The 113,405-nt window shown below is 70.5% G+C and carries 95 protein-coding genes, 4 tRNA genes and 4 pseudogenes (2 of these 103 running past the window's edge); 54 read left to right on the forward strand and 49 right to left on the reverse strand.

All coding sequences use genetic code 11. From position 1 onward, the window contains the following. Window positions 1–473, forward strand: the final stretch of a protein-coding gene (locus tag ACYUD3_RS07535; RefSeq protein WP_470965611.1) for a CCA tRNA nucleotidyltransferase. Its footprint begins 970 nt before the window's first position; the window shows 473 of its 1,443 coding nt (coding positions 971–1,443); its start codon lies beyond the left edge, outside the window; it ends in the stop codon at window positions 471–473. A gap of 183 nt (window positions 474–656) precedes the next feature. On the opposite strand, the gene ACYUD3_RS07540 is transcribed toward ACYUD3_RS07535, so the two are convergent. From ACYUD3_RS07540 to ACYUD3_RS07555, 4 genes are all read right to left on the reverse strand, one after another. Beyond that, window positions 657–1,148 carry an LppU/SCO3897 family protein gene (locus ACYUD3_RS07540; protein WP_470965615.1) on the reverse strand — a complete coding sequence of 164 codons (492 nt, stop codon included), beginning with the start codon at window positions 1,146–1,148 and terminating at the stop codon, window positions 657–659. Between the two features lie 143 nt (window positions 1,149–1,291). After that, on the reverse strand, window positions 1,292–2,554 hold the full coding sequence (locus tag ACYUD3_RS07545; RefSeq protein WP_470965618.1) for an MFS transporter: 1,263 nt from the start codon (window positions 2,552–2,554) through the stop codon (window positions 1,292–1,294). A gap of 205 nt (window positions 2,555–2,759) precedes the next feature. Beyond that, window positions 2,760–3,842, reverse strand: coding sequence for an inositol-3-phosphate synthase (locus tag ACYUD3_RS07550; protein WP_470965620.1), 1,083 nt, complete (start codon window positions 3,840–3,842; stop codon window positions 2,760–2,762). 43 nt (window positions 3,843–3,885) lie between these two features. Further along, the gene (locus ACYUD3_RS07555; protein ID WP_470965623.1) at window positions 3,886–4,572 is read right to left on the reverse strand and encodes a PadR family transcriptional regulator; all 687 of its coding nucleotides are present in this window, start codon (window positions 4,570–4,572) and stop codon (window positions 3,886–3,888) included. Window positions 4,573–4,934: 362 nt separating this feature from the next. Here ACYUD3_RS07555 and ACYUD3_RS07560 point away from each other — a divergent pair, with 362 nt between their 5' ends. Further along, entirely contained in the window at window positions 4,935–7,595 is a 2,661-nt protein-coding gene (locus ACYUD3_RS07560; protein WP_470965626.1) for a transglycosylase domain-containing protein, read from the forward strand. A 172-nt stretch (window positions 7,596–7,767) separates the two neighbouring features. After that, window positions 7,768–9,225, forward strand: a pseudogene (locus ACYUD3_RS07565) (glycosyltransferase family 87 protein); the annotation flags it as partial. Window positions 9,226–9,310: 85 nt separating this feature from the next. Here ACYUD3_RS07565 and ACYUD3_RS07570 read toward each other — a convergent pair. The 3 genes from ACYUD3_RS07570 to ACYUD3_RS07580 form a co-directional block, all read right to left on the reverse strand. Further along, on the reverse strand, window positions 9,311–10,342 hold the full coding sequence (locus tag ACYUD3_RS07570; protein ID WP_470965629.1) for an alanine racemase: 1,032 nt from the start codon (window positions 10,340–10,342) through the stop codon (window positions 9,311–9,313). A 44-nt stretch (window positions 10,343–10,386) separates the two neighbouring features. Then, window positions 10,387–11,505 (reverse strand): peptidoglycan bridge formation glycyltransferase FemX, encoded by a 1,119-nt coding sequence (gene femX / locus ACYUD3_RS07575; RefSeq protein ID WP_470965632.1) that lies wholly within the window; start codon window positions 11,503–11,505, stop codon window positions 10,387–10,389. A 227-nt stretch (window positions 11,506–11,732) separates the two neighbouring features. Then, on the reverse strand, window positions 11,733–12,050 hold the full coding sequence (locus ACYUD3_RS07580) for a hypothetical protein (protein ID WP_470965634.1): 318 nt from the start codon (window positions 12,048–12,050) through the stop codon (window positions 11,733–11,735). A 229-nt stretch (window positions 12,051–12,279) separates the two neighbouring features. On the opposite strand from ACYUD3_RS07580, the gene rpsF reads away from it, so the two are divergent. From rpsF to rplI, 4 genes are all read left to right on the forward strand, one after another. Next, complete coding sequence (gene rpsF / locus ACYUD3_RS07585) at window positions 12,280–12,570, forward strand: 30S ribosomal protein S6 (RefSeq protein ID WP_005482942.1); 291 nt, start codon at window positions 12,280–12,282, stop codon at window positions 12,568–12,570. Between the two features lie 75 nt (window positions 12,571–12,645). Beyond that, window positions 12,646–13,230, forward strand: coding sequence for a single-stranded DNA-binding protein (locus ACYUD3_RS07590; RefSeq protein ID WP_470965638.1), 585 nt, complete (start codon window positions 12,646–12,648; stop codon window positions 13,228–13,230). A gap of 41 nt (window positions 13,231–13,271) precedes the next feature. Next, a complete protein-coding gene (gene rpsR / locus ACYUD3_RS07595) occupies window positions 13,272–13,508 on the forward strand; it encodes a 30S ribosomal protein S18 (RefSeq protein WP_003949403.1) in 237 nt (78 codons plus the stop codon). Window positions 13,509–13,526: 18 nt separating this feature from the next. Further along, a complete protein-coding gene (gene rplI, locus ACYUD3_RS07600) occupies window positions 13,527–13,973 on the forward strand; it encodes a 50S ribosomal protein L9 (RefSeq protein WP_470965641.1) in 447 nt (148 codons plus the stop codon). A 152-nt stretch (window positions 13,974–14,125) separates the two neighbouring features. On the opposite strand, the gene ACYUD3_RS07605 is transcribed toward rplI, so the two are convergent. Continuing rightward, window positions 14,126–15,463 (reverse strand): MATE family efflux transporter, encoded by a 1,338-nt coding sequence (locus tag ACYUD3_RS07605; protein WP_470965644.1) that lies wholly within the window; start codon window positions 15,461–15,463, stop codon window positions 14,126–14,128. Window positions 15,464–15,921: 458 nt separating this feature from the next. Between ACYUD3_RS07605 and dnaB the strand changes: the two genes are divergently transcribed. The 7 genes from dnaB (at window position 15,922) to ACYUD3_RS07640 (ending at window position 24,121) form a co-directional block, all read left to right on the forward strand. Continuing rightward, window positions 15,922–17,406, forward strand: coding sequence for a replicative DNA helicase (gene dnaB / locus ACYUD3_RS07610; protein WP_470965647.1), 1,485 nt, complete (start codon window positions 15,922–15,924; stop codon window positions 17,404–17,406). A gap of 196 nt (window positions 17,407–17,602) precedes the next feature. After that, window positions 17,603–18,310, forward strand: a complete 708-nt coding sequence (locus ACYUD3_RS07615) for a TnsA-like heteromeric transposase endonuclease subunit (RefSeq protein ID WP_470965650.1) — start codon at window positions 17,603–17,605, stop codon at window positions 18,308–18,310. Between the two features lie 71 nt (window positions 18,311–18,381). Next, complete coding sequence (locus tag ACYUD3_RS07620) at window positions 18,382–19,044, forward strand: helix-turn-helix domain-containing protein (RefSeq protein ID WP_470965654.1); 663 nt, start codon at window positions 18,382–18,384, stop codon at window positions 19,042–19,044. Next, window positions 19,044–20,360, forward strand: a complete 1,317-nt coding sequence (locus ACYUD3_RS07625) for a hypothetical protein (protein ID WP_470965657.1) — start codon at window positions 19,044–19,046, stop codon at window positions 20,358–20,360. Before ACYUD3_RS07620 ends, ACYUD3_RS07625 begins: the two co-directional genes overlap by 1 nt. Continuing rightward, the gene (locus ACYUD3_RS07630; RefSeq protein WP_470965660.1) at window positions 20,357–21,475 is read left to right on the forward strand and encodes an AAA family ATPase; all 1,119 of its coding nucleotides are present in this window, start codon (window positions 20,357–20,359) and stop codon (window positions 21,473–21,475) included. The genes ACYUD3_RS07625 and ACYUD3_RS07630 overlap by 4 nt, the downstream gene beginning before the upstream one ends. Next, a complete protein-coding gene (locus tag ACYUD3_RS07635) occupies window positions 21,472–21,999 on the forward strand; it encodes a TniQ family protein (RefSeq protein WP_470965663.1) in 528 nt (175 codons plus the stop codon). Before ACYUD3_RS07630 ends, ACYUD3_RS07635 begins: the two co-directional genes overlap by 4 nt. 127 nt (window positions 22,000–22,126) lie before the next feature. Further along, a complete protein-coding gene (locus tag ACYUD3_RS07640) occupies window positions 22,127–24,121 on the forward strand; it encodes a TniQ family protein (protein WP_470965666.1) in 1,995 nt (664 codons plus the stop codon). A gap of 40 nt (window positions 24,122–24,161) precedes the next feature. Here ACYUD3_RS07640 and ACYUD3_RS07645 read toward each other — a convergent pair whose 3' ends face one another. Together ACYUD3_RS07645 and ACYUD3_RS07650 are read right to left on the reverse strand one after the other, a co-directional pair. Next, window positions 24,162–24,728: an ImmA/IrrE family metallo-endopeptidase gene (locus ACYUD3_RS07645; protein ID WP_470965669.1), complete on the reverse strand. Its 567-nt coding sequence runs from the start codon at window positions 24,726–24,728 to the stop codon at window positions 24,162–24,164. A gap of 22 nt (window positions 24,729–24,750) precedes the next feature. Next, a complete protein-coding gene (locus ACYUD3_RS07650) occupies window positions 24,751–25,113 on the reverse strand; it encodes a helix-turn-helix domain-containing protein (protein WP_470965672.1) in 363 nt (120 codons plus the stop codon). A gap of 152 nt (window positions 25,114–25,265) precedes the next feature. Here ACYUD3_RS07650 and ACYUD3_RS07655 point away from each other — a divergent pair, with 152 nt between their 5' ends. The 4 genes from ACYUD3_RS07655 (at window position 25,266) to ACYUD3_RS07670 (ending at window position 28,441) form a co-directional block, all read left to right on the forward strand. Then, window positions 25,266–25,526, forward strand: coding sequence for a multiubiquitin domain-containing protein (locus tag ACYUD3_RS07655; RefSeq protein WP_470965675.1), 261 nt, complete (start codon window positions 25,266–25,268; stop codon window positions 25,524–25,526). After that, window positions 25,501–26,670, forward strand: coding sequence for a ThiF family adenylyltransferase (locus ACYUD3_RS07660; RefSeq protein ID WP_470965678.1), 1,170 nt, complete (start codon window positions 25,501–25,503; stop codon window positions 26,668–26,670). The genes ACYUD3_RS07655 and ACYUD3_RS07660 overlap by 26 nt, the downstream gene beginning before the upstream one ends. Next, complete coding sequence (locus ACYUD3_RS07665) at window positions 26,667–27,068, forward strand: ubiquitination-like system serine protease family protein (protein ID WP_470965681.1); 402 nt, start codon at window positions 26,667–26,669, stop codon at window positions 27,066–27,068. Before ACYUD3_RS07660 ends, ACYUD3_RS07665 begins: the two co-directional genes overlap by 4 nt. 671 nt (window positions 27,069–27,739) lie before the next feature. After that, window positions 27,740–28,441: a hypothetical protein gene (locus ACYUD3_RS07670; protein ID WP_470965684.1), complete on the forward strand. Its 702-nt coding sequence runs from the start codon at window positions 27,740–27,742 to the stop codon at window positions 28,439–28,441. A 132-nt stretch (window positions 28,442–28,573) separates the two neighbouring features. Here the strand turns inward: ACYUD3_RS07670 and ACYUD3_RS07675 are convergent, their stop codons facing one another. After that, complete coding sequence (locus tag ACYUD3_RS07675; RefSeq protein ID WP_470965687.1) at window positions 28,574–29,140, reverse strand: dihydrofolate reductase family protein; 567 nt, start codon at window positions 29,138–29,140, stop codon at window positions 28,574–28,576. A 171-nt stretch (window positions 29,141–29,311) separates the two neighbouring features. Here ACYUD3_RS07675 and ACYUD3_RS07680 point away from each other — a divergent pair, with 171 nt between their 5' ends. Further along, window positions 29,312–30,697 carry a serine hydrolase domain-containing protein gene (locus ACYUD3_RS07680; RefSeq protein WP_470965690.1) on the forward strand — a complete coding sequence of 462 codons (1,386 nt, stop codon included), beginning with the start codon at window positions 29,312–29,314 and terminating at the stop codon, window positions 30,695–30,697. 120 nt (window positions 30,698–30,817) lie between these two features. On the opposite strand, the gene ACYUD3_RS07685 is transcribed toward ACYUD3_RS07680, so the two are convergent. Together ACYUD3_RS07685 and ACYUD3_RS07690 are read right to left on the reverse strand one after the other, a co-directional pair. Continuing rightward, window positions 30,818–31,285, reverse strand: coding sequence for a GNAT family N-acetyltransferase (locus ACYUD3_RS07685; RefSeq protein ID WP_470965693.1), 468 nt, complete (start codon window positions 31,283–31,285; stop codon window positions 30,818–30,820). A 10-nt stretch (window positions 31,286–31,295) separates the two neighbouring features. Next, window positions 31,296–31,760 (reverse strand): MarR family winged helix-turn-helix transcriptional regulator, encoded by a 465-nt coding sequence (locus ACYUD3_RS07690; RefSeq protein ID WP_470965696.1) that lies wholly within the window; start codon window positions 31,758–31,760, stop codon window positions 31,296–31,298. A gap of 165 nt (window positions 31,761–31,925) precedes the next feature. Here ACYUD3_RS07690 and ACYUD3_RS07695 point away from each other — a divergent pair, with 165 nt between their 5' ends. Next, window positions 31,926–33,191, forward strand: a complete 1,266-nt coding sequence (locus ACYUD3_RS07695) for an MFS transporter (RefSeq protein ID WP_470965699.1) — start codon at window positions 31,926–31,928, stop codon at window positions 33,189–33,191. 67 nt (window positions 33,192–33,258) lie between these two features. Here the strand turns inward: ACYUD3_RS07695 and ACYUD3_RS07700 are convergent, their stop codons facing one another. Beyond that, the gene (locus ACYUD3_RS07700; protein ID WP_470965703.1) at window positions 33,259–34,125 is read right to left on the reverse strand and encodes a GNAT family N-acetyltransferase; all 867 of its coding nucleotides are present in this window, start codon (window positions 34,123–34,125) and stop codon (window positions 33,259–33,261) included. Between the two features lie 419 nt (window positions 34,126–34,544). Between ACYUD3_RS07700 and ACYUD3_RS07705 the strand changes: the two genes are divergently transcribed. Then, the gene (locus tag ACYUD3_RS07705) at window positions 34,545–36,260 is read left to right on the forward strand and encodes a globin domain-containing protein (RefSeq protein ID WP_470965706.1); all 1,716 of its coding nucleotides are present in this window, start codon (window positions 34,545–34,547) and stop codon (window positions 36,258–36,260) included. Window positions 36,261–36,263: 3 nt separating this feature from the next. Here the strand turns inward: ACYUD3_RS07705 and ACYUD3_RS07710 are convergent, their stop codons facing one another. The 4 genes from ACYUD3_RS07710 to ACYUD3_RS07725 all read right to left on the reverse strand — a co-directional run bounded on the left by ACYUD3_RS07710 (window position 36,264) and on the right by ACYUD3_RS07725 (window position 39,545). Beyond that, window positions 36,264–36,746 (reverse strand): NUDIX domain-containing protein, encoded by a 483-nt coding sequence (locus tag ACYUD3_RS07710; protein WP_470965709.1) that lies wholly within the window; start codon window positions 36,744–36,746, stop codon window positions 36,264–36,266. A 140-nt stretch (window positions 36,747–36,886) separates the two neighbouring features. Then, entirely contained in the window at window positions 36,887–37,792 is a 906-nt protein-coding gene (locus ACYUD3_RS07715; protein WP_470965712.1) for a LysR family transcriptional regulator, read from the reverse strand. A 239-nt stretch (window positions 37,793–38,031) separates the two neighbouring features. Continuing rightward, window positions 38,032–39,162: a cystathionine gamma-lyase gene (locus ACYUD3_RS07720; RefSeq protein WP_470965714.1), complete on the reverse strand. Its 1,131-nt coding sequence runs from the start codon at window positions 39,160–39,162 to the stop codon at window positions 38,032–38,034. Between the two features lie 5 nt (window positions 39,163–39,167). Then, window positions 39,168–39,545, reverse strand: a complete 378-nt coding sequence (locus tag ACYUD3_RS07725; RefSeq protein WP_470965717.1) for a phage holin family protein — start codon at window positions 39,543–39,545, stop codon at window positions 39,168–39,170. 59 nt (window positions 39,546–39,604) lie between these two features. On the opposite strand from ACYUD3_RS07725, the gene ACYUD3_RS07730 reads away from it, so the two are divergent. The 4 genes from ACYUD3_RS07730 to ACYUD3_RS07745 all read left to right on the forward strand — a co-directional run bounded on the left by ACYUD3_RS07730 (window position 39,605) and on the right by ACYUD3_RS07745 (window position 41,918). After that, the gene (locus ACYUD3_RS07730) at window positions 39,605–39,922 is read left to right on the forward strand and encodes a cupin domain-containing protein (protein WP_470965720.1); all 318 of its coding nucleotides are present in this window, start codon (window positions 39,605–39,607) and stop codon (window positions 39,920–39,922) included. Between the two features lie 167 nt (window positions 39,923–40,089). Continuing rightward, window positions 40,090–40,302: a DUF5326 family protein gene (locus ACYUD3_RS07735; protein ID WP_470965722.1), complete on the forward strand. Its 213-nt coding sequence runs from the start codon at window positions 40,090–40,092 to the stop codon at window positions 40,300–40,302. 203 nt (window positions 40,303–40,505) lie between these two features. Next, window positions 40,506–41,366 carry an IclR family transcriptional regulator gene (locus tag ACYUD3_RS07740; RefSeq protein ID WP_470965725.1) on the forward strand — a complete coding sequence of 287 codons (861 nt, stop codon included), beginning with the start codon at window positions 40,506–40,508 and terminating at the stop codon, window positions 41,364–41,366. 105 nt (window positions 41,367–41,471) lie between these two features. Next, window positions 41,472–41,918 carry an SsgA family sporulation/cell division regulator gene (locus ACYUD3_RS07745; RefSeq protein WP_470965728.1) on the forward strand — a complete coding sequence of 149 codons (447 nt, stop codon included), beginning with the start codon at window positions 41,472–41,474 and terminating at the stop codon, window positions 41,916–41,918. Between the two features lie 131 nt (window positions 41,919–42,049). Here the strand turns inward: ACYUD3_RS07745 and ACYUD3_RS07750 are convergent, their stop codons facing one another. Next, window positions 42,050–43,840 (reverse strand): YibE/F family protein, encoded by a 1,791-nt coding sequence (locus ACYUD3_RS07750; protein ID WP_470965730.1) that lies wholly within the window; start codon window positions 43,838–43,840, stop codon window positions 42,050–42,052. A 253-nt stretch (window positions 43,841–44,093) separates the two neighbouring features. Between ACYUD3_RS07750 and thiC the strand changes: the two genes are divergently transcribed. Continuing rightward, window positions 44,094–45,896, forward strand: a complete 1,803-nt coding sequence (thiC, locus tag ACYUD3_RS07755) for a phosphomethylpyrimidine synthase ThiC (RefSeq protein WP_470965733.1) — start codon at window positions 44,094–44,096, stop codon at window positions 45,894–45,896. 128 nt (window positions 45,897–46,024) lie between these two features. Here thiC and ACYUD3_RS07760 read toward each other — a convergent pair whose 3' ends face one another. The 3 genes from ACYUD3_RS07760 to ACYUD3_RS07770 form a co-directional block, all read right to left on the reverse strand. Next, window positions 46,025–46,930, reverse strand: a complete 906-nt coding sequence (locus tag ACYUD3_RS07760; RefSeq protein ID WP_470965736.1) for a hypothetical protein — start codon at window positions 46,928–46,930, stop codon at window positions 46,025–46,027. Between the two features lie 193 nt (window positions 46,931–47,123). Continuing rightward, window positions 47,124–48,176: a metallophosphoesterase gene (locus tag ACYUD3_RS07765; protein WP_470965739.1), complete on the reverse strand. Its 1,053-nt coding sequence runs from the start codon at window positions 48,174–48,176 to the stop codon at window positions 47,124–47,126. A 282-nt stretch (window positions 48,177–48,458) separates the two neighbouring features. Continuing rightward, window positions 48,459–49,571: a LacI family DNA-binding transcriptional regulator gene (locus ACYUD3_RS07770; RefSeq protein ID WP_470965742.1), complete on the reverse strand. Its 1,113-nt coding sequence runs from the start codon at window positions 49,569–49,571 to the stop codon at window positions 48,459–48,461. Window positions 49,572–49,973: 402 nt separating this feature from the next. Here ACYUD3_RS07770 and hisC point away from each other — a divergent pair, with 402 nt between their 5' ends. From hisC to ACYUD3_RS07800, 6 genes are all read left to right on the forward strand, one after another. After that, on the forward strand, window positions 49,974–51,050 hold the full coding sequence (hisC, locus tag ACYUD3_RS07775; protein WP_470965745.1) for a histidinol-phosphate transaminase: 1,077 nt from the start codon (window positions 49,974–49,976) through the stop codon (window positions 51,048–51,050). 332 nt (window positions 51,051–51,382) lie between these two features. Continuing rightward, window positions 51,383–52,891 carry a cytochrome ubiquinol oxidase subunit I gene (locus tag ACYUD3_RS07780; RefSeq protein WP_470965748.1) on the forward strand — a complete coding sequence of 503 codons (1,509 nt, stop codon included), beginning with the start codon at window positions 51,383–51,385 and terminating at the stop codon, window positions 52,889–52,891. 20 nt (window positions 52,892–52,911) lie between these two features. Next, window positions 52,912–53,919 (forward strand): cytochrome d ubiquinol oxidase subunit II, encoded by a 1,008-nt coding sequence (gene cydB, locus ACYUD3_RS07785; RefSeq protein ID WP_470965751.1) that lies wholly within the window; start codon window positions 52,912–52,914, stop codon window positions 53,917–53,919. Window positions 53,920–54,047: 128 nt separating this feature from the next. After that, on the forward strand, window positions 54,048–57,557 hold the full coding sequence (gene cydD, locus ACYUD3_RS07790; RefSeq protein WP_470965754.1) for a thiol reductant ABC exporter subunit CydD: 3,510 nt from the start codon (window positions 54,048–54,050) through the stop codon (window positions 57,555–57,557). A gap of 62 nt (window positions 57,558–57,619) precedes the next feature. After that, window positions 57,620–59,059: a sensor histidine kinase gene (locus ACYUD3_RS07795; protein ID WP_470965757.1), complete on the forward strand. Its 1,440-nt coding sequence runs from the start codon at window positions 57,620–57,622 to the stop codon at window positions 59,057–59,059. Window positions 59,060–59,259: 200 nt separating this feature from the next. Then, window positions 59,260–60,327 carry a M23 family metallopeptidase gene (locus ACYUD3_RS07800; protein ID WP_470965759.1) on the forward strand — a complete coding sequence of 356 codons (1,068 nt, stop codon included), beginning with the start codon at window positions 59,260–59,262 and terminating at the stop codon, window positions 60,325–60,327. 1 nt (window position 60,328) lies between these two features. Here the strand turns inward: ACYUD3_RS07800 and ACYUD3_RS07805 are convergent, their stop codons facing one another. The 5 genes from ACYUD3_RS07805 to ACYUD3_RS07825 all read right to left on the reverse strand — a co-directional run bounded on the left by ACYUD3_RS07805 (window position 60,329) and on the right by ACYUD3_RS07825 (window position 65,742). Beyond that, on the reverse strand, window positions 60,329–61,237 hold the full coding sequence (locus ACYUD3_RS07805; protein WP_470965762.1) for a Cof-type HAD-IIB family hydrolase: 909 nt from the start codon (window positions 61,235–61,237) through the stop codon (window positions 60,329–60,331). A 269-nt stretch (window positions 61,238–61,506) separates the two neighbouring features. Next, a complete protein-coding gene (locus tag ACYUD3_RS07810; protein ID WP_470965765.1) occupies window positions 61,507–62,409 on the reverse strand; it encodes an LLM class flavin-dependent oxidoreductase in 903 nt (300 codons plus the stop codon). 185 nt (window positions 62,410–62,594) lie between these two features. Further along, window positions 62,595–63,155 (reverse strand): RNA 2'-phosphotransferase, encoded by a 561-nt coding sequence (locus ACYUD3_RS07815; protein ID WP_470965768.1) that lies wholly within the window; start codon window positions 63,153–63,155, stop codon window positions 62,595–62,597. 176 nt (window positions 63,156–63,331) lie between these two features. Continuing rightward, a complete protein-coding gene (locus ACYUD3_RS07820; RefSeq protein WP_470965771.1) occupies window positions 63,332–64,903 on the reverse strand; it encodes an SDR family oxidoreductase in 1,572 nt (523 codons plus the stop codon). After that, a complete protein-coding gene (locus ACYUD3_RS07825) occupies window positions 64,900–65,742 on the reverse strand; it encodes a M24 family metallopeptidase (RefSeq protein WP_470965774.1) in 843 nt (280 codons plus the stop codon). The genes ACYUD3_RS07820 and ACYUD3_RS07825 overlap by 4 nt, the downstream gene beginning before the upstream one ends. 238 nt (window positions 65,743–65,980) lie before the next feature. Here ACYUD3_RS07825 and ACYUD3_RS07830 point away from each other — a divergent pair, with 238 nt between their 5' ends. From ACYUD3_RS07830 to ACYUD3_RS07855, 6 genes are all read left to right on the forward strand, one after another. Beyond that, a complete protein-coding gene (locus tag ACYUD3_RS07830) occupies window positions 65,981–66,955 on the forward strand; it encodes an ABC transporter ATP-binding protein (RefSeq protein ID WP_470966068.1) in 975 nt (324 codons plus the stop codon). Beyond that, window positions 66,945–67,841: an ABC transporter permease gene (locus tag ACYUD3_RS07835; protein WP_470965777.1), complete on the forward strand. Its 897-nt coding sequence runs from the start codon at window positions 66,945–66,947 to the stop codon at window positions 67,839–67,841. Before ACYUD3_RS07830 ends, ACYUD3_RS07835 begins: the two co-directional genes overlap by 11 nt. Beyond that, on the forward strand, window positions 67,838–68,749 hold the full coding sequence (locus tag ACYUD3_RS07840) for an ABC transporter ATP-binding protein (protein WP_470965780.1): 912 nt from the start codon (window positions 67,838–67,840) through the stop codon (window positions 68,747–68,749). The genes ACYUD3_RS07835 and ACYUD3_RS07840 overlap by 4 nt, the downstream gene beginning before the upstream one ends. Before the next feature lie 9 nt (window positions 68,750–68,758). Beyond that, on the forward strand, window positions 68,759–69,478 hold the full coding sequence (locus ACYUD3_RS07845) for an ABC transporter permease subunit (protein ID WP_470965783.1): 720 nt from the start codon (window positions 68,759–68,761) through the stop codon (window positions 69,476–69,478). 111 nt (window positions 69,479–69,589) lie between these two features. Next, window positions 69,590–69,835, forward strand: a complete 246-nt coding sequence (locus tag ACYUD3_RS07850) for an SGM_3592 family protein (RefSeq protein ID WP_470965786.1) — start codon at window positions 69,590–69,592, stop codon at window positions 69,833–69,835. A gap of 334 nt (window positions 69,836–70,169) precedes the next feature. Further along, a tRNA-Asn gene (locus tag ACYUD3_RS07855) sits at window positions 70,170–70,256 on the forward strand. A gap of 236 nt (window positions 70,257–70,492) precedes the next feature. On the opposite strand, the gene ACYUD3_RS07860 is transcribed toward ACYUD3_RS07855, so the two are convergent. The 9 genes from ACYUD3_RS07860 to ACYUD3_RS07900 form a co-directional block, all read right to left on the reverse strand. Next, entirely contained in the window at window positions 70,493–71,422 is a 930-nt protein-coding gene (locus ACYUD3_RS07860) for an HAD family hydrolase (protein ID WP_470965789.1), read from the reverse strand. An 8-nt stretch (window positions 71,423–71,430) separates the two neighbouring features. Further along, window positions 71,431–72,708 carry a serine--tRNA ligase gene (gene serS / locus ACYUD3_RS07865; protein ID WP_470965792.1) on the reverse strand — a complete coding sequence of 426 codons (1,278 nt, stop codon included), beginning with the start codon at window positions 72,706–72,708 and terminating at the stop codon, window positions 71,431–71,433. A gap of 577 nt (window positions 72,709–73,285) precedes the next feature. Next, window positions 73,286–74,218, reverse strand: coding sequence for a prephenate dehydratase (gene pheA, locus ACYUD3_RS07870; protein WP_470965794.1), 933 nt, complete (start codon window positions 74,216–74,218; stop codon window positions 73,286–73,288). A 114-nt stretch (window positions 74,219–74,332) separates the two neighbouring features. Further along, complete coding sequence (gene efeB, locus ACYUD3_RS07875; protein ID WP_470965797.1) at window positions 74,333–75,607, reverse strand: iron uptake transporter deferrochelatase/peroxidase subunit; 1,275 nt, start codon at window positions 75,605–75,607, stop codon at window positions 74,333–74,335. 2 nt (window positions 75,608–75,609) lie between these two features. Continuing rightward, window positions 75,610–77,541, reverse strand: coding sequence for a copper resistance CopC/CopD family protein (locus tag ACYUD3_RS07880; protein ID WP_470965800.1), 1,932 nt, complete (start codon window positions 77,539–77,541; stop codon window positions 75,610–75,612). 14 nt (window positions 77,542–77,555) lie between these two features. Further along, on the reverse strand, window positions 77,556–77,993 hold the full coding sequence (locus ACYUD3_RS07885) for a copper chaperone PCu(A)C (RefSeq protein WP_470965803.1): 438 nt from the start codon (window positions 77,991–77,993) through the stop codon (window positions 77,556–77,558). Beyond that, window positions 77,990–78,682, reverse strand: coding sequence for an SCO family protein (locus ACYUD3_RS07890; RefSeq protein WP_470965806.1), 693 nt, complete (start codon window positions 78,680–78,682; stop codon window positions 77,990–77,992). Before ACYUD3_RS07890 ends, ACYUD3_RS07885 begins: the two co-directional genes overlap by 4 nt. 68 nt (window positions 78,683–78,750) lie before the next feature. Next, the gene (locus ACYUD3_RS07895) at window positions 78,751–79,494 is read right to left on the reverse strand and encodes a YcnI family copper-binding membrane protein (RefSeq protein ID WP_470965808.1); all 744 of its coding nucleotides are present in this window, start codon (window positions 79,492–79,494) and stop codon (window positions 78,751–78,753) included. Window positions 79,495–79,608: 114 nt separating this feature from the next. Next, the gene (locus tag ACYUD3_RS07900) at window positions 79,609–80,490 is read right to left on the reverse strand and encodes a hypothetical protein (RefSeq protein ID WP_470965811.1); all 882 of its coding nucleotides are present in this window, start codon (window positions 80,488–80,490) and stop codon (window positions 79,609–79,611) included. 240 nt (window positions 80,491–80,730) lie between these two features. Between ACYUD3_RS07900 and ACYUD3_RS07905 the strand changes: the two genes are divergently transcribed. From ACYUD3_RS07905 to ACYUD3_RS07915, 3 genes are all read left to right on the forward strand, one after another. Continuing rightward, the gene (locus ACYUD3_RS07905) at window positions 80,731–81,210 is read left to right on the forward strand and encodes an ATP-binding protein (protein WP_470965814.1); all 480 of its coding nucleotides are present in this window, start codon (window positions 80,731–80,733) and stop codon (window positions 81,208–81,210) included. Between the two features lie 115 nt (window positions 81,211–81,325). Next, entirely contained in the window at window positions 81,326–82,252 is a 927-nt protein-coding gene (locus tag ACYUD3_RS07910) for an intradiol ring-cleavage dioxygenase (protein WP_470965816.1), read from the forward strand. Window positions 82,253–82,260: 8 nt separating this feature from the next. Next, window positions 82,261–83,058, forward strand: coding sequence for a triphosphoribosyl-dephospho-CoA synthase (locus ACYUD3_RS07915; RefSeq protein WP_470965819.1), 798 nt, complete (start codon window positions 82,261–82,263; stop codon window positions 83,056–83,058). 219 nt (window positions 83,059–83,277) lie between these two features. Here the strand turns inward: ACYUD3_RS07915 and ACYUD3_RS07920 are convergent, their stop codons facing one another. Beyond that, window positions 83,278–84,777, reverse strand: a complete 1,500-nt coding sequence (locus tag ACYUD3_RS07920; RefSeq protein ID WP_470965822.1) for an aminopeptidase P family protein — start codon at window positions 84,775–84,777, stop codon at window positions 83,278–83,280. Between the two features lie 139 nt (window positions 84,778–84,916). After that, window positions 84,917–86,356, reverse strand: a complete 1,440-nt coding sequence (locus ACYUD3_RS07925; RefSeq protein WP_470965825.1) for a PP2C family protein-serine/threonine phosphatase — start codon at window positions 86,354–86,356, stop codon at window positions 84,917–84,919. 524 nt (window positions 86,357–86,880) lie between these two features. On the opposite strand from ACYUD3_RS07925, the gene ACYUD3_RS07930 reads away from it, so the two are divergent. Further along, entirely contained in the window at window positions 86,881–87,537 is a 657-nt protein-coding gene (locus tag ACYUD3_RS07930) for a bifunctional DNA primase/polymerase (RefSeq protein ID WP_470965828.1), read from the forward strand. A 55-nt stretch (window positions 87,538–87,592) separates the two neighbouring features. Continuing rightward, complete coding sequence (locus tag ACYUD3_RS07935; protein WP_470965830.1) at window positions 87,593–88,144, forward strand: hypothetical protein; 552 nt, start codon at window positions 87,593–87,595, stop codon at window positions 88,142–88,144. A 389-nt stretch (window positions 88,145–88,533) separates the two neighbouring features. On the opposite strand, the gene ACYUD3_RS07940 is transcribed toward ACYUD3_RS07935, so the two are convergent. The 3 genes and pseudogenes from ACYUD3_RS07940 to ACYUD3_RS07950 form a co-directional block, all read right to left on the reverse strand. Further along, window positions 88,534–89,499, reverse strand: coding sequence for a DUF5926 family protein (locus ACYUD3_RS07940; RefSeq protein ID WP_470965833.1), 966 nt, complete (start codon window positions 89,497–89,499; stop codon window positions 88,534–88,536). Between the two features lie 155 nt (window positions 89,500–89,654). Continuing rightward, a pseudogene (locus ACYUD3_RS07945) lies at window positions 89,655–90,295 on the reverse strand (ATP-binding protein). A 90-nt stretch (window positions 90,296–90,385) separates the two neighbouring features. Further along, window positions 90,386–91,237 carry a glycerophosphodiester phosphodiesterase gene (locus ACYUD3_RS07950; RefSeq protein ID WP_470965836.1) on the reverse strand — a complete coding sequence of 284 codons (852 nt, stop codon included), beginning with the start codon at window positions 91,235–91,237 and terminating at the stop codon, window positions 90,386–90,388. A gap of 249 nt (window positions 91,238–91,486) precedes the next feature. Here ACYUD3_RS07950 and ACYUD3_RS07955 point away from each other — a divergent pair, with 249 nt between their 5' ends. After that, a complete protein-coding gene (locus ACYUD3_RS07955; RefSeq protein WP_470965838.1) occupies window positions 91,487–93,052 on the forward strand; it encodes a S1C family serine protease in 1,566 nt (521 codons plus the stop codon). A 60-nt stretch (window positions 93,053–93,112) separates the two neighbouring features. Continuing rightward, window positions 93,113–93,199 (forward strand) — tRNA-Ser (locus ACYUD3_RS07960). Window positions 93,200–93,470: 271 nt separating this feature from the next. Here the strand turns inward: ACYUD3_RS07960 and ACYUD3_RS07965 are convergent. Continuing rightward, window positions 93,471–93,896 (reverse strand): hypothetical protein, encoded by a 426-nt coding sequence (locus tag ACYUD3_RS07965; RefSeq protein ID WP_470965841.1) that lies wholly within the window; start codon window positions 93,894–93,896, stop codon window positions 93,471–93,473. Window positions 93,897–94,094: 198 nt separating this feature from the next. Beyond that, entirely contained in the window at window positions 94,095–95,096 is a 1,002-nt protein-coding gene (locus ACYUD3_RS07970; RefSeq protein WP_470965843.1) for a bifunctional DNA primase/polymerase, read from the reverse strand. A gap of 371 nt (window positions 95,097–95,467) precedes the next feature. On the opposite strand from ACYUD3_RS07970, the gene ACYUD3_RS07975 reads away from it, so the two are divergent. The 6 genes from ACYUD3_RS07975 (at window position 95,468) to ACYUD3_RS08000 (ending at window position 101,114) form a co-directional block, all read left to right on the forward strand. Then, entirely contained in the window at window positions 95,468–95,785 is a 318-nt protein-coding gene (locus tag ACYUD3_RS07975) for a hypothetical protein (RefSeq protein WP_470965845.1), read from the forward strand. A 204-nt stretch (window positions 95,786–95,989) separates the two neighbouring features. Continuing rightward, a complete protein-coding gene (locus ACYUD3_RS07980; protein ID WP_470965848.1) occupies window positions 95,990–97,033 on the forward strand; it encodes a bifunctional MaoC family dehydratase N-terminal/OB-fold nucleic acid binding domain-containing protein in 1,044 nt (347 codons plus the stop codon). Window positions 97,034–97,043: 10 nt separating this feature from the next. Beyond that, complete coding sequence (locus ACYUD3_RS07985; protein ID WP_470965850.1) at window positions 97,044–97,508, forward strand: MaoC family dehydratase; 465 nt, start codon at window positions 97,044–97,046, stop codon at window positions 97,506–97,508. After that, window positions 97,505–98,647, forward strand: a complete 1,143-nt coding sequence (locus ACYUD3_RS07990) for a lipid-transfer protein (RefSeq protein WP_470965853.1) — start codon at window positions 97,505–97,507, stop codon at window positions 98,645–98,647. Before ACYUD3_RS07985 ends, ACYUD3_RS07990 begins: the two co-directional genes overlap by 4 nt. 147 nt (window positions 98,648–98,794) lie before the next feature. Beyond that, window positions 98,795–99,355 carry a SigE family RNA polymerase sigma factor gene (locus tag ACYUD3_RS07995; RefSeq protein WP_470965855.1) on the forward strand — a complete coding sequence of 187 codons (561 nt, stop codon included), beginning with the start codon at window positions 98,795–98,797 and terminating at the stop codon, window positions 99,353–99,355. A 118-nt stretch (window positions 99,356–99,473) separates the two neighbouring features. After that, on the forward strand, window positions 99,474–101,114 hold the full coding sequence (locus tag ACYUD3_RS08000; protein ID WP_470966071.1) for a long-chain fatty acid--CoA ligase: 1,641 nt from the start codon (window positions 99,474–99,476) through the stop codon (window positions 101,112–101,114). Between the two features lie 552 nt (window positions 101,115–101,666). Here ACYUD3_RS08000 and ACYUD3_RS08005 read toward each other — a convergent pair. Further along, a pseudogene (locus ACYUD3_RS08005) lies at window positions 101,667–102,251 on the reverse strand (MFS transporter); the annotation flags it as partial. Window positions 102,252–102,977: 726 nt separating this feature from the next. Beyond that, window positions 102,978–103,604: pseudogene (locus tag ACYUD3_RS08010) on the reverse strand (MFS transporter); the annotation flags it as partial. A 417-nt stretch (window positions 103,605–104,021) separates the two neighbouring features. On the opposite strand from ACYUD3_RS08010, the gene ACYUD3_RS08015 reads away from it, so the two are divergent. After that, on the forward strand, window positions 104,022–104,600 hold the full coding sequence (locus ACYUD3_RS08015) for a TetR/AcrR family transcriptional regulator (protein ID WP_470965858.1): 579 nt from the start codon (window positions 104,022–104,024) through the stop codon (window positions 104,598–104,600). Window positions 104,601–105,792: 1,192 nt separating this feature from the next. On the opposite strand, the gene ACYUD3_RS08020 is transcribed toward ACYUD3_RS08015, so the two are convergent. Further along, window positions 105,793–110,694, reverse strand: a complete 4,902-nt coding sequence (locus ACYUD3_RS08020; protein WP_470965861.1) for a hybrid sensor histidine kinase/response regulator — start codon at window positions 110,692–110,694, stop codon at window positions 105,793–105,795. 313 nt (window positions 110,695–111,007) lie between these two features. Here ACYUD3_RS08020 and ACYUD3_RS08025 point away from each other — a divergent pair. Next, a tRNA-Ser gene (locus ACYUD3_RS08025) sits at window positions 111,008–111,098 on the forward strand. 169 nt (window positions 111,099–111,267) lie between these two features. Continuing rightward, a tRNA-Arg gene (locus ACYUD3_RS08030) sits at window positions 111,268–111,340 on the forward strand. A gap of 91 nt (window positions 111,341–111,431) precedes the next feature. On the opposite strand, the gene ACYUD3_RS08035 is transcribed toward ACYUD3_RS08030, so the two are convergent. The 3 genes in view from ACYUD3_RS08035 to ACYUD3_RS08045 are tightly spaced (each overlapping or abutting the next) and all read right to left on the reverse strand, a layout consistent with a single transcriptional unit that may run on beyond the window. Then, on the reverse strand, window positions 111,432–112,715 hold the full coding sequence (locus ACYUD3_RS08035) for a site-specific integrase (protein ID WP_470965863.1): 1,284 nt from the start codon (window positions 112,713–112,715) through the stop codon (window positions 111,432–111,434). Continuing rightward, window positions 112,715–112,897: a helix-turn-helix domain-containing protein gene (locus tag ACYUD3_RS08040; protein ID WP_470965865.1), complete on the reverse strand. Its 183-nt coding sequence runs from the start codon at window positions 112,895–112,897 to the stop codon at window positions 112,715–112,717. The genes ACYUD3_RS08035 and ACYUD3_RS08040 overlap by 1 nt, the downstream gene beginning before the upstream one ends. Continuing rightward, a protein-coding gene (locus ACYUD3_RS08045; protein WP_470965868.1) for a replication initiator crosses the window boundary here: on the reverse strand, window positions 112,894–113,405 show its 3' end. The gene runs 952 nt beyond the window's last position; only the last 512 of its 1,464 coding nucleotides appear in the window; its start codon lies off the right edge, out of view; it ends in the stop codon at window positions 112,894–112,896. The genes ACYUD3_RS08040 and ACYUD3_RS08045 overlap by 4 nt, the downstream gene beginning before the upstream one ends.

The raw sequence follows: 113,405 nt of genomic DNA on the forward strand, positions 1-113,405 counted from the left end.
TCGGCGCGAAGATGACCAAGAAGCGCATGACCGCCCTCAAGTACTCCAACGAGCTGATCAAGGACGTCTCCGAGCTCGTCGAGCTCCATCTGCGCTTCCACGGCTACGGCACCGGCGAGTGGACCGACTCCGCCGTCCGCCGCTATGTCCGTGACGCCGGCCCCCTCCTCGACCGTCTGCACAAGCTGACCCGCTCCGACTGCACGACCCGCAACAAGCGCCGGGCGGCGGCGCTCTCCCGGGCCTACGACGGTCTGGAGGAGCGGATCTCCCAGCTTCAGGAGCAGGAGGAGCTGGACTCGATCCGCCCCGACCTCGACGGCAACCAGATCATGGAGATCCTCGGCGTCAGCCCGGGTCCCGTCATCGGCAAGGCGTACAAGCACATGCTGGAGCTGCGGCTGGAGCATGGGCCGATGGGGTACGACGCGGCGGTGGCGGCGTTGAAGGAGTGGTGGGGGGAGCAGGGCTGAGGGTCCTGCGAGTTTCGGGTGGTCCGTGTTTCACGTGGCTGTGTTTCACGTGAAACGTGGGCGATGAGGATGTGACAAGGGGCGATGTTTCACGTGAAACATCGCCCCTCGCTTATGCGGGAAGCCGCTTCAGGCTCCCCTCGACCGGCTCGGACTTGCAGCCGGCTCAGGCTTGCAGTTGGCTCAGACTTCCTTGAGACACAGCACGACGTTGTGCCCGTTGCCCACCTGGTAGTAGGAGATCGTGGCGTCCTGGACCGACTGGCACTTGGAGTCGTCGCTGGTGCCGTCGAACTTCTGGACCACCTTGTACTGGGCGTTGCTGGAGGAGCAGTCGACCTCGTTGAGGTCGGGCTTGGAGTCGTTGCCGTCGTTGTGCATGCACGCGCCGACCGAAGTGGTCTCGGCGTCGGTAGAGGTGGCCCACCAGCCGATGCCCGCCTTCACGAGACCGATCACGATGGCTATCGCGATGACGCCGAGGACGCGGCCGACCTTCTTGCTCACGCGCTTCGCCGGGGCGGGCGGCGGCGGGGTCGGCATGCCCTGACCCTGGAACGGTGCGCCCTGGAACGGCGCGCCCTGCGCCGGGAACGGCGGCTGACCCTGCTGCGGAGCCGTCGGCGCGGGCTGCTGGGCGTACGGGTTCTGGCCCTGAGGCGGCGGAGTAGTCATGTTGAAGGTCCCCCCTGGACATGGATGTGCGCGCAGACGCGTGGCATGGACACGCACACGGTGCGAGATAAGACCCACGTAAAGTACAGGCCGCCACTGACATCGCCGGGCCCCAAGAGATCTCTGTGGCCTTGATGTGACACTTACTGGCGAGCAAAACGTGCCATAGCTCCAGCAACTGCCGCGTAGATAACGGCAATTGTTATCACCAGCGCGATTGAATGGCCGTCAGGCGGGAGCATCAGGGCCGCGACTCCGGCCGCGCCGACGAAAGCGACGTTGAACAGGACGTCGTAGAGCGAGAAGATCCGGCCACGGTAGGCGTCGTCGACGGAGGACTGGACGACCGTGTCCGTGGCGATCTTGGCGCCCTGGGTGACGAGGCCCAGGACGAACGCCAGGACGAGGACGGGGACTTCGGCGAACGGCAGACCGAGGGCCGGTTCCAGGACGGCCGCAGCCGCCGCGCAGACGACGATCCAGCGCAGCGGTCCGAGCCGGCCCGCCGCCGAGGGGGTGACGAGGGCGGCGACGAAGAAGCCCGCCCCGGAGATGCCGACCGCGAGACCGAGCACGGCCAGCCCTCGATCGGGGTCGGGCGACCAGGCGTACCGGCACAGCATCAGCACGGTCACGGTCAGAGCGCCGTAGCAGAACCGCATCAGCGTCATCGAGCCCAGCGCCCAGGCCGCCGCCCGCCGCTTCGGTTCGCCGAGATGCCGTATCCCGGCCGCGAGTCCGCGCGCGGTGCCGCGCAGGGCGTCCGCCAGCCGGGGCTGCGCCGACCGAAGTTCGGGACCGAGGAGTCCGGCCGCCATCCGCAGGGACGCGAGCGCCGCGCACAGATACAGGAGCGCGCCGAGCAGGACCACCGCCGCGTCCGAGTCCGCGACGAGCAGCCGTACGCCGAAGGCGAGACCGCCGCCCAGGGTGGCCGCGAGGGTGCCGGCCGTCGGGGAGAGGGAGTTGGCGACGACCAGCCGGTCGCCGTCGACGACCCGGGGCAGCGCGGCGGACAGGCCTGCGAGGACGAAGCGGTTGACGGCGGTGACACAGAGCGCGGAGGCGTAGAAGAGCCAGTCCGGGACCTCGGCGAGGATCAGCAGGGCGGTGCCCGCGGCGAGGACGGCGCGCAGCAGATTGCCGTACAGGAAGACCTGACGGCGCCGCCAGCGGTCGAGGAGGACGCCTGCGAAGGGGCCGATCAGGGAGTACGGCAGCAGCAGGACCGCCATCGCGGAGGCGATCGCGCCGGGCGAGGTCTGTTTCTCCGGAGAGAAGACGACGTGTGTCGCGAGCGCGACCTGGTAGACGCCGTCGGCGCACTGGGAGAGCAGCCGGACGGTGAGCAGGCGGCGGAAGTTCGTGAGACGCAGCAGAGTGCGCAGGTCACGGGCGACGGACATGGGCACAGCCTCACACAGGCGCGCGTGGACAGGGGAAGGTCCCCGGATCATGAGACTCGGGGACCTTCGGTGTGCCCTGGCAGGAGCGAATTTTCAGTGGTGTTTCTCAGTGCTGCGGCGGTTCGTGTTTCACGTGAAACATGCCGCTGGAGGCAGCCGTTTCACGTGAAACATGGTCCAGCGAGGCGGCTTACCGCGCCCGGCTTCAGCGCTCGACGTCGCCGCGGATGAACTTCTCGACGTTCTCGCGGGCCTCGTCGTCGAAGTACTGCACCGGCGGCGACTTCATGAAGTAGCTGCTGGCGCTGAGGATCGGGCCGCCGATGCCGCGGTCCTTGGCGATCTTCGCGGCGCGCAGGGCGTCGATGATGACGCCGGCGGAGTTCGGGGAGTCCCAGACCTCCAGCTTGTACTCCAGGTTCAGCGGGACATCGCCGAACGCGCGGCCCTCCAGGCGGACGTAGGCCCACTTGCGGTCGTCGAGCCAGGCGACGTAGTCGGACGGGCCGATGTGGACGTTCTTCTCGCCGAGCTCCCGGTCGGGGATCTGGGAGGTGACGGCCTGGGTCTTGGAGATCTTCTTGGACTCCAGCCGGTCGCGCTCCAGCATGTTCTTGAAGTCCATGTTGCCGCCGACGTTCAGCTGCATCGTGCGGTCCAGGACCACGCCCCGGTCCTCGAACAGCTTCGCCATGACGCGGTGCGTGATCGTGGCACCGACCTGGGACTTGATGTCGTCACCGATGATCGGCACCCCGGCCGCGGTGAACTTGTCCGCCCACTCCTTGGTCCCGGCGATGAAGACGGGGAGGGCGTTGACGAAGGCGACCTTGGCGTCGATGGCGCACTGGGCGTAGAACTTCGCGGCGTCCTCGGAGCCGACGGGCAGATAGCAGACGAGGACGTCGACCTGCCGGTCCTTGAGGATCTGGACGACGTCGACCGGCTCCTCGGCGGACTCCTCGATGGTCTCGCGGTAGTACTTGCCGAGACCGTCGAGCGTGTGACCGCGCTGGACGGTGACCCCGCTGGCGGGCACGTCGCAGATCTTGATGGTGTTGTTCTCCGACGCCCCGATGGCGTCCGCGAGGTCGAGGCCGACCTTCTTGGCGTCCACGTCGAACGCGGCGACGAACTCCACGTCCCGCACGTGGTACTCGCCGAACTGGACGTGCATCAGGCCCGGGACCTTGGACGCCGGGTCGGCGTCCTTGTAGTACTCGACTCCCTGCACCAGCGATGCGGCGCAGTTGCCCACACCGACGACGGCTACGCGAACCGAACCCATTCCGGTTGCTCCCTGTGTGTATGAGTGAGCCCTGACTCGGGACTCACTTGGCGGTGTCGTCGGGCGTATCCGTCCCGGAGATGTCCCCGGTACGGGGCAGGCCGCCCGACGATCCAGTTGAGGTGGTGCCACGAGCGGGCTCCTCGGCCGCGGACCCCTTGAGGTCCCGTCCGGCCCGCTCGCTCTCGATGAGCTCGTTCAGCCAGCGCACTTCGCGCTCCACGGACTCCATCCCGTGGCGCTGGAGCTCAAGCGTGTAGTCGTCGAGGCGCTCCCTGGTGCGCGCGAGCGAGGCGCGCATCTTCTCCAGCCGTTCCTCCAAGCGGCTGCGCCGGCCTTCCAGGACGCGCATCCGCACGTCACGGGAGGTCTGCCCGAAGAACGCGAAGCGAGCCGCGAAGTGCTCGTCCTCGTACGCGTCGGGCCCGGTCTGCGAGAGGAGTTCCTCGAAGTGTTCCTTACCTTCCGCCGTCAGCCGATAGACGATCTTGGCGCGCCGCCCGGTGAGCGGGGCGGCGGCCGGGGTGTCCTCGGCGTCGTTCCCTGTCTCCTCGGTCAACCAGCCGCGTGCGACCAGCGTCTTGAGGCAGGGGTAGAGCGTGCCGTAGCTGAAGGCCCGGAACACGCCCAGTGAAGTGTTGAGCCGTTTACGCAGCTCATAGCCGTGCATCGGAGCTTCGCGGAGCAGGCCGAGGACGGCGAACTCCAGGATCCCGGAACGCCGGCTCATGGTCGCCTCCCTCTGTGCCTGTCGCACGTATCTCGGTCCGATGTATCGACTCGATACATCGAGACGATAGGGCGGTGACCGGGGTGCGGCAAGGGTGAGGACGGTGAACGGGATCACATCACCGAAACGTTGGAAGCAAGTTGCCTGATTTGGGGTGAACTTCGGGGCAAGGCGGGTTTTGACGGTGCGTAGTGTGTGCGCCATGCACACCACCGGGAGCCAAGTGACGCGGGAGGGCGCCCGTGCCTCCGGCGCCGTACGGGTGAATGCGACACCGGCCGCATCCGTACTTCGGGGGGACCGGAAAACAGCCGCCGTTTCCAGGCGCGCACGGATGCGCCTGCCCGAGGAGTAGTCGTTCGATGAGCGAGCACCGTCGCAAACAGCCGCCGCAGGAAGGCGGACGTGCCGCGGCCCGGCGTGGCCAGTCCGGTCCGCCTTCCGGCCGCCGTGCGGCACCGCGAGACGCCACCGGGTCTCCTTCCGACGGTCTGTACCAGTCGGGAGCCGAGGATCGGCCGCAGGGCGGCCGTGCCGAAGCCCGGCGCGCGGCACAGAGATCCAGTGGCGGCAACCGCCGCCGGGCGGCTCCGGAGGCGGCGGGCCCCGGACGCGGCAGAGGGCGCCAGGCGCCCGGCCGCAAGCGGCTGATCGACTATCCCCGCCAGGACAAGTACGGATGGCGCCGCTGGATGCCGTCCTGGAAGCTCGTCGCGGGTCTGTGCGTCGGCTTCTTCGGCAGCCTGGTGGCCGCCGCCGGCGTCGGGTACGCCTTCGTGGGCATCCCGGACGTCGCGAAGACCGCCGAGGCGCAGAACAACGTCTACTACTGGAAGGACGGCAGCCAGATGGTCGCCGCCGGTGGTGAGACGAACCGGCAGATCATCGATCTCTCGCAGATCCCCGAGGCCATGCGCTGGGCTGTGGTCTCGCAGGAGAACAAGACCTTCTACACGGACAGCGGCGTCGACCCCAAGGGCATCGCGCGCGCCGTGTTCAACATGGCCCGGGGCGGACAGACGCAGGGTGGTTCCACGATCACCCAGCAGTACGTCAAGAACGCCATGCTCGCCGACCAGTCGCAGACGATCTCCCGCAAGCTCAAGGAGATCTTCGTGGCGGTCAAGGTGGGCGCCGAGGTCGACAAGAACAAGATCATGGCCGGGTACCTGAACTCGGCCTACTACGGACGCAACGCCTACGGCCTTCAGGCGGCGGCGCACGCGTACTTCGACAAGGACGCCATCAAGCTCGACCCTGGTGAGTGCGCCTTGCTCGCGGCGACGCTGAAGGGCGCCACCTACTACGACCCCGCAGGTCTGCCGTCCGTCGACCCGATCGCCACAGCTGAGGGCAACCAGCGCCGGGCGCTGCGCCAGATGCAGGACACCCTCGACAAGATGGTCGAGTACAAGCACCTGGACCCCTCGGTACGGGCGAAGTACACCACGCTCCCCAAGTGGAAGAACCCCCGCTCGAACACCGACCTGAAGGGCCAGATCGGCTACCTCGTCGACCTCGCCAACGCCTACCTCGTCACGAACAAGGACACGACGGGTATCGATCAGGACCGGCTCCAGCGTGGCGGTCTCACGATCAAGACGACCTTCGACAAGAACAAGGTCAACGAGCTGGAGACCGCGGTCAAGAAGGTCCGCGAGGAGAACATCAAGCCCGAGAAGCGCCCGGAGACGGACACCCACGTCCAGTTCGGCGGCGCCTCGGTCAACCCGGACACGGGCGCCATCGAGGCGGTGTACGGCGGTGAGGACGCGACCAAGCACTTCACCAACAACGCCGACCAGACCGGTGCCCAGGTCGGCTCGACCTTCAAGCCCTTCGTGCTGGCCGCCGCGATGACCTGGGGCGTACGGGACAAGAACCTTGGTTCCTCCCAGGCCCAGGACGAGCGGACCATCGTCTCCCCCGAGAGCCTGTTCAGCGGAAAGAACAAGCTCAAGATCGAGGAGTACGACGGGTCGGTCTGGAAGAACGAGAAGGGCCAGGAGTGGCTCCAGACCAATGACGGCAACGAGTCCTACGGCACTCCGCCCAAGTTCAACGTCGACCTGCGCGAGGCCATGCGCGAGTCGGTCAACTCCGCCTTTGTGCAGCTCGGCATGGACGTGGGCCTGGACAAGGTGAAGGAGGCCGCGATCAGCGCGGGCCTGAAGGAGAACAGCCTGGCGGGCACCAGCTTCCCGTCGTTCTCCATCGGTATCTCCGACCCCAGCGCCATCCGGATGGCGGCCTCGTACGCGACCTTCGCGGCCAGTGGCAAGCAGCGTGACCCGTACTCGGTCGAGTCGGCCACCGGTCAGAACGTGAGCTTCAACCACAAGAACGAGTCGAAGGAAGCCTTCACCGACAAGGTCGCCGACAACGTCACGGACGTCCTGAAGACGGTCGTCGAGAAGGGCACCGGTACGGCGGCCAAGCTGCCAGGCCGTGATGTCGCGGGCAAGACCGGTACCACCGACGGCAACAAGTCGGCCTGGTTCGTGGGCTACACCCCGCAGCTGTCGACCGCGATCACGATGTTCCGCTACGACGACGACGAGTCGAACAAGAACCGTGAGTTCCTGGAGATGTTCGGCACCGGTGGCCAGGAGAAGATCCACGGCGCCTCGTTCCCGGCCGAGATCTGGCACGACTACATGGCCGAGGCCATGAAGGGCCTGCCCGTGAAGTCGTTCCCGGCGCCCCAGCCCATCGGTGAGATCGTCAACGCCGAGCCCACGCCGTCCCCGACGCCTTCGGCCAGCGAGTCGGCGGAGCCGAGCGATTCGCCGACCCCGTCCCCCAGCCAGAACAACCCCTCCCCCTCGTCCAGCCCGTCCGAGACCTGTGGTGCCTTCGGCTTCGGCTGCGACAACAACGGCGGTACGGACACGGGTACGACGGACGGCGGCGACACCAGCGGGACCGACACGAGCACCTCACCGTCACCGAGCGGCGATACCGGAGAGACCTCCAGAGGCTCAGGTCTCTTCGGTGGTGGCGGAGGGAACACCACTGGATAAAGGGGCACTTGCCCGACTCGGGTGTTTCACGTGAAACATCGCGATGTTTCACGTGAAACGTAGAGCGTCCCCCGAGGCCTCCCGGGATCCCCCGGACAACGAGGGCCGTCACACCGCACCAGGTGTGGCGGCCCTCGGCTTTTTCCTAGGGACGTACGGCAGGATGTGCGCCATGCCCAGTGCAGAATCGACGCAAACGAGCGCACGCGAGCCGGATTCGGTACGGCCGACCAAGGAGGACGAGGTTGCCCGGGCCGGCAGCGAGCTGATCGGCGGCCCCATCGGACGACGTGCCTTGATCGGGGCGTCCTGGTGGACCCCCGTCCGCGTGGTCGCGCTCGTGGTGATCGGGATGTTCGCCCTGGGGCTGGTCCAGAAGGCACCCTGCTACAACGGCGCCTGGTTCTTCGGCGCCAGCTCCCAGTACACCCACGCCTGCTACTCGGACATCCCGCACCTCTACCAGGGGCGCGGCTTCGCCGACGGGCTCGTCCCGTACTTCGACAAGCTCTCCGGCGATATGCAGTACCTCGAATACCCGGTGCTGACCGGTGTGTTCATGCAGGTGGCCAGCTGGCTGACCCCGCACAGCGGGACCATCCAGCACCAGGAGCAGTGGTACTGGATGGTCAACTCCGGGATGCTGATGGTCTGCGCGGTGATCATCGCCGTATGCGTCTCCCGGACCCACGCCCGGCGGCCCTGGGACGGTCTGCTGGTCGCTCTGGCGCCCGCCTTCACGCTGACCGCCACCGTCAACTGGGACCTCCTGGCGGGCGCTCTGACGGCCGTGGCGATGCTGATGTGGTCCCGCAGCCGCCCGCTCGCCTTCGGCGTTCTGCTGGGCCTCGCGACGGCCGCCAAGCTGTATCCGGTGTTCCTGCTCGGGCCGGTGCTGCTGCTGTGCTGGCGGGCCGGGAAATGGCGGGAGTTCGGCAAGGCGCTCGCCGGCGCCGGGGTCTCCTGGCTGGTGGTGAACCTGCCGGTGATGCTGTTCGCCTTCGACGGCTGGTCGAAGTTCTACACGTTCAGCCAGGAACGCGGCGTCGACTTCGGCTCGTTCTGGCTGATCCTGGCCCAGAACTCCAGCGACCCGCTCACCACCGAGAGCGTCAACACCCTGGCCATGCTGCTGGTGCTGCTCTGCTACCTCGGTATCGCGATCATGACGCTGAGCGCCCCGCGCCGCCCGCGCTTCGCCCAGCTCGCCTTCCTGGTCGTGGCGGCCTTCATCGTCACCAACAAGGTCTACTCACCGCAGTACGTGCTCTGGCTGGTGCCGCTCGCGGTGCTCGCCCGGCCCAAGTGGCGCGACTTCCTGATCTGGCAGGCCTGCGAGGTCGCGTACTTCCTCGGCATCTGGATGTACCTCGCGTACACGACCAGCGGCGACGCCCACAAGGGCCTGCCGACCGACGGCTACCACTGGGCCATCGCCGCCCACCTGGTCGGCACGCTCTACCTGTGCGGGATGGTCGTACGCGACATCCTGCTGCCGGAGCGGGACATCGTGCGCCGTAGCGGGGAGGACGATCCGTCGGGCGGGGTGCTCGACGGGGCCGAGGACTGGTTCGTCCTGGGGCTCGGCGGGCAGGCGCGGCGGGACGGGGGGGGGTTCGGGGGCCCTCGGGGAGGTGGGGGAAAGGGGAGTGGAGGGGACGTTCACGCGGGCAGGGGGTGTGTTCGCTTGCAGCGAACACACCCCCTGCCTGCGGTCAGCGGTCGACGGTGCGGTCGAACTGGGTGGTGGTGTGCCGCAGATGGGCCACGAGTTCGTCGCCGACCTTCGGCTCCGGGGCGTCGGAGGGGACGAACAGGATCGACACCTGCATGTGCGGCGGCTCCGCGAACCAGCGCTGCTTGCCGCCCCAGACGAACGGCGAGAGATTGCGGTTCACCGTGGCGAGACCGGCCCGGGCGACGCCCTTGGCGCGCGGCATGACGCCGTGCAGCGCCTTCGGGGCCTCCAGGCCCACCCCGTGCGACGTACCGCCCGCCACGACCACCAGGAAGCCGTCCGAGGCCGCCTTCTGCTGCCGGTAGCCGAACCGGTCGCCCTTCGCGACGCGCGTGACGTCCAGGACCGCGCCCCGGTACTCGGTCGCGTCATGGTCCCCCAGCCACAGCCGGGTTCCGATCCGGGCCCGGAACCGGGTCTGCGGGAACTGCTGCTGGAGTCGGCCGAGGTCCTCGGCCTTGAGGTGGCTGACGAACATCGTGTGCAGCGGCAGCCGCGCCGCGCGGAGCCGGTCCATCCAGCCGATGACCTCCTCGACGGCGTCCGAGCCGTCGGTGCGGTCCAGCGGCAGATGGATCGCGAAGCCCTCCAGGCGGACGTTCTCGATCGCGGCGTGCAGCTGCGGCAGATCCTGCTCGCTGATGCCGTGCCGCTTCATCGAGGACATCACCTCGATGACCACCCGGGCGCCCACCAGGCCGTACACGCCGTCCACGGACGACACCGAGCGGATCACCCGGTCGGGCAGCGGGACGGGCTCCTCGCCGCGCCGGTAGGGCGTGAGGACCAGCAGGTCCCCGCCGAAATAGTCCTTGATCCGCGCGGCCTCGTAGGTCGTGCCCACGGCCAGGACGTCCGAGCCGAGGCGGGTCGCCTCCTCCGCCAGCCGTTCATGGCTGAAGCCGTAGCCGTTGCCCTTGCAGACCGGGACGAGCCCCGGGAACTGGTCCTGGACGTGCTTGTGATGCGCCCGCCAGCGCGCGGTGTCGACGTAGAGGGTGAGCGCCATGCCGGACCTGGAACCTTTCTCGTGGCTGAGGTGGGGAAGGTGCGTCAGCGGCGCGACATGTAGATGTCGAGCGCCTTGTGGAGCAGTTTGTTCAGCGGGAAGTCCCACTCGCCGAGGTACTCGGCCGCCTGGCCGCCCGTGCCGACCTTGAACTGGATCAGGCCGAAGAGGTGGTCGGTCTCGTCCAGCGAGTCCGAGATGCCGCGCAGGTCGTAGACGGTCGCGCCGAGCGCGTACGCGTCGCGCAGCATGCGCCACTGCATCGCGTTGGACGGCCGGAACTCGCGGCCGATGTTGTCGGAGGCGCCGTAGGAGTACCAGACGTGGCCGCCGACGATCAGCATCGTCGCCGCCGACAGGTTCACGCCGTTGTGCCGGGCGAAGTACAGCCGCATCCGGTTGGGGTCCTCGGTGTTGAGGGCCGACCACATGCGCTGGAAGTACGACAGCGGGCGGGGCCGGAAATGGTCGCGCACCGCCGTGATCTCGTACAGCCGCTGCCACTCCTCCAGGTCGTGGTAGCCGCCCTGGACGACCTCGACGCCGGCCTTCTCGGCCTTCTTGATGTTGCGCCGCCACAGCTGGTTGAAGTTCTTGTGGACGTCCTCCAGGGACCGGTTCGCGAGCGGCACCTGGTAGACGTAGCGCGGCTGGACGTCGCCGAAGCCGGCCCCGCCGTCCTCGCCCTGCTGCCAGCCCATCCGGCGCAGCTTGTCGGCCACCTCGAAGGCGCGCGGTTCGATGAAGTCGGCCTCGATGTCGCGCAGCCGCTTCACGTCCGGGTTCTGGATGCCGGCCTTGATGGAGTTCGCGTCCCAGCGGCGGATGATCACCGGCGGGCCCATCTTCACCGAGAACGCGCCCTGGTGCTTCAGATGCGCGAGCATTGGCTCCAGCCACTCGGTCAGATTCGGCGCGTACCAGTTGATCACCGGGCCCTCGGGCAGGTACGCGAGGTAGCGCTTGATCTTCGGCAGCTGCCGGTAGAGGACCAGACCCGCGCCGACCAGCTCGCCCGCTTTGTCGAACCACCCGAGGCTCTCCGAACGCCACTCCGCCTTGACGTCGGCCCAGGCCGGAACCTGCATGTGGCTCGCCGCAGGCAGGCTCTGGATGTACGCCAGATGCTGCTCGCGGCTGATCGTCCTCAGGGTCAGGCTCATTCGGGGCGCTCCTCGGGCTGGTGTGTCCCCATGGGTACAGGGGCTCCGGCTCTCGCGCCGAAGCCTACTGCGCCTCGCGAGCGCCCCGACTGGGCGTACGGAACCTACGTTCGGGCCGACGCGTGACCGACCACGTCCGTCAGCGGGCGTAGCCGACCTACGTGCCCTGTTCGTACGGCGGTGCGGGGCAGGTTGGGCCGCCCCTCGCACCGGGGTCTCGGGCGGCCTCAGCCGCCGATGACACCGCCGAAGAGACCGCCGTGCGCCATGCCGAGGAAGAAGCCGACGGCGCTGGCGCCGAGGCCCAGGATCAGCCCGAAGCGCTCACGGGTGGTCTCGGAGACCCACTGCCCGTAGGCGCCGGTGAAGATCCCCACCAGGCCGGCCCAGGAGCTGATGAGATGCAGGTGATGGAACATCGCCGTGACGAAGGCCGTGATCCCGAGCACCAGGGTCACCGCGAGCAGCGTGTCCTGGAGGGGATGGGCCTTGCCGTCGGTGGCGAAGAGGGAGCCGGCGGTGTTGGGTCGCAATGCCTGTGCCATGGGGCACCTCCTGCGGAAGGCGGCGCATCGTAGCGCCGTACACACCCGATGGGTACAGATTGACGGTCCGGGCGGCCTGATTTCAACCGGAAGCGGGTGTGCGGGTAGTCTGTACCCTCTGCACCGGTGTCTGCCCAGGCTTCAGCCAGGGATCCCGCTGCATACGCATCACAACCCTCCTGCCACGGAACGACCGTGGCCGCTTGAGTCCGAAGGAGGTGGGTTCCACATGCGTCACTACGAGGTGATGGTCATCCTCGACCCCGATCTGGAGGAGCGCGCCGTCGCCCCCCTGATCGAGAACTTCCTCTCCGTCGTCCGTGAGGGCAACGGAAAGGTCGAGAAGGTCGACACCTGGGGCCGTCGTCGTCTCTCGTACGAGATCAAGAAGAAGCCCGAGGGCATCTACTCGGTCATCGACTTGCAGGCCGAGCCTGCGGTCGTCAAGGAGCTCGACCGCCAGATGAACCTGAACGAGTCGGTCCTCCGGACCAAGGTCCTCCGTCCCGAGACCCACTGAGCTTCTGCTCAGCAGGTTCCGGGATCCGAGTAGCAACAAGCAGCCAGAGCAGCAAACCCGCCGAGAGGTTCCCCCATGGCAGGCGAGACCGTCATCACGGTCGTCGGCAACCTTGTCGATGACCCCGAGCTGCGCTTCACCCCTTCCGGTGCGGCGGTCGCGAAGTTCCGTGTCGCGTCCACTCCCCGCACCTTCGACCGCCAGACCAACGAGTGGAAGGACGGCGAGAGCCTCTTCCTGACCTGCTCGGTCTGGCGTCAGGCGGCGGAGAACGTCGCGGAGTCGCTCCAGCGAGGCATGCGCGTCATGGTGCAGGGCCGGTTGAAGCAGCGGTCCTACGAGGACCGTGAGGGCGTCAAGCGCACGGTCTACGAGCTGGACGTCGAGGAAGTCGGCCCCAGCCTGCGCAACGCCACGGCCAAGGTCACCAAGACCAGCGGCGGTGGCGGCGGGCGCGGTGGCCAGGGCGGCTACAGCGGCGGCGGCGGCGGCTGGGGCGGCGGCCCGCAGGGCGGCGGCGCTCCGGCCGACGACCCGTGGGCTTCCGGTGCTCCGGCCGGCGGCGGCAACAGCGGCGGCGGTGGCGGCGGCTGGGGTGGAAACTCCGGCGGCGGCAACAGCGGCGGTGGCGGCGGCTACTCGGACGAGCCCCCCTTCTAGGGCGGGCCTACCCCACTTCTTGATCACACAGGAGAAACACCATGGCGAAGCCGCCTGTGCGCAAGCCTAAGAAGAAGGTCTGCGCTTTCTGCAAGGACAAGGTCACGTACGTGGACTACAAGGACACGAACATGCTGCGGAAGTTCATTTCCGACCGCGGCAAGATCCGTGCCCGCCGCGTGACCGGCAACTGCACGCAGCACCAGCGTGACGTCGCCACGGCCGTCAAGAACAGCCGTGAGATGGCGCTGCTGCCCTACACGTCCACCGCGCGCTAAGGGAAGGGTGACCGAAAAATGAAGATCATCCTCACCCACGAGGTCTCCGGCCTCGGTGGCGCCGGCGATGTTGTCGACGTCAAGGACGGGTACGCCCGTAACTACCTGATCCCGCGGAACTTCGCGATCCGCTGGACCAAGGGTGGCGAGAAGGACGTCGAGCAGATTCGTCGTGCTCGCAAGATCCACGAGATCCAGACCATCGAGCAGGCCAACACCGTCAAGGCCCAGCTCGAGGGCGTGAAGGTCCGTCTGGCCGTTCGCTCCGGCGACGCCGGTCGGCTCTTCGGCTCCGTCACCCAGGCCGACGTCGCCACGGCGATCGAGGCTGCCGGTGGCCCGAAGGTCGACAAGCGCCGCGTCGAGCTGGGTACGCCCATCAAGACCCTGGGCGCCTACGAGACGACCGTGCGTCTGCACCCCGAGGTGGCCGCGAAGGTCAGCATCGAGGTCATCGCGGCGTAACGCTGCGTTGAGAGGGGCCGTACCCGTTGGGGTGCGGCCCCTTTTGCTGTGTTTCACGTGAAACAGAGGTGAGTGGCGTTTCACGTGAAACGTGCTGCTTCATAGAGCGAGCGCGTTCTAGAGGGCGCACGGCGTTTCACGTGAAACATCGCTCACCGCGTCGCCCCCGTCACCACCCACCTCCCCGACCGCGTCCGCAGCCACAGCGTCAGCATGCGGATCGTCATCATCAGGGTCATGGCGCCCCACAGGGCCGTGAGGCCGCCGCCCAGGACGGGGACGAGGAGGGCGGCCGGGGTGAAGACGGCGAGGGTGGTGAGCATCGCGCCCGCGAGATAGGGGCCGTCGCCCGCGCCCATCAGGACGCCGTCGAGGACGAAGACGACGCCGCTGATCGGCTGGGAGAGGGCGACGACGATCAGGGCGGGCAGCGCGGCGTCCTTCACGAGGGAGTCGCTGGTGAACAGGGGCAGGAAGAGGGGGCGGGCGAGGATGACGAGGACCCCTAGGGCCACGCCGACCGCGACGCCCCACTCGACCATCCTCCGGCAGGCGTCTCGGGCGCCCTGGGCGTCACCGGCGCCGAGATAGCGGCCGATGATGGCCTGCCCGGCGATGGCGATGGCGTCGAGCGCGAAGGCGAGCAGGCTCCACAGGGACAGCACGATTTGGTGGGCGGCGATGTCGGCGTCCCCGAGCCGGGCGGCGACGGCGGTCGCGATCAGCAGGATCGCCCGCAGCGAGAGCGTACGGATCAGCAGCGGCACCCCCGCCTGCGCGGAGGCTCTTATCCCGGCGGCGTCGGGGCGCAGCGAGGCGCCGTTCCGCCGGGCGCCGCGGACGACGACCGTGAGATAGACGGCGGCCATGCCCCACTGGGCGATGACGGTGCCCCAGGCGGAACCGGCGATGCCGAGACCGGCGCCGTAGACGAGACCGGCGTTGAGGGCCGCGTTGGCGACGAAGCCGGCGACGGCGACGTAGAGCGGGGTGCGGGTGTCCTGGAGGCCGCGCAGGACACCGGTCGAGGCGAGGACGACGAGCATGGCCGGGATGCCGAGCGCGGAGATCCGCAGATAGGTGATCGCGTAGGGGGCCGCGGTGGGGGAGGCGCCGAAGAGGTCGACGAGGGCGGGGGCGGTGGGCAGGACGACGGTGATGACGGCGGCGCCGAGGAGCAGGGCCAGCCAGATGCCGTCGACGCCCTGCCGTATCGCGGCGGGGAGGTCTCCGGCGCCGGCCCGGCGGGCGACGGCCGCGGTGGTGGCGTAGGCGAGGAAGACGAAGATGCTGACGGCGGTCGTCAGCAGGGCGGAGGCGATGCCCAGACCGGCGAGCTGGGCGGTGCCGAGATGGCCCACGATCGCGCTGTCGGCGAGGACGAAGAGGGGCTCGGCGACGAGTGCGCCGAAGGCCGGGACGGCGAGGGCGACGATCTCTCGGTCGTGCCGCCGTCTGACAGCCTTGGAGGTCGTGGGAGCCGATGTCATGCACACCAATCTAATCGTCCACAGGTAAGGGATGCAATGTAGAATCGATCCTTACTGATCGTCTCGCTCCGTATCCTTTCGTGCGCTGTTCGACGTCATCTTGGGCCGAGTGGGGAAGTTTTTCTTCTGCACAGCCGGTGGATGGAAAAGATGCAGGTCAGGGTGGTGTGATCGAAAAGAGCGAGGGCTTGTTCACAGGGCTGTCCACCGGCTCGTGCACAGGTTTCGCCGAGTTCTCCACAGCATCGGGGCCGTCGTCCACATGGCCTGTGGATAACCAGATTGGCTGACGGTGCAGACGGGCCTAACGTGGTCCGGCGCCCGCTCCGTCCGTCGGCCGGGGGAATCCCCGCAAAACCGACGCGGCACAACTGGAGTTGGGCCTCTCAATTGTCAGTGCCGTGCCGTAGAAATGAGGCACGGCGAGGTCCGCTCGGCGGACGGGAGGAGGTGGCTCGGTGAGCATTTCCGAGCCGTTGGACGACCCGTGGGCCGACAGCGGCCCCAGTGATCGTCCGCCTCGCCGCCGGGCCGAGGGGGGCCGGGCAGAGGGCGGCGGCCGGGAGCGCGACGAACAGCATGACCGGGGCCGGGAGAGCGGCGCCTGGGAGGGCGCGGCGGCCTTCGAGCGGGTCCCCCCGCAGGACCTCGACGCCGAGCAGTCCGTCCTCGGCGGCATGCTCCTGTCCAAGGACGCCATCGCCGACGTCGTAGAGATCCTCAAGGGCCACGACTTCTACAAGCCGGCCCACGAGACGATCTACCAGGCGATCCTCGACATCTACGCCAAGGGCGAACCCGCCGACCCCATCACGATCGCCGCCGAGCTGACCAAGCGCGGCGAGATCAACAAGGTGGGCGGCGCCTCCTATCTGCACACACTCGTGCAGACGGTGCCGACGGCCGCCAACGCCGAGTACTACGCCGAGATCGTCCATGAGCGCGCCGTGCTGCGCCGGCTGGTCGAGGCGGGCACGCGCATCACGCAGATGGGATACGCGGGCGACGACGACGTCGACGAGATCGTCAACCGCGCCCAGGCCGAGATCTACGCGGTCACCGAGCAGCGCACCAGCGAGGACTACCTCCCGCTCGGCGACATCATGGAGGGCGCGCTCGACGAGATCGAGGCGATCGGCTCGCGCAGCGGCGAGATGACCGGCGTCCCGACCGGCTTCACCGACCTCGACGCGCTCACCAACGGGCTGCACCCCGGCCAGATGATCGTCATCGCCGCCCGTCCCGCCATGGGCAAGTCGACGCTCGCGCTGGACTTCGCGCGCGCGGCGTCGATCAAGAACAACCTCCCCAGCGTCATCTTCTCGCTCGAAATGGGGCGCAACGAGATCGCGATGCGTCTGCTGTCCGCCGAGGCGCGGGTCGCGCTGCACCACATGCGCTCGGGCACCATGACCGACGAGGACTGGACGCGCCTCGCGCGCCGGATGCCGGAGGTCTCGGCGGCGCCGCTCTACATCGACGACTCGCCGAACCTGTCGATGATGGAGATCCGCGCGAAGTGCCGCCGGCTGAAGCAGCGCAACGACATCAAGCTCGTCATCATCGACTACCTCCAGCTGATGCAGTCCGGCGGCAAGCGCTCCGAGAGCCGTCAGCAGGAGGTCTCCGACATGTCCCGTAACCTCAAGCTCCTCGCCAAGGAGCTGGAGGTCCCGGTCATCGCGCTCTCCCAGCTGAACCGAGGCCCCGAGCAGCGCACCGACAAGAAGCCCATGGTCTCCGACCTGCGTGAGTCCGGCTCCATCGAGCAGGACGCCGACATGGTCATCCTGCTGCACCGCGAGGACGCCTACGAGAAGGAGTCCCCCCGCGCGGGCGAGGCCGACATCATCGTCGGCAAGCACCGAAACGGCCCGACGGCCACGATCACGGTCGCCTTCCAGGGCCACTACTCCCGCTTCGTGGACATGGCCCAGACCTGATCGGCGCTTGTAGGGTCTCAAATTTCGTGTCGGAATCTCACGGTCGATGTCGGATTGAAGTCGGATCCGACACCGAGCTGAGATTCGCAGGTCGCTGCTGTACCTCGTTCGAGTGAAAGCGTTGCTGGTGTGCTCCCGTCGGCGTGTTGGACGGGAGCATCGTGCTGCCGAGGGCAACTCCAACTCGGGAGTGGGGATGGAAGCGACGGTCAGCTTTCGTGGGCACGGTGGCGGGGTTGAAGAGCGTTCCTGGGCGTCTGTGGCGACGGCGTCGCTGCAGACGGCTCATCCGTGGCGGACGTTCCGCTGGTACAGGGACCAGAAACACTACTCGGGTACCTACTGGTCGGCGACGATGCGCGACCACGTGATCTACGAGTCACGACTTGAGCTGTCGCGTTTGCTCTTCGCCGATTTTGATCCGTCCGTACGCGCCATCGTGGCCCAGCCCTTCCTGCTGCAGACGGTGCTGGAGGGGAAGGTGCGTCGGCACATCCCGGACTATCTCCTGCTCACCGGGCAGGTGCCGGTGGTTGTCGACGTCAAGCCGCTGCACCGATTGTCCAAGCCGGAGGTGGCGTTCACCTTCGGCTGGACCCGGCGGGTGGTGGAATCGCGGGGATGGAAGTACGAGGTCTGGAGTGAGCCTCCGGCCACGGAGCTGGAGAACATTCGGTTCCTGGCGGGTTACCGCAGGGATTGGCTGTTCGGCTCCGAGATTCTGGAAGAGCTGCGGGATGCGGATCTCAACGGGGTTCTTCTGGGGCAGGCCGTGGGATCTCTGCCGGAGCATCCAGAACCTCGAGTCCGTGCTGCGATCCACCACTTGCTCTGGAAGCAAGTCTTCTTAACCGATCTGGACCGGCCGCTCGGCCCTTCGCACGCACTGAGGAGGGCAGCGTGAGTAGGGCGGCCGCTCGCGTCGGAGTTGGTACGCGCTTCCGCTATGACGGGGAATCCGTCGAAGTAGTGGAGATGGCTGCGACCACAGCGGGCAACGAAGTGGTCTTGAAGGATGGTCATGGGCGGCTTCTGCGGCTGTCGCTCAAGGAACTGCTGTTCTCTGACCGTGGTGCCGTCAGTCCTGATGGCCCGGGACCGTCCGCGGATGACGAAGGCGAGATCGCCTCCGTGGTCCTCGGACAGCTCGATACGGAGGAGAAACAGAAGGTCCTGGAGCGAGCTGGGCATGTCCGCGAGGTGCTGACCGGCTATCGCTCCGGCAGCAGGGAGTTGGCGGCTGACGACGAGCCGAGGGCCAGCTACGACACGGCAGTGCCGATGGAGGCGAGGAAGGCAGCCAAGGCGGCGGAACTTGGCGTGACGGCCCGCACCATTGAGCGCTGGGTCGCTGGATTTCTCCAGCATGGCGAGGCCGGGCTTGCGCCAAGGAGGACGCGGTCGGACTGGTCGCAGACCTCGGTCGATGACCGGTGGGTGGAGACCGCAGTGGAGGTGATGGTCGAGCACACCGACCAGTCGCGGCCGTCGCGGACGATGGTGATCGAGCGGACCCGGGCCCGGGTGATCGCGCGGTTCGGCGAGGGGGTGGTGGCGCAGCCGAGTCGAGCGACGGCGTTTCGGCTGTTGGAGGAGCTGGAGCGACGACATCCGCTGTTCCGGCTGAGTACCTACTGATGGACTCCACCCGCCTGGATGTCTTCGCGTTCGACCCGCTGACGCTCAAGTGGGTTCAGGCCGAGTTGAGTGTCGGGATGGATTGGTACACCCGCTGCATCACCGGGATCCGGCTGACGCCGGTCTCGACGAAGGCGGTGGATGTCAGCGCGGTGCTCTTCCAGTCGTTCCGGCCGAGGCCGGCGGGGCGGGACTGGCCGCGGCACGCGGTCTGGCCCGAGCACGGCATCCCTCGCACCGTCCTGGTTGACGTCGAGGGCGCCACCGGGCCTGGCCTGGCCTCGCCTCCTCTGGTCCCCGAGACGCTGGTCGTCGACCACGGCAAGGTCTACGTCTCGGAGCATCTGACCAGCGTCTGCCGCCGGATGGGCATCTCCATCCAGCCGGCGAGGCTGCGGACGGGCCGGGACAAGGGGCCGGTTGAGCGCTATTTCCGGACCCTGAGGGAGGGGCTGCTACAGGTGCTGCCTGGCTACAAGGGGCCCGACATCCACTCGCGGGGCGAGAACCCGGAGGACGACGCGTTCTTCTTCCTCGACGAGCTTGAGGCAATCATCCGGGAGTGGACCGCGTCGGTCTATCACTGCAGACAGCACTCCAGCCTGGTCGATCCGGGCCTGCCGGGGCTGCGCATGTCTCCAGCGAAGATGTTCGAGCACGGCATGGCGCGAGCGGGCTACATCGAAGCTCCCCGGGACCTGAACCTCGCCTACGAGTTCCTGAAGACCGAGTGGCGCACGATCCAGCACTACGGTGTCGAGATTGGCCGTCGCCGCTACAGCGGCTCCGGTCTGAAGGGCCTGAGTGGTATCCGGAGTCCGTACGATGGCCCGGTCAAGAATGGCTGGCCGTTCCAGGTGGACCCCGACGACATCACACGGATCTACTTCCGTGATCCGGCCACCCGGGCCTGGCACACGCTGGTCTGGGAGCACGCACCGTCGGCCGAAATGCCACTGAGCGAGGACGCGTTGGCATTCGCCCGGCAGCTGGCTGCCTCGAAGTATCGCTTTCCCGACGACCGGCTCGCCGTCGCCGACTTGCTTCAGCGGTGGAACCTCGGGCTGGGCACCACGATTGCCGAGCGGCGCATGGCCCTGCGGCTCTCGCGCGAGCAAGCCGCCATCGAACTTCCGGAGAGCGAGGCGGAGACGGTCGTCTCGCTTCCGTCTGTACGCAAGGCCCTTGGCCAGGACGCGGAGACCGCGCAACCGCGGGAGCCCGACGTGGTGACGGAGACAGGGGATGACGACGAGGCCGATCTGGAGGACCTCGCCGAGGACGACTTCTACGCCGATGCTCTGGAGGACGTGTGAGCGAGGAACGTATTCCGGAGCCGGACAATCTCGCCCTGTCGCGGAAGGAGGACTTCAAGGCGTTCGCCGAGAGCCCTCGCCGCAGCCGGCCCGATCTGCTGACCCGCAAGCAGCTGAAGTCTCTGGACACGCAGGCGCGGGCGGACTACGACCGTCGGCGCCGGAAGTGGCACGCGAACATCGGACCGGTCAAGACACCACAACTGGCAGAGCTCCACGAGGACTTGTGGGACATCGTCGACAGCAACGAGCAGGACGGTGACAAGGCCAAGGGGGCGGTGGCCGTCGACGCGTTCCCTGGGCTGGGTAAGACGACTTCGGTGCTTGCCTTCGCCCGCGACTTCCACCAGCGGGAGATCGAGGAGTCGGGCCCGTTCACCAGCCAGGGGCACGAGCGGATCCCTGTCTGCCGGGTTGGACTGACCGGGAACACCGGGATGAAGGATCTCAACCGGGCCATGCTGGAGTTCTTCGGCCACCCCGGACAGGGGCGTGGCACCACCGCCCAGTTCGGACGGCGAGTGCTGGACTGTGTGTTGTCCTGCGATGTCCGACTAGTGGTTCTGGACGATCTGCACTTTCTGAAATGGGGACAGAAGAGTGGCATCGAGGTGAGCAATCATCTGAAGTGGATCGCCAACGAGTTCCCGGTGACGTTGCTGATGGTGGGGGTCGAACTCGCGGAGAAGGGCTTGTTCGGCGAGGGGACGAACGGTCGGGACACCGCTCTGGCCCAGACCGGCCGCCGCACCACCCGCCTGGGACTGCGTCCGTTCACCATCGACGCGGAAGCCGGGCGCCGGGAATGGCGCCAGATGCTGCTGGCTCTCGAACAGCGCCTCGTGCTCACCGACAAGCACCCCGGCATGCTCGCGGATGGCCTGTCGAACTACCTCTTTGCCCGCAGCACCGGACACATCGGTTCGCTGATGACACTGATCAACCGCGGCTGCCAGCGGGCGGTTCATACCGGCGCTGAACGGCTGGACCAGGAGTTGATGGACCGGGTGAAGAACGATGAGGCGTCCGAGGCGGCCCGCCTCGAACTTCAGGCCGCGCTGGAGAAGAAGCGGCTGACCAGCCGTCCGCGGTCCCGGGGCCGACGAGCCGCATGAGACCGTCGGCCCGCACCCTGCCGATCCGCCTGCCTCCACTGCCTGGCGAGGCCCTGGACTCGTGGCTGGAGGCGACGGCCCGGCGGATGGACACCACGCTCGGTGATGTCATGCTGCACTTCGGGTTCCCGGTCCGGCAGCGGGCCGGAAACCAGTTCCGGGGCATCCTGGCGGATTGGACGATCTTCCTCGACGAGCAGTTGACCGCTGCTGTCGCGCACGCCACCGGCACGGCCCCGGAGGCGGTCACTGCCCTGACCCTGGCGCACTACGACGGACGGGCCTTGCAGATTAGTGCCGGAGGGCGGACCGTGTCGCGGCATGTCCTTTGGGGACGCGGACGGGGATCCCGGTTCTGCCCGGACTGCCTCCACTCCAGCGGTGGACGCTGGCGGTTGTCCTGGAGGCTCGGCTTTTCTTTTGCCTGCACCCGGCACCGCCGCCTGCTGGCGGACCGCTGCCCGCACTGCGGGCAGCGGTCCGCGGCAGCGGCCCCGTTCAGGCCGGTCCGTCCCCCGACCTGAACTCTGCGGCAATCCACCGATCCGCCCCGGCGGTCCGGTCACGGCTGGCTGCGGCGCCGATCTGACCCGTGCTTCGACGCTTCTCCTGCCTCTTGGCCATCCGGTTCTCATGGCGCAGGACCGGGTGATGGAGATCATCGACAGGCCGACGGCGGCCTTCAGCCCCTACCGGGCCGTTCCCCAGCCGACACCGGCAGTGCTGGCCGACATCCGGGCCTTGGGTATCCGCGTCCTGAGCGACCTTCCTGCTGCTGTCCTGCGTGAACAGATACCGGTCGACATCGCAGAAGCACACCTCGCCACCGATCCGTTCGTCCCGCGCACCGAACAGGCGGTGGACCGCCCGGGGTTCATGGCCCCGCCGCGAGCGGCAGATGCCGCGGTCGCGGTCACCATGGCCCTGGGCATCCTGGAACGGCCAGGAGTCCATCCGGCTGGCGAGGCCCTGTGCGGTCTGCTGGAAGCAGTACGCGAGGAGCTCATGCAGATCTCGGTGACCAGCATCGACGACTGGGGCCGCGGCATCAGCCCGGTGCTGCAGTCCGTGCACCTGGCCGCCCTCGCCCCTTCCCTCCGTCCCAGCGAGTACATCCGCTACCGCACCACGAACGAGACTCCTCGCCGGCCGACAAGGACCACCCAGGACATCGAGCAGAGAGCCAGGAAGATCCCCACGATGTTCTGGCCATCCTGGACTGTCCGGCTCACACCGCTCGAAGGAATCCATGCACGGGCCCTGGCCCCCGTCCTCGCAGCACTGCTGCTGATCCCCGACAGCCGCACTTCCCTGGACCAGGCCGCCAGGCTGGCTGGTGACGTCGTCGATGGCATCGAGATCTCATGCCTCCTCCAGGAACTCGACGACCTTCCACAATGGCCGGACATCGTCACCGCCCTGGACCGGCTCGCCGACCACATCGACACCGGCGGCACTCCCATCGACTACGGCCGGCGCCGACTCCTGGACTACACCGGCCTGCTTCCCCACGGCCGCTGGCTGGAGATCTGCCGCCGCACCGGAACCCCGCCAGGGACCGGACGACGCGAACGCATCGCCCGCAGCCAGCTCTTCCGGCGTCTCAGCGGCTTGCCTGCCGAGTCCGTCCCCGACGACCTGGGCGGGCTCGACAGTGCAGAGTTCCGGGCGACGTCTTTGCGGTTCAGTGCGCTTCAGACCCCCGAACTCGCAAACGCCCTTCAGCAGGAAGCCCTCGGTTTTCTTGCCTCTCACCACATTCACGACGAGCCTGTGATCTGGGAGCCTCCAACCACTCTGCTGGGCGGGCTCTCGCTTCCCGGACCTGACCCAGCGCACATCGACGTGCCCCGCCTGCACCGGCTCGTCCGAGAACGCCAGCACCCCGTTCAGCACGCCGCCCAGGTCCTGGGCACGACCGTTGAGGCCATCCGGCATGTTCTCGCGGAACACCCAGCCCCCGCACCCCCGCCGACGAAGAACACCGCCAGAGCCACCGGCCGTATCCGGCACCAGGCCCGGCAAGTTATCCCGGCAGAGCGCTTCATCCAGCTGTACCTCGACGAACACCGCTCTCTCCAGCAGATCGCCGCCCTCACTGGCTTCTCCCGCAAGGTGCTGACCGAACTTGCCCGCGAGTACGGCATCCAGCTCCGCGAAAGTCCCCAGAACTACAAGCCTCGCGGAACCATCGACCGCGACTGGCTCATCGAGCAGTACGTCCACCGTCGCCGGACCCTTGCAGACCTCGCATGTGAGAAGGGCATGAGTACCGCAAACATGGCGCGCTGGGCTAAGACCCACAACATCCCGCTGCGATCACGCGGAGGAGCCAGCCACAGCCAGGCACTTCGAGCTGCCGAGCAGACCAGCAGAGCGCCGCGCATCCTCCGGCCGGCACTCACCGGTCAGGGGGCCAGAGAACGCCTGAACCGATTCGCGGCCGCATCCGCCTACCCTAGTCTCGGCGCGGCGGCCAGCGGTCTGGGGCTCAACACATTCGTCCTCGTCGCGCAGATCAACCGGATCGAACGAGAGCTTGGCGGATTGCTGTTGGTTAGAGCCGAACGCGGTCGGCCCATGAAGCTGACCCCCTTGGGGAGGAACGTGCTCAGGGCTGTTCGCCGAGCTGGTACGCAGCCGTGAGAGCTGAGGCTCGCTCCGGGGTGACATGACTGTCTCGGGATCAGCGAGTGCGCCCTGTCGGAGACCGGAATCCGTATTTCTTCGCGGCCCGCTGTGCGCGTACTCGCTGCCCCTTCATCTGCATCTGCGCAAACTGCTCACTCACTCCGTATGCAGCGGCGACGCGCGCGTTGTCCCAACCGTCGAACGCCATGCGCTCCGCCGCAGCGAGCGGAATCAGCAGCTCGCCAGCCATGAACGTTGCCTGCTTCTCCTGCTCCTCATTGAACTGGCGCTTGTGGTCCTCGCCGAAGATCACGTTGTCGAAGGGGTGTTCCAGTAGGTGGTGGCCGAGTTCGTGCGCGATGTTCGACCTGCGCCGGGCTAGGGCGTGCGACTCATTCTCGATGATGATCCGTGCCGTTCCCAGGGGCACCAGCGCGGCCGACCACGCGGACGAGTCCACCGTCGTGAAGTGGTTGAGGACCTCATCATCGATGCCAAACTCGACCAGACTGCCGAGCGTATATACGTCGATGCCGTGTTCCTCGGCGAGCGCGTACGGGTCGAACGGGGCGTTGGTTCTCAAGCCGAGGGCAGCTCGCTCCTCCTGGGCCACCTCTCGCATGAGGGCCTGCGTCCAGCGCACCTCAATTGCTCCGAGAGCCACGTTCCGTGCGGAACCGCCGTGCGGCCGCTCCGATAACCTCCTGGAGGTAGTCCACGTCACCTTCGGAGAGGTCCCGGCGAGCCCGGAGCAGCGGAACAAGGGACGCCACGAGCTCCGGCTCCTCTGAATGTGTCTCTGCGCCGGGAACCACATAGAACGCTTCTGCCGGCATACGCAGCCAAGTCGTCATCGCCGCGAACGCCGTGACATCGGGCTTCAGCCCGTTGGCCATGCGCGAGATGGTGGATGCGCTTACCCCAATCTCCTTCGCCAGCTGTCGGCCGGATAGATCCCTTTCCAGGCGGGCCGCCTCCAAGGCCGCGTGCAAGGCCTTGACGTCCACGCTCGGACTGTCACTCATCGCTGCCCCCGACTTCTCATAGTGCTCGACATGTCGATCACCTCTGCTACAGTGTAGCTGCTCGAAACTTCGAGCAGCGATTGACATTCGGCGTGGGTGTCGGTCGGCCTGTTCCCACGCCGTAGGAGTACCCAATGACGCAGGACAACCACGGGCCCCGCCCCGTCACGATCATCGTCAACACCCGATCGCACCCCTGGACCTCAAAGGACATCTCCTTCGAGCAGGTGGTTGAGCTCGCCTACCCCGGCCAGCCCGGGACGGGCGAGGACACCATCACGGTCCGGTACAGCCGCGGCCACGACGGTCACGGGTCGGGGAGCCTGACGGCTGGCCACAGCGTGCGGGTGAAGGAGGGGATGGTCTTCGATGTCTACCGCACCTCTCGTTCGTGATCCCGATCTGTCCCGCCTGCTCGATGAAGGGTTCGACGTCGTCGTGCAGGCGGGGCACCTGCTCGTTCGGCACATCCCCTATGTCACCGAGGCGAGGATGATCGAGTACGGCTTCCTCGCCTATCCGGTGACTGTCAGCGGAGACCGCGTCGTATCCGACACCGACCACCGCATCTGGTTCGGAGGCTCGACCCCTTGCGACGAGCACGGCCGGAAACTGACGATGGCCAATCCCGAATCCCGTGCGGTCGCCGAGGGACTGCAGGCGAGCTTTATGCTCTCCAGCAAGCCGAGCCCGAACGGGTACCCCGACCACTACTCCAAGGTCACGGCCTATGTACGTATGGTCGCCGACCAGGCACAGGCGATCGACAGCTCGGTGACACCCACTCCCGGTGCAGCCTGGCAGGAGATCGACGACGACACGCCGTTCGTCTACCGGGACACGGCCACGTCGCGAGCTGGCCTCGCCGCCGTCAACCAGCGGTACCGGGGCCACCGGATCGTGATCGTCGGCCTCGGTGGGACCGGAAGCTACATCCTCGATCAGATTTCCAAGACCGAGGTCGACTCGATCCTGGTTGTCGACGGTGACACCTTCGACAACCACAACGCCTTCCGAGCACCAGGCGCGGCTACCCTCGACACGTTGCGCGACCGTCCCAACAAGGCGGCGTACTTCGCGGCGGTCTATTCGAACATGCACCGCGGTATCACCGCGTGCGAGGAGTACCTGGACGAGGACAACCTCGAAGTCCTCCAAGGGGCGACGTTCGTCTTCCTCGCATCGGACGACGCTGCAGGCAAGCCCGTCATCATGGACTGGTTGGAGGCCCACGACGTGCCGTTCATCGACGTCGGACTGGGCATCGACGAGACCGATGGCCGACTCGGCGGTCTGCTGCGGGTCACGGCAAGTCTGCCGGGACGCCGCGAGCAGGCCCGCCGCAGGATTCCGATCCCAGCACCTGAACGAGACGACTACGGGCGCAATATCCAGACCGCTGACCTGAACGCGCTCAACGCGATGCTCGCGGTCATCCGCTGGAAGCGCTACGTCGGCACCTACGCAGATGCGACGGGAGAGGGCTTCGCCACCTACTCGTTGATCACGAACGAGATCTCCAACGAGGACCTGACGTGACCGCAGTCGGCTTCCTCCGGCCGGAGTTCGTCGAGAGCTTTCCAGTTGCTATGGAGCAGGGGGTGCTGTACGTCTCGATCGTTTACAGCACCTGCGGCCATCTGTGCTGCTGCGGCTGCGGACAGGAGGTGATCACGCCGTTGTCGCCGGCGCAGTGGGCGTTCACCTACGACGGCGAGAACGTCTCCCTGACCCCTTCGGTCGGCAACTGGGCTTTGTCGTGTCAGTCGCACTACTGGATCCGCAAGGGCAAGGTGCAGTGGAGCCGCCGGTACTCGCCTGACGAGGTCGCCGAGAACCGTGAACGCGATCGGCACAAGCTCGCGCAGCAAGCTAGCGAAACCATGGGCGGTCGGTTTGCCGGGATGCGTCGGAGGTTGGGCGCATGGCGTTGGTGACGAGATCCCCAGCAGATGCTGTCGGGGATCTCGTTCGTGTGGAGGGGACTGGCCAGCAGCCCAACCGCTCGACCTTCAACGGTGCCCTATAGCAAGGGACAACCCGACGTTCCGCCTATCGCTGCTGAAGCCACCAGATGGCCCCGCCGACGATGGCGCTGCCGGCGGCACCGGCGATTCCACGAACGAAGCTGTGTCCCGCAGTGCGTGCGAGCCGTCGCCAGCCGCGTTGCTGCGGCCGTCGGCGAGTGACTCGACCAGCCTCTCCGGCGGCAGGTGAGGTGCGGATCCTGGGCTTCTGAAGCCGGCTCGACGGGACCTGATCGAGGGCCGTAGGCTCGGGTACGGAACTGATGGCTTTCTCCACTTCATGACTGCGTGCGTGGAAGCTGTCCGGGCTACGCGATGAGCGGCCCCCCGTTGGCGCGGGGGGCCGCTGCCGTTTCGCCTCCTGTGCATGCGGATGGTCAGGACTACGCGTGACGGCAAAACCTGTTGGCGCAGGGGCTACGCCCGGCAGGAGATGCGAAGAGGTCCGCAACTCCTGTCGAATGGAGCCACTTTGCCGTCGTTGGAAAGCCTACGCAGGGGGCTGACAGCTCCAGTAGTGTCGAGAGATGTCGCGAGACATCGCTAACAGGATGCACAGTCGACACTGAGAGACAGGTCACATGCCCGCGCATTGGAGCCCCGTCGATCCGACCGTCGGGGAGGTTGAGTCGTTCGCCGCTGACCTGCGAGAACTTGGCGAGGGTAAGACGTCTGTCTCGTATATCGCGGACGCGGAGCCCGGGGTTTCCAGGGCAGCCCTCTACGCAGCCCTGTCCGGGAGGCGGCTCCCCAAGAGGAAGACGATCGCGACCCTCCTGCGCTGGTGGATACCTGCACTACCAGTGCGCGCTGAGCCCGGTGAGTGGGAGTGGGACTGGGTTTATGGCCTCAGGGACAAGGAGGCGGCAGAGGTTGCGACCCGGTGGATGGAGCGCCACAGGGCTCTTTCCGAGAAACGGCGGGAATGGCTAACTCAACGTAGAGAGCCTGTGGCAATCGATGAACCCCCGGAGCAGCGCCGCTTCATCGAGAAGCTGCGCAAGGCCTTGGAGGCGCATGACCTCATCGAGGGGATCATGAGATGGGACGAGGATTACGAGCGTTGGGTCACCGCCGTGAGTGGTCACAGTATCCAGCGGTATCTCGCAGGCACAGTCATTCCGGAGGACGACACCATCAGCTCGCTCCTGGCCCTAGTTTCTGAGGAAGAACAGGCAGCCGAGCTTCTTCTTGAGCTTGTGCGTCTGGCGCAGGAGGCCCGCAGAGCCCGAGTGCGCAGCCGACGTCTGGCCAGGGCAGCCGACTCCTCCAAGCAGCTCTAACCACACCTCGGCTCTGAGGAATTCGCCGTCGCCGTGAGACTGATCATGTCGGTCACGCGGTGAGACTGGCCGTAGAGCGGCAGGTCAGCGTGCTGCCCTATGACACGAGGCGCGAGACCCTACAGCCGCCGCTCAGCGCCTCGTCTCGTACCTCGTCAGGACCACGCCGCCGGGGAACGTCCGCGTCTCCACCAGGTTCAGGTTCACCCAGCTGTCCAGCGCGGTGAAGAACGGTGTGCCGCCGCCGACCAGGACCGGATGGGTGGCGATCGCGTACTCGTCGATCAGCCCGGCGCGCAGGGCCGCCGCGGCGAGCGTCGCGCCGCCGATGTCCATCGGGGCGCCGTCCTCGGCCTTGAGCCGGGTGATCTCGGCGATCGCGTCGCCGGTGACCAGGCGGGCGTTCCAGTCGACTTTGTCGATCGTCGAGGAGAACACGACCTTCGGGGTGTCCCGCCAGTTCCGCGCGAACTCGATCTCCGCCGGGGTGGCGCCCGGCTGCTGGTCGCCGGTCGGCCAGTAGGAGCTCATCGTCTGCCACAGCTTGCGCCCGTACAGCGACAGGCCGCTCGCCCGCTCGTGGTCGAGCCACCACTGGAACAGTTCGTCGCTCGGCGGTCCGCTCCAGCCGATGTCGTCGCCGGGCGCGGCGATGTAGCCGTCCAGGGTCAGGTTCATGCCGTAGATCAGTTTCCGCATGGCCCAGCCTTCCGTCCGCGGGTGTCCGGTGTATGGACCAGCGTGGCGCGGGAAACTCATCGGTGCGCGGTCCGGGCTCAGGGCCGGCCGACTCGGACAAGCCGCCGGATCTCGGCCCCGCCCTCGTGAAATGCGTTCGACGGCGGGCCGGTCGACCGGTGGACTAGGGCTATGACGACACCTCAGGAAGAGCTGCTTCCCGCCACCCGCCGGGCCTTGCTGCATCGGATCGCCGTCGCGCAGACGGAAGGGCGGGCGCCGTCGCTCGTGACGGCTGTCGCCCGGGGCGGGCGGATCGTGTGGGAGGGGGCGCGCTCCTCGGTGGCCGGGCACGAGCCCGACGGGGACGTGCAGTACCGGATCGGGTCGATCACGAAGACGTTCACGGCCGTGCTGGTGCTGCGGCTGCGCGACGAGGGCCTGATCGACCTCGGGGACCCGCTGGAGAAGCATCTGCCGGGCACCGGCGTGGGGGAGGTGACGGTCGCTCAACTGCTCGCGCACACCGCAGGGCTGGCGGCCGAGTCGCCCGCACCCTGGTGGGAGCGGACACCGGGGACGCTGCGCCCGGAGCTGGCCGACGTGCTGGGCGAACGGCCCCTGCTGCACCCCGCCGGGCGACGGCACCACTACTCCAACCCCGGCTACACCCTGCTGGGCGCGCTCGTCGAGGAGGTGCGGGGCGCCGCGTGGGAGGACGTACTTCGGCGTGAAGTGCTCGAACCCCTGGGCCTGACCAGGACAGACGTACGGCCCAGCGACCCCGCGGCGGGCGGCTGGGCGGTGCATCCGTGGGCCGACGCACTGCTCCCGGAGCCCGTGGAGGACCTCGGACGGATGGCGCCGGCCGGGCAGCTGTGGTCGACGACGAGGGACCTGGCGCGGTTCGCCGTCTTCCTCGTCCAGGGCGACGACCGGGTGCTGAGCGCCGAGACGCTGCGCGAGATGCGCCGGCCCGCCGCGCCGGCCGAGGCCGCGGACGTCGCCGACGGGGACTCCTACGGGCTCGGCCTCCAGGTGCTGCACCGCGACGGACGGCTGCTCGTGGGCCACACCGGCTCCCTGCCCGGGTTCCTCGCGAGCCTCGTCATCAGCGTCGCGGACGACGTCGCGGCCGTCGCCCTCGCCAACTGCACCTCCGGGCCGCTCCTGGGCTCCCTGGGCGCCGATCTCGTCCGCATCGTCGCGGAGGCCGAACCCCGGGTCCCCGAGCCCTGGAAGCCGCTGCGGGACGTCGATCCGGCCGTCCTGGAGCTCGTCGGCCAGTGGTACTGGGGCACCAACGGCTTCGCGCTGCGCTGGAGCGCCGACGGGCTGCTCTCCCTGGAGCCGCTCGCCCGGCAGGGCCGCGGCTCCCGCCTCAAGCCGAACGGCGACGGCACCTGGACCGGCCTGGAGGGCTACTTCGCCGGAGAACTCCTGCGCCCGGTACGCCGCCCCGACAGCACTCTGAGCCACCTGGACCTCGGCTCGTTCGTCTTCACCCGCCAGCCGTACGACGACCCGGACACCGTGCCCGGCGGGGTCGACCCCGAGGGATGGCGGGGGATCGGCTGAACAGGCAGGCCGGTTGAGCGACGGAGGCAAGCGCCGTCAAGAGATCACGTTTCACGTGAAACATCGCTGATCGGTTGAAATGCCATGGGTCGGTGTTTCACGTGAAACACCGACCGCCCCTCACAGCGCCAGCTTGAACCCCACATGCGACGCCACGAACCCCAGCCGCTCGTAGAACCGATGCGCGTCGGTCCGCGTGGCGTCCGAGGTCAGCTGGACCAACTGGCAGCCCGCACGCTGGGATTCCTCGACGGCCCACTCGATGAACCGCGTCCCGAGCCCTCGGCCGCGCTCACCGGCGTCGACCCGTACGGCCTCGACGATCGACCGGGTGCTGCCCTTGCGGGAGAGCCCGGGAATGATCGTGAGCTGGAGGGTGCCGACGACCTGACCCTCGCGGACGGCGACCACCAGCCGCTGGTTCGGGTCGGCGGCGATGCGCAGGAAGGCCGCGCGGTACGGGGTGAGGTCGTCCGGGGACTCGCGCCGGGCGCCCAGCGGATCGTCCGCGAGGAGGCCGACGATCGCGGGGAGGTCGTCGGCCTCGGCCGTCCGTATGGTCAGCCCGTCCGGGTCAAGATCTGCCATGGGCCGCAGCCTATGCGGCGGCGGGTGCCTTCAGGGACTTCACGGTCCGGACCAGCGGGGCCAGCTCAGGGTTCTCCGCCGCCGCGTCGAGGGCCTCGCGCAGTGCCCGGTCGTTGGTCGGGCGGGCCGCCGCCAGCAGTTCCAGACCGGCCGCGGTGACGTTCGTGTAGATGCCCCGGCGGTCGGTGGGGCAGAGGTAGCGCTCCAGGAGGCCGCGGTCCTCGAGGCGGGTCACCAGGCGGGTGGTCGCGCTCTGGCTGAGGACGACGGCGTCGGCGACCTGCTTCATCTGGAGGTGCCCCCCGTCGCCGTCGTGCTGGCGGCTGAGCACGTCCAGCAAGGAATACTCGCGCACGCTCAGGCCGTGGCCGGTCTGGAGGGCGCGCTCGATGTGGGTCTCGATCCTGCCGTGCAGCAGGGAAAGGGCGCACCAGCCCTGGGCGAGGGCGATGAGCGCGGGGTCCGTCGCTGTCATGGGCGGTCCTCCGTTCCGGAGCGGCTGGGACCCAGGATAGAGCAGCTCCGCGATAGTGGGCGCTTGCAGATAACCCGCGTCTGCAAGTATTGTCAGCGGAGGTAAAGCGCTCCTGCAATCTTTTGCGGCGGCCTCGCGGCTGTCATAGGAAGGTGTTCCTCCGCCATGCCTCTCGCGCTTCTGGCCCTCGCGATCGGGGCCTTCGGAATCGGCACGACCGAGTTCGTGATCATGGGACTGCTCCCCGAAGTCTCCGCCGACCTCGGCGTCTCCATCCCTGTCGCGGGCTATCTGGTGACCGGCTACGCCCTCGGCGTCATGTTCGGCGCCCCGCTGATGACCGCTCTCGGCACCAAGATCTCCCGCAAGCGGATGCTGATGCTGCTGATGGGGTTCTTCATCGCCGGAAACCTGGTCTCGGCCCTCGCCCCCAGCTTCTCCGTGATGCTGATCGGCCGTGTGGTCGCCTCACTCGCGCACGGCGCCTTCTTCGGCATCGGCTCGGTGGTCGCGGCCGAACTGGTCGCCCCCGACAAGAAGGCCGGCGCCATCGCCATGATGTTCACCGGCCTGACCGTCGCCAACGTCGTCGGCGTCCCCCTCGGCACCTTCGTCGGACAGCACGCCGGCTGGCGCGTCACCTTCGCCCTCGTCGCCGTCCTGGGCGTGGTCGGCCTGGCCGGGGTCGCCCGGCTCGTCCCCGACCTGCCCAAACAGGAAGGCGTACGGCTCCGGCACGAGCTGGCCGTCTTCAAGAACACCCAGGTCCTCCTGGCCATGGCGATGACCGTCCTCGGCTTCGGCGGCGTCTTCGCGGCCATCACCTACATCGCCCCGATGACGACCCACGTCACCGGCTTCGCCGACGGCTCGGTCACCTGGCTGCTCGTCCTCTTCGGCCTCGGCATGGTCGCCGGCAACCTCGTCGGCGGCCGGTACGCCGACCGCGCCCTCATGCCCCTGCTGTACGTCTCTCTGGGCGCCCTGGCGCTCGTCCTGGCCCTCTTCACGCTCACCGCGCACGACAAGGCCCTCACGGCCGTCACGATCGCCCTGATCGGTGCCCTGGGCTTCGCCACCGTGCCGCCGCTCCAGAAGCGCGTCCTCGACCAGGCCCACGGCGCCCCGACGCTCGCCTCGGCCGTGAACATCGGCGCCTTCAACCTCGGCAACGCCCTGTCGGCCTGGCTCGGCGGCCTCGTCATCGACGCGGGCCTCGGCTACACCTCCCCGAACTGGGTCGGCGCCGCCCTCGCCGCCTCGGCTCTCCTGCTCGCCTTCCTGTCGGCCGCTCTGGAACGCCGTGGCACCGCCCCGAGCACCGTCGTCACAGGCGGCCCGGCCGCCGGAGGAACCCTCGTTGCCGAGGGAACTCCCGCCGCGGAAGGGAACACTTCGGCCGCGCAGGGCGGCACCTCGGTCCGCTGCTGAAGCCAGCGAGCCCCCGCAGCTGGAACGCCCGCTGACACTCCCTCACCGCACCGGCACCGCCCGCTGTTCAGCCCGCCGCCACCGTCAGCGGCGCGAACCGTCGCCTCCAGTCCCCCGGCAGCTCCGTGATCCCGTACGTCATCACGGAGTTGAAGGCGACCGTCTCCAGGCCCTGCCGCTTCACCCAGGCCAGCAGTTCCTCGTGGCGTACGTCGATGTCGGTGCGCAGGGGGCGGTCGGAGCCGGTGGCGAGGGAGGCGAGGAGGGCCTTGGCGGTCTCGGTGTCCCGGGCGACGAGCGGGCCCACGACATGGGTGTCCATGTTGGGCCAGGCCGCCGTGTAGCCGATGATCCGGCCGCCCTCCTCGGCCACCCGCAGCTGATCGGCGAAGGCCGGCAGCCGGGTCAGGACATGGGTGCGGTCGGCGCCGAAGACCTCCTCGTCGAGCCGCACGATCGCCGTGAGGTCCTCCGCCGTCGCCGCCCGGGTCGCCACCGAGGGGCGCGGACCTGACGGGGTGAAACGGCCGCGCACCATCTCGGCCCGGCCCGTGCTCTTGAAACCCAGCTCCTCATACAGCGGGCGGCCGTTCGGCGTCGCGTGCAGCGTCAGCGGGGTGGTGCCCAGGACGGCGATCACCTCACGCATCAGCCGCCGCCCGACCCCCTGCCGGGCGTACCGCTCGGCGACCAGCACCATCCCGATCGCCGCCAGTTCGGGGCGCCCGTGCGGGCCGTACTCGGTCACCACGCAGGCCGCCAGCAGTCCGCCGGCGGGATCGTCGATGCCGTATCCCGTACCGGCGCTGAGAAGAAGCCCCCACTTGTGTTCCTCGCGGGGCCAGCCCCGGTTCTCGGAGAGGTCGGCGCAGGCGATGAGGTCCCGTCGGGTCAGTCGGCGGACGGGGAGAGCGGCGAGGGAAGGAGTCGGCACGCAGGTCAGGCTGTCCGACCGGCGGCTACGGCGTCCACCCGTTTCCCCGCGACGGACGCGCTTTTGGCCATGTCATGAAGCGCTTGTCATAAGGGGTTTGGCATACGACTCTTGCCATATGCCGAGCCGCGACACATGTTTCACGTGAAACCGCATGTTTCACGTGAAACGAAGAGGGCGTTTCCCGTTCTGCGGGGTGACTGCCAATTGATGGTCCGAGTCCGGTAGTTGATCGAAACGCCGATTCGCCCCTCGGTAAGCCGCGGGTGAGGGGAAGGTGGGGGTTGTGTGGCCCACGGCGGCCGGTATGGTCGACTCCGGTTCGCGGGCAATGCGGCGGGCGGAACCGAACGGACGACCTAGCCGTTTGCGGGGGAGCAGGCACTTTCTGAGGAGGAAGTGCGCAGACCGACCGAAAGATGTTCGAGGCGAGGCACACCATGGACGCTCCGGCCACCACGTCGGCTGACAACGGCACGTCCGGCGGCGGGGACGGCTGGTTCACTCCGCGCAAACAGCCGGAGTCGGCCGCAGGCACCGAGCAGGAGACAGCCGAGGGCAGTCGGCTGGCCGCCCTGCGCCCGGTGGGCCGTGCCGCGACGGCCGCCGACGGCGCCGTACCGCCGGAGGGCGCGCAGCATCAGGCGAGCGGCGCTGACTACCAAGCAGGCGCCGAGCACCGAATAACCCCGCCGGGGCCGCTGCCGACTCCCACGCCCGCGCACGGAATACCCGCGTACGCCGAACCCCGCACGTCCGACGCGCCTACCCCAGGGATCGCCGCGTACGCCGACCCCGTGCCCGTCGCACCGGTCACCACCACGCTCCCCACGCTGGTCCCGTCCCCCGCCTCGGCCGTCCCGCCGCCCCCGGCGCCGAACCCGCCGCTCGCGCACCAGGTGCCCGCCCAGCGCACCGCGCTCGCCGAGCCGGCCCCCGAAGCCCGCGCGGACGCCGCCGAACTCCCGCCCGCCGCCGAGGCCCAGCGCCCGCCCGCGGCCGAGCCTCTTCTTCCCTCCGACCCTGACGCCTCCCCGGACGCCGTCCGCATCCGTCGGACGATGGCCGCCGTCTCGCCCGTGTCCGACAAGGTCACCTCGTACTTCTACGCGCTGCTCTTCGTCCGCCACCCCGATCTGCGGCCCCTCTTCCCGCCCGCGATGGACGCCCAGCGCGACCGGCTCCTCAAGGCGCTGCTGACCGCCGCCGAGCACATCGACAACAAACCCGTGCTCGTCGACTACCTCCAGAACCTCGGCCGGGGGCACCGCAAGTACGGCACCCGGCCCGAGCACTACCCGGCCGTCGGCGAGTGCCTCATCGAGGCACTGAACAAGTACGCCGGGTCCGTGTGGGACACGGAGACGGAGGCGGCCTGGGTGCGCGCCTACACGACGATCTCCCAAGTGATGATCGACGCCGCCGCGGTGGACGAACTGCGCGCTCCGGCCTGGTGGCAGGCGGAACTCGTCGCCCATGAGCAGCGCACCCCGGACATCGCCGTCATCACCGTCCGTCCCGACCAGCCCTACCCCTTCCGCGCCGGGCAGTACGCGAGCCTGGAGACGCCCTGGTGGCCGCGGATCTGGCGGCACTACTCCTTCGCCTCGGCGCCCCGCTCCGACGGGCTGCTGTCGTTCCATGTGAAGGCGATCCCGGCGGGCTGGGTCTCCAACGCCCTCGTCCACCGCGGCCGGCCCGGCGACGTGATCCGGCTCGGCCCGCCGGCCGGGGCGATGACGGTCGACCACACCCGGGACTCCGGGCTGCTCTGCCTCGGCGGTGGCACCGGTATCGCTCCCATCAAGGCCCTCGTCGAGGACGTCGCCGAGCACGGCGTCCGGCGCCGGATGGAGGTCTTCTACGGCGCCCGCAGCGACCACGACCTCTACGACATCGACACGATGCTCCGGCTCAAGCAGGCCCACTCCTGGCTGGAGGTCCGCCCGGTGGTCGACCGCGACGGACTGCTCCAACTCCCGGACGCCATCCGCACCTTCGGCCCCTGGGACGAGTACGACGCCTATGTCTCCGGCCCGCCCGGCATGATCCGCAGCGGGGTCGACGCCCTGCGCGGCGTGGGCATCCCGAAGAACCGGATACGGCACGACTCCCTTGAGGAGCTCGTCACCTAGAGGTCAGCCCAGATCGGGCGCGTGCATCGCCCGGACACCCTCGATATTGCCGTCCAGGTAATGCCGCAGCGACAGCGGGACGAGATGGACCGAGGCGATCCCGACCCGGGTGAACGGCACCCGGACGATCTCGTACTCCCCGCTCGGCTCATCGACCTCCGGGCCGTGCCGCAGGGACGGGTCCATGGACTCCAGCCGGCAGACGAAGAAGTGCTGGACCTTCACACCGGTGGCGCCGCCGTCCGCGCCGATGTGCTCGACGGTGTCGACGAAGCAGGGCACCACATCGGTGATCTTGGCGCCCAGTTCCTCGTACACCTCGCGGTGCAGGGCGTCGACGACGGTGGGGTCCTCGGGATCGACCCCGCCACCGGGAGTGACCCAGTACGGATCGACGCCGGGCCGGGTGCGTTTGATCAGGATCAGATGGTCGCCGTCCAGCAGAACGGCGCGGGCGGTGCGTTTGACCACGGGTCGGACGGTCATGACAGGAATGTGGCCCGGCTGGTTTCACGTGAAACATGCTGGTTCCACGTGAAACATGGCGTGCGTGGGATGCCGTAGGACCGGCCACCGCCAAGCCGCTCCGGCTCACGGCCAAGCCAAGGCCAGCCGAGCTGATCCGCTCACCGCCACCCCGACGCCGCCCGCAGCAGGCGTTCATGGGCACGGGCTATGTGCGGCAGCGCCAGCGTGCCGGTGCGGACGACCAGGAAGTACGTCCGCAGCGGTGGCACCGCCGGATCGTGCAGGGCGATGAGGTCGCCGCGCTCCAGGGCCGGGCGGCAGAGGTAGCGGGGCAGTACGGCGAGTCCGGCGCCCGCTCCGGCGCAGGCGAGGACCGCGCGCAGGTCGGGGACGATCACCGTTCCGGAGGCGGCGGGGAGGGCGTCGAAGACGGAGGCCCAGTAGCGGGAGACCAGCGGCAGCGACTCGTGGACCTCGATGACGGGCAGCGCCTCCAGCGTCGTCGCGCCCTTGGTGCGCAGCGCGTCCGCGTCGATGCGTTCGGCCCAGTGCGGGGCGGCGACCAGGACATGTTCCTCGTCGCACAGGGGGGTTGCCGTGAGCAGGGCGCCCCGGGGGCGGGCGGTGCTGATCGCGAGGTCGTGATGGCCGGCCGCGAGGCCTTCCAGGACCTCCTCCGCGGTGCCGAAGGAGGCGCGTAACGCGAGTCCTTGGCCGTCGTCGCCGGTCAGTCCGGTGAGCGCGGGCAGGGCCTGTTCGGCGGTGAACTCGGGGGGACCGGCGAGGTGCAGGGTGCGCTGCGCGGAGTCGTCGTCGAGGCCGGTCTCGGTTATCTCCACGAGGGCGTCCAGGTGCGGGGCCGCCTTGTGGGCCAGTTCGTCGCCGATGGTCGTCGGGGTCACGCCGCGGGCCTGGCGCAGGAACAGCGGGCGGCCCAGCTGCTGCTCCAGGGTGCGGATCTGGGAGGTGACGGCGGGCTGGGACAGGCCCAGTAATGCGGCGGCGCGGGTGAAGGAACCGGCCCGGTGCACCGCCACGAAGGTGCGCAGCAAGGCCAGATCCATGGCACGCCCTTCCCTTCGCCACCGCCCCGGCCCCCTGGCAGAGGGCCAACTATAAATATGTCGATAGGGTTCTGTCGCTACTGTGATTGGACACTGACACAGAGTCAACTAGCCTAGTTCGCGCGGTTCCTGGGGGCGGAACCGCAGGGCGGTCCGAGCCACGAGGGGGGAGGCTCGGACCGTCCGGACGAGGGGGCACACCCTGCGGCACCCCTCGACACACGTCCCCGCAGCCGAGGTCAGGCCGACACGTCGAGCGCCCGCAGGACGTCCGCCACCAGGTCGGCGGTGTCCTCCGCGCCCACCGACAGCCGGATGAAGCCCGCCGGGACCGCGTCCCCGCCCCACCGGCCGCGCCGCTCGGCTGTCGAGCGCACCCCGCCGAAGCTCGTCGCGTCGTCCACGAACCGCAGCTCCGCCAGGAACCGCTCCGCCCGCTCGCGCGAGGGCAGCGTGAAGGAGACCACGCAGCCGAAGCGGCGCATCTGCCGCGCGGCGATCTCGTGGGAGGGGTCGCCGGGCAGCCCCGGATAGCGCAGCCCGGACACCTCGGGCCGCCCGCGCAGCGCCTCGGCGACGGCCAGCGCGTTCGCGCCCTGCCGGTCCGCGCGCAGGGCCAGCGTGGCCAGCGAACGGTGCGCGAGCCAGGCCTCCATGGGACCCGGGATGCCGCCGGCGATCTTGCGCCAGCGCCGTACGGCCGCCATCGCCTCGGGGTCGCGGCCGGCGACGTAGCCGAGGAGCAGATCGCCGTGGCCGGTGAGCTGCTTGGTGCCGCTGGCCACCGAGAAGTCCGCGCCCAGCTCCAGCGGGCGCTGCCCGAGCGGGGTGGCGAGGGTGTTGTCGACGGCGACGAGGATGCCCTGGGCGTGGGCGGCCTCGGCGAGCCGGCGGATGTCGCACACGTCGAGCCCCGGGTTCGACGGCGTCTCGATCCACAGCAGCCGCGCCCCCTCCAGCGCCGCGAGCTGGGCGTCCTCGTCGGTCGGCGCGGTGCGCACCTCGATGCCGTACGTCTCCAGCTGGGCCCGGACGAGCGGGAAGATCTGGTAGCCGTCGGAGGGGACGACGACCGTGTCGCCGGAGCGCAGCTGGGAGAAGAGGACGGACGAGATCGCCGCCATGCCGGAGGCGAAGACGAGCGTCTCGACCCCGTCCTGGCCGGGCGCCTCCAGCTCGCCGACGGCGTTCTCCAGGAGCGTCCAGGTGGGGTTGTCGTCGCGGCCGTAGGTGTACGGGCCGGTCGGGTCGCCGGGGAGGTGGTAGTGCGCGGCGAAGACCGGGCCGGGCAGCGTGGGTTCGTACTTGACGGGTTCGGGCAGCCCGGCGCGGACCGCGCGCGTGCCGTCGCCGATGGGGGTGTCGTTCATGCCGGTCAGTCCCCGTCGGGCAGGGCGAGGTTGAGGGCCCAGGAGACGACGGAGATGATCAGGCCGCCGACGACGGCCGTCCAGAAGCCCTCGACGTGGAAGCTGAGGTCGAGCTTGTCGGCCAGCCACGAGGTGAGCAGCAGCATCAGGGCGTTGATCACCAGCGTGATCAGGCCGAGCGTCAGGATGAACAGCGGGAAGGTCAGGATCTTCACCAGCGGCTTGACCAGGAAGTTGACCAGGCCGAACAGCAGTGCCACGACGAGCAGCGTGCCGACCTTCTTGCCCGTGCTGTCCCCGGTGAGGGTGATCTTGTCGAGGAGCCAGACGGCGACGCCCAGGGCGCCTGCGTTGGCGATCGTCTTGACTACGAAATTCTTCATGTGTCTGATCGTTCCAGAGAGACCCATGGCCGACACAGGACTGGAGCGGGACGAACGCGATGAAGGCATTCCGGCTGGACGAACTGGAGGCGGAGCGAGCCGCCAACGACGGCGCCTACCTCCAGTTTCTGCGGGAGCGGAACATGTCGGTCGGTCTGTACGCGCTCGACGCGGGCACGCACGATCCACAGAACCCGCACAAGCAGGACGAGGTGTACTTCGTGGTGAGCGGCCGGGCGTCGATCACCGTCGGCATGGAGACGACCGAGGTCGCGCGCGGCAGTGTCGTGTACGTGCCGGCCGGGGTCGCCCACAAGTTCCATCACATCAGCGAGGACCTGCGGGTGCTCGTGGTGTTCTCACCGCCGGAAGGATGACCTCCGCTCCCCCGTCCCCTAGGGGATCATTCAGGGATGGACAAGGGGTGCGAAGCCCCCGTTCGGCCCCCTCGTGGCCCTAGCATCGAAGACAGGAAAAGAAGTCAGGAATCCCGGCCCGGCGGTCTCACGAGGCCCCGGCCGGCGCACAGATGGGGACGAGGGAGATGCGAGAGATCTTCGCGGGACTGCCCTGGTGGGTGAAGTGGGTGGCGGTGCCGGTCATCGCCCTGGTCGTCTTCGGCGGGCTGATAGCCAGCGTCGTCGGCTTCGTGATCGGCCTGCTGTTCAAGGTACTGGTGTTCGTCGCGCTGGTCGGCGGACTGGTCTACGTCGTACGGAAGTTCACGTCGAGCTCCAGCTCCCGCAGCGACTGGTGACGGCCCCGGGCCGAGCGGGGAGACCGGTGACCGGATCATAGGAATCACCGGTTCCCTCGGCCGGGGGAAGTTTTCCGTACGGCGCGGTGGTGGCCGGTAGCGGGCGGTTAGAGTCCGGAGTCCGACGCGGGTACGCCCCCGCGAGCGGCGTACTCCCGTGTCTCCCCGCACGGACCACCTCCTTCGCGCCTCGGGAGCGCCTCTTGGCCACGGCTGACACCTCCCCGGCGGAACCGGGCGCACCCCCCGCCCGCCTCCGCTCCACCCCCCGACCACCCGGCCGCCCCCGCCCGGCGGTCCCCGAACAGCCGCAGCCGGCGGTCACGCTGATCGGCTCCGTCCAGCGGGCCGTCCGCCTCCTGGAGAGCGTCGCGGGCCATCCGTACGGCGCTCCGGCGAAGCAACTGGCGAGAGAGACCGGGCTGGCCCTCCCCACGGCCTACCACCTGCTGCGCACCCTGGTCCACGAGGGCTATCTGCGGCGCGACAAGGGCCTGTTCTTCCTCGGTGACGCCGCCGAGCGGCTGGCCGCAGCGGGGGCCGCGCAGAAACGTCGCAGCACCATCGCCGACACCCTCGCCCACTGGCGGGACGCGATCGGCGCCCCCGTCTACTACGCGGTCTACCAGGCCGGCGAGATCGAGATGCGGTGCATCGCCGACGCCCCGGACGCCCCCGCCGTCGAGCAGTGGGCCGACTTCCGCGAGACCGGTCACGCGCACGCGGTGGGCCAGTGCCTGCTCTCCCAGCTGGACGAGGACGCCCGCCGCGACCATCTGCGCCGGCACCCGGCGCAGACCCTGACCCGGTACACCGTCCGTGACAGCCACACCCTGCTGCGCCGGCTCGCGCGGGTCCGGCGGGCCGAGCCGGTGACCGAACGTCAGGAGTACGCGCTGGGCACGGTCTGCGCGGCCGTCCCCATCACCGTGGGCGCCACGGCCGCGACCATCGCGCTCTCCCTGCCCGCCCATCAGGCCGACCGGCTGATTCCCGCCGCCCGCCGGCTGGAGCACGAGGTCGGCCGGCGGCTGGGATCGCTCGCGCTCTCTATCAGCATCTGAAAACTCACTCCTTGTGATCTGTTGTGCACGTTAAGCAAGATGCGTTGCAGTATCAGAGGTACATTCCCGGCCAAGACAACGGCATACGGCATGACGGGGTAGGCGATGCGCGAGTCCGTACAGGCAGTACAGGCAGAGGTCATGATGAGCTTTCTCGTCTCCGACGAGCTCTCGTTCCGGATTCCGGTGGAGCTGGCGTACGAGACGGGCGATCCCTACGCCGTGCGTCTCACCTTCCACCTGCCCGGGGACGCGCCCGTGACCTGGGCGTTCGGCCGGGAGCTGCTGATCGACGGGGTGGGGCGGCCGTGCGGCGAGGGGGATGTGCGCATCGAGCCGGCGGACGGTGACACCCTGGGCGAGATCCTGATCCGGCTCCAGGTCGGCGCCGACCAGGCGCTCTTCCGCTCCTCGGCGGCCCCCCTGATCGCCTTCCTCGACCGCACGGACCGGCTGGTCCCGCTCGGCCAGGAGGGTGCGTTCGCCGATTTCGACGCCCATCTCGACGAGGCGCTGGACCGCATCCTCGCGGAGGAGCAGAGCGCCGGTTGAACGTCCGTCCGGCTCCGGTGCGGTGAAGAGGCGCTGTTTTGTGCCGCAAGGCGGTGCAGTAACGCTTCTGCGGGGGCTCGCCAGGTGAAGTACCTCCTGGCGAACCCCCGTTCGGCGTTCACGACGCCGGCTCAGCGTTTACGACGTCGGCCCCGCCCGCCGCCCGCCGGAGCCGCGTCCGCCGTGACCGGCGCGGGACCCGGGGCCGAAGCCGTCGCCGGGGTCAGGGTCTTCGCGGGGTCGGGACGGTCGGCGGCGACGACCAGGGCGGCGAGGAGCGTGGTGACCGGCACCGACGCGACCAGGCCGATCGAGCCGACCAGGGTACGGACGATCTCCTCGGCGACCAGCTCGCTGTTGGCGACCGTACCGACGCTGCTCTGGGCGATCGAGAAGAGCAGCAGCAGCGGCAGGGCGGCGCCCGCGTAGGCGAGGACCAGGGTGTTGACGACGGACGCGATGTGGTCGCGGCCGATGCGGATGCCCGCCCGGTAGAGCCCGCGCCAGCCCATCGTCGGGTTCGCCTCGTGCAGCTCCCAGACCGCCGAGGTCTGGGTGACCGTCACATCGTCGAGGACACCGAGCGAGCCGATGATGATGCCCGCGAGCAGCAGACCGCTCATGTCGATCGACGGATACAGGCCGTGGATGAGGCCGGTGTTGTCGTCGGTGTTGCCGCCGAGCGCGGCCCAGCCGATGAACAGCGAGCCCAGGACGCCGATCAGCACCAGCGAGATCAGCGTGCCGAGCACCGCGACGGACGTTCTCGCCGAGAGGCCGTGACACAGATAGAGCGCGATCAGCATGATGGCGCTCGACCCGATCACCGCCACGAGCAGCGGGTTGGAGCCCTGGAGGACCGCGGGCAGGATGAAGAAGTTCAGGATCAGGAAGCTGATCGCGAGCGCCACCAGCGCCATGACGCCCCGCAGCCGGCCGACGACCACGACGGCGACGGCGAAGATCCCGGCCAGCAGGGCCATGGGGAAACGGCGGTTGACGTCGGCGACCGAGTACTGGAGGTCCTTCGGCGCGGAGGGCTCGTAGGCGACGATCACCTTCTGGCCCTGGCGCAGCTGGCGGGTCTGGTCGGGCTGGATGATCTCGTTGAACGTACGGCCCTTGTCGTCGCCGGTGTCCACCCGGATCGTGGCCCGCTTGCAGGTGCCGCCCGCCTGCTGCGCCGCCGAGGAGCCCTCCGCCGTGGAGGTGTCGCCGGTCGGGGTCCCTCCCGAGGCGTTGACGGACTGGCAGCTCAGCTTCTCGATCCTCGTGACCGTCGCCTGCTGCGTCTGCCGGTCGAACCCGACCCCGGTCCGCTCGTGCGGCGGCGCCCCGCCGGGCCACAGCACCACGAGCCCCACGACCACGGCGGCGGCGAAGGGGATCAGGATGGCGCCGATGACCTTGCGGAGGTGACGGGAGACGGGGGCGGCGGGGCCATGGCTGTGACTGTGCCCGTGGCTGTGCCCGCTCCCGCTCCCGGGCCCGTGTCCGCCCCCATGACCGTGCCCGCCGCCGCCCCCGTGCCCGCCCCCGGCGCCATGGTCGTGCCCGTCGCCGCCCCCATGAGAATGGCCGGAACCGCCGCCCTGAGGACCACTGGGCTGCGGCCGGACGCCCCCGCCGTTGCCCTGCCCCGCAGGATCTCCGTGCCCCGCAGGAATGCCCTGTCCAGGAGGCCGGCTCTGCCCCCCGTACGCCCCCTGCCGCTGCCCGTCGTACGCCCCCTGGCGCTGACCCTCGTACCCAGGACGAGGCCGCTCCCCGCCGGGACCCGGTGCGCCCGGTACCGGACCCGCTCCCTGACCCGCGCTGAAGTCGCGCTCCTGGCCCGGAGGTTGCCGGGGGCCGGAGGCCGCGCCGGGGCCGCGGGGCCGCTCGGGCGGTGGGGGGAAAGGGGGATGGGGTGTCGTGGTCACCGACCGATCATCGCAAGAACGGCAGAGGCCTACTGTTCACCGCGCCACAGATGACGCTAGCGTGGAGTCACCTTTGCACACGCGGGAGCTCGGAGCACCGGGCTGAGAGGGCGCTGACCTTCGTCTTCGCTGTGTTTCACGTGAAACGTCACCGGGATCGAGTGATGTTTCACATGAAACACCGCCGGACGGAATCCGCTGCGTCGACCGCTGAACCTGTTACCGGGTAATGCCGGCGTAGGGAGTAGGTCTCATGACCATCAAGGACGCACGCACACCTGCCTCCGGCCAGGACGAGGCGGCTCAGGCCGCGACGTCGACGCAGGCCGGGGACAAGCCCATCGGCTGGCACAAGGCATACGTCGAGGGTTCCCGCCCCGACCTGCGGGTGCCGGTCCGTCAGGTGCACCTGACCAACGGGCAGTCCGTCACCCTGTACGACACCTCCGGTCCGTACACCGATCCGGCCGAGCAGCCGGACGTCCGCCGGGGGCTGCCGCCGCTGCGGGAGAACTGGATCGTCGGCCGGGGTGACACCGAGGAGTACCTGGGCCGTCCGGTCCGCCCCGAGGACGACGGGATCAGGCACACCTCGCCGCGCGGCGGGCTGCGCAATCTGGACGCGGTCTTCCCCGGCCGGCCGAGGCTGCCGCGCCGCAGCCGCAGCGGGGAGCCCGTCACTCAGCTGGGGTATGCGAGCCGGGGCGAGATCACCCCGGAGATGGAATTCGTGGCGCTGCGGGAGAACGTCTCGCCCGAAGTCGTCCGTGAGGAGATCGCGGCGGGCCGGGCCGTACTGCCCGCCAACGTCAATCACCCGGAGATCGAGCCGATGATCATCGGTAAGCGGTTCCTGGTGAAGGTCAATGCCAATATCGGCAATTCGGCGGTGACTTCCTCGATCGAGGAGGAGGTCGAGAAGATGACCTGGGCGACTCGCTGGGGCGCCGATACGGTCATGGACCTTTCCACCGGCCGCAATATCCACACCACCCGTGAATGGGTGCTGCGCAACTCCCCCGTCCCGATCGGCACGGTGCCGCTGTATCAGGCGCTGGAGAAGGTCGACGGCCGGGCCGAGGAGCTGACCTGGGAGATCTACAAGGACACCGTGATCGAACAGGCCGAGCAGGGCGTGGACTACATGACCGTCCACGCGGGCGTACGGCTGCCGTTCGTGCCGCTGACCGCCAACCGGAAGACCGGGATCGTCTCGCGCGGCGGCTCGATCATGGCGGCCTGGTGTCTGGCCCACCACAAAGAATCGTTTCTGTACGAGAACTTCGAGGAACTCTGCGAGATTCTCGCCGCGTACGACGTCACGTACTCGCTCGGCGACGGATTGCGGCCCGGTTCGATCGCGGACGCCAATGACGAGGCGCAGTTCGCGGAATTGCGCACGCTCGGGGAACTCAACCGGATCGCCAGGCGTTTCAAGGTACAGACGATGATCGAGGGCCCGGGACATGTCCCGATGCACAAGATCAAGGAGAACATCGACCTTCAGCAGGAGATCTGTGATGAAGCGCCTTTCTATACGCTCGGCCCGCTGACGACCGACGTCGCCCCGGCGTACGACCACATCACCTCCGGTATCGGTGCCGCGATGATCGCCTGGTGGGGTACGGCGATGCTCTGCTATGTCACGCCCAAGGAGCATCTGGGCCTACCCAACCGTGATGACGTCAAGACCGGTGTCATCACCTACAAGATCGCCGCCCACGCGGCCGATCTCGCCAAGGGCCACCCCGGAGCGCAGGACTGGGACGACGCGCTGTCCGACGCCCGCTTCGAGTTCCGCTGGGAGGACCAGTTCAACCTGGCCCTCGACCCGGACACGGCCCGGGAGTTCCATGACGAGACGCTCCCGGCCGAGCCGGCCAAGACCGCCCACTTCTGCTCCATGTGCGGGCCCAAGTTCTGCTCCATGAAGATCAGTCAGGACATCCGCCGCGAGCATGGGGGAAGCCGGGCCGAGGTCGAGGAGGGCATGGCCCAGAAGTCGAAGGAGTTCGCGGCGGCGGGCAACCGGGTGTATCTGCCGATCGCGGAGTAGGCGGAGCGACCGGAGCAAGGGCCGGGATGTTCAGCACACCCCGGCCCCATCCCGATCAGCACACCCCGACCCCGTTCAGCGCACCCCGGCCCCGCCTCGGAACCCCCGCCCGATCCGGCGGACAGGCCCTAGTCCGGGAGATGGTCCGGGCCGCCGAAGTCGGGGCTCGTGTAGTCGGGGCTGGTGTAGCTGGGACGGCTCGTGGGGGACGGGCCGTCGTCCGGGCTCGTGAAGCCGGGGCGGGCGTAACCCGGGCTGCCGTAGCCGGGGCGGGCGTAACCGGGGCTGTCGTAGCCGATCTTCGGGAGGCGGCCGGTCGTCGGGGCCGGGGTGGTCGAGCCGGGCTCGGGGAGGGGGCCGGCTCGGTCCAGGGCCTCGTGCAGGAACGGGAGTATGCCGCGCTCCAGCAGGGCGTCCCGCCAGGCCTCCCGGGCCCGTTCGACCTCCTCGCTGTGCTCGTTGTAGCGGCCGGCCTCCAGCGAAGGCCGGTTGCGCAGGGCCGTCAGCAGGAGGCCGACGGTGGCGACCAGGATCGCCAGCGCCGCGACCGTACCGAACACCCAGCCCGCCGTGACCAGCGCCTTGGCGAACGCGGGCGGCTGGTCGAGCATCTTGAGGAGGTAGCCGACGAGCAGGAAGATCACGGCGGCCGTCCCGGCGAGAACCGGGGTGAGGACGGCGGCGACGGCGACGGCACCCGCCCCGCCGGACTCGGTCTCGCCGGTGGTCAGACTCGGGCCGCCGCCCGCCGGTCCGGGGCCGCCGGAGGTCCGGGAGCCCGTCGTACCGGCCGGGGCCGGGCGGCGCAGGTCCTCGCGGACCTGGACGTAGTGCTCGTACTCGCTCGCCGCGGTGGCCGTTATGAAGGCGGTGGCGCCCAGCGCCATCGTCCGTAGTTGTTCGGGGTTGAGCCGGCGGCCGAGGGCGGCCAGTTCCGGGCGGTTCGGGGCGGAGCGCAGCGCCTCGTCGAGGAGCCGCTCGTAATCCTGGCGGTCCTCGTTGTGCAGGTGCTGCGGAACGCTGTTCATGTGCATCCCCCGATGCTCCGTAGGACTTGTGGCTCGCATGCGTGCGAGCCGTCGGGCAGAAACGGAGGGGAGCCTGCTACGGATAAGCCGATGGTAGAGCGGCGACGGCTCAAGATGACAAGGGGTTTACGGAAATTACAGCCCGACCTGTGCCGTCTGCGGTCGGTCCGGCACAGGTAGAAACCTGCCCTGTGAACTATCAGACATCCAAAGGCAGTTGCTGGACCAGGAGTTTTCCGGCCATGGTCACACCGCCGTCCATCGCGATGGCGAGCCCCTCGGCGTAGACGTGCGGTCCCTCGACGTTCGGACCCGGATCGTCCTCGCCGTCCTCGGAGCCGACCTCGCCCAGCAGATACGGGATCGGGCTGTGGCCGTGAACGATCCGGGTGCCGCCGTACGTATCGAGGAGGGAGCGCACGGCGTCCGCGCCCCCCTCGTCGCGGAAGGAGAACCGCTTGGTGAACTTGCGGAACAGGTCCCAGACCTCGTCCGCGTCGTTGCGGGTGATCGTCTCGCGGACGGTGTCGTTGACGGCCTCGATGGAGTCGCCGTAGTCGAGATAGGCGGTGGTGTCGGAGTGGACGAGCAGGTGGCCGTCGACCTCCTCGACCGCGTCGAGGCGGGCCATCCACTGGAGGTGGTGGTCCTGGAGCCGGTCCATGTCGGACTTCTGGCCGCCGTTGAGCAGCCAGGCCGCCTGGAAGGTGGCGGTGCCGGCCCCGGAGTTGACGGGGGTGTCGCCGAACCGCCGGGCGCCGAGCAGCAGCAGTTCGTGATTGCCCATCAGCGCCTTGCAGTAGCCGCCGGCCGCGGCGGCCTCGGCGGACAGCCGCATCACGAGGTCGATCACGCCGATGCCGTCGGGCCCCCGGTCGGTGAAGTCACCGAGGAACCACAGCCGCGTCGTGCCCGCGCACCACTGCCCGGCCTCGTCGATCAGCCCCTTCTCCCGCAGCGCGGCGAGGAGTTCGTCGAGGTAGCCGTGCACGTCGCCGACGACGAACAGGGCGCCGGGGCCGTCCGGGGCCGCCGCCGGGTCCACCGACAGCTGGAGCGTGTCACCCCGGTTGATGACCGGCAGATCGCGCTGCGTCGGGGTGTACCCCTCCGGGTAGTCCTCCGGGACGACGTCCCCCGGGTGCGTGTTCTCGTCGTACGGCCCGGTCTCATGGACGTACGCGGGCACCCGGAAGTCGCGCACCGTCGCCGTGCGCTCCGCCTCGGGTCCCTGACCGGCCCCCTGAGTCATCAGACCCCTCCACCATCGCGCCGCATCTGCACCGCTTCGGACTGCCTGGTCGCAGCGGCCCGCGGTGTCGTGGGCCCATCATAGGAATGCGGATCGGGCCGTGTGACGACCCAGGGGCCCTGAATCGCCCCCGCCCCCCGCTCCCCCACGCCTTTCGCCCCAATTACCCCACCCTTCACTGTGTGACTCCACAGGGCGGGCACATCTTCGGGGGGTGACTTCGGGGCGGCGCGGGGGTGGTGCGGCGGACGGGGGCTGACGGACGGGTGGGGGAGGGGGCCGTCATCCCCCCTCGGGCGTCCGGGGCGGGCTCACCGTCGTCCTGGGCGGCCTGCGTTGGGACGATGTTCTGATGATCAGCTCCGTCGGTATCACCTGCTCGACCGGATGGTCCGAGTGCACGCCCTCGATCGCGTCGATGAGGAGCTGGACCACCGCGGTGCCGATGCGCCGCGGTTTCAGGGAGAGCGTCGTGATCGGCGGCTCGGTGCTCGCGTAGACCGTGGACTCGCTACAGCACACCAGCAGCAGGTCCTCGGGTACGCGCAGGCCGTAGCGGCGGGCGGCGGCCAGGAGGTCCGTGCCGTTGGGGTCGAAGAGGCCGTACACGGCGTCGGGGCGGTCGGGGCGGGCCAGGAGCCGGTCGGCGGCCACGGCGCCCGCACAGGGGTCGTGGGCGGGGTAGGCCTCGTACACCGGGTCCTGCCCGACCCGCTCGCACCAGTGCAGGTATGCGGTGGTCGAGAGGTGGGTGTACGTGTCGGTCGTGGTGCCCGTGAGCAGCCCGATCCGGCGGGCCCCCGCGTCCGCGAGGTGGTCGAGGATGTCGAGTACGGCGGCCTCGTGGTCGTTGTCCACCCAGGCGGTGACCGGGAGCGGACCGGCGGGGCGGCCGTCGGAGACGACGGGTAAACCCTGCCGGACCAGTTCGCCGACGACCGGGTCCTGGTCGGACGGGTCGATGACGACGGTGCCGTCGAGGGCGACGTTCGACCACACGTCGTGGCGCGAGGTCGCCGGGAGGATGACGAGCGCGTAGCCGCGGGCGAGCGCGGCGGAGGTGGCGGCTCTCGCCATCTCCGCGAAATACGCGAATTCTGTGAAGGTGAAAGGTTCATCCCCGTATGTCGTCACGGTCAGGCCGATGAGACCTGACTTTCCGGTACGGAGCGTGCGGGCCGCGGCCGACGGGCGGTAGCCCAGCCGGTCGGCGACCTCGCGGACATGGCGTCGGGTGGCATCAGGGAGCCTGCCCTTGCCGTTCAGGGCGTCGGAGACGGTCGTGATGGACACTCCGGCGGCGGCGGCCACGTCCCTGATACCCGCTCGGCCCGGCCGGCTGCCTCGGCGTGAGGTTTCCGCGCGGCTCACCTGGTGCTTCCCTGCTGCTGTCATGGCGAGCCGATAGTAGGGCTCATCAGGTGGGGTAGGGCGGACGCATATGCACGCATTGACAGGCACGTTTCTGCAAGGTCAACAAAGCTCAAGTTCCTTAGAAACCAAGTCAGTTGGCAGTTCCAATACCGATACGCGATGTCCCGGCGCCGATGGGCCTGTCGAGCAACCGATGTCTCGAAGAGGTCTCAACTCACCTGCACGAGGGATGCGCGCCAGGGCGCGAGCCACCGGCGCATAGATATATGTACGACGCGCCCCCCGTTTCGTAGCCCTTCGTACGTTGTTGCCCCTGATGCGGACGGGACGGACGGGGTCGGTCCAGGTGGTGACGTGAACGCGCCCAATCCTCATAGGGTGAGCAGAATTGAGTATCCGGTGGTGGTCACGAGGAGGACTGCGGTGAGCGAGACGAGCCCGAAGCTGCGCGCCGAGCTGGAGGGGATTCCCACCTACAAGCCGGGCCGGCCGGCCGCGACGGGCGGCCCGGTGGCCTACAAGCTGTCCTCGAACGAGAACCCCTACCCGCCGCTGCCCGGCGTGATGGAGTCCGTCACGCTCTCCGCGGCCTCGTTCAACCGCTACCCCGACCTCGCCTGCACGGCCCTGACGCAGGAGCTGGCCGACCGCTTCGGCGTCCCCGTCTCCCACCTCGCCACCGGCACCGGCTCGGTCGGCATCGCCCAGCAGCTGGTCCAGGCGACCTCGGGCCCCGGCGACGAAGTCCTCTACGCCTGGCGCTCGTTCGAGGCGTACCCGATCATCACGCAGATCAGCGGGGCGACCTCGGTCCGGGTCCCGCTCACCGCGGACGCCGTCCACGACCTGGACGCGATGGCCGCCGCGATCACCGACCGGACCCGGCTGATCTTCGTCTGCAACCCCAACAACCCCACCGGCACGGCCGTCCACCGCGCCGAGCTGGAGCGCTTCCTGGACCAGGTGCCGGGCGACGTCCTCGTCGTCCTGGACGAGGCCTACCGGGAGTTCGTCCGCGACCCCGAGGTCCCCGACGGCGTCGAGCTCTACCGGGACCGGCCCAACGTCTGCGTCCTGCGCACCTTCTCCAAGGCGTACGGCCTCGCCGGGCTGCGGGTCGGCTTCGCGATCGCCCATGACCCGGTCGCCGCCGCGCTGCGCAAGACGGCGGTGCCCTTCGGGGTCTCCCAGCTCGCCCAGGACGCGGCGGTCGCCTCCCTGCGGGCGGAGGACGAGCTCTTCGGCCGCGTCGGCTCCCTCGTCGGTGAACGCCACCGCGTCCTCACCGGCCTGCGCACCCAGGGCTGGACCGTCCCCGACAGCCAGGCCAACTTCGTCTGGCTGGGGCTGGGGGAGCGTACGGCGGCCTTCGCCGAGGCCTGCGAACAGGCGGGCGTCGTCATCCGCCCCTTCCCCGAGGGGGCTCGCGTCACGATCGGCGAGACCGAGGCCAACGACATCTTCCTGAAGGTCGCGGAGAGGTTCCGCAAGGAGGATTAGGGGGCTAGCCGGCGGAGGGCTCAAGGGGCCGGGTCGGCTGAGGTCTCTCAAGGGGCCGGGCGGGAGCGTTGCGACGCTGCTGCCCGGCCCTTTAGTCGTCCCCCCTTGCCCACAGGGGGGTGTTTCACGTGAAACGGGCCAGCCGGCCAGCCTATGCACCCGGTCGGCCTCTTGCGTTACCCACCCCCCTCCCTGTCGGCCCCGAACAGGCATGCGCCATAATTGCTTGTGAATGTGAACGCGTTCACAAGCGTGTCCCGGTTGCTCCATGAATGCGTGTGACACAAGGGGCAAACTGCCGCTGTACCACGGCACGTAAGGAGACTGACGACGTGGAAATGGCCTTGGCGCCAGAGACACTGGCGCGCTGGCAGTTCGGTATCACCACCGTCTACCACTTCCTCTTCGTCCCCCTGACGATCTCCCTGGCGGCGCTCACCGCCGGCCTGGAGACGGCCTGGGTGCGGACCGGCAAGGAGAAGTACCTCAGGGCGACGAAGTTCTGGGGCAAGCTCTTCCTGATCAACATCGCGATGGGTGTCGTCACCGGCATCGTGCAGGAGTTCCAGTTCGGCATGAACTGGTCGGACTACTCCCGCTTCGTCGGCGACGTCTTCGGCGCCCCGCTCGCCTTCGAGGCCCTGATCGCCTTCTTCTTCGAATCGACCTTCATCGGTCTGTGGATCTTCGGCTGGGACAAGCTCCCCAAGAAGCTCCACCTGGCGACGATCTGGATGGTGTCGATCGGCACGATCCTGTCGGCCTACTTCATCCTGGCCGCCAACTCCTGGATGCAGCACCCGGTCGGCTACAAGATCAACGAGGCCAGGGGCCGCGCCGAACTGACCGACTTCTGGCTCGTCCTGACCCAGAACACCGCGCTCAGCCAGGCGTTCCACACCCTCTCCGCGGCCTTCCTGACCGGCGGCGCCTTCATGGTCGGCATCTCCGCCTTCCACCTGCTGCGCAAGAAGCACATCGTCGAGATGAAGACGACGCTGCGGCTCGGCCTGATCACCGTCGTCATCGCCGGAATGCTCACCGCGGTCAGCGGTGACGTCCTCGGCAAGGTGATGTTCAAGCAGCAGCCGATGAAGATGGCCGCCGCCGAGGCCCTGTGGGACGGCGAGTCGCCCGCTCCCTTCTCCGTCTTCGCCTACGGCGACGTCGAAAAGGGCCACAACACGGTCGCCATAGAGATCCCCGGCCTGCTGTCCTTCCTCGCCAACGACGACTTCAGCTCCTACGTCCCCGGCATCAACGACATCAACAAGGCCGAGCAGCAGAAGTTCGGGCCCGGCGACTACCGGCCCAACATCCCTGTCGCCTACTGGGGCTTCCGCTGGATGATCGGCTTCGGCATGGCGTCCTTCGCCATCGGTCTCGCCGGACTCTGGCTCACCCGCAAGAAGTTCCTGCTCCCCCAGCACCTGCGGGTCGCCGACGACGAAGTGCCGCATCTGGTCCTGTTCAAGAGCAAGGCGCTCGGCCCCCAGCTCACCCTCTGGTACTGGCGCATCGCGATCTGGACCCTGGCCTTCCCGCTCATCGCCAACTCCTGGGGCTGGATCTTCACCGAGACGGGCCGCCAGCCCTGGGTCGTCTACGGCGTCCTGCGCACCCGTGACGCGGTCTCCCCCGGTGTCTCCCAGGGCGAGGTCCTCACCTCGATGATCGTCTTCACCACGCTCTACGCGATCCTCGCCGTCGTCGAGGTGAAGCTGCTCGCCAAGTACGTGAAGGCGGGGCCGCCCGAGCTGACCGAGGCCGATCTCAACCCGCCCACGAAGATCGGCGGCGAGGCCCGTGACGCCGACAAGCCGATGGCCTTCTCGTACTAGGCCGAGGGAGCTGCACAGTCATGGAACTGCACGACGTCTGGTTCGTCCTGATCGCCGTCCTGTGGATCGGCTACTTCTTCCTGGAGGGCTTCGACTTCGGGGTCGGTGTCCTCACCAAGCTGCTCGCCCGTGACCGGACCGAGAAGCGGGTCCTGATCAACACCATCGGGCCGGTCTGGGACGGCAACGAGGTCTGGCTGCTCAGCGCGGCCGGCGGGACCTTCGCCGCCTTCCCCGAGTGGTACGCCACCCTCTTCTCGGGCTTCTATCTGCCGCTGCTGGTCATCCTGGTCTGCCTCATCGTCCGGGGCGTCGCCTTCGAGTACCGGGCCAAGCGGCCCGAGGAGAACTGGCAGCGCAACTGGGAGCACGCGATCTTCTGGTGCTCCCTGATCCCCGCGTTCCTGTGGGGCGTGCTGTTCGGCAACATCGTGCACGGGGTCAAGCTCGACCGGAACTTCGAGTACGTCGGCGGCTTCTGGGATCTCTTCCACCCCTACGCCCTGCTCGGCGGTCTCGTCACCCTGACCCTGTTCACCTTCCACGGCACGGTGTTCACGGCCCTCAAGACGGTCGGGGAGATCCGGGGACGCGCCCGCGGACTCGCCCTGAAGGTCGGACTCGTCACCGCCGTCCTCGCCCTGGCCTTCCTGATCTGGACGCAGGCCGACAACGGTGACGGCAAGACCCTGGTCGCGCTGATCGTGGCCGTCGGTTCGCTGGCCGCCGCGCTCGTCGCCAACCAGGCCGGGCGCGAGGGCTGGTCCTTCGCCCTCTCCGGCGTCACCATCGTGGCCGCGGTGACGATGCTCTTCCTGGCGCTCTTCCCGAACGTCATGCCTTCGACGCTCAACCCGGACTGGAGCCTCACGGTCACCAACGCCTCGTCGAGCGCCTACACCCTGAAGATCATGACGTGGTGCGCGGTGATCGCCACGCCGATCGTGATGCTCTATCAGGGGTGGACGTACTGGGTGTTCCGCAAGCGGATCGGGACGCAGCACATTGCGGCGGATGTCGCCCACTGAGTCCGTCGCCGGTCCGCGCTGAGCATGTTTCACGTGAAACACCGCGCGCCTCAGGGCGTTTCACGTGAAACAGGCCCCGGACGCCCCCCGAGCCCTCCAGAAGTCCCTTTGAGAAGAGGGTGTTTCACGTGAAACCAATCGATCCGCGTCTTCTGCGGTACGCCCGTGCCACCCGCCTCTTCATGGCGGCCGTCGTCGCCCTGGGCGTCGTCGGCGCGGTGCTGGTCATCGCGCAGGCCATGCTCATCGCCGAGATCGTGGTCGGCGCCTTCCAGCACGGCCACTCGGTCGGTGAACTCCGCACTCCGCTGCTGCTGTTGGCGGCCGTGGCGGTCGGGCGGGGGCTGGTCTCCTGGGCCACCGAACTCGCCGCGCACCGGGCCAGCGCGGCGGTGAAGTCGGAGTTGCGCGGGCGGCTGCTGGAGCGGGCGGGGGCGCTCGGGCCCGGGTGGCTGAGCGGGCAGCGGACCGGTTCGCTCGTCGCCCTCGCCACGCGGGGCGTGGACGCGCTGGACGACTACTTCTCGCGGTATCTGCCGCAGTTGGGGCTCGCCGTCGTCGTACCGGTCGCGGTGCTGGTGCGGGTCGTGACCGAGGACTGGGTGTCGGCGGCGATCATCGTCGGGACGCTGCCGCTGATCCCGGTGTTCATGATGCTGATCGGGTGGGTCACGCAGTCGCGGATGGACCGTCAGTGGCGGCTGTTGTCGCGGCTGTCGGGGCACTTCCTCGATGTCGTGGCGGGGCTGCCGACGCTGAAGGTGTTCGGGCGGGCCAAGGCGCAGGCCGAGTCGATCCGGAAGATCACCGGGGAGTACCGGCAGGCGACGCTGAGGACGCTGCGGATCGCGTTCCTGTCGTCGTTCGCGCTGGAGCTGTTGTCGACGATCTCGGTGGCGCTGGTCGCCGTCACGGTCGGAATGCGGCTCGTGCACGGCGAGATGGACCTGTACATCGGGCTGGTCATCCTCATCCTGGCGCCGGAGGCGTATCTGCCGCTGCGGCAGGTCGGCGCGCAGTATCACGCGGCGGCCGAGGGGCTCGCGGCGGCCGAGGAGATCTTCGCCGTGCTGGAGGAGCCGTTGCCGGCCTCCGGTACGGCCGCCGTCCCGCAGGGCGCGATCGCCTTCGAGGGAGTCACCGTCCGCTATCCGGGCCGCGCCGCGCCGGCTGTCCAGGACACCTCGTTCACCGTCGCGCCGGGGGAGACGGTCGCCCTCGTCGGGCCGAGCGGCGCGGGCAAGTCGACGCTGCTGAACGCCCTGCTGGGCTTCGTCCGCCCCGACGCCGGGCGGGTCAGCGTCGGGGGCGCCGATCTCGGCGGGCTCGATTTGGAAGAGTGGCGCTCCCGGATCGCGTGGGTGCCGCAGCGGCCCCATCTGTACGCCGGGACGGTCGCCGAGAACGTACGGCTGGCCCGGCCCGACGCCGACGACGCCGCCGTACGGCGGGCGCTCGCCGACGCGGGGGCGACGGAGTTCGTGGCGGGGCTGCCCGGTGGGGTCGACGCGGTGCTGGGGGAGGACGGGGCCGGGCTCTCCGCCGGGCAGCGGCAGCGGCTGGCGCTGGCGCGGGCCTTCCTCGCCGACCGGCCGGTGCTGTTGCTGGACGAGCCGACGGCCGCGCTGGACGGGGAGACCGAGGCGGAGGTCGTGGCGGCCGTACGGCGGCTGGCGGCGGGGCGGACCGTGCTGCTCGTCGTGCACCGGCCGGCGCTGCTGGAGGCCGCCGACCGCGTCGTACGGCTGGCCGAGCCCGCCGCCGACGGTGTGGTGACGCCGGGGCGGCCGGGCGTCGTCGTCGCCGAAGAGGGCGTCACGCAGGCCGACTTCTTCGTGAGCGGGGACGTCAAGGAGGATCTCGGGGAGACGGTCACCGGGGCGGGGCGTGGGGGTGCGCTGGCCCGGGTGCGGGGGATGGCCGGGGCGCGGCGGGGGCGGCTGGCGCTCGCGCTGCTGCTGGGGAGCCTGGCGCTGGGCAGCGCCGTCGGGCTGATGGCGACGTCCGGGTGGCTGATCTCGCGGGCCTCGCAGCAGCCGCCGGTGCTGTATCTGATGGTCGCGGTGACGGGGACGCGGGCGTTCGGGATCGGGCGGGCCGTGTTCCGGTACGCGGAGCGGCTGGTCTCGCACGACATGGTGCTGCGGATGCTCGCCGACACCCGGGTCGCCGTCTACCGGCGCCTTGAGCGGCTCGCGCCCGCCGGGCTGCGCCGGGCCCGGCGCGGGGATCTGCTGTCGCGGCTGGTCGCCGACGTGGACGCGCTCCAGGACTACTGGCTGCGCTGGCTGCTGCCCGCCGGCGCGGCTGTCCTGGTGTCGGCCGGGGCGGTCGTCTTCACCGGCTGGCTGCTGCCGGCGGCCGGCGCGGTGCTCGCCGCCGGGCTGCTCGCGGCCGGGGTCGGGGTGCCGCTGGTCACCGGCGCCGTGGCCCGGCGCGCCGAGCGGCGGCTCGCGCCCGCGCGGGGCGTGCTGGCGACCCGGGTCGCCGACCTGCTCACCGGCACCGCCGAACTCACCGTCGCCGGCGCGCTGGACCGGCGCACCGGCGCCGCGCGCGAGGCCGACGGGGTGCTGACCCGGATCGCGTCACGCGGGGCCGGGGCGACCGCGCTCGGCGACGGGCTGACCGCGCTGCTCTCCGGGCTGACCGTGGCCGCCGCCGCGTGGGCCGGGGCCCGGGGTGTCGCCGCCGGGCGGCTGGACGGCGTCACGATGGCCGTCGTCGTCCTGACCCCGCTGGCCGCCTTCGAGGCCGTTCTCGGGCTGCCGCTCGCCGCCCAGCACCGGCAGCGGGTGCGGCGCAGCGCCGAGCGCGTCCACGAGGTGCTGGACGCCCCCGAGCCCGTGCACGAGCCGGAGCGGCCCCGCAAGGCGCCCGCCTCGCCGTTCCCGCTGGCCCTCAAGGGGCTCACCGCCCGCCACGACGGACAGCGCCGCGCCGCGCTCGCCGGCGTCGACCTCACCCTCACCGAGGGCCGCAGGACCGCCGTCGTCGGCCTCTCGGGCTCCGGCAAGACGACGCTCGCGCAGGTCCTCCTGCGGTTCCTGGACGCGGAGTCCGGGACGTACACGCTGGGCGGCGTCGACGCGTACGCCCTCGACGGCGACGACGTGCGGCGGCTCGTCGGGCTGTGCGCGCAGGACGCGCACCTCTTCGACAGCACCGTCCGCGAGAATCTTCTGCTGGCCCGCAAGGACGCCGACGAAGCCGTGCTGCGGGACGCGCTCGCGCGGGCGCGGCTGCTGGAGTGGGCCGAGGGGCTGCCCGACGGGCTCGACACGCACGTCGGCGAGCACGGCGCGCGGCTGTCCGGGGGCCAGCGGCAGCGGCTCGCGCTCGCGCGGGCGCTGCTGGCGGACTTCCCCGTGCTGGTCCTCGACGAGCCCGCCGAACACCTCGACCTGCCCACCGCCGACGCGCTGACCGCCGATCTGCTGGCCGCGACCGAGGGGCGTACGACGCTGCTCATCACGCACCGGCTGGCGGGACTCGAGGCGGTCGACGAGGTGGTCGTGCTGGACGAGGGGCGGGTCGTGCAGCGGGGCTCCTACGCCGAGCTGGCCGCGGTGGAGGGGCCGTTGCGGCGGATGGTGGAGCGGGAGGCGGCGGCTGAGCTGCTGGTGGGGGCGCGCTGACGCTGCTTCCCTTCAGCTGACACTGCTTCCCTTCACAAAAGGGGCAAATTACCCTCGCCTTCATGGCAGCCGACCGTATGTCCCGTCTCCTCGAAGCGATGCGTTCCGTCGGCGGCGGGCTCGATCCGCGGGCCACGCTGGAGTGGGTGCGCGAGACGGCCGTGGCGCTGATCGGGGTGCGTGACGCGGCCGTCGGGACGGACGAGGGGCCGGACGACTGGCCGCTGACCGTGCCGGTCCTGGTGCACGGCGAGGCGTACGGCAGCCTCCGCCTCGCGGGCCGGCGCGACGGCCGCCCCTTCGACGACGGCGACCTGGCGCTGGCCCGGGCGCTCGCCGGGGAGGCGGGCATCGCGATCGGCAACGCCCAGGTGTACGAGGCGGCGCGGCGCAGGGAGCGGTGGATCGACGGCTCGGTCGCCGTGACGACCGCGCTGCTGGCCGGCGAGGGGCCCGACGACGCGCTCCAGGTGGTCGCCGAGCAGGCGCGCCGGCTGTCCGAGGCCGCCGCCGGGGTCGTCCTGCTGCCCGCCGAGGGCGGTGGCCTGGAGATCGCGGCCGTCGCCGCCGACCCGCCCTCGGGGATGCTCGGGGCGGTCGTGCCGGCGCGCGGCGAGCTGGTCGCGGCGCTGCTGGCCGGGCAGGAGGTGTATCTCGCCGACGCGGCCACCGACCCCCGCACGGTCACTCCGTACGCCCGCGGGTACGGGCCTGTCCTGCTGCTTCCGCTGCGCGGCGACGGCGGGTTCCTGGGGACGCTCGTGATGCCGCGGGTGCGCGGGCGGCAGGGGTTCTCGGCGGCGGAGCGGGCGCTGGCCCGGCAGTTCGCGGCGCAGGCCTCGCTGGCGCTGATGATGGCCGAGGCGCGGCGCGACCGGGAGCGGCTCGCGGTGTTCGAGGAACGCGACCGGATCGCCCGTGACCTGCACGATCTCGTCGTCCAGCGGCTGTTCACGGCCGGGCTCACCTTGCAGGGCGCCCGGCGCGGGGCGGTGGCGGACGAGGTGCGGGACGGGGTCGGGCGGGCCGTCGACGAACTCGACATCACCATCCAGGAGATCCGCGCCGCGATCTTCGCCCTGCGCCAGGGGTCCGAGGAGACGCCGTCGGGGCTGCGCACGCGGGTGCTGCGCGAGGTCCGGATGGCCGCCGTGCCGCTGGGCTTCCGCCCCTCCCTGCGCTTCGCCGGCGCCGTCGACAGCCTCGTCGGCGAGACGACGGGCACGAACCTCATCGCCGCCCTGCGCGAGACGCTGTCCAACGCGTTCCGGCACGCGCGGGCCTCGCGGATCGACGTGGTGGTCGACGCGACCGCACGGCTGGCCGACGGGCGGCCGGGGGTGCGGCTGACGGTCGTGGACGACGGGGTCGGCATCGCGGACGGGGGGCGGCGCAGCGGGCTGGCCAATCTGGTCCGGCGGGCGGAGTCGCTGGGGGGTGCGAGCCGGTACGGGGCGGGGGACGGGGGCGGGACGACGGTGGTGTGGGAGGCGCCTTACTGAGGGCGCCTCGCTGAACTGAGGGGCGCTTCGCTGACCTGAGCGGCTGGGCGGTGCCTCGCCGCGAGGCGCTTCCCTAGGGCGGCCGGCGTCAACGGAGGTGTCGGGGCGTCACCCAGAGTTGGGCCATACGGGAGGCTGTGTCCCCCGGTCGTATGACGTGAAGAGGCGCGCCCCCGTGTCGCTGGGTCACGATCGCTGACATGCGCTCATCTCCTCGCCGTCCGCTGCTCGTTCCCGTGCTGCTGTGCGCGGCGGCGGTGCTCGCGGCCCGCCCCACGGCCGCCGACGGCAACTCCTCGGGCGGCGGCGAGCCGGGTCCCGGGGCGGGGCTCTCGGCGGAGGTGGCGCGGCTGTACGAGGAGGCCGCGGCGGCCTCGCAGCAGTGGGCCGACGGCCGGACCGAGGCGGAGACCCAGCGGGCGAAGGCGCTGCGGTACGAGGAGCTGCGGGCCCGGGAGCGCAGGGAACTCGGGGTGCTGCGCGAGGACTTGGGGCGGATCGCGCGGGCCCAGTACCGCGACGGGGGCGGGCTCCCGGCGGCCGTGCGGATCGTGCTGGAGGGGCGTCCCGACGACGTGATGCGCGGTCAGCACGTGCTGTCGCAGGCGAACCTGGCCGTCGTCAACGCGCTCGCGAAGCGGCAGCGGGCCGAGGCGCGGCTGGCGGCGGACGGGGCGCGGGCGGCGAACGCGTGGCAGGTGCTGGAGCGGCGCAACGCGCAGCTCGCGACGCTGAAGCAGGACATCGAACGCAAGCTGGAGCAGGCGAAGCAGCGGCTCCAGAGCCAGGCGGCGGCGTCCGTCGCGGCCGGTTCCTGCCCCGGCGCGGTCCCGCTGGACCTGCCTCCGGCGCACACCACGCGCGCGTGGGTGACGCCGGTCGAGCGGTACGAGCTCTCCGCGCCCTACGGCAGCGGCGGCGCGCGCTGGGCGCACCGGCACACCGGCCAGGACTTCGCCGTCCCGATCGGCACCCCCGTACGGGCCGCCGGCGCCGGCCGGGTGGTGCGGGTGATGTGCGGGGGCGGCTTCGGGATGCAGGTCGTCATCGAGCATCCCGGCGGCTACTACACCCAGTACGCCCACCTCGCGGGCGTCGCCGTCGACCAGGGCCAGCGGGTCGCCGCCGGCCAGTGGATCGGCCAGTCCGGCACCACCGGCAACTCCACCGGACCGCACCTGCACTTCGAGGTACGGGTGACGCCGGAGATGGGGTCGGCGGTGGATCCGGTGCCGTGGCTGGCGGCGCGGGGGGTGTCGCTGGGGTGAGTCAGCCCCGTTCCGCCAGCAGTTTCTCGATCACGACCGCCACCCCGTCCTCGTTGTTCGCGACCGTCCGTCCCGACGCCGCCGCGACGACGTCCGGGTGGGCGTTGCCCATGGCGTACGAGCGGCCCGCCCAGGTCAGCATCTCGACGTCGTTGGGCATGTCCCCGAACGCGATGACCTCCTCGGGGGCGATACCGCGCTCCGCGCAGCACTGGGCGAGGGTGCTGGCCTTGGAGACACCGGGGCCGGCGATCTCCAGCAGCGCGCTGGGGCTGGAGCGGGTGACGGAGGCCCGCTCGCCGATCGCCTCCCGGGCCAGCGCGAGGAACTCGTCCGGGTCCAGCGTGCGGTGGTGGGCGAGGATCTTCAGCACCGGCTCCCGGTCGGCCGCACCGCCGGGCGCGAGCAGCTCCTCGGCGGGCGCGAGCGAGTCCGGTATCTCCATGTGCACCTTGGGATACTCCGGCTCCTGGTGGAACCCGTACGTCTGCTCCACCGCGTACCGCGTCCCCGGCGCCGCCGCCCGCAGCAGCCGTACGACGTCCAGCGCGTCGGGGCGGGCCAGCTCGCGCACCTTCACGAAGCGGTGGGCGCCCGGGCCGCCGTGCAGGTCGACCACGGCGGCGCCGTTCCCGCAGATCGCCAGCCCGTGGCCGTGGACGTGATCGCTGACGACGTCCATCCAGCGGGCCGGGCGGCCGGTCACGAAGAAGACCTCGACGCCCGCCTCCTCGGCCGCCGCCAGCGCCGCGACCGTGCGCGGCGAGACCGAGCCGTCGTCACGCAGCAGCGTGCCGTCCAGGTCGGTGGCGATCAGACGCGTCTGCGCGCGGGCGGCGCCTTCCGGCTCGACCGCCGTCGAGAACTGGGGGGAGGCCGGGGGCTCGGGCTGTCGGGTCGCTGAGGTCACCCGGCCATTCTCGCGTACGGGGCCGCACGGGCGTGCGGGTGCGTGCACGGGTGAGACGGAGATGACGCGGGGGTGGGGGCGGGAGTGGCGCGGGCGCGGGGGCGAGGGAGCTGGGCGGGTCTGAGGCGACGGCGCCCTCCCGGCGGGTGCCCTCCCGGCGGGCCTCGCCCCGGCGTCCACCGGCGGGCCCCGCCTGGGCGTCCCCAGCGGGCCTCGCCCAGACATCCCTCGCGAGCCTCGCCCCCGCGTCGATGCCGCCCCGGCACACCTCACCCCAACTGCGCCCCCGCCTCCATAGCGATCCGCTCGAAGACCTTCTCGTCCGCCGTGAAATCGGTTTCCGGGATCGGCCAGTGGACGACCAGTTCCGTGAAGCCGAGTTCCTGGTGGCGGCCGGCGAAGTTCACGAATGCGTCCAGGGAGGTCAGGGGGCGGGAGCGGTCCGGGGTGAAGCCGGTGAGGAGGATCTTGTCCAGCTCGGCCACGTCCCGGCCCTGGTCCGCGCACGCGTCCGTCAGCCGGTCCAGCTGGTCGCGCAGGGCCCGTACCGACTGCTCCGGCGTGCCGCTCTCGTACAGCTTCGGGTCGCCGGTGGTCACCCAGGCCTGGCCGTGGCGGGCGGCGATGCGCAGGCCGCGGGGGCCGGTCGCGGCGACGGCGAAGGGGAGGCGGGGGCGCTGGAGGCAGCCGGGGATGTTGTGGGCCTCGTGCGCCGCGTAGTGATCGCCCTCGTACGACACCGCGTCCTCGGTCAGCAGCTGGTCCAGCAGCTGTACGAACTCCGCGAACCGGTCCGCGCGCTCGCGGGGGGTCCACGGCTCCTGGCCCAGCGCGGTCGCGTCGAAGCCGGTGCCGCCCGCGCCGATGCCCAGGGTGATCCGGCCGCCGGAGACGTCGTCCAGCGAGATCAGTTCCTTCGCCAGGGTCACCGGGTGCCGGAAGTTCGGTGAGGTGACCAGCGTGCCCAGCCGGATGTGGTCGGTGACGGCAGCGGCGGCGGTCAGGGTGGGGACGGCCCCGAACCACGGTCCGTCGCGGAAGCTGCGCCATGACAGGTGGTCGTAGGTGTACGCCGCGTGAAAGCCCAGCTGCTCGGCCCGCATCCACGCCGAACGGCTGCCTTCGTTCCAGCGGCGGTAGGGGAGGATCACGGTGCTCAGTCGCAGGCTCATGTATCGAGCGTATGCGGGGAGCGGTGTTTCACGTGAAACAGTCACCCTGCGCGCCCGCCGCGAACCCCGGGCCTCACGACAGCCGCCGCGAACCCCGGGCCTCACGACAGCCGCCGCGAACCCCGGGCCTCACGACAGCCGCCGCGAAACCCCGAGCCTCCTGGGCCCGCCGCGAAACCCCGCCCTCAGCCCCCCTCCCGAAACCGGATGTACCGCACCGGCACCCCCTCCACCAGCCACACCCCGTTCGCGCTGACCCGGAACACATGCCCGTCTCTGTGCATCGCCCCGGAGTCGACCGTCAGCACCACCGGCCGCCCCCGCCGCGCCCCCACCCGCGCCGCCGTCTCCCGGTCCGGTGACAGATGGACGTCGTGCCGGGACATGGCCCGCAGCCCCTCCTCCCGGATCGAGGGCAGCGCCCGTGCGTTCGTGCCGTGGAAGAGGTGCGGCGGCGGGGTCGCGGGCGGCAGGCCCAGGTCTACCTCGATCGTGTGGCCCTGGCTCGCGCGGATGCGGGTCCCCTCGATCGCGAAGCGCTGTTTGTCGTTGGCGGCGACGACCTCGTCCAGCTCGGCGCGGCTGAAGGGGAAGCCGTGGGCCGCCGCCGCCGTGAGGAGGGCGTCGATCTCGGTCCAGCCGGCCGCGTCCAGGGTCAGCCCGATGCGGGCCGGCTGATGTCTGAGGTGTTTGGAGAGGTACTTCGAGACCCGTACCGTTCGGCTTGTTTTATGCTGGTCGTTCATGCCGACAGGATGACCGGCGGCGAGATCTGGATCACGTAATTTTTCTCGCCCCGATGTTTGATCCACAACCAAGTGTAGTTATCCACAGGCATAGTTGAGGATTCTGTGGATAACAGCCGCTGGATTTGCGGCAATTGAGCAAATTGCCCTGACCTAGCGTCACTTGGCCAACTTCCTTATCCACGCCGCCCGATGCGGACCTCCCCCGCGCCGCGGACCACCGCCCGCAGCACTCCCGAAGCGGCCTTCTCCTCGTCGCCCCGCCCGATTCCCCTGCCGCCGAGGCGAATTGCCGTCACCCCGATCCCCTCGCCCGCCAACTCCGCCCGCAGCGAAGCGCTCAGCGCCAGCACCGCCGCCTCGGAGACCCCGCCCCCGGCGGCGATGTTCACGACGTGACCGCCCTGCCCCCGCTCCCGCATCCGCCGCCCGAAGAGCCGGCAACTGTGCAGCACGCCCCAGAGGTTGACGTCCAGCGCGCGCCGCAGCTCGCCGGTGTCCGTGTCGAGGAAGGACGCCGGAGCCGCCCCCGCGTCCACGGCGTTCACCAGCACGTCCACCACGCCGTACGCCTGCTCCACGCGGGCGGCGAGCTTCTCCGCCGCGGCCTCGTCGGAGACGTCCACCGGTTCCGCCCAGGACTCCCGCGCCCCCACCAGCCGCGCCAACTCGGCCGTGCGCAGGGCGCTTTCCCCGTCCGCGTCGACCGCGACCACCCGCGCCCCCGCCTCGGCGAACGCGAACGCGACGGACCGGCCGATACCGGAGCCCGCGCCGGTGACCAGGACGAGTTGACCGGCGAAGCGGTCCGCGTGGGCGCCGGCCGGCGGCGCCGGATGTTCCTGGCCGGACTCCGCCGACCGCACGAACTCCCCGATCCAGGCGGCCACTTGGTCGGGGCGGGTGCGCGGGATCCAGTGGCCGGCGGGCAGGGTGCGCCGGGTCAGCCGGGGCGCCCAGGTCTCCAACTCGTCGTACAGCCGCTCGGAGAGGAACGCGTCGTCGCGCGGGGTGATCAGCTGCACCGGGGCGTGGGCGTACGCGTCCGCGCGGGGGCGGCTCAGGCGGGCGCGGACGTTGTCGCGGTACAGCCACGCCCCGCGCGCCGCGTCCGACGGCAGCGACGGCGTCGGGTAGGCCGTACCGCGCAACCCCTCGCGGCGGCGCAGCAGTTCGGGCCAGCGGCGGCCCAGCGGGCCCTGCCAGGCGAGTTCGGGGAGGGCCGGGGTGTGCAGGGCGTAGACGTACCAGGAGCGGGCGCCCTGGCCGAGCAGCTGGGCCAGCCGGCGCGGGGTCGGGCGGCGCAGGCGGGCGTTCAGCCAGTGGCCGAAGTGGTCGAGGGACGGGCCGGACATGGAGGTGAAGGACGCGATCCGGCCCTGCGTGCGGGCGACCGTCACGAACTCCCAGGACTGCACCGAACCCCAGTCGTGCCCGACGAGGTGCACCGGCCGGCCGGGGCTCACCGCGTCGATCACCGCGAGGAAGTCATCGGTCAACTTCTCCAGCGTGAAGCCGCCGCGCAAAGGCTTCGGCGCGCTCGAACTCCCGTGGCCGCGTACGTCGTACAGCACCACATGGAAGTCCTCCGCGAGCCGGGGCGCGACCTCGGACCACACCTCCTTGGTGTCCGGGTAGCCGTGCACCAGGACGACCACCGGCCGTCCCCGCAGGCCGAGTTCGGCCACGCACAGCTCGATCCCGCCGGTCGCGATGCGCCGTTGCCGGGCGCCGTCCAGCATGGTCACTCCCCCGCCGTCCAGCGCCGCACGTGCGGCAGATCGTCGTCCAGCCAAAAAGCGCTCTCCGCCGGGTCCTTGGCGTCCGTCACCACCAGGATCTCCTCGAACTTCGCGCCCGTGCCCCGGAATCCGATATGTGGCTCCACCGCCCACAGCCCCGGCTGCGGCGGATGGTCGGAGAAGCGGTACGGCGACCACAGGGGCGACCAGCCCTCCCGGTGACCGCGCAGCGCGTCCGAGGCGAGCCCCTTCAGGGACTGGAGGCCGAACCCGAACGGGTGCGGATCGAACCGGCGTTGACGCACCCGGTCCACCTTGTGGGCGATCACCCCGAAGGGATACGCGCGATGCCGGTTGGCGTACCCCTGGGCCGTCATCAGCCGGTCGACGTCCGCGTAGATCTCCCGCAGCGGCCGCCGCTCGCGCACCTCCCGCAGGATCAGCTCCCGGTGCGCGCGCAGGTCGTCCATCAGCCGTGCCTGCACCGCGTTGCCGCCGAGCGCGCCCGAGAAGCCGACGTCGGCCGTGTACCCCTCGTACACCGGCGCGAGGTCCAGGATGTACGCCATCCCCGGCTCCAGCCGCCGGTTCGTGGGGAAGAACTGGAGCGGGACGCGGAAGTCCGTGAACGCCGTCCGGTCGCCGAACCAGGCGAACGGCAGGTGGAACCAGTCGCGCACCCCGCGCCCGCGCAGCCACTCCCGCTGCATCCGCGCGGCCTCCCGCTCGGTCACCCCCGGTGCCAGCCGGGCCGCGACCTCCTGCGCGCACTCGTAGGCGAGCCGCTGTACCTGCCGGAATCCTCGCAGGTCAGCGCGGGTTTCGCGGATCGTTGCCGTCGTCATGCCACCTCGCCGTGCGGTTGCTGTACGTGCCCGTAACGTGACCTCGCCGAATCTGGCACTTGTTAGAGAAATCGTCAATAGGGTGAACACGCCACCCCCGGAGACTTCTCAGGGCCGACCCCGTACCTCTCAGGTAGGGCATCCCTTAGACATCCCCTACATCTCCAGGTGGGCATGGAGAACAACCCCCGGGTTGACGACGCCGCCCCACCTCCCTCACTACCGTCGAACCGTGACTGTGATCGCGACCGAGAGCCTGAGCAAGCGGTTCCCCCGGGTGACCGCCCTCGACCGGCTGTCCGTGGACATCGGACCCGGTGTGACCGGACTCGTCGGTGCCAACGGCGCCGGCAAGTCCACCCTGATCAAGATCCTGCTGGGGCTGTCCCCCGCGAGCGAGGGCCGCGCCGCAGTGCTCGGCCTCGACGTCGCGACCGAGGGCGCCGCCATCAGGGAACGCGTCGGCTACATGCCGGAACACGACTGCCTCCCGCCGGACGTCTCGGCCACCGAGTTCGTCGTCCACATGGCCCGCATGTCCGGCCTGCCGCCGACGGCCGCGCGCGAGCGCACCGCCGACACGCTGCGCCATGTGGGTCTGTACGAGGAGCGCTACCGCCCGATGGGCGGCTACTCGACCGGCATGAAGCAGCGCGTGAAGCTCGCGCAGGCGCTGGTCCACGACCCGCAGCTGGTCTTCCTCGACGAGCCGACCAACGGCCTCGACCCGGTCGGCCGCGACGAGATGCTCGGCCTGATCCGCCGGATCCACACCGACTTCGGCATCTCGGTCCTGGTCACCTCGCACCTCCTGGGCGAACTGGAGCGCACCTGCGACCACGTGGTCGTCGTCGACGGCGGCAAACTCCTGCGCTCCAGCTCCACCACCGACTTCACGCAGGTCACGACCACCCTCGCGATCGAGGTCACCGACTCCGACACCCACCCGGACGGCACCCGCGCGGTCCGCGAGGCGCTCCACGCGCGCGGGGTCGACATCCAGGCCGCCGGAGCGGGCCTGCCCGGCGCCGGCCACCTCCTGCTGCTGACCGCCCAGGGCGAGCAGACGTACGACCTGGTCCGGGACGTCGTCGCCGATCTCGGCCTCGGCCTGGTCCGGATGGAACAGCGCCGGCACCACATCTCCGAGGTCTTCACCGACACCGAACAGCCGCAGGCCCAGGACAAGGAGGCCGTCGGCCATGGCAGTTGAGCACCCCGCACCCGACACCTCCCGGATCCACGACATCGGCTACCGCGGCTACGACGGCCCCCGCCTCGGCCGCGGCTACGCCCGCCGCTCCCTCTACGCCCAGTCCCTGCGCGGCTCCTACGGCCTCGGCCGCTCGGTGAAGTCCAAGGTCCTGCCGATGCTGCTGTTCGTGGTGATGTGCGTGCCGGCGGCCATCATGGTCGCCGTCGCCGTCGCCACGAAGGCCAAGGAACTCCCCCTGGACTACACCCGGTACGCGATCGTCATGCAGGCCGTGATCAGCCTGTACGTCGCCTCGCAGGCACCCCAGTCCGTCTCGCGCGACCTGCGCTTCAAGACCGTCCCGCTGTACTTCTCGCGGCCGATCGAGACCGCCGACTACGTCCGCGCGAAGTTCGCCGCGCTGGCCTCCGCGCTGTTCGTACTGACGGCGGCCCCGCTGCTGGTGCTGTACATCGGCGCGCTGCTCGCCAAGCTCGACTTCACCCACCAGACCAAGGGATTCGCCGAGGGGCTGGTCTCCGTGACACTGCTCTCGCTGCTCTTCGCCGGGATCGGCCTGGTCATCGCCGCCGCCACGCCCCGGCGCGGCTTCGGCATCGCCGCCGTCATCGCCGTGCTGACGATCTCCTACGGCGCCGTCTCCACCCTCCAGACCATCGCCCACGCGCAGTCCAGCGCCGACGCGGTGCCCTGGATCGGGCTGTTCTCGCCGATCACGCTGATCGACGGCGTCCAGTCCGCGTTCCTCGGCGCGAACTCGGTGTTCCCGGGCGGGGTGGGGCCGTCGAACGGGGAAGGCGCGGTGTACGTCCTCGTCGTCCTCGGCCTGATCGCCGCCTGCTACGGCCTGCTGATCCGCCGCTACCGGAAGGTGGGCCTGTGACCACGCTCTCCATCGACCATGTCTCCCGCTGGTTCGGCAACGTGGTCGCCGTCAACGACATCACGATGACGATCGGCCCCGGCGTCACCGGCCTCCTCGGCCCCAACGGCGCCGGCAAGTCGACCCTGATCAACATGATGGCCGGCTTCCTCGCCCCCTCCACCGGCACCGTCACCCTCGACGGCGCCCAGGTCTGGCGCAACGAGGACGTCTACAAGCACATCGGCATCGTCCCCGAACGCGAGGCGATGTACGACTTCCTGACCGGCCGTGAATTCGTCGTCGCCAACGCGGAGCTGCACGGCCTCGGCGCGAAGGCCGCCCAGAAGGCGCTGGCCACGGTCGAGATGGAGTACGCCCAGGACCGCCGTATCCAGACGTACTCCAAAGGTATGCGCCAGCGCGTGAAGATGGCGTCAGCCCTGGTCCACGACCCCTCGCTGCTCCTGCTCGACGAGCCCTTCAACGGCATGGACCCGCGCCAGCGCATGCAGCTCATGGACCTGCTGCGGCGCATGGGCGACGAGGGCCGCACGGTCCTGTTCTCCTCCCACATCCTGGAGGAGGTCGAGCAACTGGCCCGGCACATCGAGGTGATCGTGGCCGGCCGGCATGCGGCGAGCGGCGACTTCCGCAGGATCCGCCGCCTGATGACCGACCGCCCGCACCGCTACGCCGTCCGCTCCAGCGACGACCGCGCCCTGGCCGCCGCCCTCATCGCCGACCCCTCGACGGCCGGCATCGAGGTCGACGCGACGGAGGGCCAACTCCTCATCCAGGCCGTCGACTTCGGCCGCTTCACCACCCTGCTCCCCCGGGTGGCCAGGGACCACGGCATCCGGCTCCTCGCCGTCTCGCCGTCCGACGAGTCCCTCGAATCCGTGTTCTCTTACCTGGTCGCGGCGTAGGAGGCCGAAATGTACGACCCCACAGTCGCCCGCCTCACCTACCGGGCCCTGCTAGGCCGCCGCCGCGCCCTCATCCTGGGCGCCCTGCCGCTGCTGCTCATCGCCATCTCCGTCGTCGTACGGGCCCTCGCGGGCGCGGACGACCAGACCGCCGCCGATCTGCTGGGCGGCCTCGCGCTCGCCACGATGGTGCCGATCATCGGGGTGATCGCGGGAACCGGGGCGATCGGCCCGGAGATCGACGACGGATCGGTCGTCTACCTGCTGTCCAAGCCGATCAAACGGTCGACGATCATCCACACCAAGCTGATCGTCGCGATCGGCGTGACGATGGTCTTCTCGGCGCTGCCGACGCTGATCGCTGGGTTCATCCTGAACGGCAACGGCCAGCAGATCGCCGTCGCCTACACGGTCGCGGCGCTGGTCGCGTCCATCGCGTACGCCGCCCTGTTCCTGCTGCTCGGGACGGTCTCCCGGCACGCGGTGGTGTTCGGTCTCGTGTACGCGCTGGTCTGGGAGGCGCTGTTCGGCTCGCTGGTGCCGGGGGCGCGGACGCTGAGCGTGCAGCAGTGGTCGCTGGCCGTCGCGCACAAGGTGACGGGCGGGGAACTGGTCGTCTCGGACGTGAAGCTGCCTACGGCGACGGTGTTGCTGGTGGTGGTGACGGTGCTGGCTACTTGGTATGCGGGGCGGAAGCTGCGGACGTTGACGTTGGCGGGGGAGGAGTAGGGGGCTGCCCCGCGCGGGGGTTCGGCGGTGGCTGTGAGAGGGGTGGAGGTCTTGACGGGGGCTTCACCTCTCTCCGGGCACACTGGATGAAAGGGGACAGGAGGAATGGGGATGGACGAGTTCTCGGGGAGTTCCGGTCGGGAGCGGGACGGGGTCTCGGACGAGGTGTGGGACGGGCTGGTGCTCGACGAGGACTTCGTGCGGGGCGCCGAGTCGGCAGAGCCGTCGGCTCGGGCGCGGATGCTGGCGGCGCGGTGGCGGCGGGAGGAGCCGGAGCCGCAGCCGTGGAGGTCGGACGAGCCGCCCGCCGGGTGGTTCTTCAGCAAGGCTCGGCGGAAGCGGTGGCGGAGGAAGTGAGGGGGGACGCCCGCGTGCAGGTGGGGGGCGTGCGGGCGGGGGTGCGGTGTGTTGGGTGGCCGTATTAATTCGGTGGCGGGTGGCTTGCCGGGCGGGCACAGTGGTTCGTGTCCATATCGCTGGGAGCGTCCCCATCGCCGGGGGTGTACCTGGTGGTTCCCCTACTGGGAGTGGGGCCAGGGCGATGCCGCATGCACGGCATTGCGTCCGGCTCCCGTCAGGACGGCTTTTCGGTGGGCTCCGGGGTAGTTACTCACTCCGTACGAGGCTCCCTGAGCTGTCCGGGGCGGTCGCTTCGAGCACGCGGTGTCGCTCCCGCGTGGACCGCCCACCCGGAGAATTGGCCGAGTGGCAAGGTACCGGTTCATTGGACCGAGGTCGGGGGTGAGCCCTCGCGCACGTTCGATCCGTGCATTCTCCGCTGGAAGTTGGGCCGGCTGTTCGGGTGCGGCGCCGTCGTGGCTGGTCGCGCAGTTCCCCGCGCCCCTTAAAAGCAGGCCGGTCGGCGATCCGTACGTCCCAGAAGCTGAGCAGCGAGAGCTTGGCGTACAAGAAAACTCCGGAGTACCCTGACCGACCCGTTTTTTAGGGGCGCGGGGAACTGCGCGACCAGCCACATCGGACCCGCACCCGCAACACCCGGCCCCTCCCCCTACCTCACGCGCTCAGCAACCCCTCCAACACCACCGCAACCCCCTCCTCCTCATTCGACGAAGTCACCTGATCCGCCACAGCCTTCAGCTCCTCGTGGGCGTTGGCCATGGCCACCCCCCACGCGGACCACGCGAACATCGGGATGTCGTTCGGCATATCGCCGAAGGCGATCGTGTCGGCGGACTTCAGCTTCAGGCGGCGTGCCGCCAGGGAGAGGCCGGTGGCCTTGGAGAGGCCCAGCGGGAGGAGTTCCACTATTCCCTCGCCGGACATCGCCACGGTCACGAAACCGCCCGCCGCCCGCCGAGACGCCTCCGCCAACTCGTCGTCGGACAGCGTCGGATGCTGCACGTAGATCTTGTTCAGCGGCGCGGACCAGAGCTCGGCGGCGTCGGTCAGCGGGGTCGCCGGGAGATGCCCGACCACCGAGTACCCGGGCCCCACCAGCACCTCCCCCGCCAGCCCGTCCCGGCTCGCCGCGAGATACAGCGGCCCGACCTCCGCCTCGATCTTCGCGAGCGCGACCCCCGCGAGCTGCCGGTCCAGCGTGACGGAGGTCAGCAGCCGGTCCTCCCCGGCGTCGTACACCTGCGCCCCCTGCCCGCACACCGCGAGCCCCGTGTAGCCGAGGTCGTCGAGGATGTGCCGGGTCCAGGGGACCGAGCGGCCGGTGACGACGATGTGCGCCGCCCCGGCCTCGCAGGCGGCCGAGAGGGCCGTACGGGTGCGCGCGGAGACGGATTCGTCGGCCCGCAGCAGCGTCCCGTCGAGATCGGTCGCGATCAGCTTGTACGGAAACCCGCTCGCCGGACCACTCACCGAATCGCTCGCCGGACCACTCACCGAATCGCTCACCGAATCGCTCACCGAACCACTCACCGCTTCAGCCACCGACCCGTCCGATCCGCTCGCCCACGCGTCCGCCCCGCTCATCGATCCCCTCACCGTCCGACCGGCTCCAGCACTTCCCGTCCGCCCAGATACGGCCGCAGCACCTCCGGCACCCGTACCGATCCGTCCGCCTGCTGGTGGTTCTCCAGGAGGGCGACGATCGTGCGCGGGACCGCGCACAGGGTGCCGTTCAGGGTCGCCAGCGGGCGGACGTTCTTGCCCTCGCGGACGCGGATCGACAGGCGGCGGGACTGGAACTCCGTGCAGTCGGAGGTCGAGGTCAGCTCGCGGTACTTGCCCTGCGTCGGGATCCACGCCTCGCAGTCGAACTTGCGGGCCGCGGAGGAGCCGAGGTCGCCGGTGGCGACGTCGATGACGCGGAAGGGCAGCTCCAGGGCGGAGAGCCACTGCTTCTCCCAGGCCAGCAGGCGCTGGTGCTCCGCCTCGGAGTCCTCGGGGGCGACGTAGGAGAACATCTCCACCTTGTCGAACTGGTGGACGCGGAAGATGCCCTTGGTGTCCTTGCCGTGCGAACCGGCCTCGCGGCGGAAGCAGGGGGAGAAGCCGGCGTAGCGCAGCGGGAGGCGGTCGGCCTCGATGATCTCGTCGCGGTGGTAGGCCGCCAGCGCCACCTCCGAGGTGCCGACCAGGTACAGGTCGTCCTTGTCGAGGTGGTAGACGTCCTGCGCGGCCTGGCCGAGGAAGCCGGTGCCGGCCATCGACTGGGGGCGCACCAGCGCGGGGGTGAGCATGGGGGTGAAGCCGGCCTCGGTGGCCTGCGCGATCGCCGCGTTGACCAGGGCGAGCTCCAGCAGCGCGCCGACACCGGTCAGGAAGTAGAAGCGCGAGCCGGAGACCTTGGCGCCGCGCTCGACGTCGATCGCGCCGAGCAGCTGGCCGAGCTCCAGGTGGTCCTTGGGCGCGAAGCCCTCGGCGCCGAAGTCACGGATCTCGCCGTGCGTCTCCAGCGTGACGAAGTCCTCCTCGCCGCCGACGGGTACGTCGGGGTGGACGAGGTTGCCGAGCCGCAGCAGCAGTTCCTGCGTCTCGGTGTCGGCCGCGTCCCGCTCGGCGTCGGCGGCCTTGACGTCGGCGGCGAGCTGGCCGGCCCGCTTCAGCAGCTCGGCCTTCTCGTCGCCGGCCGCCTTGGGGATCAGCTTGCCGAGCTGCTTCTGCTCGGCGCGGAGTTCGTCGAAGCGGACGCCGGACGACCTGCGCCGCTCGTCGGCGGAGAGGAGAGAGTCGACGAGCGCGACGTCCTCTCCACGCACGCGCTGGGACGCGCGCACACGGTCGGGGTCCTCACGGAGCAGGCGAAGGTCAATCACAGGGCTAAGGCTATCGGTGCCGTCTCGCGGGCCACGACTGACCATTCGACCGACGCCACGCTGTGCCCCGAATAGTTATCTACGCCCTGTTATGAGGCAATTGCCCAGAGTGGCGGAGTTCGTCAACCGGGCGCGTCAAGGGGCGGCCCGCCGCTGACCGTACTTCCTTGTGGAGAACGGGATTTGGGGACCGGTTGTCCACAGTGCTCCACACCTCGTGGAGGGTTATCCACAGGGTGTGCGAAAGAACTGTGGACGCGGGAATCCGGAACCCGAATTCCGGGTCGAAACCCGTATCTCATCCACTTTCGAGTGCAATTGCGTCGCTCTAAGGGATTGATCGAAGGAAACGAGTGGACGAAGGGTGACCGACGTGGGGGTGGACGGCTTGGGGGCCTGTAGGGCGATTTGTCGACTGGATCACCCCGTGCTGTCGACTTGTCCCCAGGTCGAGAAGCCCACCTGTGGATAACTCCTGTGGATAACCAAGATATGGCTGTACGACAGACGTCCGGCCCGACAGGGCAGGCCGGACCGGACCGGGGCGAAGCCGGCCGGACCAGGCTGCGCCGAAGCCCTAGAAACGCCCGTCCTGGCAGCGCGCCACCCAGTCCGCCGCCGCCACGAACTCCGCGTCCGACGTCCCGGCCACCGGCCCCGGCACCTCCGCCGGCGAGACGTCCGCCCTCGGGTACGACCCCAGGAACCGCACCTCGCGGCAGATCCGCTTCAGCCCCGAGAGCGCCTCGACGACCCGGCGGTCGGTGATGTGCCCCTCGGCGTCGACGCAGAAGCAGTAGTTGCCGATACCGGCGCCGGTCGGCCGGGACTGGAGCAGCATCAGGTTGATGCCCCGGGTCGCGAACTCGCCCAGCAGATCGCGCAGCCCGCCGGGGTGGTCGTCGCGCGGCCACAGCACGACGGACGTCTTGTCGGCGCCGGTCGGCGCGGCGGGCCGGGCGGGGCGGCCGACCAGGACGAACCGGGTCTGCGCGTTCTCCGCGTCGTGGATGCCGGTCTCCAGGGCTTCCAGGCCGTACCGGGCGGCGGCGAACTCACCGGCGAACGCGGCGTCGTAGCGGCCCTCCTGGACCAGCCGGGCGGCGTCCGCGTTCGAGGCGGCCGACTCCCAGAGGGCGTCCGGGAGGTGTTTCTTCAGCCAGTTGCGGACCTGCGGCTGGGCCGCCGGGTGCGCGGAGACGGTCTTGATCTCGGCGAGCTTCGTGCCGGGCCGGACCAGCAGCGCGAAGGTGATCGACAGCAGCACCTCGCGGTAGATCATCAGCGGGGCGCCCGCGACCAGCTCGTCCAGGGTGGTGGTGATCCCGCCCTCGACGGAGTTCTCGATCGGCACGAACGCGGCCTCGGCCTCGCCGGTACGGACCGCGTCCAGCGCGGACTGCACCGACACGTACGGGATCAGCTGCCGCGTCGCCGTTTCCGGCAGCGTGCGCAGGGCGACCTCCGTGAAGGTGCCCTCAGGACCGAGATACGCATAGCTGGCTGGCATGCGCTCACCCTAATGGCCCACGGGGAGCCCGGCCCGCCCGTCTCACCCGCGCTCCCCGACCGAGTGAATCGGCGTGACCTTTCGCACGAGAGCGCCTTCACGCCGCAAAGATCCTCACCCCTCCAGCAGCCCCTGCCCCACATACCCCCCCGCCGCCGCCCCGCCCGGCACCGCGAACAGCCCGCTCGACTCGTGCCGGATGTACTGCGACAACGCGTCCCCCCGGTCCAGCTTCCGCTGCACCGTCACGAAGCCCCGCAGCGGATCCGCCTGCCAGCAGATGAACAGCAACCCGGCGTCGGGGGCCCCGTCCGCGTCGATGCCGTCATGGAAGGAGAACGGCCGCCGCAGCATCGCAGCCCCCCCGTTCTGATCCGGCCGCGAGATCCGCGCGTGCGCGTTGAGCGGCACCACCAGATCCCCCTTGGCGTCGGTCTTCTCCAGATCCATGGCCGTCGTCTCAGAGCCCCCGGTCAGCGCCGCCCCATCGGCCTTGCGCCGCCCGATGACCTGCTCCTGCGCATGCGCCGACAGCCTCTCCCAGTCGTCGAGCAGCATCCGGATCCGGCGTACGACCGCGTAGGAGCCGTCCGCCATCCAGGCGGGGTCCTCCGAGGGCGCCGAGGGGACGAAGATCCGCTGGTCGAAGTCCGGCTCGGCCGGCTTCGGATTGCGGGTCCCGTCCAGCTGGCCCATCAGATTCCGGGCCGTCATCGGATGCGCCGTCGCCCCCGGCGAGCGGTTGAAGCCGTTCATCTGCCAGCGGACCTTCGCCGCGCTCCCCGCGTCCTTCTGGATCGCGCGCAGGGCGTGGAAGGCGACGAGGGCGTCGTCGGCGCCGATCTGCACCCACAGATCGCCGTCGCTGCGGGCCTTGTCGAGCCGGTCCGAGGAGAAGCTGGGCAGCGGGTCGAGGGCGACCGGGCGCTGTTTCTCCAGACCGGTCTTGGCGAAGAAGCTGTGGCCGAACCCGAAGGTGATGGTCAGCGAGGAGGGGCCGGCGTCCCGCGCGATGTCCGTGTCGTCGTGCGGCGCCGCTTCGCCGGCCATCAGCCGCTGGGCGGTCTGCGACCAGCGGCGCATCAGGGCCACCGCCTGGGGGCGGCCCGACCCGGCCGCCAGATCGAAGGCGACGACATGGCCGCGCGCCTGGAGCCCCTGGAGGATGCCGGGCTGATGTTTCACGTGAAACGCGACCTCGCCCGAGCCCAGCGAGGTCAGCGGAGTGGCCGCCGCCGGAGCCGCGGTGTAGCCCACGGCGGCCCCGGCCGCGCCGAGCGCCAGCCCGGTCGCACCCGTCGTACCGAGCAGCGCGCGGCGGGAGAGGCCGGTCATCGCGGGCCGCTCGGTGTCGGGTGTGCGGGTCTCCGAAAGGGACTGGTCAGGCATGTTCAGCCGATCTGCGCGTTCTTGGAGACGGTCGTCTGGTCGATGTCGGAGGTCCGGACGGTGACGGCGACCTTCCATTCGCCGGCCACCGGGATCTGCACCCCGTTGGCGGCCCAGTGACCGGTGGTGATGTGGTCGGGGGTGACGGGCAGCGGCCCGATCTTCTGCGCCTCCAGCGTGAAGGCGACCTTCAGCTCGGGCACGTCGTAGGGCTGGCCGTTGGGCTTGGTGACGTACACGTGCAGCACATTGGCGCCGGTGCTCGCCGGGTCCATGTCGACGCTGACGACGCCCTTGCCGTTCGTCCCGCCGGTGTCGAAGCTCATGTCCAGCCGGAGCGCGCCGCCCGTGCCGTCGGTGGCGGTGCCGGCGGCCGCCGAGGTCGCCGCCTTCGCGTCGAGTTCGGTACGGCCCGGTTCGGTGGAGGTCAGGACGGTCGTCACGGCGAGGAGGACGACGGCCACCCCGGCCTCGGCGAGCACGGAACGCCGTAGCCCGAAGCGGTGTTCGTCGCCGTCGCGGAGCTTCTTCTGGCGGGCGGTGGCCACGGCGGCCCGCTGCCGGGCGAGCTGCGCGGCCCGCTTGCCGTCGCCCCCCTTGCCGGCGCCGGAAGCCTCGGAATCCCCGGCCCCCTTGCGCGCGGCGGCGGCCGGCTCCTTGACCTTGCCGGCGGACGCCACCGCACCCGTCGTGTCCGTCAGCTGCCGTGTCCACCGGCGGGAGATCGACGCGATCCCCACCAGCAGCGCGACCAGGCCGATCTTCACCAGCAGCAGCTGCCCGTACGTCGTCTCGGTGAACGCCGACCAGGAGCCCAGCTGGCGCCAGGACTGGTAGACGCCGGTCGCGATCAGGACGAGCACGCTTCCGAAGGCGATCCGGGAGAAGCGGCGTACGGCCGACGCCTCGACGGGGTGGTCGGCGGGGGCGCGGTAGAGGGCGGCCAGGAGGGTCGTCAGACCGCCGAGCCAGAGGGCGACGGCGAGGAGGTGGGCGATGTCGACCGGCATCGCGATGCCCGGCTGGACGCCGGTCGAGGCGTGCTCGGCGAGGGCCCAGCTGGCGGCGAGCCCGGCCGCGACGACCGTACCGCCGACCGCGAGCCCGAAGGTGAGGTCCTTCTTCTCGTCCGCGTCCCGTTTGTCGTACGCGCCGAAGAGGACGGCGATGAACAGCGCGGCGGCGGCCAGGAGCAGGAGGCGGGAGACGAGGGCGGCGCCCGCCTTGGTCTGGAGGACCTGGCCGAGCAGCTCCAGGTCGAAGACGTCGGCGGCCTTCCCGGAGGTCGTGTAGGAGCCGCGCAGCAGCAGGAGGAAGAGCGTCGAGGCGGTCAGCGTGAGCCAGCCGCCGACGACGAGCCGCTGCACCGCCCGCACCGAACTCCCGCGCGGCCAGCAGGCCAGCACGAAGGCGGCCCCGCCGATCAGCACGATGAACCCGGCGTACGACAGATACCGCCCGGCGTCGTACAGCACCCCGACGACCCCGCCGCCGGCCGCCTGCACGCTCGACGGGACGCTGGTCTTCGAGGGCGCCCCGATGGAGAAGGTGTAGGCGCCGGCGACGGGATGGCTGTCCTCGGAGACGACCTGGTAGGTCACCGTGTACGTGCCGTCGGGCAGCCCGCTGTGCAGCTGCACGGCGTACGACGTGCCGCTGGTGTTGGCGGGCTTTCCGGTGTCGACGCGGGCGCCCTTGGGGTCGAGGACGCGTACGGAGTCGGCGTTGGTGGCGATCTTCTCGGAGAAGGTGAGCGTCACCTGGGTGGGCGCCTTGTCGACCACCACCCCCTGCGCGGGGTCGCTGCCGGTGAGCGCGGCGTGCGCGGACGCCGGTCCGGCCCCGGCGAGCAGCGCGCCGGCCGCGGCCAGGATCAGCAGCACCCACGTCCGCAGCCGTAGCCGGAAGACGCCGGGGGCGGCGGTCGAAGTCATGGCGGGTCCCTCCCTCAGTGCGCGGTCTTCGGTACGTACGTGGCCGATTCCACCGGGATCTCGGTCCGGACGGCCCCTGATTCGGCAAAGTGCAGCGTGACGGTCACTTTCTCGCCCTGTCTCGGCCTGCGCGTCAGCTGGTCGAACATCAGATGGCTCCCGCCGCTTCTCAGCACCAGCTCGCCGTGCGCCGGTACGACGAGGGCGGCGGCCTCGGTCATCGTCCCGCCGCTGGTCTCGTGCACGGAGACCGGCCCGAGGTCGCTGGTGACCGACTTCAGCTCGTCCTTCGCGGCGCCCTTGTTGCTGACGGTCAGGAAGCCGGCCGCCATGTCGGAGACGGGCTGGGGCATGTAGGCGGCGCCGACGGAGAGTTCGGGCGCGGAGCCGGAGGAGCCGCAGGCGGTGAGCGCCAGCAGCGATCCCGCGAGGACCGGGGCGAGCCGCTTCACGGCTTGGCCCCCTGGATCAGCTTCGGCAGGTCCTTGATGTACGTGTCGACGGTCGCGTCCTCGGTGTAGAGGACGTACCCGCCGTTGGTCTTCGGCGAGAACGCGACGACCTGCGTGCCGTGGGTCGAGACCATCTTGCCGTTCTTGTCCTTGTGCGGCGCCTCGATGGTGATGCCGAGGGTGCGGGCGCCGGCCTGGATGGCCGCGAAATCGCCGGTGAGGCCGACGACCTGCGGATCGATGCCCTTGAGCCAGGACGCCAGCGCGGCCGGGGTGTCGCGGTCGGGGTCGGTCGTCACGAAGACGACCCGCAGCTCGTCCTGTTCCGCCTTGGGCAGCTTGGACTTGGCGACCGCGATGTTGTTCATGGTCAGCGGGCAGACGTCGGGGCAGTGCGTGTAGCCGAAGTACAGCAGCGTCGGCCTGCCCTTGGTCTCGGCCGCGAGGTCGTACTTCTTGCCGGCGGTGTCGGTGAGGACCAGGTCCGGCTTGGTGAAGGGCTGGTCGAGGACGATCGCCGCCTGGCCGCCGGTGTTCCCGCCGTCCTCGGAGACCGAGGCGACCGAGGTGGCGCTGTCGCTGCTGCCGCACGCGGAGAGGGTGAGGAGGGCGGCGGCGAGGAGGGCGGCCGTGGCGTACGTCTTCTTGCGCGGCGAGAGGGTGGGGCGCGCGAAGTGCTTGGAGTGCATGGAGAAATGTCCCAGATTTCCGGAGGGGGGCGCGCACCGGGAGACCCCGGCGCGCGCCCATGGGTCGGTCAGGCTTCGGTACCGGTCCGGCGCCGCCCGGCGAGCACGCCGTACGCGACCCCGGCCGCGCCCACGACGATGCCTACGACGCCGAGGACGCGGGCGGTGGTGTCGGTGCCGGAGCCGTCGGACGCGGCTTCAGAGGTGGAGGTCTTCGCGGCGGCGGCCTCGGCCGTGTCGCCCGTACCGCTGTCGTGGCCGTGGGCGGAGTCGCCCGACGCGGCGCTCAGGGTGAGGACTGGGGCCGGGTTCTCCGGCTCCTCGGCGCCGGCGGCCTGGACCTCGATCCAGCGCACGACCTCGTTGTTCGAGTAGGTCTGGAGGGCCTTGAAGGTGAGGCTGTCGGCGTCCTCGGGCAGCGCGCCGACCGACACCGGGAACTGCTGGATGTAGCCGGGCTCGATGCCCTTGCCGGTCGCGGTCCAGGTGACCTTGGAGACGGCCTCGGTGATCTGCTTGCCGTGCACGCTCAGCGGCTTGGCCAGCTTCGTCTTGACGACGGCGGCGGTCCAGCCGTCGAGCTGCTGGGGCATGACGGAGGCGAGCGGGTGGTCGGCGGGGAAGGTGACCTCCAGCTTGGTCGTCGAGGCGTCGTCGCGCTCGTTCGGGACGCGGAAGTCGACGACGGCGTAACCGCCCTTGGCCGCCGTGCCCTCCGCGACGACGGAGACGTGCGCGAAGGCGGGCGAGGACAGCGCGAGGACGGCCGGGCCGGCGAGGACGCAGGCGGCGAGGAGACGGCGGGACTTCATGGCACTCCACGGTGAGTGAGGCGGAAAACGGGAGGGGGCGCCGCACGACGGCGGCCTCCTCCCGGTCCGAGCGGCCGGAGAGAGGTCCGGTCCCGGGGAGTCGTCGCGGTCGTGTCAGGCGGCGAGGGCGAACACGCGGGCGGGCGGCCCGCGCCGCACGAGCGTGTGCTGGAGGGCCGTGTGCCGCAGGGCGGGGGGCGCGAGATGGTCGGCGCGGGGGGCGCGCGGGCCGTGGCCCGGAGTGTGCGGCAGCCCCGCGAGCAGCGCGCGGACGAGGACGAGCGCCCCGCGCAGGGAGCGTACGAGCGCCCCTTCGGTGACCCCGTGCGCCGACAGTTCGGCCAGCCTGCGCAGCGCCAGGTCCCCGTGCCGCAGCAGCCAGCCGGCGGCGACGGCCGCGAGGAGGTGGGCGAGCAGCATGGGGAGGGAGGGGAGGAGGCCCGCGGGTTCCGCGGCGGCGGCCGGGGGCGTCGTCGCGTGGCCGGCGACGGTGTCGTACACCCGCGCGTCGACCAGGAGTTGGTAGGCGTGCGCCGGGCTGAGGGCGGCGACGGCGCTGCCGCAGACCAGGCGGGCGGCGTGGGCGACGAGTTCGGCGTCGGTGAGGGAGGCGGTGTGGAGCGAGGCGCCGCTGAGGGAGGGGGCGTTCAGGGAAGCCCCATTGAGAGAAGCGGTCGGCATGATCATGCCGTCGGCCATGACGCGGCCCGCTCCCGAGCCGTGCTGGCCCAGCCCGAACACCGCGTGCAGCGCGGTCTGTCCGAGGGCCAGCGGCGCGGCGATCCCCGGCAGCGAGCGTTCGCGTCCGGCGAGCGGGAGGGCGACCGCCAGGGCGCCCAGGAAGCCGGCGCCGAGCGCCCACAGGGGGACGGTCGCACAGGAGGCCAGGGCGTGTCCGGCCGCGGCCAGCACGGCACAGACCGCGGCGAACACCGCGGCCCGCAGCAGCCTCAGGCCGTGGCCGCGCGGTGCGGCGGGCCGGTGGGGGACAGTCATGGCGGGCTCATCATCGCACTGGCGCCACCGGAGTCCCACGGCAGGGCGGGGCTGGGAGCGGGGCCAGAGACGCCGGAAGATCAGCATCTGATACGACTGGTGTCGGTGCGGTCCACATACACCCGATACGCACCCCCGCGCATCCACCATATGGGCGGGATCACGCAGAATTCACGCTTACACCGCCCCCATGGCGGCAATAGGTATCGGTATGTCGAGCCGCGGCCAGGAGGCTGGAAGATGAGCATCTGGTGGTCACTGCATCTGCGGCGCGAGGCCGCGAGCGTGCCGCTCGCCCGGCGGCTGCTGCTCGGCACGATGGAGACGGCGGGCGTCGACCCGGACGTCTGTTACGACCTCTCGGTCGCCCTCAGCGAGGCCTGCGCCAACGCCGTCGAGCACGGCGGCGATCGGACGGCGGACCCGGAGGGCCCCAGGCGTTCGGACGGCTACCGGGTGACGGCGTACCTGGACGGCGAGAAGTGCCGTATCGAGGTGGCCGACTCGGGCCCCGGTTTCGCCGCCCCGGACCCGCCCAGAGAAAGAGCCGTCAAGCGCGCCCTCTCCGGACCCGACGCCGAGCACGGCCGGGGCCTGCACCTCATCCAGCAGCTCGCGGACCACGTCCACATCGGCAACAAGCCGGGCCGGGCCGGGGCGGTCGTCAGCTTCGACAAGATCCTGAAGTGGCGCGAGGACGCGCCGCTGGTGGCGGTCTGAACCCAAGAGGATGAACTCCCCTCCCGCCGACGGAAGTTCAGCATCCACAGCACTCACAGGCTGCTCCCAGCCCAGCCCCAACCACTTCATTGCCCGCGCTTTTAATTTCCTTTGCATGACGGGAAACCACAAACAGAAGATCACCCGCCGCCGCGCCCTCGTGGTCGGCGGCGGCACGGCCGCGGCGGGCGGCCTGGCGCTGGCGGGCTACCAGTCGGCGTTCGCGGACACGACCGACACGACGGACACCGAAGCGACCGCGGCCTCCGCGAGCAGCACCGCCGCCTGCATGACCCTGATGACCAGCGTCACCGAGGGCCCCTACTACCTGGACGGCGCCCTCGTCCGCAAGAACATCACCGAGGGCAAGAGCGGCGTCCCGCTCACCCTGCGCCTCACGGTCGTCGACGCCACCGACGGCTGCACCCCGGTCAAGGGCGCGGCCGTCGAGATCTGGCACTGCGACGCCTGGGGCTACTACTCGGGTTATACGACCGCCAACCCCGGCGGTTCGGCCCCCGCCGAGAGCGAGGACGGCTCGACCGCGAACGACCAGACCTACCTGCGCGGCTACCAGATAGCCAACGCCAACGGGGTCGTGAAGTTCGAGACGATCTTCCCCGGCTGGTACACCCCGCGCACCTGCCACATCCACGTCCGCGTCCACACCGGCGGCGCCAAGGCGGACGGCACCTACGAGGGCGGCAAGGTCAACTACACCGGCCAGCTCTTCTTCGACGACACGACCGCCGAGCAGATCTTCACCCTGGAGCCCTACTCCAAGCACTCCGGCAGCTACACGAAGCTCGCCAGCGACATGGTCTACGACGGCGGCGGCGCCGCGAGCGGCCTGCTGACCCTGGAGCCCGTCCACAAGAAGGACCCGTCGAAGGGGTACAAGGGCTTCCTGAGCCTGGCGGTCGACTCGGACGCGGAGAGCACGGGGGCGGGCAGCGGCGGAGGCGGCGGCGAGGGGGGAACCCCGCCCACGGGCACCCCGCCCTCCGACGCCCCTTCCTCCTCGGCCTCAGCGGCGTCGTAGGCACGACGATGACGAGCCGTGAGGACGAGGCGCTGGCGCGGGCCGCCGTGTCCGCGCTGACCGGACAGTTGGCTTTGGCCCCCAAGCCGGGCCTGCCGGGACCGGCCCACCGCACCCACCCGGACCTGCGCTGGTCGGCGAAGGCCCTGACCCCCGGCCTCACGGCCATGGCGGCGGCGGCCCGCCGCACCGGCGAACCCACCCTCCGCCTGCGGGCGGAGCTGGGCTCGATCGGCCGCTGCACGGAACACTCCGTGGGCCTGGCGGGCGGCGGTCACCGGGGCGCGCTGTGGACCCTGGGCCTGCTGGTGGCGGCGGCCGCTCTGGACCCGGCGGCACGAGGTGAGTCGATCCCGGCGGCGGCGAAACGCATAGCGGCCCACCCCGACAAGTCGGCCCCCCGCCGCCCGTCGAGGGGTTCGACCGTCTCGGCGAAATACGGCGCGGCCGGCGCGAGGGGCGAGGCGAAGGCGGGCTTCCCGCACGTCCGCCGCGCACTGAAGGTCCTGTCGACGACGAGATCGACGGGAGCCTCGGAGGAGGAGGCCCGCCTGGACGCCCTCCTGACCGTGATGTCAACTCTCCAGGACACAGAACTCCTGCACACGGCGGGCCCGTTGGGGCTACGGCATGTACAGGCGGGGGCGAGGGGTGTGCTGGAGGCTGGGGGGACGGGGACGGAGGGGGGAAGGCGGGCGCTGGGAGAATTCGGCGCGGACCTCAGCGAGCGGGGCTGGAGCCCGAGGGGGAGCGCGGGGTTGCTGGCGGGAGCGCTGTTCGTGGACGGATTGCCGCTGACGCCCTAGAAGCGGGGGCAACTCTTAACGAGGGGCAGCGAAGGATAGGCGGCGAAGCCGCCTACTAAGGGGCGCGGGGCTGTATCTATTTGCGGCTCCGCCGCGTTGGGGGTGCCCCCTGCTCGAAGAGCTTGGGGGAGCGACCAGCCACAACGCACCCGCACCCCGCAACGATGGCCGGACCCCCCTCAGGAGCCCGGCCATCAACTCACCTACCCGCAAACGAACTCAGCCCTTAAGCGAAGCCATCCACGCCTCAACCGCCCCCGACTCCCGAGGCAGCCCCGAAGACAGATTCCGGTTCCCCTCAGCGGTCACGAGAATGTCGTCCTCGATCCGCACCCCCACCCCCCGATACTCCTCAGGCACCGTCAGATCATCAGCCTGGAAGTACAACCCGGGCTCGACGGTCAGCACCATCCCCGCCTCAAGAGTCCCGTCCACATAGGACTCCACCCGAGCGGCGGCACAGTCATGGACGTCGAGCCCGAGCATGTGCCCGGTCCCATGCAGAGTCCACCGCCGCTGAAGCCCGAGCTCCAGCACCCGCTCCACCGGCCCCTCGACCAGCCCCCACTCCACCAGCCGCTCGGTCAGCACCCGCTGAGCCGCGTCATGGAAGTCCCGGTACTTCGCACCGGGCCGCACGGCGGCGATCCCGGCCTCCTGGGCGTCGTACACGGCGTCGTACACCCGCCGCTGCACCTCGGTGAACCGCCCGTCGACGGGCAGCGTCCGGGTCACGTCGGCGGTGTAGTACGTGTGCGTCTCGACGCCGGCGTCGAGGAGCAGCAGATCACCGGCGCGCACGGGACCGTCGTTGCGCACCCAGTGCAGCGTGCACGCGTGGGCGCCGGCGGCGGCGATGGTGCCGTAGCCGACGTCGTTGCCCTCGACCCGCGCGCGCAGGAAGAACGTGCCTTCGATGTAGCGCTCGGAGGTCGCCTGGGCCTTGTCGAGGACGCGGACGACGTCCTCGAAGCCGCGGACGGTGGAGTCGACGGCCTTCTGGAGCTCGCCGATCTCGAACTCGTCCTTGACCAGCCGGGCCTCGGAGAGGAAGACGCGCAGTTCCTCGTCTCGCTCGGCGGTGACCTTGTCGGTGAGGGCGGCCTGGACACCCGCGTCGTGACCGCGCACGACGCGGACGGGGCCGGTGGCCTCGCGCAGCGCGTCGGCCAGCTTGCGGACGTCGCCGACGGGGACCCCGTACAGCTTCTCCGCCTCGGTGAGGGAGTGGCGGCGGCCCACCCACAGCTCGCCCTGGCCGGAGAGCCAGAACTCGCCGTTCTCACGGTCGGAGCGGGGCAGCAGGTAGAGGGTCGCGGTGTGGCCGCCGGCCGCGGCGGGCTCCAGGACGAGGACGCCGTCCTCCGTCTGGTTGCCGGTGAGGTACGTGTACTCGACGGACGCGCGGAACGGGTACTCCGTGTCGTTCGAGCGGACCTTGAGATGGCCGGCCGGGATCACCAGGCGCTCGCCGGGGAAGCGGGCCGACAGGGCGGCGCGGCGGGCGGCCGTCTCGGCGGCCTGCGGGATGGGGACGAGGTCGCGCAGCTCGGTGTCGGCCCAGCCGGACCTCATGCTCTCGGCCAGCTCGTCGGAGACGCCCGGGTACAGGCCGTTCTTCCGCTGCTTGACCGGCTCCTCGGACTCCGTCTCCGGGGTCGCCGGATCGAGTTCTTCGGCCACGGTATTCCTCCTCCTCAGGGCACGGAACCGGTCCATCGTACGGTCGTATGAAGCAACGTCCGGGGGCCCGCGAAAGTGCCCGGCGGAAGCTTCTGCCGAGCGGCCGCCCAAGTGGCCCCGCCCGTACGCCAGTTACGACACCGATCCGGCGCCTTTTGTCCGCGGCCGGCGCCCGCTACTCGAACCGCGCCGCCAGCAGCACCACGTCCTCCGCGCCCCGCGCCCCCTCCGGCACCACCGCCCGCAGCACATGGTCCGCGACCGCCCCCGCGTCCCCCCGCACCGCCTTCGGCACCCCCGCCGCCGCGCTGTGCAGCCGGCTGAACGCCTGGTCGATGGGGACGCCGGTGCGCCGCAGCAGTCCGTCGGTGTAGAGCAGAACCGTCTCTCCGGGCTCGGCCTCCAGCTCGACGCTGGGCGCCTCCCAGCAGGCCAGCATGCCGAGCGGGGCGGAGACGGAGGTCTCGATGTACTCGGTGCGCCGCTCGCCGACCAGCAGCGGCGGACAGTGCCCGGCCCCGGCGAGGGTCAGCTTGCGCAGCGCCGGCTCGCAGTACGCGAACAGCGCGGTCGCCGAGCGGGCGGGTTCGGTGAGCCGCAGCAGCAGCTCCAGGTCGGACAGGACGGCGACGGGGTCCTCGCCCTCCATGACGGCGTACGCGCGAAGGGAGGCCCGCAGCCGGCCCATCGCCGCGACCGCGCTCGGCCCCGACCCGGTCACCGAACCGACGGCGAGCCCGAGCGCCGCGTCCGGCAGCGGCAGCGCGTCGTACCAGTCACCGCCGCCGCGCGGCCCGCTGCGGTGGCGTACGGCGAGCTGCATGCCGGGGACCCGGGGCAGCCGCGACGGCAGGAGTTCCTCGGTGATCGTCGCCATCCGCGCGCGGGTGTCCTCGACCTCCAGGAGGCGCGCGAGGTGCTCGGCGGCGAACCGTGCGTAAAGGCGCACCAGGTGGCGGCGGCGCTCGTCGGGCTCGGCGGGTTCGTCGTACAGCCAGACGACGGCCCCGAGCGCCGGGCCCTCGTGCGCGGCGAGGCGGACGCCGTAGCCCGCCGCGTAGCCGAGGCGGGCGGCCACCTCGCGGTGGCGGGGGTCGAGGTCCTGCTCGGCGCGGAGGTCGGCCTGGACGAGTTCGGGTTCGGGGCCGTCCAGGAGGCGGCCGTGGGGCTGGGCCGCGCGCGGGACGGTCTCCAGGTGGCCGAGGTCCGCGCGGTCGAGGCCGAAACCGGTGGTCCGGGCCGGTCTCTCGCCGCCGGCGGGCTCCAGGGCGACGAGGCCGCGGCGGGCGCCGGTCAGGGCGGCTCCGGCGCGCAGCAGCTCGTCGAGGGCTTCGGCCAGGGTGCCCGTGCGGGAGAGGCGTTCGGTGAGTTCGTGCAGGGTCGTGAGGTCCGAGACCCAGCCCGCGAGCCGGTCCTGGAGCAGGGCGCCGGGGTCCGGGGGGCCGGTGGGGGCGGGGACGGCGACGCTGCCCGGGGCGGCCGCGAGCGGCGCCACAGTCTGTGCGGGCGAGGGGACCGGCGTATTGATTCCGGCCACTTTCGGCGGGTGAGGGGCGCTCATGGCGTCCGGCCCCCGGGCCGGTGCGTTCTGCTCAAAAGCATCGCAAACCCCCATGTCATTCTGCTCGTGCCGGGCCGCGGCAGTGTCTCCACATGTACACGCACTCGTGTTGAGATGTCCAGCATTGTCCTGCTGGGATTCCCGGTGTCCATGCGTGTGAAGTGAGTGTTCTCGGAAAAAGCAAAATTGGCTTAAAACCGCCTCGGGCGACGGGGTATTGAGGTCGACTGGGCTTGCTCCACAGAGCGTCACAACGGTCGTGCTGGGTACGTACTCGGTAGGAACCAGGGCCGGCGATCGGACCGGCCGGAACCTGGGGACCGAACCGGGCGTCATAGCCAGCGACGGCCGGACCCCATCCTCCCGTGGCGGAGGCGGAGAGAAATACGCGGGACGGCAAAACGCCAGACTTCGCCACCCCCCGCCGCGCCCATGCTCGTGAACGAAGCACGCCGGGGTTCCCCCTGTTCTCCACAGGGGTGTGACGCGCCAAAAAGTACGCGCAGTGATGTGATCGACACATGGTGTGATGTGGTCCACGGTGTTGCCAGCGGTGCAACGGAAAGGAACGAGCGCTCATGCGCGAGATCCTCGGAAAGCGACGCGGGCTCCTGTCCCAGCACGGTGACGGGGGGTCTGACGCGATCGGCGCGGCCCTGACCTACGCGGCCCGGTGGCAGTGGCCTGTCCTCCCGGGCGCGGCGGCCGACCCGGAGAGCCGGTCGCGGTGCAGCTGCCCGGACCCGGAGTGCACGGTCCCCGGCGCCCACCCCTTCGACCCCGGCCTCCTCGCGGCCACCGCCGACGCGCGCATGGTGCGCTGGTGGTGGACGAACCGCCCGGCGGCCCCCGTCGTCCTCGCGACCGGCGGCGCCGCCCCCTGCGCGGTCTCCCTGCCCGCCGCCCCGGCCGCGCAGGCCCTGGCCGCGCTCGACCGCTCCGGGATGCGCCTCGGCCCGGTCGTCGCGACCGCCGAGCGCTGGGCGATCCTGGTCCGCCCCTACTCGATGGAACAGCTCGGCGAGCTGCTGTACGCCAAGGACTTCGTCCCCGGCTCGCTGCGCTTCCACGGCGAGGGCGGCTACCTCGCCCTCCCCTGCGGCGACGACGCCGTCCGCTGGGAGCGCGCCCCGCTGCCCGGCTCGGCCTCCCCCTGGGTGCCCGACGTGGAGGCCGTGGTCGACGCGGTCGTCGACGCCCTCACTCGTACGGGTGTGAGCGCCCCCGAGTTGTAGGGCCGCCCGGCGCGGAGGGGACGGCACGCGCCCGCGTGCTCGTTATCTTCCCGCTATGAACCTTCGCCTCCTCGCCCTCGGCGCGACCGCCTTGTGCGCCGTCGCGCTCCCCTTGACCCTCGCGTCGGCGGGCCAGGTGGGCGAGGCAGGTTCCCCTTCCGGCGCCCCGTCCCCGGCAGCCGCCGCCCCGGCCGCGAGCCGTCCCGCGTACGACGACCCCAAACCCGTCGGCGCTCTGTCCGAAACCCCTCGCCTGCTGGGCCTCGGGCTCGCGACGGCCGCCCGCTGCGGTCCCGAACTCGCCGCTCCCGAGGGCGTGGAGGCGCAGACGTGCGTCCTGACGCAGGGCGAGGACACCTGGGCGCGGACCTACTACCGCAACGCCACCGGGGACGCGCTGGAGGCGGTGCTGAGCCTCATGGGGCCGGCGGGGCGGACCGTCCAGCTGCGCTGCGCCGTCGGGGTCCAGGACGAGCCGTCCAGCTGCGAGACGCCTCGGGAGCGGACGCGGGGGGAGCTGGATGCCTATACGGCGGTGGCGGAGTTCGCGCGGGGTGGCGGGGAGGGGGCGTTGTTGCTGCGGGCGGGGAGCAACTCGGGGGTTTAGGCGGGGAGTTGGGCGGGGGCTGGGCGGGTTTTCGCGTGGGTGGACGCGGTGCTTCCGCAAAGGGTTCCCGGAAGAGGCGGCGGCCGGCGGCGGCTGGGATGCGGCCGGGCCTCGGGATCGGGCTCCGCGCGGGCCTCGGGCCGGGCATGAGAAGACCCGGTTGCTGGCGACGGGGGATGCACCAGCAACCGGGCTACTGAGACGGTAACAAGAGATCGGCTCCAAGCAAATTCGATCTCGCGTTTTCATCGGCTTTCCGGACAACCCCTGAGCGGGGGTTTCAACCGCTCACCAGCCTTGTGGCGGGCGGGAGTTGTGAGCGGAGTCACCTGTCGGGGCGGGGGGTTCGGAGCTGACGGGTGGTCACCTCGGCCCCCCGTCCCCGCACCTCAGTTGAGCGTGACCTGCCGGTTGGTGAGGCCGCCGCGCGCGCGGCGTTCGTCGGCGGTGAGCGGGGTCTCGGTGGCCAGGGCGGCGGCGAGGCGCTCGGCGAACTCGGCGGCCGGCTTCTCCACGTCGTCGGCGGTCGTCTCGACGGGCAGGTCCCACACCGGGGCGACGAGGCCGTGCGCCCGGAAGGAGCCGACCAGGCGGGTGCCCTCGCCGAGGCCCGAGGTGCCGGCCGCGTGCAGCCGCGCGAGGGCGTCCAGAAGCCGCTCCTCCGGGTGCGGCATGACCCACCGCAGGTGGTTCTTCTCCGGGGTCGAGCACCAGTACGCGCTGTCCACCCCGGCGAGCTTCACGGTCGGGATCGCCGCCTCGTTGGCCCGCTCCAGGGACGCGCCCACCTCCGCGCTCGCGTTGCCCGCGTCCGGCACCCAGAAGTCGAAGCCGGTGTGCACAACTGGCTCGAACACGCCTTCGGGATCGAGCAGATCCTGGAGGCGCGGCCCGTCGACCGGCGCCCTGCGCCCCATCACCGGGGTGCCCGGCTCGGCGGTCAGCGCCCGCTGGAGCACGTCGGCCAGATCCCGGCTGATGTCCCCGGACGCCGTGTCGTTCTGCAACGCCAGCAGCACCGAGCCGTCGTCACGGCGCAGCGCGGGCCAGGCCATGGGCAGGACGGTGGCGAGCGTGACGGACGGCACCCCGTCGGGGAGCCCGTTCTTGAGGGTGAGCGCCGCGGTGGCGGCGGGCACGAGTTCGCGCAGCGCGACCCAGTCGCACTCGCCGGGCAGCCCCTCGAAGGGCCGCTGCACGAGCTCGACGGCCGACTGGGCGGCGCCCCGCCCGTGACAGGCCTTGTACCGCCGCCCGCTGCCGCACGGGCAGGCCTCCCGAGCCCCGACGACCGGCACCTCCCCGTCCGTCAGCGGCGGCCTCTGTGCCTTCGTCTGGGGTCGCTTCTTGGCCATCAGGGTGTCTCCCGGGTACCGGCTCGTCTGGTTCTGGCGGGAGCCTAGCCGCTCGGGAGGCGGGGGCAGACAGCCTGTGGACGGGCGCCCGCCTGTGGAAAACTCCGGACCCCTTGAGGGGGACAGGGCCGTACGGGCTTCACCTCAGGGGGGCGTCATTCCCCGAAAGAGTCCTCGTACGCGTCTTCGAAGCCCAGCTCCGACAGCGTCGAGACCGACGGCGCCGCGACCCTGGCGAAGTCCTCGCGGCGGCAGCGGGCGTCGGGGTCGTGGACGTCCTCGTGGACGACCACCCACACGGTCACCTCGCCGTGGGCGTCGTCGCGGACCCCCCAGTCGTCGGCGAGCGCGGTGATGATGTTCAGGCCCCGGCCGCCGTGCGCGGTCACGGAGGGTGTCGCCGGCGCCGGACGGGTCGGCCCGCCCCCGTCGGTGACCTCCACGACCAGCCGCCCGCGCGGCTCGACCCGCCAGGCGGCCCGTACGTCGCCCTCCCCGGCCGGCCGGTCGCCCAGCGGACGCCCGTGCTTGCAGGCGTTGCTGAGCAGTTCGGAGAGGATCAGCACGGCGTCGTCGATGACCGGTTCCGCCACCCCGCCGCCGCGCAGCTGATCCCGCATCCGGTGTCTCGCCTCGCCCACGCCCGACAGACCATGGGCCACGGCCATGCTCGCCGACGTGGGCACCTCCTGTGCGACCACCAACGCCACCCCCGAGACCTCCTTCGCCCACGCCACGGAGTGGATGCCCCCCTGGCCTGTACCGGAAACCGGCCGATCCGCGGCCGCCGACGCACTCGTCCCACCTGAACACGGGATGAACGCGCCGGTGCACTCCCTGGAGACGTTACGGACGGTGTTTTTGAGGTCCCTTTGCCTGGTCGTCCTCAGGCCCGCCCGAGCTGTTCGAGCACCGCCCCGGGCCGGTTGGTGATGATCGCGTCGATCCCGAGGTTCACGCACAGTTCGACGTCGGAGGGTTCGTTGACCGTCCACACGTGCACCTTGTGCCCGGCCTTCTGGAGCCGCTCCACATAGGCGGGGTGGTTGCGCACGATCCGGATGGAGGGCCCGGCGATCCCGACCCCGGCCGGCAGCCGCCCGTCGCGCAGCCGGGGCGAGACGAACTGCATGAGGTAGACGGTCGGCAGTGTCGGCGAGGCCGCGCGGACGCGGTGCAGCGACCGCGCGGAGAAGCTCATGACGCGTACGGGCGACTCGGCGGCGTCGGCGGGGGCGGGGGCGTCGAGCCCGAACCGCTTCAGCAGCACCAGCAGCCGCTCCTCCACCTGTCCGGCCCAACGGGTGGGGTGCTTCGTCTCGATGGCGAGCTCCACGCGCCGCCCGGCGTCCGCGACGAGCTCCAGGAGCCGCTCCAGGGTCAGCACCGAGGTGTCCCCGGGGACCTCGGACTCCCAGTCGGGCTCTTCCTCGTCGCCCACGCGCGCGCGGGCGGCCCGCCGGGTCTTCCAGGAGCCGAAGTCCAGGGTGTTCAGCTCGGCGAGCTCCAGCGCGGAGACGGCGCCGCGTCCGTTGGACGTACGGTTGACGCGCCGGTCATGGACACAGACGAGATGCCCGTCGGCGGTCAGCCGTACGTCGCATTCGAGGGCGTCCGCGCCGTGCTCGATGGCCTTCCGGTAGGCGGCCAGGGTGTGCTCGGGGGCTTCTTCGGAGGCGCCTCGGTGGGCGACGACCTGGGGGTGCTGCTGCCGGTGCTGCTGCCGTGCGTGGGTCACCGCGTCATGGTGCCACTGCGGCCCGGGTGAGAACCCCCTGAGATGTTCACGGGAGGTATCCGTATTATCCGCCATATCCCGCATAAGCGGTGGCCGCCGACCCACAGGCACCGCTTATGGTGCTCTGACGGCCCGTGGGAAAAGCTTGAGGCGTACAAAGCACCTGCACAGCTGAAGCGCGCCCCGGGCCCGCGGCAAGCGTGACCCAGTGCGACCGACGACAACAGGCGTGGACCGAGGAGAAGAGCTGTGAGCACCGAGAACGAGGGCAACGCCGTACCCCCGGCCCCGGCCGGCCCTCCCGCGCCGGTGGACTCTCCTGTGCCGTCCGCCGCGGAGCCGACGGCTCAGCTGCCGAAGGTGCCCGCGGAGGCGCCCGCGGCGGCGGAGGGTGTGGGGGGCGCGCAGCCCTCGCCGGGCGCCCCCGAGGCGAGCGTGAGCGCTCCCGCGCCGGGCGCGGGGATGTCGTCGAGCGCGGGGGTGTCATCGAGCGTGGGGGTGTCGTCGAGCGCCCCTGACGCGTCCTGGCCGCCGCCGGCTCCGCAGCAGCAGCCGTACGGGGGGTACGGCGCGCCTGCGGGGGCTGCGGGCGGGGCCGAGGGTGGCTGGCCGCCGCCTCCGGTGACCCCGTCGTACGCGGACGCCGGGGCGGGAGCCACCGGTGTGTGGGGGGCGGCGTACGCGCCCGAGCCCAAGCGGTGCTCCGGGCGGGGCGGGCTGATGGCGGGGGTGCTGATCGCGGCGCTGGTCGCGGGCGGGCTCGGCGGCGGGCTCGGCTACACGCTGGCGAAGAACGACGACAGCAACGGCTCGACGACCGTCTCCGCCTCCCAGAGCGGCGGTTCGGTCAAGCGGGACGCCGGTACGGTCGCGGGCGTCGCCGCCTCGGCCCTGCCCAGCACGGTCACCATCCAGGCCGAGTCGAGCAGCGGCGAGGGCGGCACGGGCACGGGTTTCGTCTTCGACACCCAGGGCCACATCGTCACCAACAACCACGTCGTCGCGGAGGCGGTCGGCGGCGGCAAGCTGACGGCGACCTTCCCGAACGGCAAGAAGTACGACGCCGAGATCGTGGGCCGCGCGCAGGGCTACGACGTCGCCGTCATCAAGCTCAAGAACGCGCCCTCGGACCTGAAGCCGCTGACGCTCGGCGACTCCGACAAGATCGCGGTGGGCGACGCCACGATCGCGATCGGCGCCCCCTTCGGCCTGTCCAACACCGTCACGACCGGCATCATCAGCGCCAAGAACCGCCCGGTCGCCTCCTCCGACGGCAGCGGCAGCAGCAACTCGTACATGAGCGCCCTCCAGACGGACGCCTCGATCAACCCCGGCAACTCCGGCGGCCCGCTGCTCGACGCGCAGGGCAATGTGATCGGCATCAACTCGGCGATCCAGTCCACCGGCAGCAGCGGCCTCGGCGGCACCCAGTCCGGCTCCATCGGCCTCGGTTTCGCGATCCCGATCAACCAGGCGAAGTACGTCGCCCAGCAGCTGATCCAGACCGGCAAGCCGGTGTACGCGAAGATCGGCGCCTCGGTCTCGCTCGAGGACTCCGCGGGCGGCGCGAAGATCACGGACTCGGGCACGAACGGGGCCTCCTCGGTCGAGGCCGGCGGCCCGGCGGCGAAGGCGGGCCTGAAGCCCGGCGACGTCATCACGAAGCTCGACGACACCGTCATCGACTCCGGCCCCACCCTGATCGGCGAGATCTGGACCCACAAGCCCGGCGACAAGATCACCCTCACGTACGTCCGCGACGGCAAGACCAGCACGGTGGAACTGACCCTGGGGTCTCGGGTGGGGGACAGCTGAGCGGCTTCCTGACCCGTTACTCTTGTCCCCGCGTCGTCCATCAATGGGTGGACGGGGCGGGGTGGGTTGCCCGAGCGGCCTAAGGGAACGGTCTTGAAAACCGTCGTGGCAGCGATGTCACCGTGGGTTCAAATCCCACACCCACCGCAGGCGGATCGGCGTAGTGGCTGGTCAGAAGGGGTGCTCCTCAAGGGGGGCACCCCTTCGGCGTTCGGGGCGTCGAGGCGGCGGGGTGGATGGGGTGCGGGTCGGTGCGGGCCAGCGTCTGTGGCCAACCTGCGGCCGAGCGGCGTGTGTTGGGGCTCCAGAGCGGTCGTACACCGGCGCGTACGGGTCTCCCCCCCCCGGTTCCCCGGCGCCCCTTGCCCCGTGCGCTCCTCCCCCCCCCGCAGCCACAGCCCTCCCCACCACAACCCCCTCAAAGATGCCGATCCCGAGCCAGTTCCTCCCACTCCAGTGCTCGCAGCCGCGAATCCGCGTCCGTCCCCGAAGGGACCCTCGGGGCCGGCTGGAACCAGATCACCGTCAGGGAGGAGCGGGTGAGGGCGGGGTCGGCCGGGGTGGAGTGGAAGGAGCCTACGCAGGCGACGTCGGGGAGGATCTCGACCGGGCCGTGGGGACCCTTCTCGACGTCCGGGTACTCGCGGGGCGGGTCCACGAGATGGACCGGGGTGCCCGGATGATCCCGCTCGGCCCCGCGCAACAACGCGTTGATCTTCATGTCGTTGACGCGGGCGCAGGGATACGACTCGCCCTCGACGAGATCGCCGTACGTCGAGAAGAGCCGCACGTCGGAGAGTTCGATCGAACGGCCGGACAGGAGAACGACTCGGGACAGGGACATGAAGGGCAACCTTAGGTGCGTCTCGCGCCCAAGTACCCAGTTTTTCCTAGGAAGACACCCGTTCTTGTCGTCTACGCCCCTCCACACAAACGGAGTTGACCGGTCAGCCCACCCGAAGCCACCGACCGAGCGGTATGCGTACGAGCCTCCGCGGGCTAACTCACCGGTAATCTCCGGCTCCCCCTGAAAGACCTCCCGCTATCGCCTCCCCTGACTGAGCCGCGCGGCGGAAGCCACCGTCGACCGGGCCTCCCGCTCCGCCAGCCCCGTCCGCACCGCCGCCGCGACCAGCGCCCCCACCACCTCCGCCCCCAGCCCGTTCTCATAAGCCCGGCAAGCCGCCCAGAACAGCCGCGTGTTCCGCTGCCCCTCATGCGCCGCGAGCACGAACTGCACCAGCCCCTGCCCCTGCCCCCGCCCCTGCCCTGACTCCTGCCGCTGCGAGTGCCCGTACCCGGAGCCCGCCCCGCGCGCCCCCACCCCGGCCCCAGCCCCAGAAGCAGCCCCCGGACCACTCCCCCCAGCCCCCGAGGAAGCCCCCAGACCACTCCCCCCAGCCCCCGAAGCCGCCCCCGGCGTCACCAACAACCGCAGCAACCCCCAAGGACAAGCCGCCGGCGTCAGATGCGAGGTCCCCGGCGCCACGCTGTACACCCCGTGCTCGGTCCGCGACCCGGGCCCCACCAGATACCCGCCCGCCCCCCGGATGTCGATCCCCGGCGCCAGCCGCCCCGCCGAATTCGGCACGACGACCTCCGCCGGCCCGGTGAGCCACAGATGCCGCCCCCCGGAGGGCGTACGGACGACGACCGTCGGCGGGATCGTGAACAGATGCCGCAGCCCCAGCTCCCGCAGCGCCCCGGAGGAGTCGGTGTCCCCCTTGGTGTCGAGGTCGACGCCTATGAGGTGGTGCGGCGCGAGCCCGCAGGCGATGCCGTAGCCGGTCGCCCAGGGGGCCGCGGCGAAGAGGGCGCGGACGCGCGCGGGATCGCTGGAGGCGTCGTACACGCCGTGTCCGGGGCGTCCGCACTCCCCGTGGCAGAGGGGGGTGCCGGGTGGGTCGAGGCGGTGGGGGGAGCGCAGGGCCGGGAGTTTCGTGCGGGACAGGGGGAGGACGGAGAGGCCGCGTTCGGCGGCCGAGAGGGCGTGGGCGAGGGCCAGTGCGGTGGCCTGCCGATGATGCCGGTCGGTGGTGGCCATGCCTCCAGTTTCGCACAGGAGTTCGAAAAATGGGAGGGGGCGCAGGGGTCGTCGGTCCGGAAACGGTCCTGAACAAAACGGCGTGAAGTAACGCTTCCCCCCTTGGGGCGCCCCGCGCACGAGCCGCGTGACCCGCCCGGAGCGCGGCTGTGCGCGAGGAAAGGTGGTGAAAGTGGTTTATCTACTGGTCATCACGCTTGCGTGCTAATCACGCCTTAGGGGGTGTTCCGCCGGGGACCCGATGGGCAACTCTGATCTCGCGACGTCGTCACAACCGCCGGGACGGTCGGCCAACTGGCCCGGTACAAGCCGTAGTTCATGCAATTCCCGGCCATGAGCCGGTCGCGTCTCTTGTTCTCTGGAGGAACAACATGGCAAGCATCCGTACCGCCCGCATCGTCGCCGCCGCTTCCGCCCTCCCGCTCGCCGCCGCGCTCTTCACCGGCGTCGCGGCGGCGGACAACGGCGGCTTCGCGGACGACGGATCGAACGCGGGCGTCGCCAGCATCATCGGCAGCGGTGTCGGGCACGACAACAACGGCAACTCGGCCACCACCCAGCAGAACGCGGTGGGCTCCGGGGCCAGCAACCAGAGCAACACCGCCCAGGTGAACGGGTCCGCGTTCACGTCCATCAACCAGGGCAACCACAACGTCCAGGTCACCTTCGCCCCGCTGTGGTGGAAGTGACCCACTGACCCGGGGGAGCCGGCGCGACCGGCACCGGCCCCCCGCGTCAACGCGCTGGGTGTGCTCTCTGGGGTGGTAACGCGTCTGGGCGGCGGTGCGTCGGGCACCGCCGCTCAGGCGTTTCCGCGTGCCTTGACACCGCTCACCGTCTGACGGACAGTCAGAAATCTTCCGGGGGAAGGGAGATGGGGAGAGGTGCGACAGATGCCTACGACCGACCGGCCCGCCCGGGACACCCGACGCGCGCCGCACGAAGCCCCGCACGAGGACCCGCCCGCAGCTCAACTCGCCGCGTACGAAGGCCTCCCCGCCGTCCGCGCCGCCCCCGGCAAGGACCCCGTCAACACCCCCATGATCCGCCACTGGTGCGAGGCCCTGGACGACACCAACCCCGCGTACACCGGCCCGACCTCCATCGCCCCGCCCACCATGCTCCAGGCCTGGACGATGGCCGGCCTCCCGGGAGACGCCCCACGCACCGAGGCCTACACGGACCTCCTCGCCCTCCTCGACGCGGCCGGCTGCACAGCCGTCGTAGCCACCGACTGCGAGCAGCAGTACGACCGCCCCCTGCGCCCCGGCGACGAGATCACCTACGACACGGTCATCGAATCCGTCACGGGCCCCAAGTCCACCAAACTGGGCCGGGGTTGGTTCATCACCACCCGTACGACCGTCAGCACCGCCGACGGCACCCGAGCCGGCACCCACCGCTTCCGCATCCTCAAGTACGCCCCCGCCGAGAAGTACGCCTCCGTGGAGAAACCGACCGAGAAACCCACCGAGAAGCGCGCCCTCGCCGAGCCGGGCCCCACGCAATCCGCGCCCCCTGAACCCCGCCCCCGCCCCGTCGTCAACCGCGACAACTCCCCCTTCTGGGACGGCATCCGCGCCCACCGCCTCCTCATCCAGCACTGCACCGCCTGCGACACCCTCCGCCTCCCCTGGCACCCCGGCTGCGCGGCCTGCGGCTCCCCCGACTGGGACACCCGGGAGGCGGGCGGCGCGGGCGAGGTCTACTCCTACGTCGTCATGCACCACCCCCCGTTCCCGGCCTTCGATCCCCCGTACGCCGTCGCCCTGGTCGAACTCACCGAAGGGGTACGCCTGGTGAGCAACGTCATCGGAGTCCCGTACGACAAGGTCCGCGTCGGCATGCCGGTCCGCCTCGAATTCCGGGCGTACGACGAGGGGTTGACGCTGCCGGTGTTCCGGGCGGAAGGGGCGGAGGGGGACGCCGATGCGTGAGGGACCGGAGATGAGCGAAGGCCCGGAGACAGGCGAAGGCGAGCAACTCCCGCCGCTGGACATCGAGATCACCCGCACCCTGATCATCGCCGGCGCGATCGCCTCCCGGGACTACCAGGACGTCCACCACGACCAGGCGGCCGCGAGAGCGAAGGGCTCCCCCGACATCTTCATGAACATCCTCACGACCAACGGCTTGGTGGGCCGCTACATAACCGACCACTTCGGCCCGACGGCAACCCTCCGCAGCGTCGCCATCCGCCTGGGCACCCCCAACTACCCCGGGGACACGATGAAGTTGAGGGGCCGCGTAGAGCGCATCGCGGAGGGCGGGACGATCACGGTCAAGGTCACCGGCGACAACGAACACGGCCGCCATGTGACCGGCACAGTGACCCTCACCCTCCCCGCAGCCGATGTTTCACGTGAAACCCCCCTGTTTCACGTGAAACAAGGCGAGTTGGACAGTCGATGATCGCCCGCGCCGCGATAACCGGCATAGGTGCCACCGACTTCTCCAAGAACTCCGGCCGCACCGAACTCGCCCTCGCCGCAGAAGCCGTCCGCACCGCCCTCGCGGACGCGGGCCTCACCCCCGCCGACGTGGACGGCATGGTCACGTTCACGATGGACACCAGCCCGGAGATCAGCGTCGCCCAGGCCTGCGGAATCGGCGAGCTCTCGTTCTTCTCGCGGGTCCACTACGGCGGCGGCGCGGCCTGCGCGACGGTCCTGCAAGCGGCGCTCGCCGTCGCCGCCGGCCTCGCCGAAGTCGTCGTTTGCTATCGGGCGTTCAACGAACGCTCGGGCCGCAGATTCGGCGCGGGTGTGACCCGGCGGGAGCCGTCGGCGGAGGGGGTGGCGCTCGGCTGGACGCTGCCGTTCGGGCTGCTGACGCCCGCCTCGTGGGTGGCGATGGCGGCGCGGCGGTATCTGCACATCCACGGCCTGACCCCGGAGGTCTTCGGACCCGTCGCCGTCGCGGGCCGCGCGTACGCCGCGACGAACCCGGCCGCCCACTTCCACGGCCGCCCGATCTCCCTCGCCGACCACGCGGCCTCCCGCTGGATCGTCGAACCGCTGCGGCTGCTGGACTGCTGCCAGGAGACCGACGGCGGCCAGGCGCTGGTCGTGACGAGCGTCGAGCGGGCCCGGGACCTCCCCCGTCCGCCGGCGGTGATCGCGGCGGCGGCCCAGGGCGCGGGCCGGGACCGCGAGCAGATGACCAGCTTCTACGGCCCCGACCTCGCGAGGCTCCCGGAGTCGGGCGTGGTGGCCCGCCGGCTCTGGCGCATCTCGGGGCTGACGCCGGCCGACATCGACGTAGGCATCCTCTACGACCACTTCACGCCGTTCGTGCTGATGCAGCTGGAGGAGTTCGGGTTCTGCGGGCCGGGGGAGGGCGCCGATTTCGTCGTAGCGAACGAGTTGCCGTTGAACACGCACGGCGGGCAGCTGGGGGAGGCGTATCTGCATGGGATGAACGGGATCGCGGAGGGGGTGCGGCAGGTGCGGGGGGCGGCGGTGAACCAGGTGCGGGGGGCCGAGGCGGTGCTCGTGACGGCCGGTACCGGGGTACCGACGTCTGGCCTGATCCTTACGGCGGACAGATGATCCCCCAGGGGTCATCCCGTAGTAGGCGTACCCTCCCGCTCCACCTTCAGGAGGTGGAGCGGGCCCCACCCCTACAACCTGAGGCGGACTCGTCTTCGGGACCTGCGGGCGATCCGGCCACGAGGGTCCTCCTCCTAGCGTGGAGCCATGACCACACCCGTCTGCACCAGCGCTTCCAACGGCAGGACGCGGGCCTCGGCGCATCCGGGGTACCCGTCCTTCTCCTCCTACGTCCGCGACCGGCAGCCGGTGCTGCTGCGCACGGCCCGCTCGCTCACCGCCAACCCCAGCGACGCGGAGGACCTGCTCCAGACCGCGCTCACCAAGACGTACGTCGCCTGGGACCGCATCGAGGACCACCGCGCCCTCGACGGGTACGTCCGCCGGGCGCTGCTGAACACGCGTACGTCGCAGTGGCGCAAGCGCAAGGTGGACGAGTACGTGTGCGACGAACTGCCGGAGCCGGACCCCGAGCTGGGGCTCACGGACGCGGCTGAGCAGCAGGCGCTGCACGACGCGATGTGGCGGGCGATCATGAAACTGCCGGCCAGGCAGCGGGCGATGGTCGTCCTCAGGTATTACGAGGACCTCAGCGAGGCGCAGACGGCGGAGGTGCTCGGTGTCTCGATAGGGACGGTGAAGTCGGCGGTCTCCAGAGCCCTCGGCAAACTCCGCGACGACCCTGAGCTGGGACTGGTCCGAGGCTGACCTCAAAACGACGCGCTCCTCCCTCCCTAGTGACATACCGCGTGGTACGTGTACAGAATCGGGGCCACCCCATCCCGCCTACGGCAATGTCGCCCAGGAGGACGCCGTGCAGAGCACCATGCAGGACGTACCGCTGCTGATCTCCAGAATCCTCGCGCACGGGGCCACGATCCACGGGAAATCCCAGGTGACGACCTGGACGGGCGGCCCGGAGCCGCACCGCAGGACGTACGCGGAGATCGCGGAACGCGCGGCCCAGCTGGCGCACGCCCTGGGCGAACTGGGAGTGAGCGGCGACGATCGGGTCGCAACTCTTATGTGGAACAACGCCGAGCACACCGAGGCCTACTTCGGCGTCCCCTCCATGGGTGCCGTCCTGCACACGCTGAACCTCCGTCTCCCCCCGGAGCAGCTCGCGTGGATCGTCAACCACGCGGCCGACAAGGTGATCATCGCCAACGGCTCCCTGATCCCCCTGCTGGCCCCGCTCCTGCCGCACTTCAAGTCGGTCGAGCACGTGGTGATCGCGGGCCCCGGCGACCGCACCCCGCTCGACGGCGCCGCCGTCCCCGTCCACGACTACGAGGACCTCATCGCGGGCCGCCCGACGACGTACGACTGGCCCGAGCTGGACGAACGCAGCGCGGCGGCGATGTGCTACACCTCGGGCACGACCGGCGACCCCAAGGGCGTCGTCTACAGCCACCGCTCGATCTATCTGCACTCGATGCAGGTCAACCTGGCGGAGTCGATGGGCCTGACGGACCAGGACACGACGCTGGTGGTAGTGCCCCAGTTTCATGTAAATGCATGGGGTTTGCCGCATGCGACCTTCATGACCGGCATCAACATGCTGATGCCCGACCGCTTCCTCCAGCCCGCGCCGCTCGCCGAGATGATCGAGTCCGAGCGGCCGACGCACGCGGCGGCCGTCCCCACGATCTGGCAGGGCCTGCTGGCGGAACTGACCACGCGCCCCCGGGACGTCGGCAGCCTCACCCAGGTCACCATCGGCGGCGCCGCCTGCCCGCCTTCCCTGATGGCCGCGTTCGACGGCCTCGGCATGCGGGTGCGGCACGCCTGGGGGATGACGGAGACGTCCCCGCTGGGTACGGTCGCCCGGCCCCCGGCCCACGCGGTCGGCACCGACGAGGAGTTCACCTACCGCCTCACCCAGGGCCGCTTCCCGGCCGGCGTCGAGGCGCGCCTCACCGGTCCCGGCGGCGAACGTCTTCCCTGGGACGGGGAGTCGGCGGGCGAGCTGGAGGTGCGCGGGCCCTGGATCGCGGGCGCCTACTACAACGGCGCCGACGCCGAACTTCTGCGCCCCGAGGACAAGTTCAGCCCCGACGGCTGGCTCAAGACCGGCGATGTCGGCACGATCAGCTCCGACGGCTTCCTCACCCTCACCGACCGCGCCAAGGACGTCATCAAGTCCGGCGGTGAATGGATCTCTTCCGTCGACCTGGAGAACGCCCTCATGGCGCATCCGGCGGTTGCCGAGGCGGCGGTGGTCGCCGTACCCGACGAGAAGTGGGGCGAACGTCCGTTGGCGACGGTGGTGTTGAAGGAGGGGGCGGAGGTGGACTTCTCTGCTTTGCGCGCTTTCCTGGCGGATGAGGGGGGCATCGCGAAGTGGCAGTTGCCTGAGCGGTGGGTGCTTATTGACTCCGTCCCGAAGACGAGTGTGGGGAAGTTCGACAAGAAGGTGTTGCGTAGGCGGTATGCGGAGGGGGAGTTGGGGGTTACGCGGCTTTGAGGGGGCGGCTGTAGGGGGGCACTTGGGGCGCTCTCAACTCCAGGAGGGCGCCGTGATTTTCAGCGGGTGCGGGGGGCGATGTTTCACGTGAAACAGGGGAAGGAGGGCGCTCCGCAGCTTCAGCGGGTGCAGGAGGGCGCCCAGTAGCTCCAGAGGGGCATTTGGGGGGCGCCTTCGGTTCAAGTGGGGCACTTGGGGGCGCCCTTGGCTTCAGAGGGGCCACTGAGGGCCCTCGGCTCCAGAGCGCCCCCAGCTCTAGGAGGGCGCCTGAGCTCCAGGGGGTGCGCTCAGCTTGGAGGGTGGCCGCATTTCCGGCGTGGGCTCAGCTTGGAGGGTGCCCTCTTTCCGGCGGGCGCTCAGCTTGGTGGGCGCCCCATCTTCGGCGGGCGCTCAGCTCAGAGGGTGCCCGCATTTCCGGTAGGCGCTCAGCTCAGAGGGTGCCCGCATTTTCGGCAGGCGCTCAGCTCGGAGGGTGGCCGCATTTCCGTCGGGCGCTCTCAGCTTCAGCGGGCGCGCAGCTTCAGGAGGGGGTCTTATCCCCGGCGGGCGCCCTCATCGTCGTACGGAAGTGAGCCCCCACCCGAGCAGCAGCCAGACCCCCGCCACGGCGACGACCCCGCCCCACCCGAAGTGCCCGAACGCGACCCCGGCCAGGGCGGAGGCGGTGGCCCCGCCGGTGAACCCGGAGATGACGTACGCGCTGTTGGCGGTGGCCGGGGAGGAGGTGGTCGTCAGGGCGAGGGTCTGGTTGGCGACATGGGCCGTGACCAGCGCCGCGTGCACGACGATCGCGGCGACGAACAGCGCCACCAGCACATGCCCGCCCAGCCAGAAGAGCGGCACGGAGAGCCCGGCGAGCAGAAAGGCCCCGCGTACGACCCGTGCGGCCCCGAACCGGTCGACGAGCCCCCCGGCCAGCGGCGCGACGACACTCGCGGCCAGTCCGAAGAGTCCGAACAGCCCGGCGGTGGCTGTGGACATGCGATACGGCGCCCCGGTCAGCAACAACGCGAGCGACGTCCACAGCGCCGACCAGGCCCCATACATCCCAGCCTGCCGCACACAGGCCCGCCAGAGCTGTGGCGACCGCCGGACGAGCCCGGGCATCTCACGGAGCCCGGAGAAGAGGGTGCCGGTGGGGGTGGGGTGGGTTTCGGTGGGTGGGGCGGCGGGGGTGGTCTCGGCGGTGCGCTGTCGGGCGGGCGTGGGGGTGTCGATCCCGGTCGCCTGGTCCCCGGTGAGCGGTGCGCTGGTGTCGGTCTGGGCCGTCCGGATTCCGGCGGGCAGCATGGCGGCGCCGGTTCCGCCCATGGGCCCTCCGGCAGTCGTCTCGTCGGCGTCGGTCCGGGCTGCCCGGTCCCTGAGGGGTGGTGTGGTGGCGTCGGTCCGGGCCGCACGCTCTCCGGCGGGCGGTGCGCTGGTGTCGGTCTGGGCCGTCTGGACCCCGGCGGGCAGCGCGGCGGAGTTGGCCCTGGCCGCATGCCCCTCGGTAGTCGCCCCGGCGGTGTCGGTCCGGGCTGTGCGCTCCCCGGCGGGCAGCGCGGCGGTATCGATCCCGGCCACTCGGTCCCCGGCAGTCGCTCGGGCGGTACCGGTCCGGGTCGTCCGGACTCCGGCGGGCAGCACGGCGGCGCCGGTCCCGCCCATGGGCCCTCCGGCAGTTGACGTAGCGGCGTCGGCTCCGGCCGTGCGCCCTCCTGTAGTCGACGTGGCGGCGTCGGCTCCGGCCATGCGTCCTCCGGCAGTTGACGCGGCGGTGCTGGCTCCGGCTGTGCGCCTTCCGGCCGTCCGCCCTCCGGCCGCCGACCCGACCGCGCCGACCCCGCCCACGCGCCCCCCAGCAGTCGCCCCGTCGGCATCGGTCCGTGCCGCCCTCCCCCCGCCCGGCAACGCCGCAGCCGTCAGCAGCCCCAGTGCGACGGTCAACCCCGCCGCCCCCGCGAACACCCACCGCCAGCCGAACGCCTGCCCCGCCAGTCCGCCCAGCACCCGTGCCGCCACGATCCCCGTGAACAGGCCCGCGATCACCGCCGCTACATGCCGTGCCCGCCGGTCCGCCGGGGCGCGGGAGGCGACCAGGGGGACCAGCAGCTGCGGTACGACCGTCGCCGCGCTCGCCGCGAACACGGCGCCGGCCAGCGTCGCCGTACCCCGTGCCGCCGCCCCGCCCAGCAGCGCCAGCGCGGCGGCCACCGAGAGGATCGCGACGATCTTCCGTGGGTTGACCCGGTCGCCGAGCGGAGCGAAGAGCAGCAGCCCCGTCGCGTACCCGAACTGTGCGATCGAGGCGATCCAGGCGACCGAGGCGGGGGTGGCGTGGAAGTCGGCGGCGATGAGGGGGAGCAGTGGGGCGGCGAGGTAGATGTTGGCGGCGGTGACGGCGGTGCAGACGGCTATCAGGGGGAGGAGGAGGGCGCGGGTACGGGGGTCGGTGCCGGCTTCGGTGGAGGGGGCAGTGGTCCGTACGGAGGTGGAGGACGGCGACCGCATCGGGAGGGGCTCCTGTGCTGGGCGGGAGGGGAGGGGGAGCGGGGCGGGCAGGTGGGGTGGACGGTATGAGCGGGACGGGCGTCGGGGTCGGCGGGGTGAGCGGGGCGAGCTGAGACAGGCAGGGCAGGCGGCAGGGCCAGCGGGATGAGCGGGGCGAGCCGAGAGGGGCAGGGCAGACAGGGCGGACGGGATCGGCGGGACGGTGAGACGGGTGAGCCGAGACGGGCAGGGCAAGCGGGATCGGCGGGACGGGTGAGACAGGCGAGGCAGACGGGGTAAGCGAGCTATACGGGACAGGCGAGACAGGCGGTAACCAACCGTTTGGTTGGCGGACGGACGGCTCAACAGTCTGAGCCGCCCCCGAATTCCCTGTCAACCAACCAGTTGGTTACGTCGTCCCCCCACTACCCTGACCCCATGGCAGTCAGAGACCCCGAGGCCACCAAGGCACGCATCTTCGAAGCGGCCGTCACCGAGTTCGCCCGCCAGGGCATCGCCGGCGCCCGCATCGACCGCATCGCCGCCGAGGCCAAGGCCAACAAGCAGCTCATCTACGCCTACTACGGCAACAAGGCCGAGCTGTTCACGAAGGTCCTGGGCCGCAGAATGGTCGATCTGGCGGCGGCGGTCCCGGTGGACCCCGACGACATAGACGGCTGGATCGACCGCCTCATGGACTACCACGCCGCCCACCCCGACCTCCTGCGCCTCCTGTACTGGGAGGCCATCGAGTACGGCAACGCCCCCCTGCCCGACGAGGAGGCGCGGCGCGAACACTACGTCCACAAGATCGCCGCGATCAGGGACGGCCAGGAGAGAGGCGTGATCCAGAACACGATCCCCCCGGCGGACCTCCTCTTCCTCCTGATCGCCCTGGCGAACTGGGCGACGGTGGTGCCGCAGATGAGCAGAGTAATGCTGGGGGGAGAGGGGCCGGACAGGGAGAGGCTGAGGGAGTCGGTGAGGGAGGCGGCGAGGAGGTTGGTGGCGAAGTAAGGGGGCTGGATCGGCGGGCGGCGCCGAGGGAGGGGCGTCAGGGGCGTGGGCTGATACCGAGGGCGGCGCTGAGGAATGGGCGGCGAAGCCACCGGTCTAGGCGCGCGGGGAGCTTCGGGTCGGCGGATGGAGCAGGGGCGCGGCCGAAGCCGGATCGATGGACGCCACTGAGGGACGGACGGCGGAGCCGCTTATTCAGGGGCGGTGCTTGGGGTGGCGCGCTGGCGCGCGGGAGAGCTTCGGGGGAGGTGGTGCTTGGCGCGCGGGAAATGGCTGGCGCTGGCGCCTTCTTCGGGCGCGGGGCCGGATCGACGTGCGGCGTCGAGGGATGGGCGTCACGGGCACGGGCTGATACCGAGGGCGGCGCCGGGGGATGGGCGGCGAAGCCACCGGTCTAGGCACGCGGGGAGCTTCGGGCAGGCGGATGGAGCCGGGATGCGGCGGAGGCCGGATCGATGGGTGCGGCCGAGGGACAGGTGGCGGAGCCGCTGATTCACGGACGACGCTTGGGGCGGGGCGCTGGCGCGGGGGGATGGTCGGCGCTGCTGCCTTTTCGACTGAGGGGGCCGGATCGGTGGGCGGCGCAGCCGCCTTTCAGGGCCACGGGCTGACATGGAGGGCGGCGCAGGGAGACAGGCGGCGCAGCAACTATGCAGGCGCGTGGGGAGCTTCGGGTCGGCGGATGGAGCGGGGACGCGGCGGAGGCTGGATTGATGGGCGCGGCCGAGGGACGGACGGCGAAGCCGCCAATTCAGGGGCGGTGCTTGGGGTGGGGCGCTGGCGCGCGGGAGAGCTTTGGGGGAGGTGGCGCTTGGCGCGCGGGGGATGGCTGGCGCAGCCACCTGTCTAGGCGCCTGCGGGGAACTGCGGCAGCCGGATGAAGCAGCGGCGCGGCGGAGGCCGGATCGATGGTCGGCGCCGAATAGGCGTCAGAGGCGGAGGCCGGATCGATGGTCGGCGCCGAATAGGCGTCAGAGGCGGAGGCCGGATCGATGGGCGCCGCCGAGGGACAGGCGGCGCAGCCGCCTACTCAGGGGCGCGGGGAACTGCGCGACCAGCCACAACGCACCCGCACCCGACCACGCACCCGCACCCGACCACGCACCCCCACCGACCACGCACCCCCACCTGCCCGACCACGCACCCCACCCGACAACACCCCCCCCCACCCCCAACACCCACCCCCCACCAATCAGTTAGTCCCGATCCGAGCCAACAAATCCACGATCCGCCCCTGCACCTCACCACTGGTAGACCTCTCGGCGAGAAACAGCACAGTCTCCCCAGAAGCCAGCCGAGGCAGGTCAGGCTGTTCCACGGCGGCGGTGTACACGACCAACGGCGTCCGATTGAGCTGCCCGTTCGCCCGCAGCCAGTCCAGAATCCCGGCCTGCCGCCGATCGACCTGCATGAGATCCATGACGACGAGGTTGGGCCGGAACTGCCCCGCCAGCATGACGGCGTCAGCATCACTCGCGGCCCGGGCGACCTGCATCCCCCGCCGCTCAAGAGTCGACGTGAGCGCCAGCGCGATCTCGGCGTGCTCCTCGATCAGCAGCACCCGAGGCGGATGCTGCTCACTGTCCCGAGGCGCGAGCGCCTTCAGCAGCACGGCGGGATCGGCCCCGTACGCCGCCTCCCGGGTCGCCTGCCCGAGCCCGGCGGTCACCAGCACGGGCACCTCCGCGGCGACAGCGGCCGTACGCAGCGACTGGAGCGCCGTCCGCGTGATCGGCCCGGTGAGCGGATCGACGAACAGCGCGGCGGGGAACGCGGCGATCTGCGCGTCCACCTCCTCACGCGAGTTGACGATCACCGGCCGGTACCCGCGATCGCTGAGCGCCTGCTGGGTGGAGACGTCCGGCGCGGGCCAGACCAGCAGCCGGCGCGGATTGTCGAGCGGCTCGGGCGGCAGCTCGTCGTCCATCGGCTGCGGCCGCGGCATGTCGGCGATCTCGACGGCGCCGCCGGGCCCGTCCAGCGGCTCGGGCCCTTCGGGTGCCTTCTCGTCCGGCGCCCCTATGGCGTACGACCGCCCGGCCCCCTCGGTCCCCGCCGGCACGAGCCGGGTCTGCCCCGCCAGCGAGGGGTGCGGCAACTGCGCCGGTACGACGGGCTGTTCGGCCGCCGGATGCGGACGCGCCGCCGGATCGGGCGGCGTCCCGAGCTTACGACGCCGGCCACCGGCCGTACCGGAGGCGGGAGTTGACCCGGCGGCCGGCTGAGGCTGCTGAACTTGCGCGGCCTGCCGAGTGAACGGCACCCCCTGCCCCAGAGTCCGCACACTGATCGCACGCCCCTGAGTGGAGTGAGGGTCAGCACTCTCGGCGGGCAACGGCTGGGCGGCGGGGGCGGGTTGAGCACCGGGTACGGCTTGAGCGGCGGGCGGGACTTGAGCACCGGGTACCGATGGAACACCGGGCGCAGCTTGAGCCCCGCCGACAGACTGAGCACCGCCGACAGGCTGAACCCCGGCAACGGACTGAGCCCCGCCGACAGGCTGACCACCAGCAGCAGCCTGGACCCCGCCGACAGCCTGAACCCCACCCACCGGCTGACCCCCGGCAACAGCCTGAGCACCGGCACCAGTCGGCCCCGAAGGCAAAGGCACCGCCTCCGCCGGCAACGGCTGTGAAGGCAACGGGATATGCCCGGTGGGCGTGGCGGTGGTGGGCTGCGCCTCCGGCAGCGGGACGGCGATCCCCTGCCCCTGCGTCTGCTGCCCCTGTACCTGCTGCCCCTGCCCCTGCTGCGGCAACGGCACGGCCCCTTCGCCGCCCCCCGCGACCGCCCTGCGCCGCCGCCCGGTCGGCCCGCTGGCCGGATGGGGCTGCGGCGGAGTGTGATCCTCGGCATCACCGGCGACGGATCCATGCCGCGCATGCTCGACGGCGTCCTCCCCGGCGACATGAGGAACGGCACCCTGCGGAGGGACGACACCCTGCGGGGCCACGACGGCTTGGCCGGCAACGGAAGGAACGGCAGCGGAGGAACCGGGACGGGAGGAACCGGGACCGGAAGAAACGGGACTGGAAGAACCGGGAGCAGCAGGAACGGACCCGGCCGATACGGGAGTTGCCTGCCCAGGCACCGCCTGCCCAGGCACCGCCGAACCGGACCCACCCTGCCCGGGAACGCCCCCTTGAGCCGGCCCGATCCCTCCAGCGGGCACCGCCGAACCAGGAGCCCCCTGCACCGGCACGGGCACCCCCTGCGCAGGCACCAGCCCTTGAGCAGGCGCAGGCACCCCAAGGGGAACACTGCCAGGAACGCCCCCTTGAACAGGCGAGGCCACCCCAGCGGGCCCCCCTCCAGGAACCCCTCCCTGAACGGGCACGGGCATCCCCACGGGCACCCCTCCAGGCACACCCCCTTGAGCGGCCCCGGCCACTCCACCAGGCACTCCCCCGGAAACGCCCCCCTGAGCCGGCCCGGTCACCCCAGCGGGCACGCCCCCAGGAACACCCCCCTGAGCCGGCACAGGCACCCCAACAGGCACCCCTCCAGGAACAGCCCCCTGAGCCGGCACCGCCACACCACCGGGAACGCCCCCTTGAACCAGCCCGGTCACTCCAACAGGCACCCCACCAGGAACACCCCCCTGAGCCGGCACCGCCACCCCCGGCGCGCCAGCCGGCGCCATAACGCCCCCCTCCGCCCCAGACGCCCCACCCTCCCGATCCGCCTCAGCCGGCGGCAACGCGAACACAGCCCGAGGCCCAGCCTCCTGCGCCGCAGCCCGCTCATTCGCGGCAGCCAACGCCCGCCGCCGACGCCCGGTCGGCTGCCCCTCGCCGTCCTCGCCCCCCTCGTCCACAACACCCGCCGAAGGCAGCGCAGGCGGCAACGCATTACGAGCCTCAGGAACCGCAACTCCCGCACCCGGCAAGGCAACTCCCGCACCTGCCACGGCAACTCCCGCACCCGGCACAGCAACCCCCGAGCCCGGCACAGAAGCACTCCCCGCCCCCAACGCCGGCACCCCCTGCTGAGGCGGAACCCCCTGAGGCGGAACCCCTTGAGGCGCAACCCCCTGCGGCGGCACCGCCTGCGCCGGCACCAACCCCGTCCCCGCCGCCGCCGTCCCCGCCGCATGCTCCGCGGCCGTCACCACCGCCCCCTCGGACACCTCGGCGGACCGCCCCCGCCGCCGCCCGGACCCCTCGTGCACGGCGGCAGCGTCGTCCTCCGCCGCCGGACCGAGCGCCCGCCGCCGCCGTCCCGTGGGCGCGGCAGCCGGCGCCTCTTCACCGTCCCCGTCGAGGAACGCGTCGACAGAACTGCGCCGAGCCCGCCGCCGAGGCTCCCCGGAACCCTCGCCCGCCACCCCGGCGGAACCCTCCCCGGCCTGCGCCAGAACAAGCTCCGCCCCGCCCCCACCACCCTGCGCCGAAGCGACAGCCGCCCCGCCCTGCGCCGCAACCGCCCCCGCCCCACCCCCGATCGGTACCTCAAGGACATACGCGTTGCCGCTCATCCCCGGCACCTCATGGGTCTGGAGCACCCCCCCGTGCGCCCGCACGATCCCCCGGACGATCGGCTGGTGGACGAGATCCCCGCCCGCGTACGGCCCCCGCACCTCGATGCGGACGACCTCGCCGCGCTGGGCGGCGGCGACGACCACGGTGTTGTCGAGGTAGCCGCCGGCCGCCTGGACGGGCGCGTTGCCCGTGGCGTCGACGCCCGCTACGTCGGCGACGAGGTGGGCGAGGGCGGTGGCGAGGAGGCGGGTGTCGACCTCGGCCTCGATGGGCGGGGCGTGCACGGCGAACTGGACGCGGCCGGGGCCGATGAGTTCGACGGCGCCGTCGACCCCGGCCGCGACGACCGCGTCGAGCATGACCTTGGTGCGCGAGACGGTGAGCGCGCCGGTGTCGAGCCGCTGGTAGCCGAGGACGTTGTCGATGAGGGTGGTGATGCGGGAGTACCCGGCGGAGAGGTGGTGCAGGACCTGGTTGGCCTCGGGCCACAGCTGGCCGGCGTCGTCGGCGGCGAGCGTCGACAGCTCGCGGCGCAGTTCGTCGAGGGGGCCGCGCAGGGACGTGCCGAGGAGGGTCAGCAGCTGCTCGTAGCGGCCGGCGAGGGCCTCGTACCGGTCCTTCTCGCGTTCGCCGAGGGACGCGTACCGCTCGTCGCCCGCGGCCAGTTCCTCCGCGTGGGCCTCGGTCAGTTCCTCGACCTCGGTGACGTGGCTCTGGCGCAGCGCGGTGAGGTCGGAGGCGTGCTCCTCGGAGAGCTTCTCCAGCTCCTCGGCGTGGGCCTTCTCCAGGGCGGACTTCTCGTCGGCGAGGGTGTCGTAGGGGCGGCGGTCGGTGAAGGTCAGGACGGCGCCGACGAGCTGGTCGCCGTCGCGCACCGGCGCGGTCGTCAGGTCGACCGAGACCTTGTCCCCGGTCTTGGACCACAGCACCTGCCCGCGTACGCGGTGCTTGCGCCCCGAGCGCAGCGTGTCGGCGAGCGGCGACTCGTCGTACGGGAACGGCGAGCCGTCCGCGCGCGAGTGCAGCATGAGCGTGTGCAGCTCCTTGCCGCCCAGGTCGCTGGCCCGGTACCCGAGTATCTGCGCGGCGGCGGGGTTGACGAGGACGATCCGCCCGTCGGTGTCCGTGCCCACGACCCCCTCGGCGACGGCCCGCAGGATCATCTCCGTCTGCCGCTGCGAACGGGCCAGTTCGGCCTCGGTGTCGACGGTTCCGGAGAGGTCGCGTACGACGAGCATCAGCAGCTCGTCCGGGGTGTAGCCGTAGCCGTCGTACGCCTGCTGGCCGTTCTCCAGGGTGGCGCTGGAGACCTCGACGGGGAACTCGAAGCCGTCGGTCCTGCGGGCGGTCATGCGGGCCGGCTTGGTGCGTCCGCGCGGGTCGATGTGGTCGGGGCGGCGCATCGAGCCCGGGATGAGCTTGGAGTCGAACTCCGGGAGCAGGTCCAGCAGTCCGCGTCCGACGAGCGCGGTGCCCGGCGTCTCGAACGCCTCCAGCGCGATGGTGTTGGCGTTGACGACCGTCCCGTTGGCGTTGACCAGCACCAACGCGTCGGGCAGGGCGTCCAGTATCGCCGCGAGGCGAGCAGCGCCTCGGGATGGCCTGCTGCTCACGAGACGCTTCCTCCCTGCTGGTTACCGCACCTTGCCGACCGCTCGGGCCATCTTGCCAACCGGCCCGCGGGGTGTCACGCGAGGGAGTCTAAGGGCTGGCATCCGCGTGCCGGTGCCGGATGAGAGGCACCTCGCACGAGAGATGACGGGAACCGCAAGCCCGTGCGAAGAGGGGTGGACGAAGGGTGTACGGCGGTCTTAAGCCCTTTGCCCGCCCGGCGCCTCCCTAGTACGGTGGACGTCGATTGGTGGCGCGGTACTTACCTGTGTCATCATCTGCACGCACCACTCGCACACACGCGAGCGGCTGTGTGGAGGCGTCGCCTAGTCCGGTCTATGGCGCCGCACTGCTAATGCGGTTTGGGCCTTAAAGCCCATCGAGGGTTCAAATCCCTCCGCCTCCGCAAGATCCGAAGCCCCGGTCCCTCTGGACCGGGGCTTCGTCGTTTTCGCAGGTCAGGGGTGGTTCCGGATACGGATTTCACATGCCGCCGCCGGTCATGTAATGTTCTTCCTGTCGCCGCGAGCGGCCGAAAGGCCAGGAGCGGGAAGACAAGAGAAACAACAAAACAAGCACTCGTAGCTTAACGGATAGAGCATCTGACTACGGATCAGAAGGTTGCAGGTTCGAATCCTGCCGAGTGCACAGCAGGTCAGAAGCCCCGTGGAGAGATCCATGGGGCTTCTGCTTTATGCCGTGACGGCAGTGTTTGACGGCAACCGATTTCCGGGGCCGATCAGACGGCTACGAGGACACCGGCCGCGCCGCCGTCATCGTCCGGACCGTTGCCGTCGCCCCTCAGCGCGTCGCCGACGCGGTCGAAGGCGGAGCGCTGGGAGTCGAGCCGGACGAAGGTGTAGATGTCCATGGTCACGCGGATCGAGCTGTGGCCGAGGACTTCCATGATCATGCGGGCGTCGGCGCCCTGTTCGTGGAGGAGTGAGGCGCAGGTGTGGCGGAGGTCATGGAAGCGGACCTTGCGGACGCCGGCGCGAGTGCACAGCACCTCGAAGGAGCGGTTCAGGTTGCGCGGCTCGATGGGGGTCCCGTTCCTGGTGGTGAAGACGAGTCCCTGACCCGTGCCCTTCCAGTTGTCCCCCGCGCCCTTCTTGTCGGCGATCTGCTGGGCGCGCTGAGCCCGGAGCGCCGTCACACACTCGGACGGCAGGGCCACGCGACGGGCTGAGCGCTGAGTCTTGGGTGCGACGATCAGCAGCTCACCGCCGACGCGCTGTAGGGCCTGCCGAACGGTGAGCACCCCTTCGTGAAGGTCCACGTCCGACCAGCGCAGCCCCAGCAGCTCACCGCGCCGCAGGCCGATGCGGACCGCCAGTTCGTACGCGGCCCACAGCCTGTTGTCCCTGGCCGCTGTCAGGAGCTGACGCCCCTCCTTGGCGGTGAGCGGCTCGATCTCGCGCTTGGTTCCCATGCTCAGCTCCACATTCCGGGCCACGTTGCGGGGCAACTCGTCTTCGCGTACGGCGTGCTGGAGAGCGGCCCGCAGGATCACCAGCAGGAAGCGCACGGTCCGGTCGGACGGGAGCTTCTTGCAGCACTTGCGGAAGGCGCAGCAGCGCCGCTTGTGCTCCGGCCGCTTCTTGTCCTTGCCCTGCGCGCAGCACTGGCAGGTGACCGCCGTCTTCGCGAGGAAGGCGCGGATGTCTCGGGCGGTGAGTCGGACCAGCTTCTTCTTGCCGAACTCCGGCGTGACGTAGTTGCGTACCAACGACTCGTAGTTGACGTACGTGGTCTTGCGGACCTTGTTCTTCGCGATGTTCGCCAGCCAGTACTTCAGGTACTCGGCGATGGTCATCTTGCTGGTGGCGACCGGCAGACCGCTGATGGAGTCGGCCTTGAGCTTGGTCAGCTTCTCGTGAGCCTCGTCCCAGGTCTTGCCGTAGACGCTGCGCCGCTTGTACGTGCCTTCTGTCGTCAGGACGTACGCGCTGCCTTCCCAACGGCCGTCCTTGCGCTGGTAGATGGTGCCCTCGTTGTTGGCGTTCTTCTTCGGCGTGGCCATCAGGCGGCTTCCTGTTCGGTCTGGAGCGATATGTAGCCGAGCACGGCGGATTCGCTGATACGGCGGCAGCGGCCGATCTTGAAGGAGGCGAGTTCGCGGGAACGGATCAGGTCGTGGACCTTCCAGCGGCTGATGCCGAGTCGTTCGGCGACCTGGTCCACGGTGAGCACGGACGCCGTCATGAGGGCACCTGCCCTTCCCGCTTGGCGCGTTGGGTGTGGGTGATGTCGTGGCGGACCTGGGCCGCGAGGAGTTCTTCGCCGGGGCGGTAGCCGCTGCTGAGGTAGGTCCAGGAGGAGGTGGTGACGAGGGTGGTGTTCTCGTCGGGGGTGGGGTGGCCGGCGCGGGTGCGGGCGGCTTCGGCCTGGGCGAGGCGCCAGGTGCGGCGTACGTCGCGGAGGGTGCCGAGGGTGGTGGAGTAGGCGCGGGACTTGGTCGAGAAGTGGCCGCGGAAGCCGAGCATGTGGGCCCACTTCCAGAGCTTGAGGTGGGCGAACTCGGGGAGGTGGCCGAGGGCCCAGGCGGTGCGGATCATCTGGCGGACGTGCTGTTGTACCGGCAGGGCTGTGAGGGGTTCGGCCTGTCCGGTGCCGTCGCAGTCGGTACACACGTCGTGGAAGCCGTCAGGGCCACGGACGTAGCCGCGTCCGACGCAGGGACGGCACATCAGGGTGCGGTCCACGGTGCCCG

The sequence above is a fragment of the Streptomyces sp. AMJ-169 genome, from assembly GCF_055597585.1.

What these genes read in the sequence shown, in the direction of transcription:
- ACYUD3_RS07540 (WP_470965615.1), bottom strand. Translation starts at nt 1,148, where the DNA reads ATGACTACTCCGCCGCCTCAGGGCCAGAACCCGTACGCCCAGCAGCCC.
- ACYUD3_RS07545 (WP_470965618.1), bottom strand. Translation starts at nt 2,554, where the DNA reads ATGTCCGTCGCCCGTGACCTGCGCACTCTGCTGCGTCTCACGAACTTC.
- ACYUD3_RS07550 (WP_470965620.1), bottom strand. Translation starts at nt 3,842, where the DNA reads ATGGGTTCGGTTCGCGTAGCCGTCGTCGGTGTGGGCAACTGCGCCGCA.
- ACYUD3_RS07555 (WP_470965623.1), bottom strand. Translation starts at nt 4,572, where the DNA reads ATGAGCCGGCGTTCCGGGATCCTGGAGTTCGCCGTCCTCGGCCTGCTC.
- ACYUD3_RS07560 (WP_470965626.1), top strand. Translation starts at nt 4,935, where the DNA reads ATGAGCGAGCACCGTCGCAAACAGCCGCCGCAGGAAGGCGGACGTGCC.
- ACYUD3_RS07570 (WP_470965629.1), bottom strand. Translation starts at nt 10,342, where the DNA reads ATGGCGCTCACCCTCTACGTCGACACCGCGCGCTGGCGGGCGCATCAC.
- femX (WP_470965632.1), bottom strand. Translation starts at nt 11,505, where the DNA reads ATGAGCCTGACCCTGAGGACGATCAGCCGCGAGCAGCATCTGGCGTAC.
- ACYUD3_RS07580 (WP_470965634.1), bottom strand. Translation starts at nt 12,050, where the DNA reads ATGGCACAGGCATTGCGACCCAACACCGCCGGCTCCCTCTTCGCCACC.
- rpsF (WP_005482942.1), top strand. Translation starts at nt 12,280, where the DNA reads ATGCGTCACTACGAGGTGATGGTCATCCTCGACCCCGATCTGGAGGAG.
- ACYUD3_RS07590 (WP_470965638.1), top strand. Translation starts at nt 12,646, where the DNA reads ATGGCAGGCGAGACCGTCATCACGGTCGTCGGCAACCTTGTCGATGAC.
- rpsR (WP_003949403.1), top strand. Translation starts at nt 13,272, where the DNA reads ATGGCGAAGCCGCCTGTGCGCAAGCCTAAGAAGAAGGTCTGCGCTTTC.
- rplI (WP_470965641.1), top strand. Translation starts at nt 13,527, where the DNA reads ATGAAGATCATCCTCACCCACGAGGTCTCCGGCCTCGGTGGCGCCGGC.
- ACYUD3_RS07605 (WP_470965644.1), bottom strand. Translation starts at nt 15,463, where the DNA reads ATGACATCGGCTCCCACGACCTCCAAGGCTGTCAGACGGCGGCACGAC.
- ACYUD3_RS07615 (WP_470965650.1), top strand. Translation starts at nt 17,603, where the DNA reads ATGGAAGCGACGGTCAGCTTTCGTGGGCACGGTGGCGGGGTTGAAGAG.
- ACYUD3_RS07620 (WP_470965654.1), top strand. Translation starts at nt 18,382, where the DNA reads ATGGCTGCGACCACAGCGGGCAACGAAGTGGTCTTGAAGGATGGTCAT.
- ACYUD3_RS07625 (WP_470965657.1), top strand. Translation starts at nt 19,044, where the DNA reads ATGGACTCCACCCGCCTGGATGTCTTCGCGTTCGACCCGCTGACGCTC.
- ACYUD3_RS07635 (WP_470965663.1), top strand. Translation starts at nt 21,472, where the DNA reads ATGAGACCGTCGGCCCGCACCCTGCCGATCCGCCTGCCTCCACTGCCT.
- ACYUD3_RS07640 (WP_470965666.1), top strand. Translation starts at nt 22,127, where the DNA reads ATGGAGATCATCGACAGGCCGACGGCGGCCTTCAGCCCCTACCGGGCC.
- ACYUD3_RS07645 (WP_470965669.1), bottom strand. Translation starts at nt 24,728, where the DNA reads ATGCGAGAGGTGGCCCAGGAGGAGCGAGCTGCCCTCGGCTTGAGAACC.
- ACYUD3_RS07655 (WP_470965675.1), top strand. Translation starts at nt 25,266, where the DNA reads ATGACGCAGGACAACCACGGGCCCCGCCCCGTCACGATCATCGTCAAC.
- ACYUD3_RS07660 (WP_470965678.1), top strand. Translation starts at nt 25,501, where the DNA reads ATGTCTACCGCACCTCTCGTTCGTGATCCCGATCTGTCCCGCCTGCTC.
- ACYUD3_RS07670 (WP_470965684.1), top strand. Translation starts at nt 27,740, where the DNA reads ATGCCCGCGCATTGGAGCCCCGTCGATCCGACCGTCGGGGAGGTTGAG.
- ACYUD3_RS07675 (WP_470965687.1), bottom strand. Translation starts at nt 29,140, where the DNA reads ATGCGGAAACTGATCTACGGCATGAACCTGACCCTGGACGGCTACATC.
- ACYUD3_RS07680 (WP_470965690.1), top strand. Translation starts at nt 29,312, where the DNA reads ATGACGACACCTCAGGAAGAGCTGCTTCCCGCCACCCGCCGGGCCTTG.
- ACYUD3_RS07685 (WP_470965693.1), bottom strand. Translation starts at nt 31,285, where the DNA reads ATGGCAGATCTTGACCCGGACGGGCTGACCATACGGACGGCCGAGGCC.
- ACYUD3_RS07690 (WP_470965696.1), bottom strand. Translation starts at nt 31,760, where the DNA reads ATGACAGCGACGGACCCCGCGCTCATCGCCCTCGCCCAGGGCTGGTGC.
- ACYUD3_RS07695 (WP_470965699.1), top strand. Translation starts at nt 31,926, where the DNA reads ATGCCTCTCGCGCTTCTGGCCCTCGCGATCGGGGCCTTCGGAATCGGC.
- ACYUD3_RS07705 (WP_470965706.1), top strand. Translation starts at nt 34,545, where the DNA reads ATGTTCGAGGCGAGGCACACCATGGACGCTCCGGCCACCACGTCGGCT.
- ACYUD3_RS07710 (WP_470965709.1), bottom strand. Translation starts at nt 36,746, where the DNA reads ATGACCGTCCGACCCGTGGTCAAACGCACCGCCCGCGCCGTTCTGCTG.
- ACYUD3_RS07715 (WP_470965712.1), bottom strand. Translation starts at nt 37,792, where the DNA reads ATGGATCTGGCCTTGCTGCGCACCTTCGTGGCGGTGCACCGGGCCGGT.
- ACYUD3_RS07720 (WP_470965714.1), bottom strand. Translation starts at nt 39,162, where the DNA reads ATGAACGACACCCCCATCGGCGACGGCACGCGCGCGGTCCGCGCCGGG.
- ACYUD3_RS07725 (WP_470965717.1), bottom strand. Translation starts at nt 39,545, where the DNA reads ATGAAGAATTTCGTAGTCAAGACGATCGCCAACGCAGGCGCCCTGGGC.
- ACYUD3_RS07730 (WP_470965720.1), top strand. Translation starts at nt 39,605, where the DNA reads ATGAAGGCATTCCGGCTGGACGAACTGGAGGCGGAGCGAGCCGCCAAC.
- ACYUD3_RS07735 (WP_470965722.1), top strand. Translation starts at nt 40,090, where the DNA reads ATGCGAGAGATCTTCGCGGGACTGCCCTGGTGGGTGAAGTGGGTGGCG.
- ACYUD3_RS07745 (WP_470965728.1), top strand. Translation starts at nt 41,472, where the DNA reads ATGCGCGAGTCCGTACAGGCAGTACAGGCAGAGGTCATGATGAGCTTT.
- thiC (WP_470965733.1), top strand. Translation starts at nt 44,094, where the DNA reads ATGACCATCAAGGACGCACGCACACCTGCCTCCGGCCAGGACGAGGCG.
- ACYUD3_RS07760 (WP_470965736.1), bottom strand. Translation starts at nt 46,930, where the DNA reads ATGCACATGAACAGCGTTCCGCAGCACCTGCACAACGAGGACCGCCAG.
- ACYUD3_RS07765 (WP_470965739.1), bottom strand. Translation starts at nt 48,176, where the DNA reads ATGACTCAGGGGGCCGGTCAGGGACCCGAGGCGGAGCGCACGGCGACG.
- ACYUD3_RS07770 (WP_470965742.1), bottom strand. Translation starts at nt 49,571, where the DNA reads ATGACAGCAGCAGGGAAGCACCAGGTGAGCCGCGCGGAAACCTCACGC.
- cydB (WP_470965751.1), top strand. Translation starts at nt 52,912, where the DNA reads ATGGAACTGCACGACGTCTGGTTCGTCCTGATCGCCGTCCTGTGGATC.
- ACYUD3_RS07795 (WP_470965757.1), top strand. Translation starts at nt 57,620, where the DNA reads ATGGCAGCCGACCGTATGTCCCGTCTCCTCGAAGCGATGCGTTCCGTC.
- ACYUD3_RS07800 (WP_470965759.1), top strand. Translation starts at nt 59,260, where the DNA reads ATGCGCTCATCTCCTCGCCGTCCGCTGCTCGTTCCCGTGCTGCTGTGC.
- ACYUD3_RS07810 (WP_470965765.1), bottom strand. Translation starts at nt 62,409, where the DNA reads ATGAGCCTGCGACTGAGCACCGTGATCCTCCCCTACCGCCGCTGGAAC.
- ACYUD3_RS07815 (WP_470965768.1), bottom strand. Translation starts at nt 63,155, where the DNA reads ATGAACGACCAGCATAAAACAAGCCGAACGGTACGGGTCTCGAAGTAC.
- ACYUD3_RS07825 (WP_470965774.1), bottom strand. Translation starts at nt 65,742, where the DNA reads ATGACGACGGCAACGATCCGCGAAACCCGCGCTGACCTGCGAGGATTC.
- ACYUD3_RS07835 (WP_470965777.1), top strand. Translation starts at nt 66,945, where the DNA reads ATGGCAGTTGAGCACCCCGCACCCGACACCTCCCGGATCCACGACATC.
- ACYUD3_RS07845 (WP_470965783.1), top strand. Translation starts at nt 68,759, where the DNA reads ATGTACGACCCCACAGTCGCCCGCCTCACCTACCGGGCCCTGCTAGGC.
- ACYUD3_RS07850 (WP_470965786.1), top strand. Translation starts at nt 69,590, where the DNA reads ATGGACGAGTTCTCGGGGAGTTCCGGTCGGGAGCGGGACGGGGTCTCG.
- ACYUD3_RS07860 (WP_470965789.1), bottom strand. Translation starts at nt 71,422, where the DNA reads ATGAGCGGGGCGGACGCGTGGGCGAGCGGATCGGACGGGTCGGTGGCT.
- pheA (WP_470965794.1), bottom strand. Translation starts at nt 74,218, where the DNA reads ATGCCAGCCAGCTATGCGTATCTCGGTCCTGAGGGCACCTTCACGGAG.
- efeB (WP_470965797.1), bottom strand. Translation starts at nt 75,607, where the DNA reads ATGCCTGACCAGTCCCTTTCGGAGACCCGCACACCCGACACCGAGCGG.
- ACYUD3_RS07880 (WP_470965800.1), bottom strand. Translation starts at nt 77,541, where the DNA reads ATGACTTCGACCGCCGCCCCCGGCGTCTTCCGGCTACGGCTGCGGACG.
- ACYUD3_RS07890 (WP_470965806.1), bottom strand. Translation starts at nt 78,682, where the DNA reads ATGCACTCCAAGCACTTCGCGCGCCCCACCCTCTCGCCGCGCAAGAAG.
- ACYUD3_RS07895 (WP_470965808.1), bottom strand. Translation starts at nt 79,494, where the DNA reads ATGAAGTCCCGCCGTCTCCTCGCCGCCTGCGTCCTCGCCGGCCCGGCC.
- ACYUD3_RS07900 (WP_470965811.1), bottom strand. Translation starts at nt 80,490, where the DNA reads ATGACTGTCCCCCACCGGCCCGCCGCACCGCGCGGCCACGGCCTGAGG.
- ACYUD3_RS07905 (WP_470965814.1), top strand. Translation starts at nt 80,731, where the DNA reads ATGAGCATCTGGTGGTCACTGCATCTGCGGCGCGAGGCCGCGAGCGTG.
- ACYUD3_RS07910 (WP_470965816.1), top strand. Translation starts at nt 81,326, where the DNA reads ATGACGGGAAACCACAAACAGAAGATCACCCGCCGCCGCGCCCTCGTG.
- ACYUD3_RS07915 (WP_470965819.1), top strand. Translation starts at nt 82,261, where the DNA reads ATGACGAGCCGTGAGGACGAGGCGCTGGCGCGGGCCGCCGTGTCCGCG.
- ACYUD3_RS07920 (WP_470965822.1), bottom strand. Translation starts at nt 84,777, where the DNA reads ATGGACCGGTTCCGTGCCCTGAGGAGGAGGAATACCGTGGCCGAAGAA.
- ACYUD3_RS07925 (WP_470965825.1), bottom strand. Translation starts at nt 86,356, where the DNA reads ATGGGGGTTTGCGATGCTTTTGAGCAGAACGCACCGGCCCGGGGGCCG.
- ACYUD3_RS07930 (WP_470965828.1), top strand. Translation starts at nt 86,881, where the DNA reads ATGCGCGAGATCCTCGGAAAGCGACGCGGGCTCCTGTCCCAGCACGGT.
- ACYUD3_RS07935 (WP_470965830.1), top strand. Translation starts at nt 87,593, where the DNA reads ATGAACCTTCGCCTCCTCGCCCTCGGCGCGACCGCCTTGTGCGCCGTC.
- ACYUD3_RS07940 (WP_470965833.1), bottom strand. Translation starts at nt 89,499, where the DNA reads ATGGCCAAGAAGCGACCCCAGACGAAGGCACAGAGGCCGCCGCTGACG.
- ACYUD3_RS07965 (WP_470965841.1), bottom strand. Translation starts at nt 93,896, where the DNA reads ATGTCCCTGTCCCGAGTCGTTCTCCTGTCCGGCCGTTCGATCGAACTC.
- ACYUD3_RS07970 (WP_470965843.1), bottom strand. Translation starts at nt 95,096, where the DNA reads ATGGCCACCACCGACCGGCATCATCGGCAGGCCACCGCACTGGCCCTC.
- ACYUD3_RS07975 (WP_470965845.1), top strand. Translation starts at nt 95,468, where the DNA reads ATGGCAAGCATCCGTACCGCCCGCATCGTCGCCGCCGCTTCCGCCCTC.
- ACYUD3_RS07980 (WP_470965848.1), top strand. Translation starts at nt 95,990, where the DNA reads ATGCCTACGACCGACCGGCCCGCCCGGGACACCCGACGCGCGCCGCAC.
- ACYUD3_RS07985 (WP_470965850.1), top strand. Translation starts at nt 97,044, where the DNA reads ATGAGCGAAGGCCCGGAGACAGGCGAAGGCGAGCAACTCCCGCCGCTG.
- ACYUD3_RS07990 (WP_470965853.1), top strand. Translation starts at nt 97,505, where the DNA reads ATGATCGCCCGCGCCGCGATAACCGGCATAGGTGCCACCGACTTCTCC.
- ACYUD3_RS07995 (WP_470965855.1), top strand. Translation starts at nt 98,795, where the DNA reads ATGACCACACCCGTCTGCACCAGCGCTTCCAACGGCAGGACGCGGGCC.
- ACYUD3_RS08000 (WP_470966071.1), top strand. Translation starts at nt 99,474, where the DNA reads ATGCAGGACGTACCGCTGCTGATCTCCAGAATCCTCGCGCACGGGGCC.
- ACYUD3_RS08015 (WP_470965858.1), top strand. Translation starts at nt 104,022, where the DNA reads ATGGCAGTCAGAGACCCCGAGGCCACCAAGGCACGCATCTTCGAAGCG.
- ACYUD3_RS08035 (WP_470965863.1), bottom strand. Translation starts at nt 112,715, where the DNA reads ATGGCCACGCCGAAGAAGAACGCCAACAACGAGGGCACCATCTACCAG.
- ACYUD3_RS08040 (WP_470965865.1), bottom strand. Translation starts at nt 112,897, where the DNA reads ATGACGGCGTCCGTGCTCACCGTGGACCAGGTCGCCGAACGACTCGGC.